Origin of the sequence: Streptomyces sp. HUAS TT11, assembly GCF_051553595.1 — a bacterium.
Taxonomy (GTDB): Bacteria; Actinomycetota; Actinomycetes; order Streptomycetales; family Streptomycetaceae; genus Streptomyces.
Map to the genome: position 1 here is coordinate 4,847,563 of NZ_CP196184.1, position 115,343 is coordinate 4,962,905.

Consider the following 115,343-nt stretch of genomic DNA (forward strand, 5'->3'; position numbering starts at 1 on the left):
TGCCGGCAGCTGGGCACCCCGGTGACCGGTGGCAACGTCTCCCTCTACAACCAGACGGGCGAGGCGGCCATCCACCCCACCCCGGTGGTGGCGGTGCTGGGTGTCATCGACGACGTCGCCCGCCGTACGCCGGTCGCCTTCCAGGAGGAGGGTCAGCTGCTCTACCTCCTCGGCGACACCCGTGAGGAGTTCGGCGGCTCGGCCTGGTCGCAGGTCGTCCACGACCACCTCGGCGGTCTGCCGCCGCAGGTCGACCTCGAACGTGAGCGGCTGCTCGGCGAGATCCTCATCTCGGCCTCCCGCGACGGCATGGTCGACTCCGCGCACGACCTGTCCGACGGCGGCCTGATCCAGGCGGTCGTGGAGTCCTCCCTGCTGGGCGGCAAGGGTGCGCGGCTGGTCGTACCGGACGGGCTCGACGCGTTCACCTTCCTCTTCTCGGAGTCGGCGGGGCGCGCGCTCGTCGCCGTGCCGCGCTCGGAGGAGGTCCGCTTCAACGACATGTGCGGGGCGCGTGGTCTGCCCGTCGCCCGCATCGGCGTTGTGGACGGTGACGCGATCGAGCTCCAGGGCGAGTTCGCGCTGTCCCTGGAGGAGCTGCGGAAGGCCCACGAGGAGACCATTCCGGCGCTGCTCGGGTAAGCGGTCCGCAGGACGTCGAAGGCCCCGCCCGGTTCGCCGGGCGGGGCCTTCGTGTGCCGGTGTCAGACCGAGGCGGGCTCGCTCGCCGGTTCCGCGGCGTTGTGCACGGGACGGGACCTGGGCAGCCGCGTCGCCGCCAGCAGGCAGACCGCCATCAGCGCGGCCCCGCAGACGAACACGCCGTCCAGCGCGTCGACGTAGGCGTGCATCTCCGTGGTGTGCGCCGTGCCCGACAAGGAGCCAAGGTGGCCGGGCCCGTCGTACAGCCGGGAGACGAGGGTGCCGAAGAGGGCGGCACCTAGGGCCGTGCCCAGGGTCTGGAAGAAGCGGATGCCGGTCGTGGCCACCCCGAGTTGATGGCGCGGGGCCGCGTCCTGGACCAGTTGGATCAGCTGGCCGATGAGCTGGCCGAACCCGACGCCGACGAGGAGGAGTTCGGCGCGGAGCCACCACAGGGACGTGTCGCTGCCGGTGGTGGCCAGCAGCAGGAAGGCCACCGCGGTGATCGCGGAACCGCTGATGGCGAACGTCCGCTCGAGTCGGCCGCGTTCCGCGAGTTTTCCGGTGACGACCCCGGCGACGGTCATGCCGGCGGCCATGAAGACGAGGTACAGCCCCGCCGACGAACTGGCCACGCCACGGGCGACCTGCAGGTAGACCATGACGTAGTACAAGGCGCCCACCAGGGCCGCGCCCACCAGACCCTGGATGGCGAAGCCCCATCGCAGTTCCCGGACACGGAACATGGACAACGGCAGGATCGGTTCGGCAGCCGTGAGCTGGCGCCACAGGAAGAGGCCTAGGGCGGCCACCGAGGCCAGAGCCAGAAAGGCGATCTGCGGTGAGGACCAGGCGTACTCCTTGCCGCCCCACTCGGTGACCAGCAGCAGTGCGGTGGCGAAGGCGGCGGCGAGACCCGCGCCGAGGAAGTCGATGGAGCGGTCGGCGGTGTGGCGGGGAAGCTTCAGGACCCGGGCGGCGAGGACCAGGACCGCGAGGCCGAGCGGCAGATTGACGTAGAAGATCCAGCGCCAGCTCGCGTGGTCGGACAGGAGACCGCCGATCCAGGGGCCGAGCGCCATGCCGCCGCCGGAGACGATCCCGCCCATGCCCGCGCCCTTGGAGTCCCGTTCGCCGGGGCCCCGCAACTGGGCGATCACGACCATCGTGACGCTCATCAGCCCGCCGGCCCCGACGCCCTGAACGGCCCGCGCGGCGACGAGCTGCCCGATCGACCGGGCCGCTCCGCACAGTGCCGAGCCGAGGAGGAAGGTGCCCACGGCCCCCAGGAACACCTGCTTGGCGCCCAGGACGTCGCACAGCTTTCCGTACAGCGGGAGCACCGCGGCCGACGCCAGCGAAAAGGCGCTGACCAGCCAGGGGATCCTGTCGATGCCGTGATCCGGGTCGAGGTCGCGCACGATCGGCACGGTGGCCGCGGACACGATCTGCATGTCCAGGACGGCCAGGACGATCGTGACGAGGCAGACGAGGAAGGCGATCTTGCGCTGGGTCTCGGTCATGGGCATCACCATGCCCGGCATTTATGTACTGGGTCAATGTTTTATCTCTGCACAAGTTTCAGCCGGGACAAAATTTAATCTTGGTACAGTGACGTCATGGCTGCTGAGGCGATGGGGCTGCGTGAGCGCAAGAAGCGGCAGACGGCGCTGCGGATCTACCGCACCGCGATCGCCCTGTTCGCCGAGAAGGGCTTCGACGCCGTCTCGGTACAGGAGATCGCCGACGTCGCCGAGGTGTCCAAGATGACCGTCTTCAACTACTTCGGTTCCAAGGAGGACTTGGTCTTCAAGCCCATGGTCGAGCACTTCTCGGACGCGGCGCGTGCCGTGCGCGACCGCGCGTCCGGCGAGTCGGCGGTGGACGCCGTTCGCCGGCAGTTCCTGGAGATGGTCGAAGGGCGCGACCCGTCGGTCGGCCTGCACGGCGAGCCGTTCGCCCGCCGGATCCGGGAGGTCATCATGAAGACGCCGGAGCTGATGGAACGCGCCTACGTCGAGTCGGAGAAGGGCGCGCGCCAACTGGCCGACCAGCTCGCGGAGGAGACCGGCGACGCCACGCTCGCCCTGATCGCCGCCGCCACCCTGACCGCCGCCCGTAACGCCCTGGTCGAGGAGCACCACCGCCGCCTCGACGGCGGCGAGGCCGTCGACGAGGTGGCGGCCGACGCGGCCGAGCGCGCCCATCGCGCCTTCGACCTGATCGCAGCCGGTCTGAACGGGTACGCGGTGAAGGCATAGGCTCACCGCCATGCCCCCGGCCAGGAAACGCGCACGGACGTACGACCCCGCCAGGATCCGTGCGGCGGTGCACGCGCAGTTCGGGAACGTGCGGGAGGCCGTGCGCACCCTCACCCCCGAGCAACTGGCGCTGCCGACCCGGCTCGGCGGCTGGACCGTGCGGGAACTGGTGGCGCACACCGGGACCGCGCTCGGCGCTGTCAGCCGGTTCGTCGACCTGCCGGAACCCGCCGGGAAGGACGTCACGCTCCTCGACTGGCCGTTCGCGACCGCCGCCGACGCGGACACGATCGCGGACGTGGGCCGGCGGCTCGCCGAGCAGAATCCGGATCTCGACGCCCATCTCGGTGACATCGAGCGCCGCTTCAGCGAAGACCTGGCGCGCCACCGGGGTACACGACTGCTCGCCACCGGCATCGGCCCGCTGCCGCTCGCCGACTACCTCGTCACCCGCACGGTGGAACTCGTCGTCCACAGCGACGACCTGAACGCCGCCGTTCCCGGGCTCGGCATCCCGTACGACCGCCAGGCTCTTGCCGCCGCGACCCGGCTGCTCGCCGACGCGCTCGCGATGAAGGCGCCCGGCGCCTCGACCGAGGTGCGCATCCCGCCGTTCGCCGTCGTGCAGTGCGTCGAGGGCCCCCGCCACACCCGGGGCACCCCGCCGAACGTCGTCGAGACCGATCCGCTGACCTGGATCCGGCTGGCGACGGGCCGTGTGCAGTGGGCCACCGCTCTCGCCGACGCCAAGGTGAGCGCGAGCGGCGAACGAGCCGACCTCGGCGGCCTGCTGCCCCTCATGGCCTGAGGGCGAGAGGGTTTCGGATTCGGTCCGGGGACCGCACGGCCGAAGGACGCCGGCCGTGGAACCGGCCCCCCGCCCCACCCGTCCCACCGCCATGGACAAGCACCGACTGGCCCTCACCGTCCTGACCCTGCTCCCGCTCGCGGTGGCGTGCGGTACCGACACCGGGTCGGGCAGCGGCAGCAGTTCCGTCGGCTCCGACGGCGGCTCGCAGGTCACCGGCGTGCACTGGCGCGTGGACAGCCTCACCGCGAACGGCACCACGAGGAGTGCTCCGGCCGGTGCCTACCTCCGGATCGACGACGGCCGGGCCCAGGGCAACTACGGCTGCAACGGCTTCGGTGCGTCCGCCGCCGTCCGGGGCGACCGTGTCGACCTCGGGCCCGCCCGGTCCACGGACATGGCCTGCGAGAAGGACCCGATGGAGTTCGAGGCCTCCTTCTCCCGCACGCTCGCGCACGGGTCGCTCACCGCGGCCGTCGACCGGAACCGGCTGACCCTCACCGGCGAGGACGGCGTCCGCATCCACCTCACCAAGGAGGACGACGCGTCCCTGTACGGAACGACGTGGCAGGTCACGTCCATGGTGAACGGCGACACCGCCTCCTCGCTGCCCGAGGCGGCCACCGGCAAAGCCTGGTTCACGCTCGACCGGACGGCCGGCACGGTGTCCGGGAGCCTCGGCTGCAACCGTTTCACCGCCGAGGCGACCGTGCGCGACGGCCGGCTCACCCTGAGCACCCCCAGGACCACCCGCATGATGTGCGACGGCTCACTCATGACGACCGAACGGACGCTGAGCGCCCTCTTCGACGGGACGCTGGGATACCGCATCGATCATCGCAACATCACGCTGACCAGCGAAAACGACATGGGACTCACCGCGACCGCCAAGCCGTGACCCCCCATGCCCCAGGAGGGGGTGCATCCGGTGGGGCAGATGACCGGATTCGGACCAGTGCACGATCTCGCCTACACTCGGACCCGTGCCACGTGGTGACGGTCGACTCAATCACGACCTGCTTCCCGGTGAGAAGGGCCCTCAGGACGCGTGTGGCGTCTTCGGTGTCTGGGCTCCCGGGGAAGAGGTCGCAAAGCTCACGTACTTCGGGCTGTACGCCCTCCAACATCGGGGCCAGGAATCCGCGGGTATCGCGGTCAGCAACGGTTCCCAGATCCTCGTCTTCAAGGACATGGGCCTGGTGTCCCAGGTCTTCGACGAGACCTCGCTCGGTTCGCTCCAAGGTCATATCGCGGTGGGACACGCGCGCTATTCGACCACCGGTGCCTCCGTCTGGGAGAACGCCCAGCCGACGTTCCGGGCCACGGCCAACGGCTCCATCGCCCTCGGCCACAACGGCAACCTGGTCAATACGGCGCAGCTCGCCGAGATGGTCGCCGCGCTCCCCAAGGAGAACGGCCGCGCCACCCAGGTGGCCGCGACCAACGACACCGATCTGGTCACGGCCCTGCTGGCCGGACAGGTCGACGACGACGGCAAGCCGCTGACCCTCGAGGACGCGGCCGCCAAGGTCCTGCCCCAGGTCAAGGGTGCCTTCTCGCTGGTCTTCATGGACGAGCAGACCCTGTACGCGGCCCGTGACCCGCAGGGCATCCGCCCGCTGGTCCTCGGCCGTCTGGAGCGCGGCTGGGTGGTCGCCTCCGAGACCGCCGCGCTCGACATCACCGGCGCCACCTTCATCCGCGAGATCGAGCCGGGCGAGTTCGTCGCGATAGACGAGAACGGCCTGCGTACCTCTCGATTCGCGGAAGCGAAGCCTCGCGGCTGTGTCTTCGAGTATGTGTACCTGGCCCGTCCGGACACCGACATCGCCGGCCGGAACGTGTACCTCTCCCGGGTCGAGATGGGTCGCCGCCTGGCCAAGGAGGCGCCCGTCGACGCCGATCTGGTGATAGCGACGCCCGAGTCCGGCACGCCCGCCGCGATCGGCTACGCGGAGGCCTCCGGCATCCCGTTCGGTGCGGGTCTGGTGAAGAACGCCTATGTGGGCCGCACCTTCATCCAGCCGTCGCAGACGATCCGCCAGATCGGCATCCGGCTGAAGCTGAACCCCCTCAAGGAAGTCATCAAGGGCAAGCGCCTGGTCGTCGTCGACGACTCGATCGTGCGCGGCAACACCCAGCGCGCCCTGGTGCGGATGCTCCGTGAGGCGGGCGCCGCCGAGGTGCACATCCGCATCTCGTCCCCGCCGGTGAAGTGGCCCTGTTTCTTCGGCATCGACTTCGCCACCCGCGCGGAGCTGATCGCCAACGGCATGTCGGTGGACGAGATCGGCCGCTCCCTCGGCGCGGACTCCCTGTCGTACATCTCCATCGACGCCATGATCGAGGCGACCACGATCGCCAAGCCCAATCTGTGTCGCGCCTGCTTCGACGGTGAGTACCCGATGGAGCTGCCCGACCCGGAGCTGCTGGGCAAGCAGCTGCTGGAGACCGAGCTGGCGGCCGGTCCCGCCGCCACGGCCGCGGCCGACGCCATCCGTCGTCCCTGAGCCGCACCACCAACCCCGAAAGATCCCAGGCAATGTCTGCTGTGTTCGATCAGTCGACTTCGTCGACGGGCAGTCCCGAGGGCGCTTCCTACGCGGCCGCGGGCGTCGACATCGAGGCGGGTGACCGCGCCGTCGAGCTCATGAAGAAGTGGGTGAAGAAGACGCAGCGCCCCGAGGTTCTCGGCGGCCTCGGCGGGTTCGCCGGCCTCTTCGACGCCTCCGCCCTCAAGAACTACGAGCGTCCGCTGCTCGCCTCCGCCACCGACGGCGTCGGCACCAAGGTCGACATCGCGCGCCGGATGGGCGTCTACGACACCATCGGCCACGACCTCGTGGCGATGGTCATGGACGACATCGTGGTGTGCGGTGCCGAGCCGCTGTTCATGACCGACTACATCTGCGTCGGCAAGGTCCACCCGGAGCGCGTCGCCGCGATGGTGAAGGGCATCGCCGAGGGCTGCGTGCTGGCCGGTTGCGCCCTGGTGGGCGGTGAGACGGCCGAACACCCGGGCCTGCTCGGTCCGGACGACTTCGACGTCGCGGGCGCCGGTACGGGCGTTGTGGAGGCCGACCGGCTGCTCGGTGCCGAACGCATCCAGGAGGGCGACACGGTGATCGCCCTGGCCGCCTCCGGACTTCACTCCAACGGGTACTCCCTCGTTCGGCATGTTCTCCTCGACCGGGCGAAGCTCGGCCTCGACCGGCACATCGACGAACTCGGGCGCACCCTCGGAGAGGAGCTGCTCGAGCCCACCAGGATCTACTCGCTGGACTGCCTGGCGCTGACCCGCACCGCCGAGGTGCACGCGTTCAGCCACATCACCGGCGGGGGACTCGCGGCCAACCTGGCCCGTGTGATCCCGGACGGTCTGCACGCCGTGGTCGACCGCTCCACCTGGACCCCTGCACCGGTGTTCGACCTCGTCGGGAGGACCGGCGACGTCGAACGCCTGGAGTTGGAGAAGACCCTGAACATGGGCGTCGGCATGATCGCGATCGTCCCCGAGCACTCGGTGGACGTCGCGCTCGCCGCCCTGGCCGACCGCGATGTGGAGGCATGGGTCGCCGGCGAGATCACTGACCGGGGCGCACACGAGACGGGCGCGGCCCTGGTGGGTGACTACGCGGGCTGAAACCCGACGGACAGCACAGCACCCGGTCCGTGGCTGGTGCCACGGACCGGGTGGGAGCTCAGTGCAAGGTCAAGCGCCGCGACGATGCTGCGAGGAATCGCCGTCCTCGTCGTCGTCGTCCTCCGAGTAAAGGTCGGCGTACCGTGCGTACACGTCGTCGTCCTGCTCATCGTCCTCGAACCGGTCGCCGTTAGGCGACGTATTCGATGTCGATGCGCCCAGCTCCTCGGCCAGGCGTGAGAGATCCGTCCCACCGCTGTTGTACTTCAGCTGGCGGGCGACCTTCGTCTGCTTGGCCTTGGCCCGGCCGCGCCCCATGGCTCGACCCCCTCAACGACGGGGCTCGACGGCCCCAGAGTCTTGACACGCGTTCATGATCCGGAACGGGCTCTCCGTGGAGAGACCGGTCCGTAGGGCTTCCACGGTACCTGAGCCCACGCCCATACGGTACGTCGCCCGCAGGACGGGCGTGTGCCCAGGACCTGCGAGGCGCCCCGTCCTCGCTGGTCACGGCCGATTTTAACCACTTATTGGCGGACGACCCGCCGATAAGAGTGAGAGTTCTCTCCAACCTCCCGTCGGCGGGTACCGCTCACAGCTGCGAGGCCTCCCCCGGGAGGACCGGCGGACGGGCCTCCGCCATGCGCTGCTCGGCGATCCGGTCGGCGGCCGCGGCGGGCGGAATGCCGTCGTCCTTCGCACGTGCGAATATCGCCAGCGTGGTGTCGAAGATCTTCGACGCCTTCGCCTTGCAGCGGTCGAAGTCGAAGCCGTGGAGTTCGTCGGCGACTTGGATGACACCGCCGGCGTTGACGACATAGTCCGGCGCGTACAGGATCCCGCGGTCGGCGAGGTCCTTCTCCACGCCCGGGTGCGCGAGCTGGTTGTTGGCCGCGCCGCACACCACCTTCGCCGTCAGTACCGGAACGGACTCGTCGCTCAGCGCCCCGCCCAGGGCGCAGGGTGCGTAGATGTCGAGACCCTCGGTGCGGATGAGGGTGGCGGTGTCGGCGGCCACGGTGACCTCGGGGTGCTCGTCCGTGACCCGGCGCACGGCGTCCGGCCGTACATCGGTGATCACGACCTCGGCACCGTCCTCGAGCAGGTGCCCGACCAGGTAGTGCCCGACCTTCCCGACCCCCGCGACGCCGACCTTGCGGCCGCGCAGGGTGGGGTCGCCCCACAGATGCTGGGCGGAGGCCCGCATGCCCTGGAACACGCCGTAGGCGGTCAGGACCGAGGAGTCGCCGGCGCCGCCGTTCTCCGGTGAGCGCCCGGTGGTCCAGGGGCACGCCCGGGCGACGACGTCCATGTCGGCGACATAGGTGCCGACGTCGCAGGCGGTGACGTAGCGCCCGCCGAGCGAGGCCACGAAGCGGCCGTACGCAAGCAGCAGCTCCTCGGTCTTGATCCGCTCGGGGTCACCGATGATCACGGCCTTGCCGCCGCCGTGGTCGAGGCCGGCCATGGCGTTCTTGTACGACATGCCGCGTGCGAGGTTCAGCGCGTCGGCGACGGCCGCCTCCTCGCTCGCGTACGGGTAGAAGCGGGTGCCGCCGAGGGCGGGGCCCAGGGCGGTGGAGTGGATCGCGATGACGGCCTTGAGGCCCGTGGCCCGGTCCTGACAGAGCACGACCTGCTCGTGCCCCCCTTGATCCGACCGGAACAGGGTGTGCAGGACGCCGTCGGTTACGTCGGTCACGGTGGTGACTCCCGATTGAGTAGCGCCGGTTGAGGGAGGGTCCCGTGCGGGTGGCGGGGCCCGTGGGCATGAGCGTAGAGCGTCCGGGCGGCCCTGAACCGCCCAGTGCCCGGGATCACCCTCCCCCGGAGTACGCCTGGACGGGTTCGTGGGACGATTTGCAATGGTTTTCCACCCCGGCCGGGTATTGACCGGCCGGGTTTCGGGTCATGACCGATGGGGAGGGAGCAGGCGTGCCCAAGGTGTCCTCGGTGATCGTCCCGTACGCGTGCTACTTGCGTGTGTACGAGCCGCTGGCCGCCTTCCCGGAGCCGGAGCGCAGCCACTGGGAGCGCTACGCCCGGCGCCCCGACCGCCCCTCGTACCAGGACGAACTGCGCCGCTCCCTGGCCGACTTGCTGCCCACCCCACCCGTCCCGGTTCCGGTGCACGAGAGCGGCGACGCCTTCGTGACCCTGGTCGACGAGGCGCTGTGCGTCTGTCCGTGGCGCACCCGGCTGCGCGGGTGGCAGGCGCTCGAGGACCTGGCCGAGGAGCTGCCCGCCCCGGTCCTGGACGCGGTGCTGCCGCCGGTCGTGCGCGATCAGGCCGCCCGGGACTACGAGCGGTGGCGCGAGCGCAACCCCGACGCCCGGCCGTGGATCCGTACCGCGACCTGGCAGGTGCCGCTGAACTGGTTCGTGCTGGTCTCGGACGAGGAGCGCAGGTACGAGAAGGGGTCCGGCGAGGTGCCGCCGATGCTGCGCTACCGCACCCCCATGGTGCAGGCCAGGCGCCGCACCGCGCGGGCGCTGCGGACCCTCAAGGAGACGATCGACGAGGGGCCGCTCATCGACGGTCTGGTGGATGTGGGGCGGTGGTTGGAGGAGTTCCACCCGCGGTCCCTGGTCGAGCTGGACTACGGCGGGCTCGTCCACGTCCTGCCGGCCGCGGAGCTGGACGGGGATCACTCGGCCGCGGACGTCGCCGAGGGCATCGAGGCCCTGCGGGTGGGCGACGGGGCCGCCGCCGGAGAGGCGTACGGGCGGCTGGTGGAGCGGTGGCGTGGCGTGCGGGAGCGCCGGTCGGCGAACTGAGGGTCCGTCCGACCTCCGCGGGGCTCCAGCGAACCGATGCTCGAATTGTGACCCGCGAGACATGGTGAAGTGGCAACCGTTGGCCCATGGTTGACCTACCGCAGTTCGACACACGGGACGTAGATGCCGATCCGGGCTTATCGCGTCAAGCGTGACGGAGCGCACTTACGCGGACCTTGCATCTTACGGCCCTCCTCATGCCAAAATAGGACAAGGAGCCCGGGGGAGGCTCCTTCTGCCCGATTTTGGGCGGAAGCTCTGCATTGCACGCTTTGGGGGGGCTGGTGCCTCCTGATCGCCCTGTGACTGATCGTCACAGTGGCGTGACTGTCCGCTATGGCATGGTCCATCGGCTTCCGTCGCTGATGAACACCTGGGAGGGCAATTCCATCGGTTTGGCCGACGCGGCTGGACAGATGGTGTAGTTGTAGTGCCGAGGACAAGCCGTTCGTCCTATAACCGACTCGACTCGCGTCCGCCATTTCGGGCAACGCGGGTCAAGGTGCAGAATTTAGAGGAAAGAACCGAGAAGGTTCGGTTCTCCCGAGGAGGCCGCTCATGACCGCTCGCACCCCTGATGCCGAGCCGCTGCTGACCCCGGCTGAGGTCGCCACCATGTTCCGTGTCGACCCCAAGACGGTCACGCGGTGGGCCAAGGCCGGCAAGCTCACATCCATCCGCACGCTCGGCGGGCACCGCCGCTACCGCGAGGCCGAGGTCCGCGCCCTGCTCGCGGGCATCCCGCAGCAGCGCAGCGAGGCCTGACGCCGCATATAGCCGGACATACGGGCAGGTTCCCCCATCTGCCGCCGTGTCCGACCGACAGCTCCAAGCGACGCGGGTTCTGCCCCAACAGGACCCTGTCCCAAGGTCATAGAGGCACGACAAGGGTGCGTCGTCGATCGCGCTGGACTCCGCCGAGTCCAGCGCGATCTTTTTTGTGCCCGGACCGTGGGCTGCGGGCCCGCCTGTGAGTGACCTTGTCGGACTCTGGGGAGGGGTGTCGGATCTGCCGTGCAGGACCCCTGGGAGTGGTGCAATTGCACATATTAAATTGACCCTGTGTAGGAGAGGGGTAAATTCCTCATCTCCCAAAACTCATACGGTGACTCCCGTCACATGCCAGAGTCCTTGTCGCGGACATGGTGTCTTTGCTAGAGGAACACGGCTGCGTGGGACGGGTGTTGGGCGGACCGCACGTCCAGAAGTGCCCATGCGGAGGGGGTCCCAACCGCCGGATCGGGGTTGCGGTGCGGGCCGCGCATCCGTCGCGCCCGCCCGTTCGCTCACGCCCTGGAGGGGCTGTCGTCCTCCGCTGCCGTCTCCGGGCCCTCCTCGACCTGCTGGGTCGGCTCCATGGCCAGGCGCAGCAGGTGGTGGCAGACCGGGCAGTGGTGCGTCAGATGGCGATACCCGGAGGCGGCCGACAGATGGGCGCGGAGCAGCGCACGGGTCTCGTGCCGAGCGGACGCCGCCATACGCCACCTCCCCCGAGGGCCCGAATCGTCGGGGTCCCTGCTGTCTGGGGTACCGGTGGAAAGTGACGCCGTCAAGAGGCACCGGAACGCAGGGGGGGGGGTGGGCCCGCCCCTTCCGACGCGGGCCGCGGACGCGTGCGGAGAAGACCGGAGGGCTGCCGGACGCCGGCGCTCCTGACGGGGGCTCACACGGTCGCGACGGGGGTCTTGGGGCCGCTCGGCGAGGCCCTGCGCGGTGGGTGCGGCGGTACCCGGTCCTCGGCCCGGCGAGGGCGTCGCCACCGGGCCGAGGGGCTTCGGTCGGGCAGGGTGGTGCGGCGGGGGCTCGGGGCCCTCGGCGGCTGCCGCGGACCGGGCCGGGCGACGGTGGCGCGGCACTGCGCCGCGGAGGGGGGCCGTACGGCACGGGGACACGAAGAAGCCCCGCATCCGAGGGATACGGGGCTCTTGCCGATGCGGTCCTGACGGGATTTGAACCCGCGGCCTCCACCTTGACAGGGTGGCGAGCACTCCAAACTGCTCCACAGGACCAGGTTTCGCAGCATTCGCTCAGCTGGACCGGATCTCCGGCGCCGTGTGCGGTGCGCTGCGAGAAGAGACTGTACAGGAGGGTGAGCCCTTGGTCGAACTCACCCAGCGTGAAAGGGCCGTCACGGTGCCGCGGCGTCGATCGCCTTCACGATCCGCTTGTCCGAGACCGGATACGCCGTGCCCAACGCGTGCGCGAAGTAGCTCACGCGCAGCTCCTCGAGCATCCAGCGGATGTCGCGTACCGAGGACGGGATCGGGCGGCCCTGCGGCAGCTGCTCGAGCAGCCATGCGTACTCGTCCCGCATCTCGTGGACCTTGGCCATGCGTGTCGTGTCCCGCTGGACGTTGGTCGGCATCTGCTGCAACCGGCGGTCCGCGGCGACCAGGTAGCGCATCAGGTCCGGCAGCCGTCGTATGCCCACCTCCGTGACGAAGCCGGGCTTCACGAGGGCGTCCAGCTGGGTCCTGACGTCCGTCAGGTTCGGCAGCAGCGCGGGGCTGCGTACCGTCTTCAGCCGGCGCTCACAGGCCTGCCAGGCGGCGAGCACCTGCTGCACCTGCCCGACGGTACGGACCGTGGTGTCGACGATCTCCGCGCGCACCTTGTCGAACAGCTTCCGGTACGACTCCTCGTCCCACGCCGGCCCGCCGAAGTCCCCGATCAGCTTGTCCGCCGCCGCTGTCGCGCAGTCGTCGAACAGCGCCTGGACGGAGCCGTGCGGGTTCGCCGACAGGCCGAGCTTCTGCGCGTTCGTCAGCTGCTCGGACGCGAACTTCGCCGGGCTCACGGGGATGTTCCGCACGATCAGGCGGCGGGTGCCCTTCCACATGGCCTCGGCCTGTTCCTCCTCGGTGTCGAAGAGGCGTACCGAGACCGTGTCGCCGTCGTCGACCAGCGCCGGGTACGCCTTCACCGGCTGACCGGCACGGCGGGTCTCGAAGACCGGGGTGAGCGCGCCGATCGTCCAGTCCGTCAGGCCGGAACGCTCCAGGGACTCCCCGCCCTGCCGCTCGGCGGTGGCCGCCGCGGCCTGGGAGAGGGCCTTGCGCGCCTTCGGCTTCAGCCGGAGCTTCAGCGCCTCGAGATCCTTGTCCTCGGCCAGCTTGCGGCGCCGCTCGTCGACGATCCGGAAGGTGATCTTGAGATGGTCGGGAACCCTGGCCCAGTCGAAGTCGTCGGCCTCGAAGGGCACCCCGACCATGCGCTTCAGCTCGCGCGCCATCGTCACGGTCAGCGGTTCCTGCAACGGCACCGCCCGGTCGAGGAACGCCGTCGCGTAATTCGGTGCGGGCACGTAGTTGCGGCGGATCGGCTTGGGCAGGGACCGGATCAGCTCCGTGACCACGTCCCCCCGCAGCCCCGGGATCTGCCAGTCGAACCCCTCGTCGGTCACCTGGTTGAGGACCTGGAGCGGGATGTGCACCGTCACACCGTCGGCGTCCGCGCCCGGCTCGAACTGGTAGGTGACCTTGAACTTCAGCGGGCCCTGGCGCCAGGAGTCGGGGTAGTCGTCCTTGGTGACCGCGCCCGCCCTCTCGTTGATGAGCATCTCGCGCTCGAAGTCGAGGAAGTCGGGCTGCTCGTGGCGCTTGTGCTTCCACCAGGAGTCGAAGTGGGCTCCCGAGACCACGTGTTCGGGCACCCGCTGGTCGTAGAAGTCGAACAGCGTCTCGTCGTCGACCAGGATGTCCCTGCGGCGGGCGCGGTGCTCCAGCTCCTCGACCTCGGTGAGCAGCTTGCGGTTGTCCGCGAAGAACTTGTGGTGGGTGCGCCAGTCGCCCTCGACCAGGGCGTTGCGGATGAACAGCTCGCGGCTGGCCTCCGGGTCGATCCGGCCGTAGTTCACCTTCCGCTGGGCGACGATCGGGACGCCGTACAGCGTGACCGTCTCGTAGGCCATCACCGCGGCCTGGTCCTTCTCCCAGTGCGGTTCGCCGTACGTCCGCTTCAGAAGGTGCTCGGCGAGCGGCTCGACCCACTCCGGCTCGATCTTGGCGTTGACGCGCGCCCAGAGCCGGGAGGTCTCCACGAGCTCGGCGGACATCACGAAGCGCGGCGGCTTCTTGAACAGGGACGAGCCCGGGAAGATCGCGAACTTGGCGTTGCGGGCGCCGATGTACTCGTTGCGTCCGCCGTCCCTGCGGGCGCCGGGGCCGGCGTCCTTGGACTCCTTCACGTCCTTCAGCCCGATGTGCGAGAGGAGGCCGGCGAGCAGCGAGACGTGGATGCGGTCGGCCGGGGCGTCCTGCTCGTCGAGATGGATGTCCATCTGCTTGGCGACCGTGCGCAGCTGTGTGTAGATGTCCTGCCATTCGCGGATGCGCAGGAAGTTCAGGTACTCCTGTTTGCACATCCGGCGGAACGACGACGAGCCCCGCTCCTTCTGCTGCTCACGGATGTACCGCCAGAGGTTGAGGTAGGCGAGGAAGTCGCTCGTCTCGTCCCGGAAACGGGCGTGCTGCTGGTCGGCCTGGGTCTGCTTGTCGGCGGGCCGCTCCCGCGGGTCCTGGATGGACAGGGCGGCGGCGATCACCATGACCTCGCGCACACAGCCGTTCTTGTCCGCCTCCAGGACCATGCGCGCCAGGCGCGGGTCGACGGGCAGCTGGGCGAGCTTGCGGCCGGTGTCGGTCAGGCGCTTGCGCGGGTCCTTCTGGGCGGGGTCCAGTGCGCTCAGTTCCTGCAGCAGCTGGACGCCGTCGCGGATGTTGCGGTGGTCCGGCGGATCGATGAAGGGGAACTTCTCGATGTCACCGAGCCCGGCGGCGGTCATCTGGAGGATGACGGAGGCGAGGTTCGTACGCAGGATCTCGGCGTCGGTGAACTCGGGCCGGGTCTGGAAGTCCTCTTCGCTGTACAGACGGATGCAGATGCCGTCCGACGTACGGCCGCAGCGGCCCTTGCGCTGGTTGGCGCTCGCCTGCGAGATCGGCTCGATGGGCAGGCGCTGGACCTTGGTCCGGTGGCTGTAGCGCGAGATGCGCGCGAAGCCGGGATCGATGACGTACTTGATGCCGGGGACGGTCAGGGACGTCTCGGCGACGTTGGTGGCCAGGACGATCCTGCGGCCCGTGTGCGGCTGGAAGACGCGGTGCTGCTCGGCGTGCGAGAGCCGGGCGTACAGGGGCAGGACCTCGGTGAACCGGTACTGCTTCCTGGCCAGCGCGTCCGCGGTGTCACGGATCTCGCGTTCACCGGAGAGGAAGACCAGGATGTCGCCCTGTCCTTCGCCCATCAGCTCCTCGACGGCGTCCGTGATCGCCGTGATCTGGTCGCGGTCCGCGTCCTCGGAGTCCTCCTCCAGGAGCGGCCGGTAGCGCACCTCGACGGGATACGTGCGTCCGCTGACCTCGATGATCGGGGCGTCGCCGAAGTGCCGTGAGAACCGTTCGGGGTCGATCGTGGCGGAGGTGATGACGACCTTGAGGTCCGGTCGCCTCGGCAGGAGCTGGGCGAGGTAGCCGAGCAGGAAGTCGATGTTGAGGGACCGCTCGTGGGCCTCGTCGATGATGATCGTGTCGTAGCCGCGCAGCTCGCGGTCCGTCTGGATCTCGGCGAGCAGGATGCCGTCCGTCATCAGCTTGACGAAGGTGCCGTCCGGGTTCACCTGGTCGGTGAACCGCACCTTCCAGCCGACGCCCTCGCCGAGCGGGGTGCGGAGCTCGTCGGCGACACGCTCCGCGACGGTCCGGGCGGCGATACGGCGCGGCTGGGTGTGGCCGATCATGCCCCGTACCCCACGGCCGAGTTCGAGGCAGATCTTGGGGATCTGGGTGGTCTTGCCGGAGCCGGTCTCGCCGGCCACGATCACGACCTGGTGCTCGCGTATGGCGTCGGCGATCGCGTCCCTCCTCTGGCTGACCGGCAGCTCTTCGGGATACGTGACGGCGGGGACGCGGGCGCTGCGCTCGGCGATCCTGGTCTCGGCCTTGGCGACCTCCGCCTCGATCTCGGCGAGTACGGCGGCGCGGGCCTCGGGCTTGCGGATCTTGCGCGCGCCTTCGAGCCTGCGGCCGAGCCGGTGGGCGTCGCGCAGGGACAGCTCGGTCAGGCGGGGGGCGAGAGCGCCGAGGGCGGGGGCAGGATGCGTAGACATACGCGGTCCAGGATCTCACCTCGGAGAAATTCGTGGCTAACGATTTGTCTCCGGCGGGTTGGCGTGACGCCACGTGCGGACCACGCGGGCGCATACGAGGCGTGCCGCCGCTCGGCGATCGCTGCCCGGTGAACGCTGCTCAGTGATCGCTCGGCTGCGGGGGCACCGAAGCGGCGGGCTTGGCGGGGGCGACCCGCTCCCGGGCCATCGACTTCGCCGTGTTGGAGACGGCCTTGATGCCCAGGTACGCGGTGGTCATGCTGCTCACCGAGGTGAAGGCCGCGGTGAGCACGCCCACCATCACGGACCGGTCACCGTCCAGGCGCCACACTCCGAAGATCGCGACACCGGCGATCGCGAGATTGCTGATGATCACCGCGAGGAGTCCGTAGCGGGCCCGGTCCCGCTCCAGCTCGACGTCCCCCATGGCCTTCGCCCCGCCCATGCCCATGATCGCCCCACCCGCACGATTGACCTCGACCCGCCAGAACCTAGCGTTCGAGCGGGGACATGCCAAGCCGGGCCGGCCCCGCGGACGTCCTTGTGTGGCGGGCCTTCCGCAGGGCGGCCGGTCCGCCGCCCGTACTCCCGTGCGCACCGGGGGGTTCGGGCACGACGTGCGCGCCGCGCCCGGCGACCCTCCCGCCGGTTCTCCTGCAGGTGCTGTTCGAGGATCCGCTCCGGGTCGAGAGCCGTAGCGGCCGGTGAACTCCGCGACCATGTGCGCCGCCTCCGCGACGGCGTGCGCGTCAGCCCGACGCGGGGGCGTCAGCCGATGCGGGGCGTCAGCGCAGTACGGACTCGCCCGAGCGGACGGCGCTCAGGGCCCGTTCGACCGTCTCCCGGTTCTCACCGACCGGGGCCACATAGTCGAGGACGCCGCGCGCGGCGTCCTCCCCGAGCGTGCGGGTCATCACCCATGTGGCGAGGTACTGGGACGCCAGGCAGCCGCCCGCCGTGGCGATGTTCCCCTCGGAGTGGAACGGAGTGTCCAGCACGGTGACACCGCGGGCCTCGACGAAGGGCCGCGTCTTCACGTCCGTGCACGCGGGCATGTCCTCCAGCAGGCCCAGCCGGGCGAGCACCAGCGCGCCGGAGCACTGGGCACCGATCAGCTGGCGCGAGGGGTCGAGCGGGAGCCGGGCGATCAGCCGGTCGTCCGCGACCACCTCGCGGGCCTTCACACCGCTGCCGATCAGCACGACCTCGGCCTCGGTCACGAACTCCATCGGACGCTGGCCGGTCACCTCGACGCCGTTCATCGATGTGACCACCGGCGTCGGCGTCGTGATGAAGGCCTCCAGGCCGTCCTCGCGGCACCGGTTGATCAAGGCGGAAGCGATGAAGCTGTCGAGTTCGTTGAACCCGTCGAAGGTGACCACGGCGACCTGCATCACAACTCCTTCAAGTACGGCGTCGAAGGGGCATTGTCCCCTGGCACGCCGTTCCGCGACGAGAGCCGATCCGGGGCCGGTGGCATGCGCACACCCAGGTCGCGTGCGGGTTCGGCGTCCGAGTGCCGTGCCGGTCGGAGCCCCCGCGCCCTGCCCGGCCCATCGTCCGTACGCCGAGGAACCGAAGAACTCACCCGGGCTGCGGGGCAGTTGCGGCCGGCCGCCCGGAACGCCCGCGCCTCACGGCCCACCGGTGATGCTGACGGCTCCCATCGGGCGCGCGCCGTGAAACATGGGATGTTAGCCTGGCCAAAACATGGGATGTTAGGAGGTGTGGGATGCCCATCCAGCCTACGGAGCGGGCGAGCCTGGTGGCGCAGGTCATCGGGCAGTTGCAGAACCTGATCGAATCGGGCGAGTGGCCCGTGGGGACGAGGATCCCCGCCGAGCCGGTCCTGACCGAGACGCTGGGAGTGGGCCGCAACACCGTGCGGGAGGCGGTGCGCGCGCTCGTGCACACCGGCATGCTCCAGACGCGGCAGGGTGACGGGACCTACGTCCGGGCCTCCGACTCCCTCGGTGCGGCACTTCGACGACGGCTGCACCGGGCAGGCCTGATGGAGACTCAGGAGGTCAGGTCCGCCCTCGAGCGCGACGCGGCACGGCTCGCCGCCCGGCGGCGCACCGACGCGGATCTCCAGGTGCTGCGGTCGGCGCTGGCGGACCGGACGACGGCGTGGGAGGCGGCGGACGTCGAGGCGTTCGTGCAGGCGGACCTGGCCTTCCACCGCGCGGTGGTCGCCGCCGCGTACAACGGCATGCTCTCCGACATCTACAGCCATCTCACCGACGGCCTGTACGCCCTCATCTCCTCCATGACCGACTCCTCGCTCCCGGACCGCGACCGCACGCACTTCGCCTCGCACGCCGACCTCCTCGCCGCGATCGAGGCCTCCGACCCCCATGCGGCGGGCCGCGCGGTGGCCCGGTACATCGACGACGGCACGAGCGCGCTGCGCCTCCTGCAGGACGCGGACCCGCTCCCCTCGGCGGCACCCCCGTCGGCAGCGGCTCCGCCGCCCCGGACCGGCACCCTGACGGGAGACGAGTAGGTGAGTCCGGCCTTCCGCCCCGACCGCGCTCCTGCCTCCGACCATGTCGATGCCGGCACCCGGCCGGCGGAGACCCCGGCCGGGCGGGGGAGAGCGGGACTGCGGACGGGGGTCCTGCTGGGCGCGGGCGTCATCGTCCTCGCGCTGAACCTGCGCCCCGCGATCGTCGCCGCCTCGCCGATCCTGGACACCATCCGGCAGGACACCGGTATGACCGCCACCGCGGCCGGCCTCCTGACGACACTTCCGCTGCTGTGCTTCGGGCTCATTGCGCCGCTCGCGCCCAGGCTGGGCCGCCGATGGGGGATGGAGCCGGCGCTGCTGCTGACGATGGCGGCTGTCTGCTGCGGCAGCGCACTGCGCTTGGCACCGTCGACGGTGGCGCTGATGGCCGGCACGGTCGTGGTCGGTGCGGGGGTGGCCGTGGCCAATGTGCTGCTGCCCGGGGTCATCAAGCGGGACTTCCCCGACCGGACCGGCCTGATGACCGGCCTGTACTCGATGTCCCTCTACGCCGGGGCGGCCCTGGCCGCCGGCCTGACCGTGCCGATCGGCACGGCGCTGGGCCTGCACTGGCGACCCGAGCTGGCCATGTGGGGACTGCCGGCACTGGTGGCGCTGGTGCTGTGGGCCCCGCAGTCCCGTCGGCGCTCGCGCCCTTCCGCCGCACAGACCGCGGCCGCGCAGCATCCCGTGCGCGGGATGTGGAGCCACCCGATCGCATGGCTGGTCACCGGCTACATGGGCATGCAGTCGCTGTCGTACTACGCGGCGGCCGCCTATCTGCCCAGCATGCTCACCAAGGCCGGCATGAGCGAGGGAACCGCCGGCTGGATGCTGTCCTTCAGCAGCCTCGTCGGTGTCGCCGGCGCCTTCGCCTCCCCTGTTCTCGCCCGGCACGTCCGCCCCGGACTGCCGGTCGTCACCGGCGCGGTGGTCACGGCCGCCGGATTCGCCGGCCTGGCCGCGGCCCCCACGAGCCTCCCCTATCTGTGGATGCTCCTTCTCGGCCTCGGCCAGGGCGCCGCGATCTCGCTGGCCATGCTCTTCGTCGTGCTGCGCTCCCCCGACGCGCGGCACACCGCACAGCTGTCGAGCATGGCGCAGTTCGTGGGCTATCTGCTGGCAGCGGCGGGCCCCCTGGCGCTGGGCGCGGTCCACCAGTCGACCGGCGGCTGGACCGTCCCCCTGATCATCCTGATGGTGCTGCTCGTCCCCCAGGCGGCACTCGGCCTGGGCGCATCCGTCAACCGGCACGCCGCACCACGCCGGTCGACGGACGAGGGGCGCGGGGCCTGAACGGCTGATCACGGTGACCGCACTGCGTCGGGAGCGGGGCGCGCGAGGCGGGCCGACGTCACCGTACGGACGACGGTCCGGCCCCCACCCGAACGGCCCGACGCGCGCAGCCCACTGAGCCCGTGGCTGGGCAGGCGCGGGCATCGTCGGCCCCACGGCACGCCGCAACGAGAGACCCGCCCGGCGCCGGGCCGGCGGTCGGCCGCCCTGTCGCACGGCGGCGCTCCCGGAACCACACTGGTCAAAGGGGCGCCTCACCCGGGGCGCGTGCTCACGGCGGAAGGACCGAGCCATGCCCACGGACACATCTCCCGGCCCGCTACGGGTCCTGGTCTTCGGCGGGGCACTGCGTGCCGATTCGGCCAACGCCCGCCTCGCCGCCCTCGTCGCCCGGCTCATCTCCGACACCGGTGCCGCGGTCGACCTCGCCTCCATGCGCGACTTCGACATGCCCTTGTACGACGGCGACATGGAGGCCGCGGAGGGCCTGCCGCCGGGCGCCCACGTCCTGCGGGACCGACTCGAGCAGAGCGACGCCTTCGTCATCGCCTCGCCGGAGTACAACGCCTCCGTTCCGGGGGTGCTGAAGAACGCGATCGACTGGGTCTCCCGTGTCCGGCCGCAGCCGTTCAAGACCAAGCACGCGATGCTCGTCTCCGCCTCGCCGTCCCTGGTCGGCGGCAACCGCGGACTGTGGGCCCTGAGGGTGCCCCTGGAACACCTGGGCACCCGGGTCTACCCGGACATGTTCAGCGTGGCCGACAGCTACCGGGCATTCGCCGAGGACGGAAGGCTGGCCGACCCGGGGTTGCAGCAGCGTCTCACCGAGACCGTGGCGGGTTTCCTCAGCCTCGTCGAGGCGGACGTGCGCTACGTCTGCCTGGAACGCCGGTGGTACGAGTTCCTGGGGGACCGTACCGATGCGGCCATCACCCAACGGGCCGAGGTGTGATGCCCGGGTGACACATACGGGTCTCGGGCCGACGGGCGGTCCGGGTCCTGCCGCGCCCGTTCTCCGGCGGTGCGGCGATTCGGGGAATGCCGGCCGCGGGTTTCTTCTTCGCCGTCCTGATATGCCCGGTCATGACACCTTCGAGAACTGCTTCAGCCGCTCGAGGACCGCTGCCGCATTGCCAACGGACAGGAGAAGACGAGAAGACCGCCACTTCCTGTGAAGTGGCGGTCTTCCTCGCGTCATTCCCGCATCAGGCGGGGTCCGTCAGAAGACGGGGCTCAGCTCGCGGCCATCTCACGGCAGAGGCAGTCCGCGATGCTGTCGTTGATGCTGCTGGCGTCGTCCTCCGGGGCGACGGCGGCCGCGGAGTCGTCTTCGATGGCGGCCGGGGTGGTGGCCGCGGTGTCGGTCGGCGTGATGTCGGCACCGTTGGCACAGGTGTTGCCGGCCGCCGGGTTCAGCAGCCCGATCACGTTCACGGTGTTGCCGCACACGTTCACCGGGATGTCGATGGGCACCTGGATGACGTTGCCGCTCAGGATGCCAGGGGAGCCGGTGGCGGTGCCCTGGGCACCGGAGTCAGCCATGGCCGGAGCAGCCGCCCCGAGAGCAACGACCATACCTGCGGCCACAGCCGCCATTTTCCTGAGCTTCATGCGTTCCTCTTCCTGCAATCATGTCGACGTGCCGCAAGACTGAGCGCTTCTGAGCACTCTTGATCCCGAGCAACAGCATGGAAACGACAACAGCACCAATAAGGCCACTACACACGGGGCAGTTTTCGATATATGCACTCGGATGGCTCATTCGGAGAGGATTCGCCGGGGCACCGGCGGGGCATCACGGGCGGCGGAGTCCCGGCGACCGGGTCGACCATTCGGAGCGCCGGTCTCTTCAATTCGACCCCGGGTCGGCTCGGCCGAAAGGAACGGGACACATGCGAGAACCGCTGTTCCGGTGAGCCGCGGTCCGCCGTCGACCCGGGCGGAGCCGAGCAGACGCGACCCCGGCGTCGAGGTCGTCCCCGAGAGCCCGTGCGCAGGGCACTGATGAACCCACCCCACGCCGCCGGCCGGGGCGAAGCGTCTTCGGCGGCGGACCCGCACACGCCCGCTGTGCGTCCGGACGCCCTGCCCCACCACCCGATCGTCCTGCGCCTTTGCGGAGTCATGGCCCGGTCTTGATCGGATGCCGAAGTCCCGTCCGTACGCTCTCCTGCATCCCCCCACGCGCACCGGCACGGCGCGCACGCGTGCCTTCGGAACATCGCAAGGACAACCATGAACAACCGGCGCAGACAGCAACTGCTTCAGTCCGTCGCCCCCCTGCTCACCGAGGGAGAGCAGGTGGAAATCACTTCCCTCGCCAAGGTCGGCTCCGTCTCCGCCAAGCGTCGGGTGCTGACCACCGCGCTGGTCGGCGCCCTCACCGCGGGGACGGTGATCGCCACCGTCCAGCCGCGTCCGATGTACTGGGCGCTGACGGACCGGCGGCTGATGTTCTTCGACGCCTCCACCATGTCGGGCCGCCCCGGCAAGCTGCTGATGTCCCTGCCGCGCCGGCTGATGTCCGCGGCACCCGCGAAAAAGGCGTTGCTGGGTCTGGGGCTGCAGACCGTGCTCAGTGTTCAAGGCCAGGAACAGAGCCTGAAACTCACCTTCCCTCCCGCCTACAAGGCCGCGGGCAGGGACCTCGCCTCCCGTATCGCCGTCGACGCCTGAGAAGCGGCGCGCGCGTAGTCGCCGGCCGGCGCATTCCGTCGAGGTGGCCGTTGACGGCCGGGTGTTGGGCGTTCCGCATGCCGCGGACGCCCGCGGCCGACGGCGGTTGGGCATGAAACCCCGGCTGTCAGGAGAAGGCGCCACCGGTTGACCGTGCGGTCACGATCAGGATCCGGTCCCGTCGACGCGGCCTACCCGGGCGCCGGTTCCGTGTCACGGAGGGGAACCGGCGAAACGCCGCGGCACGTTCATCGAGGCCGGCGAAGTCGAAGCGCGGGCGCGGAAGGGCGACGGTGCGTCGTACGCGCCGCCGCCCTTCCCTTGTCCGGCCCGGGTCAGTTGGTGAAGTAGAAGTACGACCAGGCGCCGTACGTCGTGGTGTTCACGTTGTCACCCGACGAGGGGTCGATGTACGCGGCGCGCACCCGGGCGCGTACACCCGACGTCCCCGGGTTGCCCAGGTTGACGATGCACTTGCCGCTCGTGCCGAGCGAGAAGTACTCCGAGTCCGTCGTGTACCACTTGCCCTTGGAATAGACCTGGAGGTCCAGGCGCTCCTTGCGGCCCTTGTAGTACGTCATCGTGGTGGTCAGGACGGCGTCGGTCTTCTTGTGGAAGTAGGCGTAGCGGGTCGAGCCGATCTTGCCCGTCCGGTAGTACTTGGACAGCGAACTCGCGATCTTCACATGCGCGTACGCGCTGGACTTGACGGTCCGCGCGCCGTACCGGGAGTCGCCCTTGAAGACGGCGGTCACGGCGGTGTCGCGCGACATGGTCACGGTCGCCGACAGATTGCCGTGCGAGTCGACCTTGCCGGTCTTCAGCATCTTCTTGGGTTTGTCCGCGCCGTACGGGTCGGCCCAGATCTCCACCGTGCGGTTGCTGTAGGTGGTGCCGAGGTGGGCGGTGAAGACCACCTTCTTGCCGTAGCCGTACACCTTGCCGTTGTTGGTCAGCGTCAGAGCGGGCGTGGCGCGGGAGACGGCGACGGTGTCCGAGGCCGATGCCGGGGTGTGCGCGGCGTCCCCGGCATAGGTCACCGTGTACCGCACCGTACCGCCGGCCGGGGGCGCGTCGGTGAAGGAGAACGCGCCGTTCGCGCCCAGCGCCCTGGTGCCGAGGGACTTGCCCGACGGGGACAGCATGTCGGTGCGCACGACGTTCAGCAGCGTCCCGGCGGGCGGCGTCAGACCGGCGGCGAGCGTGCCCTTGACGGTGAGCGTCTTGGCGCGCGTGGCCGTGGCCGGGGCGTTCGCGGTCAGCTTCGTCACGTACTTGCGCGGTTCGGCGACGGTGTGGAACTGCATGTAGCCGGACGACCCGGTCAGCACGAACAGCTTCGTGCCGTCCGCCGACCAGGCCGTCGAGTGCCCGCTCCACGGCATCCACGCGTCCGACAGGTTGCGGATGCTGGCCGGGTCGGTGGCGCCGCCGGGGAAGACGTAGGTGTCGCCGGTGTTCTCGGTGTCGAGCGCGGTCGCCGCGACCGTGCCGTCCGGGGCGACACTGACGGTCTCCGGCTCGTCCTTGACCGGGTACTCGCGCACCTCCTGGAGGTCGGAGAGCCGGTATTCGGTGACCGCCCGGTTCCCCGGCCCGGCGACGACGATCGACTGCCCGTCCGGGGTGAGCGCGCCGTCCCGGTAGAAGCCGCCCTCGTTCGCGGTGACGCGGATCACCGGGGTGCCGGACGACACGTCGTAGACGACGATCGGCCCGGAGCTGATGCCGCCGTCCAGGGCGACCAGGGTGTCCGGGTTCGCCGGGTCGGCGTACAGCATCGGCGTGCTCGCGAAGTCGTGGTCACCCGCGAGATCGAGGGTCACGGTCGCCGGGTCGGCGGTCAGGTCGACCTCGCCGAGCCCGGACTCCCACTGGTCGCCGTAGCCGAACCAGATCCGGCCCTCGGTGAGGGCGATCCGGCGCGGCGCCGTCCCGTTGCCGGTCGGGTACTCGGCGGTCTGCGTGAGCGTCGCGGTGTCGAAGGCGACGATCTTGTCCGCGCGGGTGACCGCGGCATACAACGTGCTGCCGTCCGGGCTCAGTTGGAGGTCGGACACTCCGGACAGGCCGGTGAGGGTCGTGACCACCTTGCCGGTGTGGTCGGCGACGGAGATCACACTGTCGCCGCTGATGTAGAGGTGCTGGTGGGCGCCGTCGACGATGGTGTCGATCACGTCGTCGACGGCGATCGGCACGCTGGTGTCGGCGGCCGCCGGGACGGTCGCGAGCACCACGGAGCCGAAGAGGGCCGCCGTCGCGACGGCAGCTGAAACTGTGCGGATGCGCACGGTGATGTGAACCCCCCAAAGCGTGTGGCCGCTGTGTGCAGCCTGTACCGGCCGTGTGGCCGGTGAGCGAAGGGTAGGGCAGGGCTCAGACACTCCGCGCGGCGCCCTGCGTTCTGCCCGGGCGGGTTCGCCAGGAAGCGGGTGAACACGCCGGCGCCGTCGAGGAATTGGGCCGTGAGGGAATCCGACGGCGTGGACGTCGTGGGGCGGCCCGCACGGGCCGTGGCGACGCGGGGCACGATCGGCCGCAGGGCCGGCGGGGGCGCGGCGGTCGGGGTACGGGTCGGTGTACGCCGACAGCTCACGAGGCGGTGAGGCAGCCACCCTTGCAGCACCCCGGTGCGCGGCCTTTACCGCGCGGACGACCACACCGTCGGATCAGGTGACGTCCCTCTGGTCGGTAGCCCCGGCCGGATCTCGTCGAGGGGAGTCGCCCTACCGGTGATCGTGGCGGTCGCAGTGCTTGTCGTGCCGGTGACGCTCGACCCTGGTGGGTTCGGTGGCGGTGTGGGTGGTGGTGTCGCCGCCTCCTCTGACGGTGGCGGTGTTGGTGACCCGTGCACGGGCGTTGCAGGAGACGTCGACCTTCAGGGTGACGGGCGGGTAGCGGTGCCCGGCAGGCAGGACGTCGCTGCGGGTGCAGGTGAGGGTGGCCAGGATGCAGTGCCATCCCCTGCCGGTGATCCTGTCGGCCCGAAGACCTTCGGGGAGGATGTCGTGGACGGTGACCGGGGTGCCGTTGGTCGGGCCGGCCGCGGTGGCGTTGCCCACAGTGATGGTGTACACGCCGTCCTCGCCCCGCGTGAAGGTGTTCGCGTGGTCCGTGGCGATGGTCAGGGAGGGCAGGTCGGGCGGGGTGACCGTAAAGGTGAGGCCGGTACTGCCGGTGCTGTCCCTGACGCCGGGGGCAGTGGTGCCGGTGACACCGGGTTCGGTGCGGCCGGGGGTGGTGAAGACGCTGTTCACCGGCACCGTCCCGTCGTCGCCCTGGGCGACGTGGGCGCGCTGAATCGTGGCGGTCCAGGCCGTGGCCAGGACGATCGCCAGGACGGCCGGCCTGGCCACCATGACCGTCCCCGTCCTGCGGGCCCGCACCCTCGGCCACGATCGGGACATGCCGCCCGAACCTCCCGTGCCGCGGCTTGCTCCAGCCCGGCCTCTCCCACGCCTGAACACCGACATCTCCGCTTCCCAAACCGTCGATAACAAGCCGTAGATACTCATCGTGACATGAAGATCACGTTACGCTTCCGCGAGTGGGCTCCCGAATACGACACGACGGTGGTCACGGCGAGCACTCGGGACGCGACAGACACAGCCGGTGGGCGAGTGGTGCGCCGAGGCCGGAGCGCCGGCGAGGACGGTGCCGGCGCGGAAGCAGCGGCGACGCGCTCGGTGACGACCGTCATGCGTAGCCCAGAACAGGTCAGCCGGCTGCGGGGGCGGGGCTCGGGCGGAGTGGTCACCGGCGGCGCCGGAGGAACGTGGAGGGCAGCAGGCACAGAGCGGTGAGGACGAGGGCGGAGAGTCCGGCGACCACAGGGGTGGAGAAGTGCCTTTGCCGGGCAGCCGACGCGGCGACCGCTCCGGCGCCACCGGGGGTCGCCGGGAAGGTGACGGTGGCGCCCGTGGTGTGCTCGACCAGGCCGCTTTTGAGCGTGAGCTTCACGGCCCACGGGCCGTCCGGCAGCCGTGCGTCCAGCGGGACGACCGTCTCCGCACGGTCACCCGGAGCCAGTGTGGTGCCCGTCTTGGCGGGGAACGGCCCGGCGCGCAGTCCGACCGGCCCGTCGGAGAGGGAGAGTGCCCCGCTGATGTCCAGGGCACGGCCTCCCGTGTTGTGGATCCGGGCGCGCACCTCCCCCCGCCCGTCGCGGGCTCGGGCCGGATAGAGCCGCTCGATCTTGAAGTCCGAGGGTGGCTCACCACCGGGACCGACGTCGATGTACATGCGGACGCCCACCCGGCCCAGCATCGTCATAGTGTGCGAGCGGTCCGAGGGGGTGCCCGTCTGCGCCCAGATGACGCCGTATCGCTCCCCGGCGGCGGCGTCCCTGGGCACCCGGATGGTGGTGCGTACCCGCGCCGTTTCGGAGGCCGCCAGTTCAAGGTCCGTCGTATCGAGTGACGTCCAGCCGGTCAGCTCGTTGGGGGTACGCTCCCGCGCGAAGGTGAACTCACCGTTCGCGATGGTGGCCGCCGCGGCGTAGACGTTGACGTGCATCGGTGCGGACGACTCGTTGGTGACCTCCACCCGCCGCTCGATGGTCGAGCCGGGCGCGACATGGTCGACGATGTAGGCATGCGCCCGGGGATCCGCACGGCGGCTCTTCGGAGCGTCGAGCAGCTTGATACCGATGACCCTGGCCGCGGTCGGGCCCTGGGGGGAGGGCGCCCCGGGCGTTCCGTGCCCCGCCGCCGGCCTCACCCCGGCCGCCTGTACGAAGGCCAGCATCAGCAGCAGAACCCAGTACCGGCGCGCACCCTTCATTCCGTCAGGCAACGGACTGGGTCAGCGTTCCGGTGTAGGTCCCGCCGACGGCGCTGGGGGGCACGGCAACGGTGACGGTCGGGTTCCAGGTCGCGGTGTTGTCTCCGACACCGGCGCTCCCGGTGACTACCGTCTGCGCGGTGTTGCTCAGCGTCACGGGCGTTCCGGTGGCGGTGATGGTACCGGTCGTCGTAATCGACCCGGGATCGTAGCCGGCGTCGGTGGCGGGGATCGTCGGCGCACCGTCGTTCACGAAGTCCGTCTCCGCCGCGGTAACCGTCCAGGAGGCCGAGATGAGGGCGCGATCGTCGGTGACAGTCGCGGGACCGATCGGCGCGCTGATCGTGGTGCCGGGCGCTCCTGCACCGAGATTGGCGCTGACCGGTACCGACAGTGTCAATGCGCCGGACGTGACGGTGTACGTGACTGTGGTGCTGGGGTCGGCCGCCGCGGCGGCGAGGCCCGGCTGGACAATGACGAGAGCAGCGGCCGCGGCCGCGACAGACAGGCTTCGTGCGCGCACGATAACTCCCGAAGTAGCCGCCCGCCAGCGGACATCCTGGCTGACAGCGGACATGCTGGATGACGTGACGCAGACAATCGGGCGCGGCCTGTTCACACAAGCCGCCGCGCGCCGCACTCCACCACACGAATGACCACATTTCATCCGGAGCGAACAGCGGCTCCGGATGGAGCCGCACCCACTGCAGTCAGGGCCGACGGCCAGGGACGGCGTGGGGCAGGTGTAGGTAGGCACGGGGCACGGCTGTTCCGTGCATGCACATGGTCAGGCGGAGGGATCGCATACTGGCGTCATGCTCTCGCCACGGCGGTTCCGGGATGCCCAGCACACGAAGCCCCATGGGATGCGCAGGTAAAGAAGATGACGCTCGTCGCGCAGCTGCCTGAAGAGGGAAACTCTTAGGTGACGCCATATCAACTCGGCCAAGAAATGGGTCAGTTGGACCTGTACGTCATTTTGGCACTCGTAGCCATCTGGCTTGCGACGGGCCGATGGCGGTACCACCCGAGCCCTGAAGGGAGGAGCGCCGAGGAGGTCGAAGCCGAGTCGCGGCGACGTTCGCGATTGGTCAACCGTTCGATTCTTGCTGCCGCCGCGTTGTGGATCCTCACGGACGTCACCATCACCATATGGGCCTCGTGAAAGCCGGCCGCTCCGCACCCGTCAGGTCAAAAAACGGCCGAAGTGTCCTCGAGCCGGAATGAGGCGTTCCCGCGTGCTTTAGGCGGACGGGGCCACAGCATCTGATCCATAGGCGGGTGCAGCACTATCACGAACCGCACGATTGCTGGGATCTGTTGGCCCATCCGCCGTTTGCGGGCATGCCACCATGCGCAGTTGTACACCTCTGTTGATGTCAGCTACTCACGCAGCGGGCCCTTCGTCCGCCACCCCAGTGCGAGAGCAGCAGTCACACGCCGCAGCAAGGGCAACTGCGGCAGCTCTCACTAGGGCATGGTCAGCACAATGCGGCCCCGGGCCGTGCCCGAGATCAGCAAACGAGTGGCTTCCTCGGCCTGCTCGAACGGGAGGACCGGACCGAGGAAGGGAGTGAGCGCCCCTTCCTCGGCCAGCCGGCCGATGCGGCGCAGCTTGGCGTTGTCCCGGCCGGGGAGCGCGGCTCGTAGTCGAAGGGATTGCGCGCCGAGCCGGTGTCCGGGTCGCCGTTCCAGTAGCGGAGCGTCGCCATACTTCCACCGTCCCGGACGGCAGGGACAGCAGCGGCGTTGAGCCCCGCAATGTCGGCAAGGCCGTCCGCTCCGCCCGGCAACAAGGCCCGCAGGCGTCCACGGGCGTCTGGCGCGCAGCCTCCACGCCTGGTCAGCACGCATGCACAACTGATCTTCACGTCCCGCATCGGTACTCCGCTGGAGCCGGACAATCTCCGCCGGAGCTGGGACCCGCTCCGCAAGCGACTCGGCCTGGAGATCCGATTCCATGATCTTCAGCACTCGGCAGTCTCGCTGCTACTGGATCTCGGGGTACCGCCGCAGATTGTCCGGCAGATCGTCGGCCACAGCGACATCGGCGTGACTATGAAGGTCTACGCCCACGCGTCGCTGGATGAGCAGCGGAAGGCGCTCCGCAAGCTCGGAGATCAGTTGGGCTGAGGTCTATGGACGCCTGTTGCGAGACGCCACCACTGCGTGCCGTCTCGGTCAGGGTCAGACGCCATCTTCAGGGTCAGTCTCGGTACCCTGCGCCCGACGTATCCGGCCCTGTTCGTCTGCCTCGTCGGCTGCGTTGCAGTGACGAATCGGGTTCCACCAAAGGGCGTGGTTGTAGCCGTCGCAGTGATTGAAGTCCATGGCCGTTCCTCGAAGTCTGCGCCACTCGCCCACGATCATGGAGCGTTGCCAAGCATCGGGGTTCTCCAGCCCCAGCAGCGCGGTCAGCGTCCCTGCTGAGTCGGAGATCAGGATGAGGAGGGCCCGGAGCGCAAACGAGATTTCGCCGCTCGAGCCCACCTCGTCGTGCACCCGGCCGAGGTGGACCATGAGGAAGGCTTCCAGCTCATGAACGTCATCTGGCGTGAGATTTTCGGCGAAAGTGAGTCTGCACTCGTGCGGCAGGTTCGACACACGGGTGATTCCCTCCCCGGCAGTGGCTCCTGAGATCCGTTGGCGTACCGGTTGGCGTAGGCGAAACGAAAACACCCCCATCGATGACTACCGATGGGGGTGTTTGCCCTGACAGGGCGGCGGTGGCTGGGGCCGGGGTCGAACCGGCGACCTTCCGCTTTTCAGGCGGACGCTCGTACCAACTGAGCTACCCAGCCGTAAGGTTTCACGTGAAACGAAACCTCAGCGGTCCTGACGGGATTTGAACCCGCGGCCTCCACCTTGACAGGGTGGCGAGCACTCCAAACTGCTCCACAGGACCAAGCGTGCGTACGACAGTGTCGCACACAGTAGTGCGTGCCCCCAACGGGATTCGAACCCGTGCTACCGCCTTGAAAGGGCGGCGTCCTAGGCCGCTAGACGATGAGGGCTATCGGCCCGCCTGCGCGCTTCTCAGCGCGTCGGGGACGTGAGAAGCATATGGGATGCGGGGAGCGTTCGCCAAAACAGTTCAGGGGGCGCTCGGCGCAGGGGGCGCGCCGGGGCGGGACGGGCTCGAGCCGGGCCTGCCGGGTGGCGTGGAGGTCGGAGGTGACGTGCCGGGGGTTGGGCCGGTGTGCGGCTGGTTCTCGTCGGCCAGATGGCGGGACACCTCGGCCGTGGTCTGGCCCAGGCCGCCGAGTTTGATCTCGTCCCAGGCCTGCAGACGGCGGGTGTCCCGGTCCAGATAGAGAACCGAGGCCTCGATGGGTGCCGGGTACTTGTGCTCGACCGCACGCAGCCCGCTGCCGCCCGTCGAGCCCTCGATGCGCAGCCGGGTGCCGTACTTCATGATCTCCGTTCCCTCGTGGTGCAGATGCCCGGCGAGCACCAGGGGCACCGCGCCGTCCGTCCCGCGCGCGGCTGTGGGCTCGTGGGCGATGGCGATGTCGACGGGGGTGCCGGCGGCCTTCTGGTCGGTCAGGGCCGCGGCCAGGCGGGCGCCCGCGAGCTCCTCGGCCCGTTCGCCGCCCGGCTCGACCGAGCGGTCGGGGGTGAACTGGGGGTCGCCGATCCCGGCGAAGCGCAGGCCCGCGACGGACACCGCCTTGCCGTCGTCCAGCACGTGGACGTTCTTCATGCCCTCCAGATAGCGCTGGGTGACGCGGGAGTCGTGGTTGCCGCGGACCCATACGTACGGCGCGCCCAGGTCGGCGATCGGATCGAGGAAGCCGTTCTCCGCGGCCGTGCCGTGGTCCATGGTGTCGCCCGAGTCGACGATCACGTTGATCTTGTACTGCTCCACCAGGGAGGCGATGATCTTCCAGCTCGCCGGGTTGAGGTGGATGTCGGAGACGTGCAGGACCCGGATGGTCGTCGGATCGGGGTCGTAGGCCGGGAGTGTGGACGTGACGTCGTAGAGCTTGGTCACATTCGTCACCAGACGCGCCAACTCCTCCTGGTAGACATTGAATTCCGTGACGATGCTGCGCGCGTTGCCGACCACGGACGGGGCGGAGGACAGCAGTCCGGAGAACCTCGGCTCCAGGACCGACTTGGGGTTCCACGTGGCCCAGGCCGTCGCCCCGGAGGCGGCGAGGAGGGTCAGCGCCAGACCGCCGGCGGCGAGGGCGCGGCGCGGACGGCGGTAGACGGCCAGCCCGAGCGCGGTGGCGCCGGCGACCACGGCCACGCCGGAGCGCACGGCGAGGTCGAGCGTGCCGTGTTCGACGTCGTGGGCGATCTCCTCCTGGAGCCCGGAGATCCGCTCCGGGTGGTCGACCAGGGCCTGGGCACGGTCGGGGTCGAGCTGGTCGACGTTCACGTCGAGGCGGACGGGTGCCTTGTGGCTGTCCAGCTCCAGGGCACCGAGCGGCGAGACGTTGATCTTCGTACCGCCGGCGAGCGAGGGGCGCAGCGTCATGGTGGTGTTCATGGGCCCCACCGGGACGCGTACGTTGCCCACGATCAGCAGGCCGAGCCAGGCGCCCAGAAGGACGACGGCGACCATGCCGAGCGCGCGGAGCCAGGGATGGGGCTGTGGGACCAGTTCGGCGGACGGATGGGGTCGGAGCGAGCGGTAGTACCGGGCGAGCGTGCCTGACGCCCTTCGTATTCCAAGCTGAGCTGCGGCGGGGACGCGGGCCATTGGTCCCGTATGCCCAGGTTCCCCGGCCGATATGCGAAACGGTTCACGGCTCTCCCCCGACAGCGTTCGTACCGGACAATGGCCCTGTGCTGGAAATGACGCGCGAGGAGTTCGAGGAACTGGTCGCCGAGGCGCTCGACCGGATCCCGCCGGAGCTGACGCGGCTGATGGACAACGTGGCGGTGTTCGTCGAGGACGAGCCGTCCGCCGACGACCCCGAGCTGCTCGGGCTGTACGAGGGGACTCCGCTGACGGACCGCGGGGAGTGGTACGCGGGGGTGCTCCCGGACCGGATCACCATCTACCGGGGGCCCACCCTGCGGATCTGTGAGACGCGTGCGGACGTGGTGGCGGAGACCGAGGTCACGGTGGTCCACGAGATCGCCCATCACTTCGGGATCGACGACGCCCGGCTGCACGCGCTCGGGTACGGGTGACGGCGGCGGACGCCGCGTGTGTGCGGGCGCCGGCCCCGTCCGACCGGGGACGCGTCTCGCCGGACGCGTGACGTTCTCCCCCGGGTGCGTGTCCTCCTGCGGGTGCGGGGAGTTGGGCAGGGGGACTCCTCGCACCTTCCCCGCGCTCTCGGCCGCTCCCCAGGTTCTCGGTTCCACCGGATCTGGGGATCCTCACGGGCAGGGGAGACCCCTATCGGAGGTGGCTGCCCGTGCGCGCCTGTTACGTACCCGTCCGTCTGGCCGCAGCTGTCATGGCCGTGACCGCGCTCGCCGGCTGCATGAGTGTGGGGGACGACGCGGGCAGTCCGTCGCCGTCGCACTCGGCGGGACGCCACGGCGGGGGCGCGCCCGGTGGTGGGTCGGCGGTCGGTCAGGGGGCGGGCGGCGGCCGCGGCGGGGCCGCGGTCAAGGGCGGTTCGACCGACCCGGACAAGTCGTCCGGCACCTCCGCGTCGCCTTCCTCCTCCGAGTCAAAGCACGGCGGCAAGGGCAAGGACGGCAAGCCGACCGCCGGGCACACCGAGGGCCAGGGGGGTGACGGCGGGGTGCCTCCCGCTCCGACGGACGGGAATCCGACCCCGACGCAGACCACGGCGGATCCGACACCGCCGAGCGAGCCGGACCCCACATCGTCCACGCCGACGACCGCCGAGCCCTCGTCCTCGGCACATGAGCAGACCACCCAGCTGATGCAGCGGGAGCCGGCGCCCCGCGCGGGCGTTCCGGCGATGTAGCCGTCCGGCCCCGCCCGACGAGGCCCACGGCAGGGCGAAGCGATCGTGTGGTGAGGGTCACCCGGGGCACGCGGGGCTCGGTTTGCACTCGACGGGGCTGGGTGCGTATGGTGGTAGATCGTTTGATCCCATTTGCCCGGCGCCACAAAGACGCGCCGCGTGTGGCGCGTACTCTCCCTTGCCGTGGCCGGACCGCATTGAGGCGGTCGAATGCGACTTCACGGATGTTTGGGCGCGTGCCGAGAACTCCGGAAGGTTCGCATTTCGCATGTCTGCTGTCAGTACTGAGCACGTCGTCCTGTCCGAGGACACCGAGGGCGGGGAAGCCGCTCCCGAGGTGACTTTCGCCGATCTCGGGCTCCCCGAGGGCATCGTCCGCAAGCTCGCCCAGAACGGCGTCACCGTCCCCTTCCCGATCCAGGCCGCGACCATCCCGGACGCCCTGGTCGGCAAGGACATCCTCGGCCGCGGCCGTACGGGTTCCGGCAAGACGCTCTCCTTCGGTCTGCCGACCGTCGCCACCCTGGCCGGCGGCCGCACCGAGAGGAAGAAGCCGCGGGCCGTGATCCTCACGCCGACCCGTGAGCTGGCCATGCAGGTCGCGGATGCTTTGCAGCCGTACGGCGACGTGCTCGGCCTGAAGATGAAGGTCGTCTGCGGCGGCACGTCCATGGCGAACCAGATCTACGCGCTCGAGCGCGGTGTGGACATCCTGGTCGCCACGCCCGGCCGTCTGCGCGACATCATCAACCGCGGCGCCTGCTCCCTCGAGGACGTGCAGATCGCGGTCCTCGACGAGGCCGACCAGATGTCCGACCTGGGCTTCCTGCCCGAGGTCACCGAGCTGCTCGACCAGGTGCCGGCCGGCGGCCAGCGCATGCTCTTCTCCGCGACCATGGAGAACGAGATCCAGACCCTCGTCGACCGGTACCTGAACGAGCCGGTGAGCCACGAGGTCGACGCCGCCCAGGGCGCCGTGACGACCATGTCGCACCACATCCTCATCGTGAAGCCCAAGGACAAGGCCCCGGTCACCGCGGCCATCGCCTCCCGCAAGGGGCGGACCATCGTCTTCGTCCGCACCCAGCTCGGCGCCGACCGGGTCGCCGAGCAGATGCGCGACGCCGGTGCGAAGGCGGACGCGCTGCACGGCGGCATGACGCAGGGCGCACGCACCCGGACGCTGGCCGACTTCAAGGACGGCTACGTGAACGTGCTCGTCGCCACGGACGTCGCGGCCCGCGGCATCCACGTCGACGGGATCGACCTCGTCCTGAACGTGGACCCGGCCGGCGACCACAAGGACTACCTGCACCGCGCGGGGCGCACGGCCCGCGCCGGTCGTACCGGCACGGTGGTCTCCCTCGCCCTGCCGCACCAGCGGCGCCAGATCTTCCGGCTGATGGAGGACGCAGGCGTCGACGCCTCGCGCCACATCATCCAGGGCGGGGCCGCGTTCGACCCCGAGGTCGCCGAGATCACCGGCGCCCGTTCCATGACCGAGGTCCAGGCCGAGTCCGCCGGCAACGCCGCACAGCAGGCCGAGCGTGAGGTCGCCCACCTCACCAAGCAGCTGGAGCACGCCACCCGGCGCGCGACCGAACTGCGCGAGGAGGCGGACCGGTTGGTCGCCCGTGCCGCGCGCGAGCGGGGCGAGGACCCGGAGTCGGCGGTCCAGGCGGCCACCGGCGCGTCCACGGCGGCCGACGCGGCGCCGGAGGCGGAGATCTCCGTGCCCGAGCAGCCGACCGCCCAGGATGTCGAGCGCGAGGAGCGCCCGGCCGGTTCGTCCTACGAGCGCCGTGAACAGCGCGACGAGCGGGGCGGGTTCCAGCGCGACCGCGAGTTCGACCGGGGCCGTGACCGCCGGGACGACCGCGGAGGGTTCAACCGCGACCGGGACCGTGGTTTCGACCGCCGGGACGGCGAACGTGGCGGGCGTTCGTTCGAGCGTCGTGACGACCGTGGCGGTTTCCGCCGGGACAACGACCGTGACCGTGACCGTCGCCCCTTCGACCGCGACCGCCGGGACAACGACCGCCGGGACGGCGAGCGTGGCGGGCGTTCGTTCGAGCGTCGTGACGACCGCGGTGGCTTCCGCCGGGACAACGACCGTGACCGTCGCCCCTTCGACCGCGACCGCCGGGACGACCGCGGAGGCTTCAACCGCGACCGGGACCGTGGTTTCGACCGCCGGGACAACGACCGCCGGGACGGCGAGCGCGGTGAGCGTGGCGGGCGTTCGTTCGAGCGTCGTGACGACCGTGGCGGTTTCCGCCGCGACAACGACCGGCGTCCGTTCGAGCGCCGTGAGGACCGCGGTGGGCACCGTGGCAGCGACCGGCCCTTCAACCGCGACCGCCAGGGTGACCGCCCCGGCTTCCGCGCCGGCGGTCACGAGCGCCCGTTCGGCCGCCGTGACGACCACCGCGGCTCGGGCGGGTTCGGCCGCCGCGAGGACAAGCCCCGCTGGAAGCGCAACGGCTGACGCCGGGCGCGCCCCCCGCGCGCAGTGAACGCCGTGGCCTCCACCGATTCCGGTGGGGGCCACGGCGTTTGCGGTGCGGAAGTCGCCGCACGAGACGCCGTCATCGCGTTCCCGCTTGCTGTGAACTTCCTATACGATCGGCGGGCTTTGAGGGGGATGCGGCGGCTGGGGGCCGGGGGAATCCGATGCGTGCACCGCACGCACACGCGTCCCCTCTCATGTTTTCGGGGAGGGAATTCCTTGTCGCGTCATGCCTTCATACGCCTGCGGCTGATCGCCGCGTCCGCCGTCCTCGCCGCCGGGCTCGGACCTCTGCTGCCATCGCCCGCGATCGCGGACGGGCCGCACGAGACGGTGGTCCCGGCGACGTTGCGCAGCACCTACACATCCGCCCGGCTCTTCCAGGGGTCGACCTACACGGGTCACGACGGCGCCGGGACCCAGGGCGTCTTCCACTCGCTGGAGGGATACACCGGGCAGGTCTGGACGCGATATGCGGACGGGAGGACCGTGCCCGTGGTCAAGCCCGCCGGAGCCACCTCAGCCCTGGCGACCGGCGGCGACGTGATCGCGTACGAGTACGGCGGGGGACGGGTCGACCTGTGGAACGCGGTGGACGGGACCACCCGCAGCGTGCAGACGCCCGCCGGGCTCCAACTGCTCACCGGGTACAGCGACCTGGCGGTCGGCTGGCGCAGTGTGCAGGCCCCCGACGGGACCACCGTGCGGGAGATGCACCTCCTGATCCCGGACGCCGAAGGGACCACACGTGACGTGCCCGTCGGTGGACTGCCCGAGGGGGTGAACCTCGGGGCGCCCGTGGGCGGGGACGCCACGGGTCTGCTGTTCAACGCCTCCCAGGACGGGCGTTACCTGTCGATCATGGTCGACCGGCGGACGGGGCAGGTGCAGAGCCTGACCCCGCTGCGCTCCAAGGTCTATCTCAAGGCGCAGGTCACCGCCGATCACGTGGTGCTGTTCAACCCCAACGAGGCCACCGTCCAGGTGCTTTCCCGTTCCGACCTGTCGGCCGCCCCGGTCGGGGTCACGCTGGACGGCACAGGGAGCGTGAACCCCGCCGACGGGCTCGCCGTGGTCGGTGACTGGCTGGTCCACCGGCCGAGCGCCGGCACGGCCGTGACCGCGGTGCCCATCGCCGGCGGTGCCGCGGTGACCGTGCTGACCTCGTCGGACTCCCCCGTCTCGGCCGTCTCCGACGGCACGGCCGTGGCCGTCGGGCGTACCACCGCCGACGACTGGGGCATCCAGCGCATCCGTGCGGGCGCGGCCGGCCGGCCCGTCGTCAGCCAGGTCAAGGCGCTGCCGAAACCGCCGTACAGGATCGAGGGCCTTGCCCTGGAGCAGGGGCGGCTGATCGTCGCGGAAGAGCGCGATCAGGGATACCGCCAGGCCTACGGCCGGACCGTCGCGGCCACCGGAACGCCCGAGTTCGGTGAGCGTTCCCTGTACAGCGACGATCTGTTCGGCTGCCCGTCGGCGGAAGGCGCCTGCCGGCTGTTCGCCACGCCGGACAACCGCGCGGTATGGCTGACGAGGGACACGGGGAGCATCGACCGCCTCCGGGCCGACGGGCCCGGCCAGGGCGGCTGGCGGGAGTTGAGCCTGCCTGCGGGCGGGCAGATCACCGACGCCTCGGGCCGGTACGTGATCCACACGACCGCGAGCCAGCAGCGGGTCGTCCAGCTCGACGACGAGGTCGCGAGCGTCGTCCGCGCACCCGGCGCCGCCGCTCTCTCGGGCGACGTGCTGTGGACGGCGGGGACCACTCCCGGCACGGTCACGGCCTACGACCTGACGACGAAGAAGACCATCGAGACCCTCACGACCGACGCCGGGTGCACACCCACCGAGCTCCAGGCGTTCGGCCGCTGGATCTACTGGACCTGCGACGGCAAGGCCGGGGTCTACGACCGCGACACGCACAGGTCCGTGCCCGTTCCGGCGGACGAGGCGAAACTCGGCGACGGTTTTGTCGTCACGCACGACCGGCGGGCCGGGAAGCTGACGCTCACGACGGTCACCGACGGAACGCCCGTGAGCCGGGTCATCGGCGATCTGCCGGACACCGGGGTCTCGCAGCGGGACGTGCGCTGGACGGTCGACGAGTCCGGCCCGAACGCCGCCTACGTCGACGCACAGGAGCGTGTGCATCTCGTACCGTCCGGAGTGCCGCAGCAGCCGCTGAGTCCGATGGACCCGGCGACGTCCGGCGACAGTGTCTTCGCGGACCAGAGCGACACCGGTCCCGACCTGACCAGGATCGTGCTGTCGAAGCCTGCGGCGAACTGGCGTCTGACGGTGCGCAGCAAGGCGACCGGCAAGGTCGTCGACACCCGCGACGGCGGGGAGGCGCGCGGTGAGCTGGCGGTGAAGTGGCACGGGGCGACCGGCACGGGCCGTCTCCCCAACGGGCTCTACGACTGGACGCTCTCGGTCGCGCCGGCGGACGGCGTGGGCCGGCCGCTGGAGACGAAGGGCACGGTCCGGCTGCTGCACGGCGGCGCGGTGCGCCATGACTTCACGGGCAGCGCTTCGCAGGACCCGGACGGTGTCGGCGATCTGATCACCCTCGGCTCCTCGGGCGGTCTGACGATCCACCACGGGACCGGGACCGGGAAGTTCTCCGCGCAGACGACGGCCTCGGGCTGGGCCACGTCGATCAAGGCGGTGCCGTTCGGCGACCTGAGCGGGGACCGGTGCAACGACGTGCTCGTGAAGCTGAGCAGCGGTGCCGTGCGTCTGTACAAGCCGGGTTGTGGCGCGGCGCTCAAGCCGACGACGCCGTACACGACGCTTGTGACCAGTGGCTGGAACGTGTACGACGTGTTGACGTCGCCGGGGGACGTCAGTGGTGACGGGCGGCCTGATCTGCTGGCTCGTCATGCGTCGACGGGTGCGGTGTATCTGTACAAGGGGACGAGTGCGGGGAAGTTGTCGGCGCGGGTGAAGCTGTACGACAACTGGAAGACGTACAAGAAGGTGGTGGGTGTGGGTGACCTGAACGGTGACGGGGTCGGGGATCTGGTCGCCCAGGACAGGTCGAATGTCTTCTACCGTTACTACGGGACGGGGAAGGGCACCTTTGCGACGCGGGTGCGGTTGTCCACGAACTGGGGTAGTTCGTACAACGTGGTGATCGGTGCGGGTGACATCACGGGGGACGGCAAGGTGGACATCGTTGCGCGGGACACCGCGGGCAGTCTGTTCCGGCAGACCGGTTACGGCAACGGGTCCTTCGCGCCGCGGGTGAAGATCGGCACCGGCTGGCAGAAGTACAAGGGGATCTTCTAGCGGTTCCCGAGGTGGCCACCCGTACGACAATTTTTGGCCATGACAACCACCGTGTGGCGCATGTCACGTCCCCGGCGAGGGAATCGCTGGGGGCATGACATCTCCCTCACCCTTCGGCGCCCGCGGTCCCTCGGGACCCGCGGGCGCCGCCGTGTCCGACGAGGAACGGCTCGCCCAACTCGGCTACACCCAGGTCCTCGCCCGCCGGATGTCGGCGTTCTCCAACTACGCGGTGTCCTTCACGATCATCTCGGTTCTCTCGGGCTGCCTGACGCTCTATCTGTTCGGTATGAACACGGGCGGCCCGGCCGTGATGACCTGGGGCTGGGTCGTCGTCGGCCTGATGACCCTGTTCGTCGGCCTGTCCATGGCCGAGATCTGCTCGGCGTATCCGACCTCGGCAGGCCTGTACTTCTGGGCCCACCGCCTCGCGCCCCCGCGGACCGCCGCGGCCTGGGCCTGGTTCACGGGCTGGTTCAACGTGCTGGGCCAGGTGGCGGTGACGGCGGGGATCGACTTCGGTGCCGCGTCCTTCCTGGGCGCATACCTCAACCTCCAGTTCGACTTCGAGGTGACACCGGGCCGCACGGTGCTGCTGTTCGCGGCGATCCTGGTACTGCACGGGCTGCTCAACACCTTCGGCGTCCGGATCGTCGCCTTCCTCAACGGCGTCAGTGTCTGGTGGCACGTGGTGGGGGTCGGGGTGATCGTCGGAGCGCTGGCCTTCGTGCCGGACCACCACCAGTCGGCGACCTTCGTCTTCTCGAAGTTCGTGAACAACACGGGTTGGGGCAGCGGGGTCTACGTGGTGCTGCTGGGGCTGCTGATGGCCCAGTACACCTTCACCGGCTACGACGCGTCCGCCCATATGACGGAGGAGACGCACGACGCGTCGACGGCCGGTCCGAAGGGGATCGTCCGGTCGATATGGACGTCGTGGGTGGCCGGGTTCGTGCTGCTGCTCGGCTTCACCTTCGCCATCCAGTCGTACGACAAGGAGCTCGCGTCCCCGACGGGCGCACCGCCCGCCCAGATCCTGCTGGACGCCCTCGGCGCGACCGCGGGCAAGCTGCTGCTCCTCGTGGTGATCGGCGCCCAGCTGTTCTGCGGGATGGCGTCGGTGACGGCCAACAGCCGGATGATCTACGCCTTTTCACGCGACGGCGCCCTGCCCTTCTCGCATGTCTGGCACACGGTCAATCCGCGTACGCGCACACCCGTGGCGGCCGTCTGGCTCGCCGCGCTCGGCGCTCTGGCCCTCGGTCTGCCGTACTTGATCAACTACACGGCCTACGCGGCCGTCACCTCGATCGCCGTCATCGGGCTGTACGTCGCCTATGTGATCCCGACCCTGCTGCGGGTGCGCAAGGGCGAGGCGTTCGAACGCGGGCCCTGGCACCTGGGCCGCTGGTCGCACATCGTCGGGGTGGTGTCGGTCGTGTGGGTCGGGGTCATCACGATCCTCTTCATGCTGCCGCAGGTCTCCCCGGTCACCTGGGAGACCTTCAACTACGCACCGGTGGCGGTCCTCGCGGTGCTCGGCTTCGCGGCGACCTGGTGGCTGGCGTCGGCGCGGCACTGGTTCCTGAACCCCGAACACGAGCGCACGCGCGCGCGGGAGGCGGCGCGGGCCGGGGCACCGACGGTGGTGGATCCGTAGGACCGGGCGGGGCGGTGGGGCCATCCGCAGGATCTCGGCCGCCGGTGTGGCCGGGTCACCGATACCCGATCGGAGTCCCGGCCTCCTCCGGCTATGCTCGGGGAGGCAACATCGCCTGGGCCCTTAGCTCAATTGGCAGAGCAGTGGACTTTTAATCCATTGGTTGTGGGTTCGAGTCCCACAGGGCCTACCGGCACCCCTCGGGGTCGGAACCCTCGTCGACCTGCGTCGACGGGGGTTCCCCCGTCTTCGGGGCGAGCCCGGCAGGGAGACCCGTGGGCGAAGCGGCCGCCGGGTCCTCACGCCGGTCCGCTGCCGGCCGCCGGGCGCGGTACGCGGGCCGAAGCGCGGGCATGGTCGCTCACCGGTCACGACGGGCAACAGAACGTGCTGAGCCTCGAGTCGGCCCACCGCGGCCCGTGCGCTTCGCTGTCGGCAGATCGGCCGCCGTGCGGAGCGCGGTCCGCGAGGATGGCCGCATGGGAAGAGACATCGCGGTGCGTCGGCTCGACCTCGGGTACTTCGTCCGGCCCGCCTCGGAGACGGGCAGCGGGCAGCCACGGGTGGAGCCGGTACTCGCCTATCTGGTGCGACACGAGCGGGGTCTGCTCCTCTTCGACACCGGTATCGGCGCCGCGGACTCGGAGACCGAGGCGCACTACCGGCCCCGGCGCCGTGCGCTGCAGGAGGCTCTGTCCGCGGCGGGGACGGTCCTCGACGACATCTCCGTCGTGGTGAACTGCCATCTGCACTTCGACCACTGCGGCGGCAATCCCCTGCTGGGCGGCAGGCCCGTCCTCGTCCAGGACGTGGAGCTGGCCACCGCACGTCGGGGCAACCACACCTTCGACGAGCTGGTCGACTTCCCCGGCGTCGTCTACGAGGAGCTCGCCGGGGAGACCGAGATCTGGCCGGGGGTCCGGGTCGTCCCCACGCCCGGGCACACCCAGGGACACCAGTCCCTGGTCCTGCGGAAGGACGACGGCACCGTGGTCCTCGCCGGCCAGGCCCATGACTTCGCATCCGGGTTCGCGTCGGACCAGCTGGCCCGCCACGCCGCGCTCCAGGGCGTGGAGCAGCCGCTTCCGCCCTACCCGTCCTGGCTGGACCGGCTCGCCGATCTCGACCCCCGGCGTGTGCTCTTCGCACACGACTGCTCGGTCTGGGAACCGTCGGACGGCAGCCTCTGACACGGCTCGGAGGCGGCACCACGAGGGGTGTCCGGCACGGATGTCCGACACGGGCGCGGGCCGGGGCGGCCCGCGGCGCCTGACACACGGTCAGGCCGCCCCGGCCGTCGTGGGACCGGCGTCGGTGCGCCGCGTCAGCCGGCCGTCAGCTCCGTGAGGGGCAGGGTGTGCTGGGTGTGCACCACCTTCGCGCGGAGGTAGCGGACGTTGTGCGCCGTGGTGAAGACGCCCGTGGGGACGTGGTGGGTGACCGCGAGACCCAGGGCGCGGAGCTGCGCGGCCTTGTCGGGGTTGTTGGACAGCAGGTCCAGGCCGCTGATGCCGAGGGCGCGGAGCATCTGCGCGGCCGCCGTGTAGTCGCGGGCGTCCTCCGGCAGACCGAGCGCGGCGTTCGCTTCGTAGGTGTCCAGACCCTGGTCCTGCAGGGCGTAGGCGTCCAGCTTGTTGTAGAGGCCGATGCCGCGGCCCTCCTGGCGGAGATAGAGCAGAACGCCACCCTGGTCGGCGATGCGTTCCACCGCCTCGCGCAGTTGCGGACCGCAGTCGCAACGGGCCGAGCCGAAGACGTCGCCGGTCAGGCATTCGGAGTGCAGGCGCACCAGCGGGGGCCGGTCGGCGGACATCTCGCCGAGGAGCACGGCGAGGTGCTCCTGGCCGTCGGCGAGGCCGTGGAAGGTGACGACGTCGGCGGTGACCGTGTAGCCGTCGCCGAAGCGCAGCGGGACCGTCACGCGGGTGCGGACCGTGGCGGTGGGCAGGCGGGTCGGGTCGCCGCCGTCGCCGGATGTGGTGGCGTCGCGTGGGTCGGTCATGTCTGTCGTCCTCCTCCAGGCCGGCTGCGGGTGCGGAGTGCCCCGCTGCTTCAGATTTGAAGCACAACCTCGGTCGCCGACTCTAGCCCGTGTTTTAAAGTTCAAGCAACCTTTTTCGGGCTCCGAGGACTCCGGGGACTTACGCCGAGGACGAACGCCGCCGCCAGGGCAGGCCGCCGCACGCGGACTGCTCCTCGCCCGCCTGGAGCGCCGCCGTGATCCGGTCGCAGATCGCCTCCAGCTGGCTCACCTGCTCGGGCGTGAGATGGTCGAAGACGGCTGCGCGGACCGTTTCGACATGGCCCGGCGCGGCGCGCTCCAGCAGCGCCGCCCCCGCGTCCGTCAGGACCGCCATGCTGCCGCGCCGGTCCGTCGGGCACCCCTCCCTGCGGACGGCGCCATCCTTCTCCAGGCGGGTGACGACATACGTCAGCCGACTGCGGGTGATCTTCGTGGCCTCGGCCAGATCCGTCATCCGCATCCGGCGGTCGGGTGCGTCGGAGAGGTGGGCAAGTACGGAGTAGTACAGGTGCGGCATGCCGGCCTCCTGCTGGAGCTGCCGGTCGATCGTGTCCTCCAGGAGCCAGGACGCGGCGATGTAGGAGCGCCAGGCGCGCTCTTGCTCCGGGGTGAGCCAGCGGGTCGTCATACTGGCAGTGTAGTTATTGTTTAAAACTTGAACCAAGCGTCGGCAGCGCGACCTTCCTGCCTGGTTGCCGACCGAAGTCCCACTGGAGCGCACCCCATGGCCCACCCTTACGTCCTCCTGTCCGCCGCCGTCTCCCTCGACGGCTTCCTGGACGACACCGGGCCCTCGCGGCTGCTGCTGTCCGGGCCGGAGGACTTCGACCGGGTCGACGAGGTACGGGCGGGCAGCGACGCGATACTCGTCGGCGCCGGCACGCTGCGCATCGACAACCCGCGGCTGCTGGTCAACTCGCCCGAGCGGCGCGCGGCCCGGGTCGCCGCCGGGCTGCCGGAATACCCGCTCAAGGTGACGGTCAGCGCGTCCGGCGACCTCGACCCGGACGCCCAGTTCTGGCACACGGGCGGGGAGAAGGCCGTCTACACGACGGACAAGGGCGCCGAGCGGCTGCGCGGGCTGCTGCCGGAGAGCGTGGACGTGGTCGCGCTGGGTCCCGACGTGGAGTGGCGGGCGGTGCTCGACCACCTCGGGGACGTCAAGGGCGTACGGCGGCTGATGGTCGAGGGCGGCGGGCGTGTGCACACCCAGCTGCTGCGGCAGGGGCTCGCGGACGAGCTTCAGCTCGCGGTCGCGCCGTTGTTCGTGGGGCAGGCGGACGCGCCGCGGATGTTCGGGCCCGGCGACTACCCGCCGGGGCGGATGCGGCTGCTGGAGGCGCGGACGGTCGGGGACGTGGTGCTGCTGCGGTACGTGCCCACCGCGCCCGGGACCGGGACGCTCGCCTCGGCCGCGGACCGGCGGTGGCTGGAGACGGCCTGCGAGCTCGCGGCGCAGTGCCCGCCGTCCCGCACGGCCTTCAGCGTGGGAGCGGTGGTCGTCGCGGCCGACGGCACGGAGCTGGCGCGCGGGCACTCCCGCGAGGACGGCGATCCCGTGGTCCACGCGGAGGAGGCGGCCCTGGCCAAGCTGGACCCGGAGGATCCGCGACTGCCCGGCGCCACGGTGTACAGCAGTCTGGAACCCTGCGCGCGCCGCTCGTCCCGGCCCGCACCGTGTGCCCGGCTGATCCTGGACGCCGGGATACGGCGGGTGGTGACGGCATGGCGTGAACCGGACACGTTCGTGCGGTCCGCCGACGGGAACGCGCTGCTGACGGCCGCAGGCGCGGAGGTGGTGCTCCTGCCGGAGTACGAGGAGCGGGCGAAGGCTCCGAACGCCCACCTGCTGTCCCCGCCGGCCCGCCCCTGAGGCGTCGCGCAACCCCCCCGACGGCTGCAAAGAGCCGGCAGGGGTCGTGGCTGCAGAACCTGTGTCTTTCGTGTCCCGCGCATGGCGTACACTTGAATCACCGACGCGGGGTGGAGCAGCTCGGTAGCTCGCTGGGCTCATAACCCAGAGGTCGCAGGTTCAAATCCTGTCCCCGCTACTGATGGCCGAAGGCCGGAGTCCATGAGGACTCCGGCCCTCGGTGTTTCCCCGGTTCCCTTTCCTCCGCCCCCGCTCCGTGTCCGCCCGCCCGGGCGTATCCCGCCGTTCCGTACTCCGGCCGGCCCACAGCGGTCGCCTCGCACCGTCCTTCCGGGAAGCCTGGACGGGTGGTTCAGCAAGCAGGTGCGCGGTGGCTGCAGGAGTCGTACGACGACGAGGACCGCCTCGACGCCTTACTGACCGGAGAACCCGTCTACGCCCCCGGTGCCGGGGACGTCCGGCGGCCGCGCCGGGCCGAGCGTGAGACCCGCCGCCTTGTACGCGCGCGGGCGATCCTGTCTGCCCTGCCCGTGCTGCTCGTCGTGGTCGGCACCTGTTACGACTGCCTCACCCCGTCCGACGTCACGGCCGGCCCCCTCTTCACCGCGGCGCCCCTCGTCGCCGCGCCCCTGTACTCGCTGCGCGGCACGGTGCTCACCGGCCTGGCGGCGATCGTCGCCGTCCTCGCCGTCCACCTCGGGCTCGGCCTGCTCGGCGGGGCCGGTGCGATCACCGAGTCGGTCACCATCGTCACCGTCGCGGTGCTCGCCGTCCTCATCAACGTGCTCGTCCGCCGCAAGAACGAGCGGCTCGCCTCCGCACGCGGGATCGCCGAGGCCGCCCAGCGCGCCGTGCTGCCCGAGCCCGCCGCGCGCATCGGCGGGCTCGACATCGCCGCCCGGTACGAGGCGGCCCAGGCCGGCGCCTTCATCGGCGGCGACCTGTACGCCGTGCAGGACACCCCGCACGGCGTACGGCTGGTCGTGGGCGACGTGCGGGGTAAGGGGATGGGCGCGGTGGCCGTGGTCGCGGTGGTGATCGGCGCCTTCCGGGAGGCCGCGGAACAGGAGTCGACGCCGGAGGCCGTCGCCCAACGGCTGGAGCGGGCGCTGTCGCGTGAGGGGACCCGGCGCGACGGCCCCGACGTGGTCGAGGGGTTCACCACCGCGGTCCTCGCGGAGCTCCCGCACGGCGGCGACCTGGTCCGCATCCTCAACCGCGGTCACCCCGCGCCCCTGATGCTGCTCCCGGACGGCAGCCTGCGCGTGCTGGAGGCCCGCGAGAGCGCGATGCCCCTCGGCCTGGGCGCCCTCGAGGCCCGGCCCGACCGCGCGGAGGAGTGGGACTTCCCGCCCGGGGCCATGCTGCTGCTGTACACGGACGGGGTCTCCGAGGCGCGTGATCGGCACGGGGAGTTCTACGACCTCGCCGCCGGACTCACCGGCCGGGTCTTCCCCGGCCCCGGCGCACTGCTGGCCGCGCTCACCGAGGCGGTCGCCCGCCACACCGGCGGCCGGGCGACGGACGACATGGCCCTGCTGGCGGTGCGCAGACCCGAGCGTCCATGACCGCGGTCACCAAGGGTGAGTGACCGACCCCCCTCCGCATAACAACTGACTTACGGTCAATACATCTGAGGTTTATGAGGCGCGGTCAACTCGCCCCTTTTTCCCCGATCATGCCGGGAAAGTCCAGGCCAGAAGCGTTAATGATCTGTCCGAACGGCTTGGAATCAAGGCCCCGGGTCTATTAACGTTCGATAACGCAGCGCGGTCGTCCCAGCCGTCACAAGAGGCGGCTCCGTGCGCGTGTGCCGAATCCCGCAAGGGAGCCGGGGAACCACCACCTTGGGGTGAATCGGGCGGAGACCACCGTGGAAGCACGGTCGGTATACGCGCGTAGGAGACCTTCCTCTCCGAACCCGTCAGCTAACCCGGTAGGCGAGACGGAAGGAAAGGAGTGCGCCCACGTGGCGTCCAACCGGCCTGCCCAGAGCACCTCGTTCGCTCCGAACGACACTCAGACGTTCGGCTTCGCGCCTGGCAACGACGAGGGCCCCTGGGAGGAGTGGAACCCCACCGAGGAGTCCCTCCGTCCCGTCCGCGGCCGGCACCGCGTCGCCAAGCAGCGCGGGGGCGGACTCGCGCGCAGCTCCACGGTGTTGGGCGTCGGCGTGATGGCCGCCGTCGGTGCGGGCGGCATGGCCACCGCGCAGAGCGGCAAGCCTCCGGTGTCCATATCCATGCCCGACCTCTCCTCGGTCACCCACTCGGCCAAGGAGTTCATCGGCGCGGAGACGAGCAGTGCCCCCAAGGGCTCGGCCACCGCGCTCAGCAGCGCCGGCCTGACCACCGAGGAAGCCGCCGCCGGCTCCTCGGACGCGGGAGAGGCGCTGCGCGCCCGGATCATGCAGCAGGCCGAGTCCCAGCAGGACCGGATCGCCGCCGCGGCCGCGCAGGCCGCGGAGGACGCCGCCGCGAAGAAGGCCGCCGCAGCCGCCGCCAAGGCGCAGGACGACGCCAAGGCCAAGGCCGCCGCCGCGAAGAAGAAGGCCGAGGAGGAGGCCAAGAAGAAGGCCGAGGCCGAGCGGCTCGCCGAACTCGCCAAGCAGTACGCGCTGCCGACCTCCTCCTACACCCTCACCTCCCGCTTCGGTGACGCCGGTGCCATGTGGTCCTCCGGCTACCACACCGGACTCGACTTCGCCGCGCCCACGGGCACGCTCATCAAGGCGATCCACAGCGCCACCGTCACGGAGGCCGGCTGGGCCGGCTCGTACGGCTACCGCACGATCCTCACCCTCGACGACGGCACGGAACTCTGGTTCTGCCACCAGTCGTCCATCAGCGTGACCGTGGGGCAGAAGGTGGCCACCGGCGACGTCATCGGCCGTGTGGGTGCCACCGGCAACGTGACCGGGCCGCACCTGCACCTGGAGGTGCACCCGGGCGGCGGCGACGCGATCGACCCGATGGCGTGGCTGCAGAGCAAGGGCCTCACCCCCTGACCGCAGACCTCTCCCGGCCCCGGTAGCCCTGACGGCATCCCCCCGACGTCAGGGCTGCCGGCCGTGGCGCACAGAGGGCGGAATGGGTGGATCCGATTGTTTGCAAGATCTTTGCGGCGATTACGGAAGGCGCCGGTCCGGTCGGCGCGTTCTCATGGACCATGACTTCCCTTCGCACACTCGGCTCCTCCGATCTCGAGGTCTTCCCGCTCTCCCTCGGCGGCAACGTCTTCGGCTGGACCGCCGACGAGGCGCAGTCCTTCGCCGTACTCGACGCCTACGCGGCCGCGGGCGGCAACTTCGTCGACACAGCGGACTCCTACACGGCCTTCGCCCCGGGCAACAAGGGCGGTGAGTCCGAGACCATCATCGGCAAGTGGGTCAAGGCGCGCAGCAACCGCGCGGATGTCGTCATCGCGACCAAGGTCAGCCAGCACCCGGAGTACCAGGGCCTGAGCGCCGCGAACATCAAGGCCGCCGCGGACGCGTCCCTGCGCCGTCTCGACACCGACTACATCGACCTCTACTACACGCACTTCGACCGGCCGGAGGTGCCGGTCGAGGAGATCATCGGTGCGCTCGACGAACTGGTGAAGGCGGGCAAGGTCCGGTCCATCGGGGCGTCCAACATCTCCGCCGAGCGTCTCCAGGAGTCCCTCGACGTCTCCGACCGCGAGAACCTGGCGCGGTACGTGGCGCTGCAGCCGCACTACAACCTGGTCTCGCGCGACACGTACGAGGGCGCGTTGCAGGACGTCGCCTCCCGCGCGGGTCTCGCGGCCGTTCCCTACTTCTCGCTGGCGGCCGGTTTCCTCACGGGCAAGTACCGTCCGGGGACCACGGTGGACTCGGCGCGGGCCGGGCGGGCCGGCGAGTACGTGAAGTCGGAGCGGGGGGTACGCGTCCTGGCGGCCCTGGACGAGATCGCTCAGGCGCGGGGAGCGGAGATCGCCACGGTGGCCCTCGCATGGCTGGCGGACCGGCCGACGGTGGCGGCCCCGATCGCCTCCGCACGCACCCTGGAGCAGCTGCCGGCCCTGCTGGGGGTGGCGGATCTGTCGCTGACGGACGAGGAGTCGGCGAAGCTGACGGCCGCGTCGGCGTAAGGGCACGGACCGCCGCGCCCCGCTGCCCCGCCGAGCGGTCACCCCTGCTCGGTCCGGCGGCACCGGCACCTCGCGGCGACCGCTAGGAGCGGTACGGGTTGTACGTGGGAGGCGGCGCCGCCGGGACGTAGGGCGGTGACCAGTACGCCGGCGCGGCCCCGTACATCGGCAGGACCGGTGGCGCCGTCACCGGTGTCATGGACCGCGCGGCGTCCGCCAGGGCCGGCCGCGCCACCGCGCGGCGGGCCCACAGCGCGCAGAGCAGTTCCCGCTCCCGCGGGACGAACTCGGCGCCTGCCCGGCCGAGGCGCCCCCGGCGGCGCAGGAACGCCAGCGATGTCGCATAGGCCTCGTACTCCGCGACGGAGCGCGCCCCCGCCCGGCCGAAGTGGTGCCCCGCGTACTCCCGGGCCAGTCGCCGCGCCCTCATCGAGCCGAGCACGAGCGGCTCCACGGGCCCCAGCCAGCCGGCGATCGCGTAGGCCGGCAGTTCCTCGCGCACGGTGCGCAGCTCCCGCTGCCGGGTCCAGACGACCAGCCAGGTCAGCAGGGCGAACGCGGGTGCCATGAACGACGCGTAGACCGCGAAGAACCCGTAGTCGCCGAATGTCGACGACCCGTTCCACATGGCGTGCATGCCCATCGCGAGCAGCAGCCCGCCCAGGGGGACCAGCACACGGCGTACGCGCCGGCGTTCCGCCGAGAGCGCCGCGACACCGAAGCCGATGCCGGTGAGCACGGTGAACAGCGGGTGCGCGAAGGGGGACATGACCACGCGCACGAAGAAGGTCGCGGCCGTCACGGAGGTGAGCCCGTGCCCGCCGCTCAACCGGTCCGTGCCGAAGGCCGTGCCGAGATAGAGGATGTTCTCGGTGAAGGCGAAGCCGGTCCCGGTGATCCCCGCAATGACCACGCCGTCGACGATTCCCGTGAAGTCGCGTCTGCGGAAGAGGAAGACCAGCAGTACGGCCGCGGCCTTCGCGGACTCCTCCACGACGGGTGCTATGACGGTCGCGCCGAGCGTGTCGGCGCTGTGCGGATCGGCGATCGCGGTCGCTATCCATCGGGTCGCGAAACTGTTCGCGACGATCGCGATCAGTGCGGCCGCGCACGCGCCCCAGGCGAACGCGAAGATCAGATTTCGCCAGGGTCCCGGCTCGACCCGGTCCAGCCAGCGGAAGGCGGCGACGAGCAGCGGCACTGGCAGCACGGCGAGGCCGAGGCCGACCAGGAAGCCCTCGGTGCCGGTCTGTTGGCGTACGAGGGCGAGGATGACGAGCCCCGAGAGCGTGAGCAGGGTGGTCAGCCCGCAGTAGCGCACCCACCGCTTCTGCCACCAGTGCGCGTGCCCGGCACGGCCCCGACCGGCGTCGCCGCCGGGTGGCATCGGATGCGGGGGGAAGGTGGCCACGGCATCGACCCTAACGAGGAGGGGAACCGCTCGCGACGGCGCGCGACAGGCGCTCAGTCGTCGGCGGAGGGCTGGTCTCGGTGCTCTGCGCGGCGGAACAGCAGATCGTTCACGACATGACCTTTGTCCAGTCCCTGGCCTTCGAAACGGGTCAGCGGCCTGAAGTCGGGACGTGGCGCGTAACCGCCGTCGGGCTGCGTGTTCTCGAAGTCCGGGTGCGCGGTCAGTTCCTCGAGCATCTGCCGGGCGTACGGCTCCCAGTCCGTCGCGCAGTGCACCAGCGCGCCCGGCCTCAGGCGGGCGGCGGCGAGCGTGAGGAACTCGGGCTGGATGAGCCGGCGCTTGTGGTGGCGCTTCTTGGGCCAGGGGTCGGGGAAATAGACCCGCAGTCCGTTCAGGGAGTCCGGCCGGAGCATCTCGCGGAGCAGGATGATCGCGTCGCCGTTCCCGACCCGGACGTTGGTCAGTCCGCTCCGGTCGGCGAGATTGAGCAGGTTGCCCTGCCCGGGCGTGTGCACGTCGACCGCGAGGACGTTGGTGCCGGGGTCTTCGGCCGCCATCCGCGCGGTGGCCTCGCCCATGCCGAACCCGATCTCGAGGACGACCGGACGGGTGTTCCCGAACAGCTCGGCCAGGTCGACGATCCGCTGTCCGTCGATGTCCAGCCCCCAATCGGGCCACAGCCGCTGCAGGGCGTCGGCCTGCCCGGCCGTCACCCGGCTGCGACGCGGCTGGAAGCTCCGGATCCGGCGCTCGAAGTGCGAGCCGGCGGGATCGGCCATCGGCCCGTCGGGGAACCGGGGCTCCCCCTTGGCGCGGGTGTGGCGCACGGACACCCCGGGGGCATGGCTGCCGCCCGGGCCGCCGACGGCGACCGGGTGGTCTTCGGGAGCGAAGTCGAGGGAGTCAGACACAGTGGGACCAATTTTAGGGCCTGCACGGCCGCGGTCGGCCGCCGTGCCGAGGTGACGCGGGCCCTTCAGCCCCGTCCCAGTACCGCCAGCGCCCTGCGCGCCACCTCCCTGCCGATCGGCAGGGAAGCCGTGGCGGCGGGTGACGGCGCGTTCAGCACATGGACCGCGCGTGGGCCCTCGCGGATCAGGAAGTCGTCCACCAGCGTCCCGTCCCGCAGCACGGCCTGCGCCCGCACCCCGGGCAGGATCCGCACCAGGTCGTCCTCGTCGATCTCCGGCAGCAGCCGGCGCACCGCGCGGGTGAACGCGCGCTTCGACACCGACCGCAGCAGCTCGCCGGTTCCGTACCGCCAGTGCTGCCGCGCCATCCGCCACGCACCCGGCCACGCCACCGTCGCACCCAGCTCACGCGGCCGGACGATCCCCCAGCCGTACCCCTCGCGTGCCAGCGCGGGCACCGCGTTCGGCCCGACGTGGACCTCCGCGTCGACCCCCCGCGTCAGATGGACCCCGAGGAACGGGAACGCCGGGTCCGGCACCGGATACACCAGCCCTCGCACCAGCTCGGGCCGAGCCAGCGCGTAGTACTCGCCACGGAAGGGCACGATCCGCATCCCCGGGTCGTCGCCGGTCAGCCGGGCCACCTCGTCACAGTGCAGTCCGGCGCAGTTCACCAGCACGCGGGCGCGCAGGATCGTGCCGTCGCCGGTGCGCACGGCGGCGCCCAGGGACGGCCGCCGATCGATCCGGACCACTTCCGCGCCGTAGCGGATCTGCGCACCGGAGGCCTCACCCAGCCGCCGGGCGACCGACACGAAGTCGCAGATCCCGGTCGTGCCCACATGGATGGCCGCCAGTCCCTGCACCTGCGGCTCGTACTCCGCGATCTGGGCCGGGCCGAGCTCGCGCACGGGAATGCCGTTCTCCCTGCCGCGCTGGACGAGCGCGTGCAGGCGCGGGAGCTCCTCCCGCTCCGTCGCGACGATCAGCTTGCCCGTGACGGCGTGGGCGATGCCGTACTCCGAGCAGAACTCGACCATCTCCGCGGCACCCCGCACCGCGTACCGGGCCTTGAGGGAGCCGGGGCGGTAGTAGATCCCGCTGTGGATGACCCCGCTGTTGCGCCCCGTCTGGTGGCGGGCCGGGCCCGGCTCCTTCTCGAGGACCGTCACCCGGGTGCCGGGGGAGGCACGTGTGATCGCGTACGCCGTCGACAGGCCGACGATCCCGCCCCCGATCACCAGCACGTCGCAGTCGTAGGCGCTCTCCCGCACCTGCTTCACCTCCCGGCTTCGATAGTGCACTGCGCCACCGACAATGCCTTCAAACCGGGCCGCGCCCCGTGACGGCGCGGTGCTGTGCCGAAATGCGGTTTTCTGTGCGGGCTGGAGCGCCACGGACCGTCCGCGGCTCCGCTGCGCGACGGCCGGGCGGGTGCTCGGCGGACCCGCCCGGCGGAGCGCCTACGCGGGAGCCATCAGCAGCGGCCGTGCCCGCTCCCGCAGCTCCACCACACGCGGCTCGTCGCCGTACGGCTCCAGGCGGTGCAGCAGATCCCGCACGTATTCGGTGGTGCGCGCCGACGATATGCGTCCGGCGACCTCGACGGCCCGCACGCCCTGCTCGCACGCCGCGTCCAGGTTGCCGGACTCCAGCTCGGCGACCGCCGACACGACCAGGCGCAGCCCGTGGGAACGGACGAACTCCTCCGTCGGCCGCGACAGCGCCTGCTCGGTGAAGCGGCGGACCTGGCGGGGTGCCTTGAGGTCGCGGTAGCACTCGGCGGCATCGGCCGCGAAGCGGTCGTAGGAGTAGAAGCCGAGCCAGGACGGGTCGTTGTCGCCGTCGCGGGCCCGCTCCAGCCAGCCCTCGGCGGCCTTCAGGGCCGCGCCGGCCGCCTGGGCGTCACCCGCGCGTGCGTGTGCGCGTGCCTCGACGAGGCGGAAGAAGCTCATGGTGCGGGCCGTGGCCAGGCCGCGGTTGCGCTCCAGGGCGGCCTGGGCGAGGTCGACACCCTCGTCCCCGAAGCCGCGGTACGTCGCCTGGAGCGACATGGAGGCGAGGACATAGCCACCGAGAGGCACGTCGGCGGCCGCACGCGCCAGGCGCAGGGCCTGGATGTAGTAGCGCTGGGCGGCCTCCTGCTGTCCCGTGTCGAAGGCCATCCAGCCGGCCAGGCGCGTCAGTTCGGCACTGGCTCCGAACAACGCCCTGCCCACTTCGTCCGAGTACGAACCGAGCAGCAGCGGCGCCGCCTCCACGCGCAGGCATTCGGGCACCATCGACGAACGCCAGTCGCCACCGCCGTACTTGGAGTCCCAGCGCCGGGCGTCCTCCGCGGCCTCACGGAGCTTCTGGACATCGCTGTGGCCGACCTTCAGCGGCGCTCCCGCCCCGTCGCCGGGGCTCGGATCACGTGCCACCGAGCTGTCGGCCGGTGTGATCAGCCAGCGGGAAGCAGGGGTCGCATAGGCGCTCACCGCGAACGACCCCGCCAGCGACTGCCAGATGCCGCCGCCGGTCCGGCGCCCGGCGAGGTCGAGGCGGTAGAGCTCGGTCGCCGACCTCACCGCCTGTCCTACGTCCCGGGGGAAGGCGAGGCCCACTTCCGGTGCGGGATCCGCGTCCGCCAGACCGATCTCGTGGAGCGGTACGGGGCGGCCGAGCTTCTGGCCGATGGCCGCTGCGATGAGGTGGGGAGCGGCGCCCTGCGGCACCATCCCCTTCGACACCCAGCGCGCCACCGACGTCTTGTCGTAGCGAAGAGTCAACCCGCGTTGGGCGCCAAGGTCGTTGACGCGCCGGGCGAGTCCTGCGTTGCTGATTCCCGCGAGGGCGAGAACGGCGCCGAGTTTTTCGTTCGGCCCGCGTTGCTCCCTGGACATGCGTCACCCCTCGACACAGACGGCTGCCGCAGCGGTGGCATAACCGCGCGGCATTCGTAAACCCAGCGTAGTTCGCCGCATCCCAAGCGTTAAGGGGCTTAAATCCGGATGGCGGGATTGTGGTCCGTACCTCGGCACGGACGGTTGCGGCGTGCTACCGGCGTGTGGCCGTGCGCCCGTCCGTGCGCTCTTCTCCGGCCACCGGGGGAGCGGTTCCATGGGCCTTGCGTGGGTCGGCCCGCTGTACTGGATCCAGTGGGCTGGGGGACACCGCCGCCTTCATCCCCGCGGGTGGCGGACCGGTCCGGGAGGTGAACTCCACCTCCCGGACTGTGCGTTGCGCGAGAGCCTGTACGGAGCGTGCCCAACCGTGCCCGCCCACCCTCGATTTGGCCGAAATCCGACGGTGGTTCTCAGCGGTGATCAAGGCTCCTACCACCACTCTTCAGGGCGCGAAGGGCGTTTTCGGGGAGCATTTCGGGGGCGCATTCACGTCGCTGTTCGTTGAGGACTTCCGCCCGGCGGCCGTTTGCCGAACGGGAGTCCACCGGCTCGTGCCGGTTCGTGCACGGGCGCATTCCACGGCGCGCAAGCAGTGGCACACACCCTCCCACGGGCACTCTTCGTGGCAGCATGGGAGCCGTTCGTACGGTGCACTGGTTGTCCCCAGCCTGTGGAGGCGTCGATGCGGTGGTTGGTGGGGTGGAGCAGCACCGCCGCTGGAGCCGCAGCGCCCGGATCGGCCGGGGCCACCGGATACGACGGCGAGACCGTGCACCCGGTGGGCTCCCAACTCCTGTGGGGCGACCCGGATCCCCTGTGGGCCGTCGGCGACTGGCGCCCCGACGAGGTGCGCGTGGTGAAGGCCGACGCCCAGAACCGGATCGCGGTCCTGGGCATGTGCGGAGCGTCCGACGAGGAACTGCGCGTCGGTCTGTTCGCCGCCCGGGGAGGGGCACTTCGCCATCTGACCGCCTGGCCCGGCAGCTATACCGCCGTCGTCCAGGTCGGACGCAGGATCACGGTGTGCGGCGATCTCGCGGGCGCGCGGCCGGTGTTCCACACCCCCTGGGCGGGCGGCACGGCCTACGCGACCGCCGCTCTCCCCCTCGCCGACCTCATCGAGGCCAATCTGGACTTCGGGCACCTGGCGGCCCTCCTCGCCGCACCCGACGTACCGGCCGCGGTGCACGACTCGACCCCGTACGACGGCGTTCGGCGCATCCCACCGGGCCACGCGCTCATCCTGCGGGCGGGATCACGCGAGATCGCCGGATACGAGCCGGTCGCCTCGCTCGCGGTCGCGGCACCCCCGGCGGACCCGGGAGCGGCGGTGGACGCGGTGCGCGACGCCCTCGTCGACGCCGTGCGGGCGCGTCTGGCGGCCCCCCGGCACATCCCGGGCACCGACATCGACCCCGGGCCCGTTCCCGGGATGGGGCCGGCCGAACGCCGCGCCGCGCGCGGGATGCCCGTGCCCGGCATCGGCTCCGACCTCTCCGGCGGGCCGGCCTCCGGCACGCTGGCGCTGCTCGCCGCGGGTCTGCCCGGGATGCCCGGGACGGTGCTCGGGCACGGCACCGGAGCAGGTGAGCGTCTGCTGGCCGTCACGTTCAACGACCTGGCGGTCAGGGGGCGCGAGGCGGAGCTGGAGCGGGCGGGCACGCTGGCGGCGAACCCCCGTCTGCACCATGTGGTGGTGGCCGGCGGCGAAGAGGTGCTGCCGTATGCCGACCTGGAGGGCCCGCTGACCGACGAACCGGGCCCGTCCCTGGTGACGGCGGCCCGGCATCGCGCACGACTGGCCGCGGGCAGCGCCGACCACTTCACGGGCTACGGCGCGCGCCAGGTCCTCGACGCGCACCCGGCCCGTCTCGCGGACCTGCTGATGGACCGCAAGCGGCGCCATCTGGTGCGCCCGGTGGCCGCGCTCGCGAAGGCGGACGGCTCGGTGATGGTCCCCGCGCGGGTGTACAGCGCGGCGCGCAGGCTGGCCCGTACGCCCTACCGCGCCGGGGTCGACGCGCTCTCCGACCGGCTGATGCAGCGGCGGTTCGAGGAGCCCGGAGGCGCCGTGGGCGCGTCGCTCGCCGCGCTCACCTGGGCCAGACCGGGGCCCGCGGCGCGCTGGCTCACCGGTGAGGCACTCGCTGAAGTATCGGTTCGCCTCCAAGGAGCCGCCGGACGGACGGGAGGGGGTCCGGGACAGCGGCCGGGCGACTTCCGCGCCCGGGCGGCGCTGGCGAGACACGCGGCGGATCTGCGGGTGCTCGAACAGGCCGCCGAGATCCGCTCCCAGCGGCTGCACGCGCCGTTCCTGGACAACCAGGTCGTCCGCGCGTGCCGGGTCCTTCCCGAGGCGCTCCGTGTGCAGCCGGGGGCACGGGCGGCGATCCTGCGCACGGTGCTGGAGGGCGCGGGGGTGGGCGGCCTGCCCCCCGGCTGGGGCGCACCCACGCACGCGTCCTCCGCCGTGGCCGCCCGCACCGGTCTGCGGGTGGCGGCGGACTCCCTGACGGGCCTGTTCGACACACCGCTCCTCGCCGAGGCGGGCCTGGTCGAGGCCCGGGTGGTCCGCGAGGCGGTGCGGGACGCGGCGGACGGCGCCGCGATCCCGCTGGACGGGATCGCGGACCTGGTCGCCCTGGAACTGTGGCTGCGGCGTCTGCTGTCCCGACGGGGCACCTGCTGGACGGGCACCCCGGCCCGGGCGCGCGCCGTGCCGGCGGGCATCGCGCCCCAGGGCCGCGCCCTCGGTGCGGGCGCGTAGGCCCCGCCCGGCGCACCGGGGCTCCGCCACGCCGAACCACGTGGCCGTACCGCTCCTCCCCGGCCAGAATGGCCCGATGCGGTACAGGATCCTGGGCGTCGCCCAAGCAGAGGACGACCGGGGAACCTCACTCCCCCTCGGCGGCCCCCGCGTGCGCGCCCTGCTCACCGCGCTCGCCCTGCGCGCCGGCCGTACCGCCACACTCTCCGACCTGATCGACGAGGTGTGGGCCGACGATCCGCCGCTGGACGCCCCGGCCGCGCTCCAGGCGCTGGTCGGACGGCTCCGCCGGGTCGTCGGACGCGAGGCCGTCACCTCCGAGCCGGGCGGCTACCGCCTCGTGGCCGCCCGCGACACCGTCGACCTCTTCCTCTTCGAGGACCTTGTGCAGCGCGGCACCGCGGCCCTCGCCGAGGGCGACGCCCTGACGGCCGCCGGTGATCTGCGCGAGGCCCTGGCCCTGTGGCGCGGTCCCGCCCTCACCGACCTCCCGGACCGCGGTGCCGCCGCGCGCCCCGAGGCCCTGCGCCTCGCGGCGAACCGGACCCGCATCGAGGCCGATCTGCGCCTGGGCCGCGCCGGCGACGTCGTACCCGAGCTGACGGAACTGACCTCGGCCCGTCCCTATGACGAGCCGTTGCACGCCCTCCTCATCCGCGCCCTGCGTGCCACGGGGCGTGCAGCCGACGCGCTCGCCGCGTACGAGGACGTGCGTCGTGCGCTGGCGGACGGGCTGGGGGCCGACCCGGGTGCGGAACTGCGGTCGCTGCACGCCGAGCTGCTGTCCCCCGAGCCCTCAGCGCCCGTACCGTCGCCGCCCGTACGCCCCGCCCTCGCCCCGGCGGCCTCCCGCGCCGCCCGCACGGGCAACCTCCGCCCGCGCCTGAACTCCTTCGTGGGCCGGGAGCCCGAACTCGACGCCATCCGCTCCGACGTGCGCAGGTCGCGCCTGGTCACCCTCACCGGTCCGGGAGGCTCGGGCAAGACCCGGCTCGCCGAGGAGGCCGCCGCCGGGCTGCCGCAGGCATGGCTGGCCGAACTGGCCCCGCTGGACCGGCCCGAAGCGGTGCCGGCCGCGGTGGTGAGCGCGCTCGGCCTGCGCGAGACCGCGCTGATCACCAACGAGATGGCGGTTCCCCACGACGATCCGGTCGCCCTCCTGATCGAGTACTGCGCACCTCGCAGCGAACTCCTCGTCCTCGACAACTGCGAACATGTGATCGGTGCCGCGGCGGAGCTCGCCGAGACCCTTCTGACCCACTGCCCCGGGCTCACGATCCTCGCCACCAGCCGCGAGCCCCTCGGCGTGCCCGGCGAGTCGGTCCGCCCGGTCGAACCCCTGCCGCCCGACCCCGCGCACCGGCTCTTCATGGAACGCGCGGCCGCCGTGCGCCCCGATGTGCCCGCGGCCCGCGACCCGGAGGCCGTCGACGAGATCTGCCGCCGCCTGGACGGTCTGCCCCTCGCCATCGAACTGGCCGCGGCCCGGCTCCGGTTGCTGACCCCACGGCAGATCGCCGACCGCCTCGACGACCGATTCCGGCTTCTCACCTCCGGCAGCCGTACCGTGCTGCCCCGCCAGCAGACCCTGCGGGCGGTCGTCGACTGGTCCTGGGATCTGCTCGACGAGCGTGAGCGCACGGTGCTGCGCGAGGTCTCCGTCTTCGCCGGCGGCTGGGACCTGGCCGCCGCGGAGGCCGTGTGCACCGGGCCCGCCGCCGACCTCGTCGGGGCGCTCGTGGACAAGTCCCTGATCGTCGCGGTCCCGTACGACGCGGACGGCGGCGGTATGCGCTACCGCATGCTGGAGACGATCCACGAGTACGCCGCCGAGCGTGCCGCCGAGGTCCCCGAACTGCGTGCGGCGGCGGAGCGCCGGCACCGCCGATGGGTGCGGGCGCTCGTCGAGGAGGCCGAGCCGAAGCTGCGCTCCGCCGATCAACTCCCGTGGATCCAGAAGCTGGAGACCGAGCTCGACAACATCAGGACCGGGCTGTACCGGGCGATCGTCGCGGGTGCCGAGGAGGAGGCGGGGGCCGTCGCCCTCGCGACGGGCTGGTTCTGGTGGCTGCGCAACTTCCGTGGTGAGGGCGCCGAGTGGGTGGACCGCCTGCTGCGCCTCGGAGCGGTCCTTGACGCCCGCGCCGGGCACGACCCGGGCGCTCCGGCGCCGACGGCGGGCCCGCACCGGGCCGAGACCGGCGACGCGGAGTCCTGCACCGCCTCCGCGGGACGACCCGCCGTCGACGCCTTCGAGGAACTCGAGCGGGTCGACCCCGTCGACACGTTCCTCGCCCACCAGGACGCCGAGCGCGGGCACCCTCTCCATGCGCAGCGGATGAAGCTGCGGATCCTGCACATGTTCCTGCTCGCCGAGTCGCGGCCGGCGGATTCGATGCGCAACGAGCGATCGCAGCGATACGTCGCCCTGGTGCACGAGCACTACGCACGGGGAGGCCGGGACGCGGCCCGGCTGCCCGGCATCATCTGGCCGATGACCGCCTACTACCTGGGCGAACCGCACGACGTCCGGCTCGCCATGGACGCGGCCCTCGCCAACTGCCGCAGCCACGGCGACGACTGGGAGGTCGGCGTCACCCTCATGCTCCGCACGCACGTCCTCGTCGACTCGCAGGGCGGTCTGCACGACGTGGACGGCGACCTCGCCGAACTCCGCCTGATCAGCCGCCGTGTGGGCGACCGCTGGATGCGTGCGCAGGTGTGCAGCGCGGCGGGCGAGGCGGCGATGGGGCGGGGCGCCTTCCCCGAGGCGCAGGGCGAGTACGAGGAGGCGCTGCGGCTCGCCCACGAGGTGGGGGCATACGCGGAGACCCCGTTCCTCATCGCACGGCTCGGCGAGATCACGTACCGCGAGGGGAAACGGGAGGACGCGCGGGCGGCGCTGGACGAGGCGAGCGATGCCGCCGATCGGTACGGAGTGCAGGACGCCCGCGCGTACGTGTCGCTGCTGCGCGCCCACATGGCGCTGGACGACGGGGAGACCGCCGCGGCGCGGGCGTGGTGGGAACGGGCACAGGTGGAGACGTCGAGCGGCACCCCGCCCCCGCAGTTCGTCGCCGCGCTGAACGGCGTCGACGCGCTTGTCACCATCGCCGAGTCCGGACCGGAGTCCGGCCTGCCCAAGCTGTCCGAGGCACTGCGCCAGGCCGTGTCGAGCCAGTGCGCGGAGGCGGTGACGGCGGGACTCGTGGACACCGCGGCGAACGTGCTGGGTCGCCTGGGCGCGCATGCCGACGCGGTGCGGCTGCTCGCCGCCGCGGACAGCTGGCGCGGTCCGTCCGTGCGCCCCGCACCGGAGTCCACGGAGGTCGCGCGGACACGGGACGCGGCCCTGGGCGCCCTCGGCCCGGCACGCTTCGACGCCGAGCAGGCCAAGGGCTCCGCGTTCACGACGGAGGACGTACTGGCGGACCTGGCGGAGGCGGCCGCGCGTCATCCTGTCCGTTGAGCCCGGCCCCATCGTCCACGTGCGGGTGAACCGGGTCCTGGGAGCCCGGGACGACCCGTGCCGGTGACCCCGTTCGTGGAGCACCGTCCGGGCCGCTCGTAGGACAGCTCACCGGAACGGGTGATACGCGGTCGGTGTCCCGGGCGCGGACCGCACAGGATCCGCGCCCGGAGAGAGCCGACGAGCAGGGGCCCGGGCGGAGCGCCGACCGGCTCAGGCCGGGCGGGAGCGCAGCCCCTCCAGCAGGATGTCGAGCAACCGGCCCGAGGCCGCCGCCTGCTGGGCGGGGTCCGGCAGCGACGGCGCCGCCGTGGCGATCACCAGCAGCACGTCGGAGACCGTGACGTCGGGCCGCAGTTCACCCGCGCCACGAGCCCGCTCGACGAGCCGACCGACGACCTCGAGCAGCGTCGCCGCACCTGCGTCGTCCTGCTCCACGGCGGTCCGCTGGTCGACGAGCCGGAGCTCGGTGGCCGACGGGTAGCGCTGCTGCGGCACCCGCGCCTCGTCCACCGGCAGGGGGTCCGGTCCCTGGGGACCGTCCTCGGCCACTCCCACCCGCAGCACGTGCGGCGGCAGCAGCCGACCCGCGCCCGACGCCACCGACGTCCGCAGGAAGCGCGAGAGCGCCGACCACGGCTCGTCCTCCTGGCCGAGCGCCGCCCTGGCCTGATCGGTCAGCCGGGAGGTCTCCTCCTCGGCTATCCGCCGTACGAGGACGTCCTTGCTCGGGAAGCGCCGGTACACCGTGCCGACGCCGACCCTGGCACGGCGCGCCACGTCCTCCATCGGCGCGCCGTAGCCCAGCTCGCCGAAGACCTCGCGCGCCGCCCGCAGTACATGTTCCAGGTTGCGCTGTGCGTCCACGCGCAGCGGTGTCGACCGCGCACCGTCCCCGCGTCCGTTCCCCGTGGCCGCGCTCATCGCGCCCGCCGGTCCGACGGCGGACGTGGACGGCCAATGAGAGTCCTGAATGTGCATAAGCGATCCCCCGGTAATGACGTCTCCCCCCGGAGACTTCCCGCCATTGGAAGCCGGTGTGCACGGAACCAGCGCCGTGTGCGACCAGGTCCGCCCGTCGCGGGCCGGTCGAGCGCAACCCCTTACACCCCGTCGACACACGAACATAGTTGAGCAGGAGTCAATTCAGAAGGGGCAGGTTCCGCACAGAGCGCCCCCCGATCGGAGTACGGGGCGGTTACGTCCTGATTGATCCCTCGAACGTCACCCCGTACACACCGGCTGACCTGCGGTCCTTTCCCGCGGCCCGGGAATTCGGCCAACTCTGCATCGTGCCGTCGTCCGGTCACACAATTTGCCGGGGCTGTGGACAAACTCCGGAGTCCGATGCGTCATGGGATGGTGACGGCTGCAACCCATCGGGGGACGCCCCCCGACCCCCCGAAGTGTGTGCGCATCCTCATCGTCGGCGGTGGCTACGTCGGCCTGTACACGGCCCTGCGTCTGCAACGCAGACTCAAGGCGGAACTCGCGCGCCGCGAGGCCGAGATCGTGGTGGTCTCGCCCGATCCGTACATGACGTACCAGCCCTTCCTGCCGGAGGCGGCCGCCGGCGCCATCTCGCCGCGCCATGTGGTCGTCCCGCTGCGGCGCGTCCTGGACGGCTGCCGGGTGGTCGTCGGCGAGGTCACCTCCATCGACCACGCCAAGCGCACCGCCACCCTCGACACGCTCGCCACCGAGGAGACCGGGCAGACGGAGCAGCTGTCGTACGACGAACTCGTCCTCGCCCCGGGCTCCATCGCGCGCACGCTGCCGATTCCCGGCCTGGCCGAGCACGGCATCGGCTTCAAGACGGTCGAGGAGGCCATCGGGCTGCGCAACCACGTCATCGAGCAGATGGACATCGCCTCCTCCACCCGCGATCCCGAGATCCGCGACGCGGCCCTCACCTTCGTCTTCGTGGGGGGCGGATTCGCCGGCGTGGAAGCGCTCGGCGAACTCGAGGACATGGCCCGTTACGCCGCGCGCTACTACCACAACGTCAAGCCCGAGGACATGAAGTGGATCCTCGTGGAGGCCTCCGACCGCATCCTTCCGGAGGTCGGCGAGGAGATGGGCCGCTACACGGTCAGTGAACTGCGCCGGCGCAACATCGACGTACGCCTGAAGACCCGGCTCGAGTCGTGCGCCGACAGGGTCGCCGTCCTCTCCGACGGCGCGCGCTTCCCCGCGCGCACGGTCGTGTGGACCGCCGGAGTGAAACCGCACCCGGTGCTCGCCGCGACGGACCTTCCGCTGAACGGCCGCGGTCGCCTGAAGTGCACCCCGGAGCTGACCGTGGACGGCGTCCGGCACGCCTGGGCCGCGGGCGACGCGGCGGCCGTCCCGGACGTCACCGCCGCCGAACCGGGCCGGGAGACAGCGCCCAACGCCCAGCACGCGGTGCGTCAGGCACGGGTGCTCGGCGACAACATCGTGCGCTCGCTGCGCGACCAGGCGCTGGAGACGTACGCGCACAAATACGTGGGCTCGGTCGCCTCCCTGGGGCTGCACAAAGGCGTCGCACACGTCTACGGGCGCAAGCTGAAGGGGTACCCTGCGTGGTTCATGCATCGCGTGTACCACCTCAGCAGGGTGCCCACCTTCAACCGCAAGGCGCGTGTGCTGGCCGAATGGACCCTGGCCGGGCTCTTCAAGAGGGAGATCGTCTCTCTCGGTTCACTCGAACACCCCCGCGCGGAGTTCGAACTTGCGGCCGGTGGAAAGCCTCCTGGGTACCCGAAGGGGTCGTCCTGACCGGATCCAGGAACCCCGCCGAAAGGGCCGACGTCTGACGGATGTCGGCCCGGTCGGGGAGACTGGTCCACGACCGTGGGCGGGCCGACCCTCGCCCGGGCGCATCCACCAGGCTTCCCCCAACTGGGCCGTACCCCCGGGGCAGGCCTCCGGACCGGACCCCGACCGGAACCGGAGCCGGCCGGAGACGACAACGACGAGGCAAGGAATCGGTGAACTTCACGCGCTGGAGCGCCCGGCTCCCCGGAACGCAGCGCCGCGCCGCAGCGCGGACCGAGCACACGCTCTCCCCGGATCGGCTGGGTGACGGCTCCGTGCCCGTGGCCCGCGCCGAGCGGCTCACCGACGACCCATCGAGCGTGCCCGCCGTCGACGAGCTGCCGGCCCGCGAGGTCCTCGACCGCATCCCCGCCCTCGTCGCCCTCGTGCACGGCCCCGAGCACCGCATCGCCTATGTGAACGACGCCTATGTGGCGGCCTTCGGCGTGCGCCCCGTCGGTGAACCGGCGCGCGAGGCGCTGCCCGAGCTGGACGAACTCGGCCTGCTCCCGCTGCTGGACCAGGTGCTGCGCAGCTCCAAGCCGCGCACGGTCAAGTCCCGCAGGGCGCCGAGCGGCCGTTCGTACACGTTCACGTGCACTCCGGTGGACGTGCCCGGCGACAGGGCGAGGGGCGTGCTCGTCTTCGCCGCCGACGTCACCGACCATGCCGAGGCCGCCGAACGGCTGCGGGCCAGCGAGCGCGAGCAGCGCCGGACCGCGGTGACCCTCCAGCGCTCCCTGCTGCCGCAGGAACTGGAGGAGCCCGACGACCTGCGCATCGCCGCCACCTACCAGCCGGGCGGCACGGAGGCGGCGGTCGGAGGCGACTGGTACGACGTGATCACGCTCGGCGGCGGCCGCACCGCGCTGGTGATCGGCGATGTGATGGGCAGGGGCGTCCGTGCGGCCGCGGTGATGGGCCAACTGCGCACGGCCGTACGGGCGTACGCCCGTCTCGACCTGCCCCCGCACGAGGTGCTCCAGCTGCTCGACGGTCTGGCCCAGGAGATCGACCCCAACCAGATCGCGACGTGTGTGTACGCCATCCACGACCCGAACGAGGGACGTCTGGTCTATGCGTCGGCGGGTCACCTGCCGATCCTCGTCCGCGACGAGAGCGGAGTGGTGCTGCGCGCCGACGAACCCACCGGCCCGCCGCTCGGCACCGGCGGCTGGATGCACGCGTCCGGCTCGGTACCGCTGGGACCGGGCGCCACGGCCGTCCTGTACACGGACGGCCTGGTCGAGCGCCGGGACGCGGACCTCGACGAGGGCATCGCGGCGCTCGAGAGCGCACTCGCGGGGGCCACGGGCACGCCGCAGGTGATCTGTGACCGCCTGCTGCGCTCGGCCGGCGTCACCGCGGGTCACGACGACGACGTGGCGCTCCTGGTCCTTCAGCACCCGGCGAGACCGGGGCCGGACGGCGATCTGTTCCGCAACGCCGCACTGGACCTGCTCGGGGGCGTCGAGGCGGCCCCGCGCGCGCGTGCGTTCGCCTCGGGTGTGCTGACGAGCTGGCGGTTCCCGACGGATCTGCACGACCTCGGCGTACTGGCCGCGAGCGAACTCGTCGCGAACTCCCTTCAGCACGGGATCCCGCCGATGAGGTTGCGCCTCCGGCGCACGGACCGCCGGCTGATCATCGAAGTGACGGACGGCGACGACCATCTGCCCCGCCGCCGTCGTGCGGAGCCGGCGGACGAGGCGGGACGGGGCATCGCGATCGTGGCGACGATCGCCTCGAACTGGGGCTCGCGCCGGACACCGGGCGGCGGCAAGGCGGTGTGGTGCGAGTTCGCGCTGCCCCGGGGAGCCGGCTGACCGCCGAGCGGGGCCGTCCAGGGGTGCGGGCCACTGTGTGGTCGGGCCCTCGCACCCCGGCCGGCTTCAGCGGCCCGTCGTCAGGCGCAGGACGGGCTGACCTCCAGACCGTCCGTGCGATCCGGTGCCCCCTGGGCCACCACCCGGCTCCTCGACGGCTGGTTCTGCGCAGGGGTGAGGCTGCGCCCGAGCCGGATCGCCAGGAACGTGATGCCCAGCGAGAACAGCAGGAACGTCATGACGTACGGCGCCGGCAGCGACGCGGCCAGTGGACCTCCCACCGCCGGGCCCACCGCCAGCGCAAGCTGCTTGACCAGGGCGAACGCCGAGTTGTACTGGCCTGCCAGGCCCGACGGCGCGAGATCCGCGACCAGCGGGGCGAGCGTCGGCGACAGCATGGCCTCGCCCAGCCCGAAGAGCGCGTACGTCGAGACGAAGGCGCCGGTCGCCATGGCCTGGCTGCCGTGTCCGAGACCCGCGTAGCCCGCGATGGCCCAGGCGACGGCCCAGATGAGTCCGACGGCCGCGATCACCCGTGACCGCCGCCGCCGCTCGACGAACTTGAGCACGGCGAACTGCGCCACGACGATCATCATCGTGTTGGCCGCCAGCGCCGTACCCAGCGCGGACGTGGAGACTCCCGCCGCCTCGACGCCGTACGCACTCAGTCCGGACTCGAACTGGCCGTAGCAGGCGAAGAACAGCACGAAGCCGAGTACACACAGCTGCACCATGGCGCGGTTGCCCAGCAACTGCTTCCAGCTCGACCGGCCGCCCCGCGGTGCGCCGGTCTCCGCCTGCGGCAGATGCGGGATCCGGACCGTGGCCATGATCACCACGAGCAGCAGGAAGATCGCGGCCTCGACGGCGAACAGCAGGGTGAAGGAGGCGGCGCTCGAGGTGTCGACGAGGTGCCCCCCGATCAGACCACCGACACCGAGCCCCAGGTTCTGCAGGAAGAACTGCATGGCGAAGGCACGCGACCGCGTCTGCGCGGTCGAGGAGTCCACGATCATCGTGGCCAGCGCGGGCTGCATCACGGCCTGCCCCGCCCCGAGCAGCGCCGCCGAGACCAGTACGCGCACGGCGGTGCCGGCCAGGCCCAGGCTCAGGGCACCGACCGCGGCGACGACCAGGGCGGTGAGCAGCACCGGAAGGGGGCCGCGCCGGACGATGGCCCGCCCGGCGAAGGGCAGCACGACAAGGGCGGCCACGGCGAACACGGCGAGCACGAGACCCGCCGTCGCGGCACCGAGGTCCCGCACCTGGGCCACGTACACGTACAGATACGGGACGGTGAAGCCGAGGCCGAACGCGCTGAGTGCGTTGCCTACGTGGATCCGGCGCATCGCTGCGCCCATCGCCATGGTCACGTTCACCTGCCTTGAGAAGGAGGGTCCGCCCGAGTGCACGACCAGCAGGTCTCACCTCTGAAACAGTTAACCCTGAAGACTTAGAAGCTAAAGTTGACAGATTCAACATTACACTGTGAAGGACTTCAATGCCAAGCGAGTGCGTGCCATACTGCGGCCATGGGCGACACCCCCGGCGGCAGTGAGCCGACCCTCGACGAACAGATCGCCGCCTACCAGCGCGAATTCCAGGGTCTGGACCCGCAGGTGGAGAAGATCGTCTCCGCGCTGTCCCGGCTCAACCGCCGTATGAACGTCGCCTACGGCCGGCAGACGGCGGAACTCGGCATCAGCAACGCCGAGTGGGAGGTGCTGAAGGCGCTGGTCCTGTCCGGCGCCCCGTATCGCATGGGCCCGAGCGACCTCGCCAAGCGGCTCGGCCTGACGCCGGCCGCCATGACCCACCGCATCGACCGCATGGTGAGCGAGGGCCTCGTCACCCGTGAGCGCGACGAGGCCAACCGCGTCCGGGTGATCGTGGAGCTGACCTCCGAGGGGCGCGAGAAGTGGCTGGAGGCGATGCGCCTGGCCTCCCGCTTCGAGGAGGACCTCCTCCAGGACCTCTCCCCCGAGGAGCGCTCGGTCCTCGGTGAGGTGCTGACCCGGCTGTTGCGCCGCGTGGAGGACGCCCAGCCGGACGCCGGGGGACGTCTCAGCGACCTTGATTGACGCAAGCGGAGGTTTGGCGCTCCGTGGCCCTGGGCAGGCTTGACAGTCCAACCCCAGATCCGTAAAGTTCTCCGAGTTGCCACGAGGCCGTAACGGTTTTCTGGCAGCGACTCCCGCCGCGACAGCGGCAGCCAAACCACTCAGCACGATCTCCCGATGGGATTGATTTCGGCGTGCCCGAATTCGATTTCTTCGGCGTGTGCCGGCGCAGAACCGCTCGAGATCCACTCGATTGGGAATCGCCGGAGAGATCCGCTAAGGTTTGGGAAGTCCGAAGGGCCCAACAGCCGCAAGGACAAACCCGGTTGACTGGGAGTCAGGTCCGAAGGGAACTGAGGGATCTGATAGAGTCGACAACGCCGGAAGGCCGAAAGGCCGGAAAGCACCGAGGAAATCGGATCGCGAAATGGTCTGATAGAGTCGGAAACACGAAGGGAAGCGCCCGGAGGAAAGCCCGAGAGGGTGAGTACGAAGGAAGCGTCCGTTCCTTGAGAACTCAACAGCGTGCCAAAAGTCAACGCCAGATATGTTGATACCCCGTCTCCAGCATGTGCTGGGGCGAGGTTCCTTTGAAATAACACAGCGAGGACGCTGTGGACCGGGGGGATTATTCCTCCTCCTGGTCCCGCTCTCGTGGTGTTCGACCGGATATCCGGTAAACATTCACGGAGAGTTTGATCCTGGCTCAGGACGAACGCTGGCGGCGTGCTTAACACATGCAAGTCGAACGATGAAGCCCTTCGGGGTGGATTAGTGGCGAACGGGTGAGTAACACGTGGGCAATCTGCCCTGCACTCTGGGACAAGCCCTGGAAACGGGGTCTAATACCGGATACGAGCCTCCCGGGCATCTGGGAGGTTGGAAAGCTCCGGCGGTGCAGGATGAGCCCGCGGCCTATCAGCTTGTTGGTGAGGTAACGGCTCACCAAGGCGACGACGGGTAGCCGGCCTGAGAGGGCGACCGGCCACACTGGGACTGAGACACGGCCCAGACTCCTACGGGAGGCAGCAGTGGGGAATATTGCACAATGGGCGCAAGCCTGATGCAGCGACGCCGCGTGAGGGATGACGGCCTTCGGGTTGTAAACCTCTTTCAGCAGGGAAGAAGCGAGAGTGACGGTACCTGCAGAAGAAGCGCCGGCTAACTACGTGCCAGCAGCCGCGGTAATACGTAGGGCGCAAGCGTTGTCCGGAATTATTGGGCGTAAAGAGCTCGTAGGCGGCTTGTCGCGTCGATTGTGAAAGCCCGGGGCTTAACTCCGGGTCTGCAGTCGATACGGGCAGGCTAGAGTGTGGTAGGGGAGATCGGAATTCCTGGTGTAGCGGTGAAATGCGCAGATATCAGGAGGAACACCGGTGGCGAAGGCGGATCTCTGGGCCATTACTGACGCTGAGGAGCGAAAGCGTGGGGAGCGAACAGGATTAGATACCCTGGTAGTCCACGCCGTAAACGGTGGGCACTAGGTGTTGGCGACATTCCACGTCGTCGGTGCCGCAGCTAACGCATTAAGTGCCCCGCCTGGGGAGTACGGCCGCAAGGCTAAAACTCAAAGGAATTGACGGGGGCCCGCACAAGCGGCGGAGCATGTGGCTTAATTCGACGCAACGCGAAGAACCTTACCAAGGCTTGACATACACCGGAAACATCCAGAGATGGGTGCCCCCTTGTGGTCGGTGTACAGGTGGTGCATGGCTGTCGTCAGCTCGTGTCGTGAGATGTTGGGTTAAGTCCCGCAACGAGCGCAACCCTTGTCCCGTGTTGCCAGCAGGCCCTTGTGGTGCTGGGGACTCACGGGAGACCGCCGGGGTCAACTCGGAGGAAGGTGGGGACGACGTCAAGTCATCATGCCCCTTATGTCTTGGGCTGCACACGTGCTACAATGGCCGGTACAATGAGCTGCGATACCGTGAGGTGGAGCGAATCTCAAAAAGCCGGTCTCAGTTCGGATTGGGGTCTGCAACTCGACCCCATGAAGTCGGAGTCGCTAGTAATCGCAGATCAGCATTGCTGCGGTGAATACGTTCCCGGGCCTTGTACACACCGCCCGTCACGTCACGAAAGTCGGTAACACCCGAAGCCGGTGGCCCAACCCCTCGGGGAGGGAGCTGTCGAAGGTGGGACTGGCGATTGGGACGAAGTCGTAACAAGGTAGCCGTACCGGAAGGTGCGGCTGGATCACCTCCTTTCTAAGGAGCACTTCTCACCGACTTCGGTTGGTCAGAGGCCAGTACATCGGCGAACGTTCGATGCTGGTTGCTCATGGGTGGAACGTTGACTATTCGGCACACTTGGTCTGCTTCTCTTCCTAGTACTGCTTCGGCGTGGAACGGGTGATGAAGGGGCGGGTGTGTCGGGCACGCTGTTGGGTGTCTGAGGGTGCGAGCGTTGCTCGTCCTTCGGCGCCGACCCCAGTGAACTCGGATTTTGGTCCGGGGTGATGGGTGGTTGGTCGTTGTTTGAGAACTGCACAGTGGACGCGAGCATCTGTGGCCAAGTTTTTAAGGGCGCACGGTGGATGCCTTGGCACCAGGAACCGATGAAGGACGTGGGAGGCCGCGATAGTCCCCGGGGAGTCGTCAACCAGGCTTTGATCCGGGGGTTTCCGAATGGGGAAACCCGGCAGTCGTCATGGGCTGTCACCCGCTGCTGAACTCATAGGCAGTGTGGAGGGAACGAGGGGAAGTGAAACATCTCAGTACCCTCAGGAAGAGAAAACAACCGTGATTCCGGGAGTAGTGGCGAGCGAAACCGGATGAGGCCAAACCGTATACGTGTGAGACCCGGCAGGGGTTGCGTATGCGGGGTTGTGGGTTCTTTCTTCTGCGGTCTGCCGGCCGTGGGACGAGTCAGAAACCGTTGATGTAGACGAAGGACATGCGAAAGGTCCGGCGTAGAGGGTAAGACCCCCGTAGTCGAAACGTCAGCGGCTCGTTTGGAAGATACCCAAGTAGCACGGGGCCCGAGAAATCCCGTGTGAATCTGGCGGGACCACCCGCTAAGCCTAAATATTCCCTGGTGACCGATAGCGGATAGTACCGTGAGGGAATGGTGAAAAGTACCCCGGGAGGGGAGTGAAATAGTACCTGAAACCGTGTGCCTACAAGCCGTGGGAGCACTTTGGTGTGACTGCGTGCCTTTTGAAGAATGAGCCTGCGAGTTTGCGGTGTGTTGCGAGGTTAACCCGTGTGGGGTAGCCGTAGCGAAAGCGAGTCCGAATAGGGCGTTGGAGTAGCACGCTCAAGACCCGAAGCGGAGTGATCTAGCCATGGGCAGGTTGAAGCGGAGGTAAGACTTCGTGGAGGACCGAACCCACCAGGGTTGAAAACCTGGGGGATGACCTGTGGTTAGGGGTGAAAGGCCAATCAAACTCCGTGATAGCTGGTTCTCCCCGAAATGCATTTAGGTGCAGCGTCGTGTGTTTCTTGCCGGAGGTAGAGCACTGGATAGGCGATGGGCCCTACCGGGTTACTGACCTTAGCCAAACTCCGAATGCCGGTAAGTGAGAGCGCGGCAGTGAGACTGTGGGGGATAAGCTCCATGGTCGAGAGGGAAACAGCCCAGAGCATCGACTAAGGCCCCTAAGCGTACGCTAAGTGGGAAAGGATGTGGAGTCGCACAGACAACCAGGAGGTTGGCTTAGAAGCAGCCACCCTTGAAAGAGTGCGTAATAGCTCACTGGTCTAGTGATTCCGCGCCGACAATGTAGCGGGGCTCAAGCGTACCGCCGAAGTCGTGTCATTGCAGCATATAGCCCTAACGGGTGTTGTGATGGGTAGGGGAGCGTCGTCTGCCGGGTGAAGCAGCACCGGAAGGTAGTTGTGGACGGTTGACGAGTGAGAATGCAGGCATGAGTAGCGATTCACACGTGGGAAACGTGTGCGCCGATTGACTAAGGGTTCCTGGGTCAAGCTGATCTGCCCAGGGTAAGTCGGGACCTAAGGCGAGGCCGACAGGCGTAGTCGATGGATAACCGGTTGATATTCCGGTACCCGCTGTGAAGCGTCAAACATCGAGCCCATTAATGCTAAGGCCGTGAAGCCGCCCCGGAGCCTTCGGGCAAAGGGGAGTGGTGGAGCCGCCGGCCCAAGGTGGTAGTAGGTGAGTGATGGGGTGACGCAGGAAGGTAGTCCATCCCGGGCGGTGGTTGTCCCGGGGTAAGGGTGTAGGCCGTGCGATAGGTAAATCCGTCGTATGTGTGGCTGAGACCTGATGCCGAGCCGATTGTGGTGAAGTGGATGATCCTATGCTGTCGAGAAAAGCCTCTAGCGAGTTTCATGGCGGCCCGTACCCTAAACCGACTCAGGTGGTCTGGTAGAGAATACCGAGGCGTTCGGGTGAACTATGGTTAAGGAACTCGGCAAAATGCCCCCGTAACTTCGGGAGAAGGGGGGCCACGCTTGGTGAGAGCACTTGCTGCTCGAGCTGGGGGTGGCCGCAGAGACCAGCGAGAAGCGACTGTTTACTAAAAACACAGGTCCGTGCGAAGCCGTAAGGCGATGTATACGGACTGACGCCTGCCCGGTGCTGGAACGTTAAGGGGACCGGTTAGCTCACTTTCGGGTGGGCGAAGCTGAGAACTTAAGCGCCAGTAAACGGCGGTGGTAACTATAACCATCCTAAGGTAGCGAAATTCCTTGTCGGGTAAGTTCCGACCTGCACGAATGGCGTAACGACTTCTCGACTGTCTCAACCATAGGCCCGGTGAAATTGCACTACGAGTAAAGATGCTCGTTTCGCGCAGCAGGACGGAAAGACCCCGGGACCTTTACTACAGTTTGATATTGGTGTTCGGTTCGGCTTGTGTAGGATAGCTGGGAGACTTTGAAGCTTGGACGCCAGTTCAGGTGGAGTCGTCGTTGAAATACCAGTCTGGTCGTGCTGGATGTCTAACCCGGGTCCGTGATCCGGATCGGGGACAGTGTCTGATGGGTAGTTTAACTGGGGCGGTTGCCTCCTAAAGGGTAACGGAGGCGCCCAAAGGTTCCCTCAGCCTGGTTGGCAATCAGGTGTTGAGTGTAAGTGCACAAGGGAGCTTGACTGTGAGACCGACGGGTCGAGCAGGGACGAAAGTCGGGACTAGTGATCCGGCGGTGGCTTGTGGAAGCGCCGTCGCTCAACGGATAAAAGGTACCCCGGGGATAACAGGCTGATCTTCCCCAAGAGTCCATATCGACGGGATGGTTTGGCACCTCGATGTCGGCTCGTCGCATCCTGGGGCTGGAGTCGGTCCCAAGGGTTGGGCTGTTCGCCCATTAAAGCGGTACGCGAGCTGGGTTTAGAACGTCGTGAGACAGTTCGGTCCCTATCCGCTGTGCGCGTAGGAGTCTTGAGAAGGGCTGTCCCTAGTACGAGAGGACCGGGACGGACGAACCTCTGGTGTGCCAGTTGTTCTGCCAAGGGCATGGCTGGTTGGCTACGTTCGGGAGGGATAACCGCTGAAAGCATCTAAGCGGGAAGCCTGCTTCGAGATGAGGACTCCCACCCACTTGATGGGGTAAGGCTCCCAGTAGACGACTGGGTTGATAGGCCGGATCTGGAAGCACGGTAACGTGTGGAGGTGACCGGTACTAATAGGCCGAGGGCTTGTCCATAGAGGCTCGCGTCCACTGTGTTGGTTCTGAAACCACGAACAGCCCCGCCCGGATTTTTTCGGGTGGTGTGGCGTTCTGTTTCATAGTGTTTCGGTGGTCATAGCGTGAGGGAAACGCCCGGTTACATTCCGAACCCGGAAGCTAAGCCTTTCAGCGCCGATGGTACTGCAGGGGGGACCCTGTGGGAGAGTAGGACACCGCCGAACAAATATTGAGAAAGAGCTCCAACTCCGGGTGGATACCCGTGAGTTGGGGCTCTTTCGCGTTTCCGGCTCCGCTCACCGGCGTGCACGGATCATGTTCGGCCGGGGCCCCGCGGAAAATTGGGGCGCACCTGCCGCGCGCGGCCGTTACCGTGGCCGCATGTCTCACGTCATCCGATCCATACACCCCGAGGACTGGCCCGCCGCGAAGAAGCTGCGGCTCGCCGCGCTCCAGGACCCGGTCGCCCATCTCGCGTTCCTGGAGACCTACGAGGACGCTATCGCCAAGCCCGACTCCTTCTGGCAGGAGCGGACGGCGGGAGCCTCGGAAGGGGAGACCGGGGCCCAGCAGATCATCGCCGAGGCGCCGGACGGGACATGGGCGGGCACCCTGACCGTTCTGCTCGAGGAAGCCGGTACGACGGACTGGGCCGGATTCGACGTGGAGCGGAGACAAGGGCACGTCGTCGCCGTGTTCGTCCGGCCCGAGCACCGCGGGACCGGGCTGACCAAGGCGCTGTTCGACGCCGGTCTGGAGTGGGCGTGGGGCCGCGGTGCCGAGCGCGTGCGGCTCATCGTCCACGAGGACAACGTGCGCGCGCAGGCCTTCTACCGCAAGGCGGGGTTCGTGCCGAGCGGGGTCACCGTGCCGCTGTCCGGGGACGATGAGGACTCGGAGCTGGAGATGGTGATCGAGCGGTACTAGCGGCTCTGCACCGGCAGGTCGTACTGGGGCCAGCGTGCGCGGGCCTGCTCGCGCGAGCGGAGCAGGGCCAGAGTCGGCAGGCCACGGACCTCTCCGGTGGAGAGCAGCTCGGGAAGCTGCGGGAGCGGGGCCACGGCCGCCACGTCGTCCAGGACGAGGGCGAGTGGTGGGTCGAGGCGACCGGAGGATGACCGTTCGGCCATGCGCCGGCCGCGCTCGACCACGCTGGAGGAGAGGGCCGTCAGCAGAGGCATGGCGCCGGGGTGCTGCCTGGGGTCCTCGATGGATTCACCCACCACATAAAGCGTGCCCCCTTCGTTGACGAAGGAATCCAAGGCAAGGGTGTCACTTCGGTTGGATGTGCATGCCTCGCGGATATTGACCGTGAAGAGGCAGGACAGTGCACGTGCCGTCAGCTCCTGTGCCACGTCCTTGCGTTCGGGATGCGAGGTGAGCGCTGCCTCCAGCTCCCCGGCGGCGCCGGACGCAGCCTTGGGGTTCGTCCGCAGTACTCGTACCGCCTCCTGGACCTGGGTGCCCTGGGCCCAGCGGTGGATGTGCCGGATGGTGCGGCCCTCGACGGCCGCCGCGTGGAGGTAGCTCCGCAGGAGCGTTTCCGCGACATCCGCGACCGCCTGGTCGATACGGGCCGTGGGCCGGACCGGGGCGAGCAGCGCGACGGCTCGGGCCGCCGCGGTCGCCTTGTCCTCGCAGCCGGCGGACGGTGACCAGTGGAGCCGGGCCGGGGTGTCGCACAGGTGCGAGGGGTCGTAGAGGAGGACCGGGCCGAGTTTCGCCCGGGCATCCTTCGTGTCGGACCACAGTGCGGGACTCGAGGTGACGACCAGGACGGCTCCCTCGGCGTCGCGTACGACCTGGGCGGCGACGGGATGACGGATGTCGGGTGCGCCCAGAACGACGGACGGGGGCGTCAACGAGGTGGACGGGGAAGCCCCGGGGCCGCTCTGTTCGTTCACCGCGCCGACGGGCTCCGCAGTGGCGACGGCCACCTGTTCGACGACGGTCCGGGCGGGGACCTGGGCCGGAGCCGTGGACTCGGGGTCATGGTGCTCCCCCGCACCGGGACGGGGGGCGGGAACCGGTGCCGGATCGGAGACCAGGGACGTGCCGGTGTCCCGGGCCGGGACGTCCACGGCAGGGTTCGGTGGGCCCGCAAGCGGGGCCGGTGACAGGGCTTCCGTGGGCGCGGCCCCACGGCGCGCCCGTACCGCCTTCCAGCGTGCCACCGTGCCGATCACGAAGACGGTGAGCACGAACAGCACCATCAGTTCGCCTATGAACAGGCCCCAGAACAGTCCGTAGCCGGAGAGCTGGTCCGCGGGGGTGTCGGGCCAGGCGGCCGCGATGTCGTGCGGCTCGGCGATCAGATGGCGCATCGCCACCGGAGTGCTGCTGAGCCCGACGCCATGAGGCCATGCGCCCTGCGCGAACCAGCCCGAGAGGCCGGTGGCCGTCCACACCATCAGCGTCACACCGAGCAGAAAGGCCAGTACACCCACCAACAGAGCGTCGGAGATGTCGCCCTGGCCGCCCCGCTGCTCCTTGCCTGGTCTCATCGGGACCCCATGTCTATGCCACCGTGGACTCGGACGAGCCGTCCATGTCGCTCAGCCGCTGCTCCATGAATGTTGCCGCGCGCTCTTCCGCCTCCAACTCAGCCGCGCGCAGGGCGTCGTCCTTCTGCCGGTCGCTGGACGACTCCGTCATGGCGCGGTCGGTGAACACCAGCGGCCGCTCCGACTCCGTGACCAGGTGCTTGACGACCTGGACGTTGCCGTTGACGTCCCAGACCGCGATGCCCGGTGTCAGCGTCGGGATGATCTCCACAGCCCATCGAGGCAGGCCGAGGACGCGGCCCGTCGCCCGTGCCTCGTCCGCCTTCTGGGCATAAATCGTCCTGGTGGACGCCATCTTCAGGATCGCGGCGGCCTCCTTCGCGGCCGCCCCGTCCACCACGTCACTGAGGTGGTGGACGACCGCCACGAAGGACAGACCGAGCCGTCGGCCGAATTTCAGCAGCCGCTGGAACAGCTGGGCCACGAACGGGCTGTTGATGATGTGCCAGGCCTCCTCGACCAGGAAGATGCGCTTCTTCCGGTCGGGGCGGATCCAGGTGTGCTCCAGCCATACGCCCACGATCGCCATCAGGATCGGCATGGCGATCGAGTTGCGGTCGATGTGGGAGAGGTCGAACACGATCAGCGGCGCGTCCAGGTCGATGCCGACCGTCGTGGGCCCGTCGAACATGCCCCGCAGGTCACCGTCGACGAGGCGGTCGAGGACCAGTGCCACGTCCAGGCCCCAGGCCCGGACGTCGTCGAGGGCGACGTTCATCGCCTCGGCCGACTCGGGTTCGGGGTGGCGCAGCTGCTCGACGATGTCCATCAGCACCGGCTGGCGCTCGACGATGGTCTCGTTGACGTAGGCGTGGGCGACCTTCAGGGCGAAGCCGGAGCGCTCGTCCAGGCCGTGTCCCATCGCGACCTCGATGATCGTACGGAGCAGGGCGAGCTGTCCCGTCGTCGTGATCGAGGGGTCCAGCGGATTGAGCCGGATGCCGTGGTCGAGCGCCGCCGTCGGGTCGAGCCGGATCGGCGTTATACCCAGTTCCTCCGCGATCAGGTTCCACTCGCCGACGCCGTCCTCGCCCTGCGCGTCGAGGACCACGACCTGCCGGTCCCGGAATCGCAGCTGGCGCAGGACATATGTCTTCTCCAGAGCCGACTTGCCGTTGCCGGACTCGCCGAGGACGAGCCAGTGCGGCGCCGGGAGCTGCTGACCGTAGAGCTGGAAGGGGTCGTAGATGTATCCCTTCCCGGAGTACACCTCGCGGCCGATGATCACGCCGGAGTCGCCGAGGCCGGGCGCGGCCGTCGGGAGGTAGACGGCCTGGGCCTGGCCCGTGGAGGTGCGGACGGGCAGCCGGGTGGTCTCGACCTTGCCGAAGAGGAAGGACGTGAAGGCGTCGGTCAGGACGGACAGCGGATCCCGCATCAGGTCCTTACCTCCGAATGCCGGTGGCGAAGGGGAGCGTGTTGACGAAGGCGCGGTGGTGCTCGCGGTCGCACCATTCCAGCTTCAGATAGGACTTGCCGGCCGAGGCCCGGATGGTCCGCTTGTCCCGGGCCAGGGACTCCGGGGAACGGGCGGAGACGGTGATGTAGCCGACCAGGTTGACGCCGGCGGCGCCGCTCGCGAGGTCCTCGCCCCGCTGGTCGAGACGGGAGTGGGAGGCGATGTCGCGGGGGTCGACGGTGCGGTTCATCTTGGCGGCGCGGCTGGCCTCCGCCTCGTCGTTCGTCTTCTCGGTCAGCATGCGCTCGATGGCGACCTCGGTGGGTTCGAGGTCCATGGTGACGGCGACCGTGCGGATGACGTCCGGGGTGTGGACCAGGAGGGGCGCCAGGAAGTTCACGCCGACCGGCGTCATCGGCCACTCCTTGACCCATGCGGTGGCGTGGCACCAGGGCGCACGTGTCGACGACTCGCGGGTCTTGGCCTGGAGGTAGGTGGGCTCCATGGCGTCGAGTTCGGCGGGCCAGGCGTTGCGCCTCGTCATCGCCTGGATGTGGTCGATGGGGTGGTCGGGGTCGTACATGGAGTGGATGAGGGAGGCGAGCCGTCCCTGCCCCAGGGGCTGCCGTACGCGGATGTCGGCTTCCTGGAGCCGCGAGCAGATGTCGGTGAGCTCACGCGCCATGACGACCGCGAGGCCCGCGTCCCGGTCGACCTTCCTGCCGCCCTGAGGGCGTGCGGCCCGCGCCATGGTGTGGGCCTCGGCGGCCAGTTCACGGGTGTAGTGCATGCAGGCCACGAGGTAGGCGCGGTGCTGCTCGCTGCTGGTCGACACCATGGACTGGAGCTGGTCGTACGACTGCCGCAGCCAGGCCGGGGCGCGTTCGTCGCCGCGCTGGGCGACGTCCTTCGCGTGTGCGTCCGGGTCCGCGGGCAGGGTGCGGGCGAGCATCTGGAGGCGGGTGACGAATCCGTCGCCGTTCGCCACGTGCTTGAGGAGCGTGCCGAAGCGGTCGACGAGGGCTTCCTGGTCCTCGCTGTCGCGCAGGCCCACGCCGGGACCCTCGATCTCGATGGCGGCGGTCACCATCCGCCGGTCGGCGTGCAGCAGTACGGCGATCTCGTCGGGCCCGAACGGGGCGGCGAGCCAGCTGATACGCCCGATGCCCGGGGGCGGTCCGATCTCGATCTCGCGTCCGTCGAGGCCGGTGCCGGCCTCCATCACGCTGCTTCGGTACGTCGTTCCCTGCCGCAGCGTCCTCTTGTACGTGCGGTTGATCTCGAACCACTTGTAGAACGTGCGGTGCTTGTAGGGGACGTACACGGCGGCCAGGGCGAGCAGCGGAAAACCCATCAGGAGCACGATACGCAGCGCGAGGAGGGGGACGAGCAGGCCGCACATCATGCCGAGGAACGCGCCCGCGATGATCAGCACGATCTCGCCGGACTCGCGGTTGCGGCCGATGATCGCGTTCGGCCGGGCGCGGCCGATCAGATATGTCCGGCGGGGCGTGACCGGATGCGACAGGTGGGACTCGGTCGTCAACGCCCTTCACCTCCCGTGCGGTTGGTACTGCTGTTGCGGGTCCTGCCGGCGTGCGGAGTGTCGGCCGGGCTGGTACGCGGTGGGGGCGTGGCGGGGACGGATCCGCCGCCGGGGGCGCGGGTGCTGTGCGCGGCAACACCGCCGGACACCGGGTTGGCGGGGCGCGGCGGTTGGTTGCCGCCCCCGCCGCCGTTGCTGTCGGCGCGGGTGCTGTGGGTCTTGATGCCCTGGGCGACGAGGGTCGCCGGGGAGCTGATGACGGCGGCGGCCTTGCGTTCGGCGCCCTGCATGATGCGGTTGCTGCGGGAGGCGGCGATCTCGTCGCCGAAGCCGGGCACGAACCGGTAGATCATGGCGCTCGCGAAGATGGCGAGCAGGATGATGGCGAGCCCGGAGACCACGGCGGCGAGGGAGTCGGGTCCGTTGTCCGTGGCCAGCGCGCCGGCGAGCCCGAGCACTATGACGATGACCGGCTTGACCAGGATCACCGCGATCATGATGCCGGCCCAGCGGCGGACGTGGCCCCAGAGGTTCTTGTCGACGAGACCGGAGTAGACGACGACGCCGAGGAGGGCGCCGACGTAGAGCAGGACGGCCCGCAGGAACAGCTCCAGATAGAGAACGCCGGCCGCGAGGATCGACACCAGCGACACCAGGATCAGCATGATGGGGCCGCCGCCGATGTTCGAACCCTTGCTGAGCGCGCCGGAGAACGCGCCGAAGAACGTGGTGGTCTGGTCGCCGGTGGCCTTGGCGAGGACGTCACTGACGCTGTCGGTCGCGGAGACCACCGTGTAGAGGACAAGCGGGGTGAAGGCCGAGGCCAGCACGGTGAGCCAGAGGAAGCCGACCGCTTCGGAGAGGGCGGTGGTGAGCGGGACGCCCCGCACGGCCCTCTTGGCGACGGCCAGCAGCCACAGCAGGAGGGTGAGGATGGTCGACGCGGCGAAGACGATCTCGTACTGGTGCAGGAACTGCTGGTTGGTGAAGTCGACGCTGGCGGTCTCCTTCACCGCCTCGCTGAGCTTGTCCACGGTCCAGGAGGCGGCGTTGGCGCAGCCCTTGGCGAGGGAGGAGAGGGGGTCGAGGGGATCGGTCAGAGTGTCGGGACCGGGTCCTCCGGAGGTGTCGCCGTTTTCGCAGTACTGCTTGGCGGGGCCGACGATGAGATCACAGTTGCTGTCCGTCGGGGAAGGGGATGGTGCTGCGGCAGCCCGGGTGGCCACCCATACGGCGACGGCCTGCACAGTCGTCAGCACAGCAGCGACCTTGAGAGTGCGGCTACCGGGCATAGGTGAAGCCTCCGAACTCCTCGACAGCCTGCGAGATCTCCTCAGACGTTGAGACCTTGTTGTCGCCGTTGACGGGCGCCGGGCCTTCCTTCTGGGAAAAGCTGGCGACCTTCCAATCACCGCTGGACCAGCGCATTGCGAACGTCATGGTGAAGTAGTCGCTGGAGACCGGGTTCGTCGACTCCTCGCCCGTCGTGCCGAACACACCGGTGCACCAGACCTCGACAGTCGCGGTGGTGTCCGAATACTTGGTGGTCTTGGTACCGATGGGCATCGTCCGCGAGACGTACGTGTGGCCCGCAGTCGGGTTGCCGCTCTCGTCCAAGCCGATGTTGTTCAGGAAGTCCTTGTTGTACGTCTTGTTGAACTTGTCCGCGAGCGTCGGTACCTGGTTCGGAACGAACACCTGCTGCAGGATCTCGCCGCGCTGCGCGGGCTTCAAGATGTCGGCCGAAACCAACACCACCGCATAGTTCGCCGCAGCCGACGCCGCCCCCTGTTGGTCGTGGGCGAAGCCCGAGGGGATGCCGGCCGACTTCGACTTGACCGGGTGTGTGCCGGAGGCCGCCGTCGCGGACGTGTTCGGCTTGTTGTCGCCGCTGTCCGAAGAGGAGTCCCCTCCCCCGCGGTTCGCGAAGGCGATCGCCGCGATCAGGAGGACCACCACGCCGACGACCGTCACCAGGCTGCGGGACGACGACCGGCCCCGCCGGGCACCCCCGTAGACGTCACCGCCCCGCTCGGGCAGTCGTGTGCGGGTCTGTCCCACCCCGCCGTACTGTTCGTCGCCCCCGCCGGAGGCACCGTCATCGAGATTCACGCCGCGCACGCCCCCTCGACCTCGTAGCCGATTCGCATTTCGTGTCGGAACTCGTAGAAGTACGACGGTAGCCGTGCTGGCTTCCGCGCGGGCGCGGTGTGGTGACTCGACATCTGGGGAACGCAACCTCAGCCGGTGGGCGCGACGGACGGGTGGGTCGGAGGGCGGGAACCCGGCGCACCCGGGCGGGGACTGATGGCGCGTCAGGGTCGTGGTGGTCCGGGGCGGGGTCTAGACGGCCATGCCGTACACGATCGTGAAAAGCGTGCCGAGCGAGCCGATGATGAAAACCCCGGTCAGGCCCGCGATGATGAGGCCCTTTCCCTGCTCGGCGCTGAACGTGTCGCGCAGGGCCGTCGCGCCGATGCGCTGTTTCGCCGCGCCCCAGATCGCGATCGCCAGGCAGAGGAGGATGGCGATGGCCATCACGACCTCGACCATCACGCGAGCCTCGTTGCCCAGACTGCCGAAAGGACCCCAGTCTGGGGCGATACCGCCGATGATCGTGTTGATGTCGCCTTTTGCGGCCGCGAGATACATGTAAGTCACCGCCCCTAGTGGGTAGTTCCGTACCCCCTGCCACCGTCGCAGAGGTCAGGGTCATTGTCGCTGACGATGGCGCTCTCGTATGTCGACTTGGCGTCATCGATTGGCGGGTTTCGTACGTGCCCCTTGCCATCGGCCCGCGCGGGACCCTCTCGGGGGCGTGGGACGGTTCACCGAGGGGCATCTGGTCACTCTGTGTATCATGCCTGGTCACGCCGGGCAATGAGGGTCGGGCGGAACCTCCGGTGCGGCCCCCTCGGTGACCTCCTCCGTGCAGCGCGGACCCGGATCGGCCCTCGACGGGGCCCGGACGTGCGGACCGTTCCGTTGGGGTGTCACCCGTACGAGCGGAAGGTTATCGCTGGACGGCGGAACGGGCCGCGGCCGGGTGCCGCGGCCCGTTTCCCCCGGTGCGCCGGCGGACAGGGTCCCCACGACCCCCGCCGTCGGCCTCCCCGGCGGCCGGAGGTCAGCCCGTGGGGGCCGTGACGGCCGCCGGGTGCTCGGTCTCAACCGCCTTACGGAAAAGGCGGGAGGGTGCGATGTCCGTCGGGAGGCCCTTCGTGGGTCGGTCGTTGGCGGCTGCGCGGGCCGAGGCGCCGTCGCGGAAGCGGTACTTGGCGAGGGAGGCCGGTGCGCTCGCGCAGTCGTGTGCGCCGGCTCGGGTGCCGCGTTCGTTCGTCCGGGCGGAGCGGGGCGGGCGCAACGTACGGCCTCCTGAGCATGCGGTGACAGGGGCGGTGACGGGGTGTGCCGAACGACGGTGCGGTGGTCCCGGCGACGGCTCGGCGGCCCGTGGACGACGATGACTTGTTGCGTCCGCGGCAACAAGGGGCTTCGGGAATTCTGACGTCCCCCTTACCGAACGAGGGCGGCGCCCTTACGTGTCGATGGCCGCTCGATGGCGGTCCGCTGGGCACGGCTTGACCGGACTCCGGGGAGATGTGACGGGTTTCCCCGGAGGGCCCGCGCGTGTCCGTCCGGCGAGCGCCGGGCCGGCCCGCTTCAGTTGTTCAGTTCTCGCTTATATAAGCAGCGGCTGATACCTTGCCCTCATGCACGCATTCGATGTGCTCGGAGACCCTGTGCGCCGCAGGATCCTCGAACTGCTGGCCGACGGGGAGATGACGTCCGGGTCGGTCTGCGAGGTCATCACGGCGGAGTTCGGGATATCGCAGCCCGGTGTCTCGCAGCATCTGAAGGTGCTGCGAGAGAACGGGTTCGCGACGGTGCGCCCCGAGGGGACGCGGCGCCTGTACGCGGTGAACTCCGAGCCGCTGCGGGACGTCGACGAGTGGATCGGGCGTTTCCGGCGCTTCTGGGCCCCTCGGCTGGACGCGCTGGAGACGGAGTTGGCACGGGGGAAGCGGGAGCGCCGCCTCGGGCGCCGGACGGGAGAGAGTGAGGGCTGACGGCATGGACGTCACGCACGAGATCAATGCGGTACGGCGGCAGGTGGGCCGGCGGGAGTTCAAGGCGGGCGAGGCGCGGGTGGTGACGGTCTCGCGGACGTACGACTCCTCGCTCGACGACCTCTGGGACGCCTGTACGAACCCCGAGCGCATTCCGCGCTGGTTCCTGCCGGTCTCGGGAGACCTCCGCGTCGGCGGGCGCTTTCAGCTCGAGGGCAACGCGGGCGGCACCATCGAGCGCTGCGATCCGCCGAAGAGTTTCTTCGCGACGTGGGAGTACGGCGGTGAGGTGAGCTGGATCGAGCTGCGCCTGACGCCGGTCGAGGACGGCGGGACCCGGTTCGAACTCGAGCACATCGCGCATGTGGACGACGAGCGCTGGGCCGAGTTCGGCCCGGGGGCCGTGGGCGTGGGCTGGGACACGGGTCTGCTGGGCCTTTCGCGGCACCTGGCGACCGGGGCCTCGATGGACCCCGCGGAGGGTATGGCCTGGCTGATGTCCGACGAGGGCCGCCGCTTCGTGACACTGAGCAGCGAGGCCTGGCGGGAGGCGAACGTGGCGGCCGGTGAACCGGATGAGTCGGCACGCGCCGCGGCGGAACGGACGACGGCGGCCTACACGGGGGGCTAGACGCCGCGTCCGAGGGGCTCGCCGGGCCGGTGGACGCCAGGTCGGCCGTGCGTGCGGGGGCGCTTAGGGGAGGAGTCGTGAGACGCAGCGTGCGTCCGAAAGGGGGATGCCGCACCGGCGGCGTGCCCGTGCCGACCTGCGGCGACGAAGCCTCACAGAGGAAATTCAGATTGCCCGGGGAGTGTTTCTCACCTTCCTGCGCCACAGTGGGGGGTGATGAACCGCATCCCACGCCCCTCAGGCAACCGGCGGCACGCGTTCTTCGGTGCCCTCGTGATGCTGGCCGTCACGACCTCCTCCGTGTCCGCCGCCGACGGCGGCCCCGGACCGCTGGGCGTCACCACCGTGGCGAAGGCCACCGCGGCGGGCGCGCGGATCGGTGCGCTCTTCGGGGCGGGCGACGCGCAGGCGGGCGGCCACTTCTGCACGGCCTCCGTGGTCCACAGCCCGCAGCGCGACCTGATCGTGACCGCCGCGCACTGTCTGGGCGGCGGCGAGGTGTGGTTCGCACCCGGGTACCGGGAGGGCAAGGCGCCCTACGGGGTGTGGAAGGTGACCAGGACGTTCGTCGACGACGCCTGGAGCGGTGACGAGGACGAGGACAGCGACGTCGGTTTCGCCAGGCTGGAGTCCATCGGCGGTGTCGACGTCGAGGACGTCGTCGGAGCCGACAAGTTCGTCACCGGACACGGGACCGGGGCGACCGCGGTGACCGTCACGGGGTACCCCGACTCCGCGGAGACACCGATCACCTGCACCAACAAGCCGACCGCGGTCGGCAGTACACAACAGCGCATCGCCTGCCCGGGATTCACCGCCGGCACCAGCGGCAGCCCCTGGGTGAACACCCACGGCGAGGTCGTGGGTGTCCTCGGCGGCCATGAACAGGGCGGCTCCACGCCGGACGTCTCCTACAGCGTCGTGCTGGGGGACGAGGCGCAGGACCTGTACCGGACGGCGTCGGCTCCCCGATAGCGACGGGTCCCGGACGCGGACCGGGCATGCGCGGACGGACCGCCGAACGCATGCGGCCGTCGTGCTTGCCCAGGTGGCCGATCTCGTACCCCCGTGTGGCCGGACCAGGACTTTTCGGGGTCCGGCTCCCCCGGGCGCCCCTACACTGACCCTCGGCGGACTCCCGTGCGACGAGGGGCGGTTGACGGTGCGTAAGGCGTGGATCTGGACGACGGTCGCCGTCGGTGCCGCGCTGAGCTTCGTGATGGTCCTCGTCGTCGGCGTCTACATGGTCGCCGGCAACCTCGCGAACGGCATCGGGGGAGGGTCCGTCGGGCTCGCCAAGAACGCCGTGCCGGCCGCGTACGCGACGCTCGTACAGAAGTGGGGCAATCTGTGCCGCGCGATCAACCCCGCGCTGCTCGCCGCCCAGCTCTACCAGGAGAGCGGCTTCAACCCGAACGCCAGGAGCCCCGCGAAGGCGGAGGGGATAGCGCAGTTCATCCCCGGCACCTGGGCCACGCACGGCATCGACGGCAACGGCGACGGAGTGGCGAACGTGTGGGACCCGCGCGACGCGATCCCCTCGGCCGCCTCGTACGACTGCAAGCTCGCCTCCTATGTGAAGGACGCGCCCGGGAACCCGACGGAGAACATGCTGGCGGCGTACAACGCGGGAGCGTACGCGGTCATCAGGTACGGGGGTGTGCCGCCGTACCGGGAGACCCGGAACTACGTGAAGACCATCACCACCCTGGCGAAGAGCTTCGCCGCGCCCGTCCAGCGGCTCCAGCCGTCCAGGCAGGCGGCCGGCGCCATCTACTACGCGCAGAAGAAGCTCGGCACGCCCTACCTGTGGGGCGGCAACGGCACCCCCGAACAGGGCGGGCGCTTCGACTGCTCGGGACTGACCAAGGCCGCGTACGCGAGCGTGAACATCACGCTGCCGCGCGTCGCCAACGACCAGTACAACGCCGGGCCGCACCCGAAGCGGGACGAACTGCTCCCGGGCGACCTGGTGTTCTTCTCGCACGACCCCACCGATTCCCGTGCCATCCATCATGTCGGGATCTACGTCGGCGGCGGCTACATGATCGACGCGCCGAGGACCGGTGCCGTGATCCGCTTCGACCCGATCGACACCTCGGAGTACTTCGGGGCGACGCGTGTCACCGAAGATGGCGCGAAAGCACTGCCCACGACGGTGTGAATCGGGGTGCGAACGACACGTCGAAAGATGCGCACTGGCTGGAACTATGTCCTGCGGGTGCCCGCTGAGCTGCGAAGACGAGTCTCTCTTCGATAACGTCTACGTGATCATTCGGTGGAATGCGGAACGTCGGGAAGACGACTGTGCGTTCCTTCTGACGTAGAGCGCCGACGTAGACGGACGGCTTGACGTGGAGCGGATCTACGACCACGGGGGTGGTGGAGCGGCGCGCACGTGCGCGTCCGCGGAACGCGACAGAGGACGAAGGGGCCGCGCACCATGGCTGGACTCGCCGAATCCGGGTCGAACCCCGACGTCGATCTGCTCTACGACATCAACGGCCTGGCGAAGGACGTGCCGCACTGGCTCGGCCGGGGCCTCGGGTTCGTCGGCGAGTACGGCGTTCTTCTCGCCATGGTCCTGCTGGTCGTGGGGTGCTGGTGGACCGTGCGCCGCCGCGGTGGCGAGGGTGTCGCGTCCTCGCTCGCCGCGCTCGTCTGGGCGCCGCTGGCCGCGGGCATCGCCGTACTGGTGAACGTGCCGATCCGGGGCTTCGTGCAGCGCCCGCGCCCGTTCGTCGACCATCAGGGGATCGACGTCCTCGTCTCCGGCAGGAGCGGCTTCTCCTTCGTCAGCGACCACGCCACGCTCACGATGGCGGTGGCCGCCGGGCTGTTCGTCGCCCACCGGAAGTTCGGCCTCGCCGGCCTCGGACTCGCTCTGCTCGAAGGGTTCAGCCAGGTCTACATGGGCGCGCACTACCCGACGGACGTCGTCGGCGGCTTCGCCCTCGGCACCGCGGTCGCCCTGCTGCTCTCCCCTCTCGCCACGGCCCTGCTCACCCCGGTCATGAAGGCGATCGAGCACTCGCCGCGTGCCGGCCGGCTGATCCGCGGCCGTGACGCGCGGTCCGCGGACCCCCTGATCGCCGACACCAGGACGGACTGCGCGACAGAGGAGCGGGGCCTGGCGGCCTGACGGAGGGGCGGCCCCCCGGCCGCCCCGGCCCCCGCCCGTCCTCGTCCGGCGAGCGCCCGTCACGGCGTCCGGTGCGGGCGCCCGCCTTCGTCAGAGCGCCTGCGGGAAGGTGAAGAACCCGTTCGGGTCGTACTGGTGCTTGAGCTGCGCCAGCCGAGGGGCCGCGTCGCCGTAGTACGCCTTCCGCCAGTCGGTCAGGGTGGCGTCCGTGTAGTTCTGGTAGGCAGCGCCGGAGGCGTAGCCGCGCATCGACGTGTGCGCGGACGTCAGCCACGACTGGGCCGTCGTGCCCGAGGTGCCCGGGCGCCAGCTCGCGATGTACTGCGCCAGCATGCGCGAACGGCGGTGCACGAACGCCGTCGCCGTCGGTGAGACCCGGTTGACCGCGCCGCCGAGGGCGGTGAACGCGACACTGCCCGCGCCGCCCCGCGCCTGCGCGACCTGGGCGAGGATCGTCTGGATGCCGGCGGTCGGGATGGAACGGTCGAAGAAGTCGGAGCGGGCCGCGTACGTCTCGCGGCCGAGGGCACCCTGCCCCGAGCGCCCCGGCGTCGAGCCCGGCAGATGGCACTGGGCGTCGGTGGGGAAGGACGAGCAGCCCGCGTAGGACTCCATCGCACTTTCGTAGGAATGCCGGTTGAGCGAGACACTGCGGGCCGGAGCGCCCACCCGTTCGGCCAGCCGGTCGACCGCGTTCTGGAGTTCGCCGTACGTGCCGAGCGAGAACGCGGCGACGGAGACGGTCGGCGTGCCGCCGTTCTCGAGGTGGCAGGAGGACCAGATCTCGTCCGGCTGGTCGGGGCCCCACTCCTGCCAGGCCCCGAGCACCGCGGCGGCCCGCGACCACGGCCAGGTCATGTAGGCCGACACCGCCTGGGGCGCCGGGTGGGTCCTGAAGCGCAGCTCGGTGACGACGCCGAAGTTGCCGTTGCCCGCGCCGCGCAGGGCCCAGAAGAGGTCCGTGTTCTCGGTGGCGCTCGCGACGACCTGCTTGCCGTCCGCCGTGATCAGGGTCGCCCGGGTGAGGCTGTCGCAGGTCAGTCCGTACGCCCGGGAGACCACGCCGTGGCCGCCGCCGAGCGTGAGGCCCGAGACGCCGACGGTGGGGCAGGAGCCCGCGGGAATCGTCACGCCCTTCGCGGTCAGCGCGCGGTAGACGTCGATCAGCTTGGAGCCGGCACCGACGACCGCCTCGCCGGCGCTCGCCCGTATCGTGTTCAGCTTGCCCACGTCGATGATCAGACGGTCGTCCCCGGAGGACCAACCGGCGTAGGAGTGGCCCCCATTGCGTATGGCGACCTTGACGCCCTGGGCGCGTGCGTACGCCAGCACGGTGCGGATGTCGTCGGCGTGCGCGACGTACGCCACCGCCGCGGGCTTCAGGGAGTCGAAACGCGTGTTGTAGAGCTGCTGGGCCGTGGCCCAGGCGCGGTCACCGGGGCGGACCAGGGCGCCGTCCAGGTCCTTGGAAAGGGCGTTCAGGTCGGCCGCGGCACGCGGGCTGCTCGTGGCCGTGGCCGTGGTCGTCGCCGCGGCCGGTGTCGCGGTCGTCGTGGTCGCACGCACGGACGTGCCGGTGGCGGACGGTGTGCCGCTGCTGCCGCCACCGCTGCAGGCGGTGGTGACCGCCGCCGCGACCGTGGCGGTGGCACCGCCGATGAACGTACGCCGTTGCATGTGCGCCTCCCATGGGTTCCGAGCAATGAGATGGGCCCATGTGGCGGAAAAGTTCGCGCGGAAATGCCACAGAATCGTCACGACGTCCCTGGCAGGCGCGGCCGAAATGCCCGGAACGGTCCCAGCTTGTCCGTCCCCTGGGTGAGTTGTGCGGCCGGGGGCCACCGAAGCGGCCCCGGATCTAGGCGCTCGCGTGCTTCTCGGCGTCCGTTCTGGCCAGGCTGCGGGCTCTGCGTGCGGGACCTCGCCAGCCACAACTGCACCGGGCCACACAGAAACGGCCCTGTTCGACGGTCGAGGTGCGGTGCTCCAGCGGAATGGTGGGGGTGTCCTGTCGCTCCACGTCCACAAGGTTACCCGGGGCAAGTGTCCGGCCATGCGGTGCGCGTGACGGGTCCCCCGACCCGTCGTTAAGCGGAACGACAGGAGGGCACCGGGACGGACCGGCTGGGGGTAGGCAGGTGATGGTGGTGCGGCGGCACGGTCGGGTCGGTGCGGCGATCGTCGTGGCAGTGGGACTGCTGGTCTGCGGCGCCCCGCTCACCGGATGTTCCGGCGGCGGGTTCGCCGTCGATGACGCGCGCTCCGGCTCGAGCGCCGTCGAGACGCTCCGGCAGGCGGCCTCGACCCTGGTGCGCGCGGGCAGCTCCAGGGCCCGTACCTCGATGGAGATGGCCACCGGCGGGACCCGGGTCACCATCCGCGGCGAGGGCGTCTACGACTACCGCGAGCGGCTCGGCCGCCTCAGGGTGACCCTGCCGCAGGACCCGGCGGGCGCCGAGGAGCACCGCCCCATCACGGAACTGCTGGCTCCGGGCGCCCTGTTCATGAAGAACCGCGGTGCGGGCGTGCCCGCCGACAAGTGGGTGCGGGTCGACACGACCGCGCTCAGCGACGGCAACCTCGTCACGGGCGGCGCCACCGACCCCTACGCGGCGGCGGAGTTGCTGCGGGGGGTGCGACAGGCGACCTACGTGGGGCGCACCGAGGTCGCGGGGACGCCGGTGCGGCACTATCGCGGGGTCGCCGACATCGGGCTCGCGGCGCGGAGCGCGACCGGCGACAACAAGGCGTCGTTGCAGGCCGCAGCGAAAGGGTTCGCCACTGCCGAGGTGCCGTTCGACGCCTATCTCGACGATCAGGGCCGCATCCGGAAGATCCGCCACCGGTTCAGTTTCGTCAACGGCCGGCAGAAGACCGCCGTCGCCGTGGCCTCCACGACCCTGCTGTTCGCGTTCGGGGCCCCCGCCGACGTACGGCTGCCGGACACCAAGGACATCTACGCCGGGAAGATCGCCGCGCAGTGACCGGGTGCCTGCCGATGACGCGCGTGCCGACGACGGCTCGCACTCCGGGGGCGGCCGGTCCCGTTCGCCCCGAACCGGGCGGGTAGCGACCGGCGCCGGTCCGGAAACTGGCGCGGCTGAGGGGCCGGAAATGGTCCGTCCGTGCCATGCGCGGTGCGTAGCCGCTCCCTACCCTAGGAAGCTGGTGACGGCAGAAAGAGGTGATGCGCGTGGCTCCGGTCGGCGGTACGGCAGTTCAGGACCACGTGGCCCTCGCCGAGATCGAACTGTGCGGTGACCTGATCATCGCGGCCTCGGCCGCACACGAGGACCGGCTCAGTCTGGAGAGCATCGACGAGGTGCTGAAGGTCGCCGAGGAGAGGGACATCCGCGACGAGTGAGCGCGCCGCGCGGGGCAGCGGCCGATCCGCCGGCCCCGGTCTCGCGGAATGTCGGGAACATCACGTCCGCAGGAGACGGCCGATCGCCTTCGTCGCCTCCTCCACCTTCGCGTCGATCTCCGTCCCGCCCTTGAGTGCGGCGTCCGCCACACAGTGACGCAGGTGCTCCTCCAGGAGCTGGAGGGCGAAGGACTGGAGCGCCTTCGTGGAAGCGGAGACCTGCGTGAGTATGTCGATGCAGTACACGTCCTCGTCGACCATCCGCTGCAGGCCCCGGATCTGGCCCTCGATGCGGCGCAGCCGCTTGAGGTGCTCGTCCTTCTGCTTGTGATAGCCGTGGATGCCCCGGTCGTGGTCGGTCACCACGGTCCCGGTGCCCTCGGAGGGCGCTGCCGCGCCGGTCTCGGTCGTCATCGCGTCCTCCTGTCGACTGCCGTTCCGGGGAGCGGGATCCGGACAGACGACCGTCGGTCCGGACTCCGCGCATCCCGGTACGGACATATACCCCTGGTGGGTATATGGTAACGAACTTTGCTGGGTATAGGGCCCTTGGCCGGCCACCTGGTCGCACCCGCACCGCCCCCGTGCGGACCACTGTGTTCGATGGGCGACACTGGAGGACGGCCCCTTAGCCGTGGCCGGATGATGCGCTTAGCATCAGCCTGACCGAAACCGAAGGATCCTGAGGACCCCACGTGCGCTTTCGTCTGACCCCCAGGGAGACGAGCTTCTACGACATGTTCGCCGCATCCGCGGACAACATCGTCACGGGCTCGAAACTCCTGATGGAACTGCTCGGGGCGGACGCTTCCGCCCGGGCCGAGATCGCAGAGCGTATGCGGGCCGCGGAACACGCTGGTGACGACGCCACGCACGCGATCTTCCACCAGTTGAACTCCTCGTTCATCACACCGTTCGACCGCGAGGACATCTACTCCCTCGCTTCTTCCCTCGACGACATCATGGACTTCATGGAGGAGGCCGTCGACCTGGTCGTCCTCTACAACGTCGAGGAACTGCCGAAGGGCGTCGAGCAGCAGATCGAGGTGCTGGCCAGGGCGGCGGAGCTCACGGCGGAGGCCATGCCGAACCTGCGGACGCTGGAGAACCTCACCGAGTACTGGATCGAGGTGAACCGCCTGGAGAACCAAGCGGACCAGATCCACCGCAAGCTGCTCGCCCATCTCTTCAACGGCAAGTACGACGCGATCGAGGTCCTCAAGCTCAAGCAGATCGTGGACGTGCTGGAGGAGGCGGCGGACGCCTTCGAGCACGTGGCCAATACCGTGGAGACCATCGCGGTCAAGGAGTCCTGAGGCGTCCATGGACACCTTTGCTCTGATCCTGACCGTCCTGGTCGCGCTCTTCTTCGCGTATACCAACGGCTTCCACGACTCGGCGAACGCCATCGCGACATCGGTGTCGACCCGGGCGCTGACACCGCGGGCGGCACTGGCCATGGCCGCGGTGATGAACCTCGCCGGTGCGTTCCTCGGCAGCGGGGTGGCGAAGACGGTCAGCGAGGGCCTGATCCAGACGCCGCAGGGCGGCAAGGGGATGGGGATCCTCTTCGCGGCGCTGACCGGTGCCATCGTCTGGAACCTGATCACCTGGTACTTCGGTCTGCCGTCGTCCTCGTCGCACGCGTTGTTCGGCGGGCTGGTGGGCGCGGCACTCGCCGGCGGTACGACCGTCTACTGGTCCGGGGTCCTGGACAAGGTCATCACCCCTATGTTCCTGTCGCCGGTGGTGGGCCTGATCGCCGGCTATCTGGTGATGTCCCTGATCATGTGGATCTTCCGCCGGAGCAACCCGCACAAGGCGAAGCGGGGATTCCGCATAGCGCAGACGGTGTCGGCGGCCGGCATGGCCCTCGGCCACGGTCTGCAGGACGCGCAGAAGACGATGGGTGTCGTGGTGATGGCGCTGGTCATCGCCGATGTCGAGGACTACGGGGACCCGATCCCGGTGTGGGTCAAGCTCGTCTCCGCCGCGATGCTGTCCCTCGGCACGTACGCGGGTGGCTGGCGCATCATGCGCACGCTCGGCCGCAAGATCATCGAGCTCGACCCGCCGCAGGGCTTCGCGGCGGAGACCACCGGCGCCTCGATCATGTTCGCGACGGCGTACCTCTTCAAGGCCCCGATCTCCACGACGCACGTCATCACGTCGGCGATCATGGGTGTGGGCGCGACGAAGCGGGTGAACGCGGTGCGATGGGGCGTCGCGAAGAACATCGTCCTGGGCTGGTTCATCACGATGCCCGCGGCCGCGCTCGTGGCGGCGGCAGGCTTCTGGCTGATCAACCTGGCTTTCCTGTAATCGTCACGACGTCCCGACACCCGCGGGGCCGTTCTGCCGACCGCACTTCCGCCGCGGTTGCCACCCAGTGTCGTGTGGCCCGCATCCTCCTTGGCGCCGTCCGCTTCAAGGGACGCCTCCTGCCCCGGCCCCTCGGTGCCGCCTTCTGCGCACCCGTGCCGGTGGGCTCCTCGTCTCCGCTCCGGTGCCGTCCTTGTCGGCCTGCGCCGCAAGGCCGTCCGTCTCGTCCGTTCCGACTCCGGAGCGCAGCGAGCGGTCTCCTGCTCCCGCCGTCTCCGGGTCTGATCGCGTCCTCGTGACCCCGGTGTGACGTGCGGCCGCAGTCTTCGGCGGCCTGAGCCGGTGCTGCGGCTTTCCCGTGCCGGGGCCCTTGTCGGCCTGCGCCGCAAGGCCGTCCGTCTCGTCCGTTCCGACTCCGGAGCGCGCCGGCGGTCTCTCGTTTCCTGCTTCGCTGCGACTGGTCCCGTCCCCGTGGCCCACGGCATGACGTGCGGCGGGTCGCCCTTCGGAGGTGTCGGCCCGACGACTTCGTTCCCGTACCGGGGCCGCCGCGCCGGCCGGTGCCGCAAGGCCGTGCCCCCGAGTCCCACGGCCGTCGTCCGAGTCCACGCGCCCTGTGGCCGGGGTCCGGTTCGAGATGCGGGTGCCGATCGGGGGGCAAGACTGGAGCTATGACTAGCAAGGCACTCCTCGAAGGCGGGCCGGAGGATCTGGCAGGCCAGATCGTGCCGGTCGTGCCTCCGGGACAAGAGCTGAAGATTCCGCACCGCGGCGGATACGAGCACTACAAGGTCACGTCGCGCCACGAGGACACCAAGGAGGGGCAGGTGAACGTCTACCGCTGGTGGGAACGGACCGAGCTCGCCGAGTGAACAACGCGAACGGGCCCGCCCCCGGGAGCCGGGGGCGGGCCCTCTTCGGCCTCGCGGTGGCACCGCCATGCAGCACCGCGAGGGGTTTCCACGGACCGCCGGATCAGCCGAAGCGGCCCGAGATGTAGTCCTCCGTCGCCTGGACGGACGGGTTGGAGAAGATCCGCTCGGTGTCGTCGATCTCGATCAGCCGGCCGGGCTGGCCGACGGCCGACAGGTTGAAGAACGCCGTGCGGTCCGAGACACGCGCCGCCTGCTGCATGTTGTGCGTCACGATGACGATCGTGAAGCGCTCCTTCAGCTCACCGATCAGGTCCTCGATGGCGAGGGTGGAGATCGGGTCGAGGGCGGAGCAGGGCTCGTCCATCAGCAGGACGTTCGGCTCGACCGCGATCGCGCGGGCGATGCACAGACGCTGCTGCTGACCACCGGACAGGCCGGAGCCCGGCTTGTTCAGGCGGTCCTTCACCTCGTTCCAGAGGTTCGCGCCCTTGAGGGACTTCTCGACGATGTCGTTCAGTTCCGACTTCCGGTAGTTGCCGTTCAGGCGCAGACCGGCGGCCACGTTGTCGAAGATCGACATCGTGGGGAAGGGGTTCGGGCGCTGGAAGACCATGCCGACCTCACGGCGGACGGAGACCGGGTCGATGCCGGTGCCGTAGAGGTTCTCGTCGTCCAGGAGGACCTTGCCCTCGACACGCCCGCCGGGCGTGACCTCGTGCATGCGGTTGAGCGTCCGCAGGAACGTCGACTTGCCGCAGCCGGAGGGACCGATGAACGCCGTCACCGATCGCGGCTCGACCGTCATCGAGATGTCCTCGATCGCCTTGTGGGAGCCGTAGTAGGCGGTGAGTCCGCTTACGTCGATTCGCTTGGCCATGACTACTTCACTTCCAGTATCAGTCGCTGATGGCCGCGTCAGCGACCGGTCTTCGGGGCCTTCCAGCGGGCGATGCCGCGGGCAACCAGGTTGAGGATCATCACGAAGGCGATCAGGGTGAGCGACGCCGCCCAGGCACGGTCGTACGCCGCGTTGGCGCCCGCGCTGTTCGCGTACTGCTGGTAGATGTACAGCGGCAGCGACTGCTGTGCACCCTCGAACGGGTTCGCGTTGATGAAGCGGTTACCGAACACCAGGAGCAGCACCGGCGCGGTCTCACCGGCGATACGGGCGATCGCCAGCATGACGCCGGTGGTGATGCCGCCGATGGAGGTCGGCAGGACCACCTTCAGGATCGTGCGCCACTTCGGCACGCCCAGCGCCAGGGAGGCCTCGCGCAGCTCGTTCGGGACGAGCTTGAGCATCTCCTCCGTGGAGCGGACCACGACCGGCATCATCAGGATGGCCAGGGCCAGCGAACCGGCGAAGCCGAAGGGCTGCATCTTGAAGATGAGCATCAGGCTGAGGATGAACAGACCCGCGACGATCGACGGGATACCGGTCATCACGTCGACGAAGAAGGTGATGGCCTGCGCGAGACGGCCGCGCCCGTACTCCACGAGGTAGATCGCGGTGAGCACACCGATCGGCGCACCGATCACAGTGGCGAGGCCGACCTGCTCGAGGCTGCCGAGGATGGCGTGGTAGATGCCACCGCCCGGCTGGGAGTCCGCGACGATGCCCATCGAGTGGGTCAGGAAGTAGATGTCGAGGACCTTCACACCGCGCGCGACGGTCGTCCAGACGAGGGAGACCAGCGGGATGACGGCGAGCAGGAAGGCGACCCACACGAGCGAGGTCGCGATGCGGTCCTTGGCCTGGCGACGGCCCTCGACCCGGGCGGCGACGACGTACGTGCCGATGAGGAAGAGGATCGCGGCGATGACGCCCCACTGGATGTGGCTGCTCAGGCCGGCGGCGGCACCGATGCCGCATGCGACGGCGATCGAGCCGAGGGCGACGGCCCACGGTGTCCACTTGGGGAGGGTGGCGCCGCGCAGCGTGCTGGGGCGCTTGTCGGCGACGGCTGCGTGGCTCATGCGTTGGCCCCCGAGTACTCCTTGCGGCGAGCGATGATCATGCGAGCCGCGCCGTTGACCAGCAGGGTGATGACGAACAGGACGAGACCGGAGGCGATCAGCGCGTCACGGCCGTCCTCGGTCGCCTCGCTGAACTTGCTGGCGATGTTCTGGGCGAAGGTGCCGCCGCCCGGGTTGAGCAGGCTGGCGTGGATCAGGAAGTCCGGGGAGAGCACGGTGGCCACGGCCATCGTCTCGCCGAGCGCGCGGCCGAGGCCGAGCATCGAGGCGGAGATGACACCGGAGCGTCCGAAGGGCAGGACGGCCATCCGGATGACCTCCCAGCGCGTGGCGCCGAGGGCCAGGGCCGCTTCCTCGTGCATCCGCGGGACCTGGCGGAAGACCTCGCGGCTCACGTTGGTGATGATCGGAAGGATCATGATCGCGAGCAGGATGCCGACGGTGAGCATCGAGCGGGGGGCGCCGCCCTCCCACGAGAAGATGCCCGTCCAGCCGAAGTAGTCGTTCAGCCAGCTGAAGACGCCGCCCAGGTTCGGTACGAGGACCAGGGCGCCCCACAGGCCGTAGACGATGGACGGCACGGCGGCGAGCAGGTCGATCACGTACGCGATGGGCCCGGACATCCGGCGCGGGGCGTAGTGCGTGAGGAAGAGCGCGATGGCCACCGCGATCGGAACCGCGATGATCATGGCGATGACCGAGGAGACCACCGTGCCGAAGGCCAGCACGGCGATACCGAAGACCGGCGGGTTGAGGCTGGTGTTCCACTCGAAGGTGGTCAGGAAGTTCCCGTGGTCCTTGCCGATGGCGAGGGACGCACGGTAGGTGAGGAAGACCGCGATCGCGGCCATGATCACCAGCAGCAGGATGCCCGACCCACGGGAGAGACCGAGGAAGATCCGGTCTCCGGGCCGGGTGGCGCCACGGGCCGCGCGCTTCAGCTCGCCCGTGGTCGGCTGGGGGGCAGGGGGAGGCGCTTCAGTGTTCTGTGTGGATATGTCCATCGGGATCTCCGGTCTGCGGAGCCTCACGTGCTGTGCGACTCCTGGCGGCGGTGCACCGGACGGTGCGGTCCGGTCCCGTGGTGGGACCGGACCGCACACTCAGGTCAGCTCAGGCCCTCGATGGTGGTGCGGACCTTGGCGATGATCGCGTCGGGGATCGGCGCGTAGCTGGCGTCGGCGAGGATCTTCTGGCCGTCCTCGCTGGCGACGTAGCGCAGGAACGCCTTCGTGGCGGGCAGGGTGTCGGCCTTGTTGCCCTTGTCGCAGGCGATCTCGTAGGTGACCAGGACCATCGGGTACGCACCGTCGGCCTTGGTGTTGTAGTTCAGCTGCAGGGCCAGGTCCTGGCCGGTGCCGACGACCTTGGCGTCGGCGATCGCCTTGGTGGCGTTCTCGACGTTGGCCGCGACCGGGGCGGAGGCGCCCGTGTCGATCTGGACCGAGCTCATGTCCTTGGCGTAGGACAGCTCGAAGTAGCCGATGGCGCCGGCGGTCTGCTTGACCTGCTGGGCGACACCCGCGGACTGCGGAGCGGACTGGCCACCGGGAGCCTCCCAGGCCTTGCCACCCTCGTACTTGCCCCAGACCGACGGAGCCGCGGCCTTGAGGTACTTGGTGAAGTTGTCCGTGGTACCGGACTCGTCCGAGCGGTGGAACGCCTGGATCTTGGTGGAGGGAAGCTTGGCGTCCGGGTTCAGCTTCTTGATCTCCGGAGCGTTCCAGGTCTTGATCTGGTTGTTGAAGATCTCGGCGATGGTCTTCGCGTCCAGGACCAGGTTGTCGACGCCCGGCAGGTTGTAACCGAGGGCGATCGGGCCGCCGACCATCGGGAGGTCGATGCCCTGACCGCCGGAGCAGACCTTCTTGGAGGCCGTGACCTCTTCGGGCTTGAGGGCCGAGTCGGAGCCGGCGAAGGCGAGCTGGCCCTGGTTGAACGACGTCACACCGGCGCCGGAACCGCTGGCCTTGTAGTTGATCTGCACGCCACAGGCCTGGCTGAACTGAGCGACCCACGCGTCGATCGCGTTCTTCTGCGCGGACGAGCCGTCGGCGAGGAGCTGACCCTTGGCGTCGTCACACTTGATCGAGCTGGCGTTGGCCGTGGACGACGACGAGGCGCTGTTGCCGCCACTCTTGTCGCTCGTGTCGTCGGAGCCGCACGCCGTGAGGGCCAGGGCGCCGGAGACGGCGAGAGCACCGAGGGTGAGGGCCCGCCGGTTCATGCGCTGAAGCTTCACTTTCGGGAGTTCCTTCCTGAAGCCGCCGTCCTGTCCGGCGGCGTGCGAAGTGTTGGTGATACGAGCGCGTATTCGAGGCCGCGCTCGCCATCAGGTAAGGCCGAAATTAGGCAGAACAGGTGAAGCCGCTTATGGCCGTAAGTGAACGGAGGGTGAACCCCTGCAGTCGGTGCGGTTAGGTCACGGAACGCTTACATCGAGGACACGGCGCGGTCCCGGGGGGTGACCCCGGTCTTCGTCACTCTACGCAACCGACGCGGAGCGTTCATGTCCGAGAAGTCCCGTCGTTCCGGCATCCTCGCCGGTTACGGAGCGTATCTCCGCTCCCTCCGCGAGAGGCCTCCGTGGAGCCCGCGGGGGAACGGCGCCCGAGCTTTCTCCAAGACCCAAGTTAGCGGCCGCGGGTGCGGTGGGCGCGGTGTCCGCCGAGGGTACCGGCGATGAATTCCATGTGCGCGACCGAACGTATGTATGGGGAACGTGTGTACGGGAGCGAAGGGTGCTGCCAGGACCCGAGGCGGCGCTTCGACGGCGGCGAACCCGCCTACGTGGGATTCAGCGCGTTCAGCAACGCGTCCACCAGATCGCGGTCACGCGGCTGGGTCAGCCGGTGTCTGGCGGCCGTCGGCGGAAGCCAGAGGATGCGGTCGACCTCGTTGTTCGGGATGAAGCGGCCGCGCGCCCCCTCCGCCGCCCAGTACCGGACCTCCTTGGGGCGGCCGTTCGCCTCGTAGCAGGCCGTGGGCAGGGGTGATCCGGGCACGGCGAGATAGCCGGTCTCCTCCTCGACCTCCCGCAGCGCACCCGCGAGGGGGTCCTCACCACGCTTGAGCTTGCCCTTCGGGTGCGACCAGTCGTCGTACTTCGGCCGGTGGACCAGACAGATCTCCAGCTCGCCGTCGACGGGCGAGCGGCGCCACAGGACGCAGCCCGCCGCGCGGATGGTGTCGTCGGTCATCGGGTGCTTCGGCTCCTCTCCGTGCCTGCGGCGTACCCGTCGGCGCGCCGTGCCGTCGTACGGGTGCCTCGTCGTCAAGGCGCCTTGCGCACCGGCGCCTAAGAAGTCACCACCGTCTGCTTCTGCCATGCCTGCTGGAAGGCGAAGCGCGCCGCCTCCACCTCGTGCCGCTGGTCGGCATGGAGCACGCCGAGCGCGTACGCCGTCGCCGGGGCGATGCGGGGAGTGCGCGCTGCGGCGGCCGCGGCGGCCGCGGCTTCCGCGGCGTCACGGTGACGGTTGAGCGCATCGCCGGCCGCGAGCAGACGGACGTCCACGGCCGATTCCGCCCCGTGCAGCACCTCGCAGGCGTAGCGGTGCAGGCGCAGCAGCAGCCGGACCTGGTGCCAGGGGCCGTCCTGCGGGTGCGGGGACGGGTCCGGCGACAAGCCGTGGACCAGCGCCTCCGCGTTGTACGGGTGGCCGGCGGTGACCAGCGGCAGAGCCGCCACCGCGTCGCACAGCCGTTCCTCGGCCGCCGCCGCGAGCGGGCGCAGGTCGGCGTCGGCCGCGGCGGGCGTGAGCGGGACCTCGCTGGCGAGGACGGCGACGCTGTCCGCCACCGCGTGGAACCGGCTCGAACCGAGGGCCTGGAGGGCCGCGGAGTGCGCACGCGTGCGGGCCAGGGTCAGCTGGCGCTCCAGCAGGGCGCCCGCCTTCGCCGCGCCGACGGTCAGATTGCCCCGCTCCGGGATCGCGGTCTGGGGGCGCGGGCCGGCACCGGCGGCCTCCCCGGCGCTCGAGGACTGGGCGGGGAACACCGACGAGCCCGACAGCCGGTGCAGGGCGAGGAGCAGCCGCTCGAGCCGGGCCGCATACGCGTGTTCGCGGGCCAGCGTGCCGGAGAGCCAGGCGAGCTCGGGTCGCATCGCCTCGGACCAGTCGGCGTCGAGGAGCGGCCGGAACGTGTGCAGGGTGCCGCTGATGCGGCGGGCCGAGCGGCGCAGGGCCAGCGCCGCGTCGGCGGCGTCCTCCGTGCCGCCGTCGCCGGCTCTGGGATCCTCTCCCGCTCTCGACTTCGCCCGCACGGGAGAACCGCCCTGAGCGGAGGGACCGCCGGCAGCGCCGTTCTCCCGGTGCTGCCGCAACGAGCGCAGGAACTCCGTGGCCTGGGCCCGCAGGTAGCCCGCGAGGGCGTCCCCGGACGTCGGCCCGGCCGTGGGGTCGGTCGGGGGATCAAGGTGTTGCTGTGCCACGCCGGCGCCTCCGGGCGTCTATGAGCATCTCCTGGATGTTCCGCAGGGGCTGGCCGTCCGCGTCGGTGGCGTGACGGATCCACTCGCCGTCCGGGCCCAGATGCCAGGAGGACGTGGTGTCGGACATACCGGTCTCCATGAGCCGGTTGAGCGCCGCCCGGTGGGCCGGGTCGGTCACCCTGACGAGTGCCTCGATGCGGCGGTCGAGGTTGCGGTGCATCATGTCTGCGCTGCCGATCCACACCTCGGGCTCGCCTCCGTTGCCGAAGACGAAGATCCGGGAGTGCTCGAGGAAGCGGCCGAGGATGGACCGGACACGTATGTTCTCGGACAGGCCGGTGACGCCCGGGCGCAGCGCGCAGATGCCGCGCACCCATACGTCGACCGGGACTCCGGCCTGCGACGCGCGGTAGAGCGCGTCGACGATCGCTTCGTCCACCATCGAGTTGACCTTGATGCGGACGCACGCGGGCCGGCCGGCCCGATGGTGCTGGATCTCCTTGTTGATCCGTGAGATCAGGCCGTCGCGCAGGGACTTGGGGGCGACCAGCAGCCGGCGGTAGGTCTCCCGGCGCGAGTAGCCCGACAGCCTGTTGAAGAGGTCGGACAGGTCGGCGCCGACCTGCGGGTCCGCGGTCAGCAGCCCCAGGTCCTCGTACAGCCGTGCGGTCTTCGGGTGGTAGTTGCCCGTGCCGACGTGGCTGTAGCGGCGGAGCGTTTCGCCTTCCTGCCGCACGACGAGCGACAGCTTGCAGTGCGTCTTCAGGCCGACGAGTCCGTACACCACATGGCAGCCCGCCTCCTCCAGCTTGCGGGCCCACTTGATGTTGGCCTGCTCGTCGAAGCGGGCCTTGATCTCGACCAGCACCAGGACCTGCTTGCCGGACTCGGCCGCGTCTATCAGCGCGTCGACGATCGGCGACGTCTCCGAGGTCCGGTAGAGCGTCTGCTTGATCGCGAGGACGTCCGGGTCGGAGGCCGCCTGCTCCAGGAAGGCCTGGACCGAGGTGGAGAAGCTGTCGTACGGATGGTGCAGCAGGACGTCGCGCTCCCGCAGCGCCGCGAAGATGTCGGGGGCCGACGCCGACTCGACCTCGGCGAGGTCGCGGTGGGTGCCCGCGACGTACTTCGGGTACTTCAGCTCGGGCCGGTCGAGGTTGGCGATGCCGAAGAGGCCGGTCAGGTCCAGCGGGCCGGGCAGCGGGTACACCTCGGCCTCGGAGATCTTCAGCTCGCGGACGAGCAGGTCGAGTACGTACCGGTCGATGGACTCCTCGACCTCGAGGCGCACCGGCGGCCCGAAGCGGCGCCGCATGAGCTCCTTCTCCAGGGCCTGGAGCAGGTTCTCGGCGTCGTCCTCCTCGACCTCGAGGTCCTCGTTGCGGGTGATCCGGAAGGTGTGGTGCTCCAGCACCTCCATACCGGGGAACAGCTCCTCCAGATGCGCCGCGATGACGTCCTCGATGGGGACGTACCGCTGCGGGGAGGCCTCCAGGAAGCGGGAGAGCAGCGGCGGGACCTTGACCCGCGCGAAGTGGCGGTGGCCCGAGACCGGGTTGCGTACGACGACCGCGAGGTTGAGGGAGAGGCCCGAGATGTACGGGAAGGGGTGCGCGGGGTCGACGGCCAGCGGGGTGAGGACCGGGAAGATCTGGTGCCGGAAGAGCGTGAAGAGACGCGCCTGCTCCTTCTCGGCCAGCTCGTTCCAGCGCACCAGGTGGATGCCCTCGTCCGCCAGCGCCGGGGCGACGTCCTCGTGGAAACACGCAGCGTGCCGGGCCATGAGCTCACGGGAGCGGGCCCAGATCATCTCCAGCACCTCGCGGGGCTGGAGTCCGGACGCCGACCGGCTGGCGACGCCCGTGGCGATGCGGCGCTTCAGACCGGCCACCCGGACCATGAAGAACTCGTCCAGGTTGCTGGCGAAGATGGCCAGGAACTTCGCCCGCTCCAGAAGAGGGGTGTTCGGGTCCTCGGCCAATTCGAGCACACGTTCGTTGAACTGAAGCCAGCTGCGCTCCCGGTCGAGGAAGCGGCCCTGGGGCAGAGCCCCCTCGGCCACGTCGTACGACGAGAGGTCGGCGTCGATGTCCGGCTCCAGCTCGGAGACCGTCGCGGCCACGGTGTGCGGGCGGTGCGCGGCGATGGACCCCACGGAGGGTTGCTGGTGCTGCTGGCTCGCGCGGTCCGAAGACTCTCCGTCACTCGGGGCGGTGGGGGACGTGTGGGCCGCTGCCTGGGCGTTCTGCTGGCTCATGGACCCATTCTTCCGCGCGGACCGGGCGGCGGGCGCGTCGGAAAGCCGGGTCGGCGGCGCGGTGAAGGCATGGCCGTGCCCCGCACCGGCCCCGTTCTCCGAGGGGGGTGTGTGTTCTGGCCCGGCGGCGTTCATTGGCCGAGCGTCGCAAGCCCGTCTGAATCAATGGTTACGGCGACATGACGTGCGGGATAGCGGGGAGGGGCTCGCGGACGTCTACAGACGGCCCTGTGGCGTACGGGGGCGCCGGAAGCCCGGCGTGCGCCGTCCCTGTCCGGGGGCGTGCGGGGCGGCCGGCCGCGGGCCGCAGAAAGTCGGCCGCCCTTCCCCGAGGCCGTTGCCGGGCTGCGCCGGCCCGCGTCTCACGTCTCGGTGCGGTACATCAGATCCGTCTCGTAGGTCGTGAAGCCCAGCCGCTCGTAGACGGTCAGCGCGGCCTTGTTGTCCGCGTCGACGTAGAGCATGGCGGTGGGCAGGCCCTGCGCGGCGAGGTGCCGCAGGCCGATGGTGGTGAGCGCACGGCCGAGGCCGCCGCCCTGGGCGCCGGGGCGGACGCCGAGGACGTAGACCTCGCCGAGTCCCTCCTCGGCGTGGACCTTCGTCCAGTGGAAGCCGATGAGCTCGGGCCCCTGCTCGCCCGTGCGCTCCGCGAGGAAGAAGCCCTGCGGGTCGAACCACGGTTCGGCCTTGCGGTCGTCGAGGTCGCGTTGGGTGAGGGAGCCCTGCTCGGGGTGGTGGGCGAAGGCCTCCGCGTTGACGGCGAGCCAGGCGGCGTCGTCCTGCCCCGGCACGAAGGCGCGCACGGTGACGCCGTCGGGCAGCTTCGGCTCGGGCAGGTCGAGGTCGCTCAACGGGCGGCGCAGCTGGCGCAGTTCGCGGAAGAGGGAGAGGCCGAGGACCTGGGCGAGGTGCCGGGCGGCGGAGTGACCGCCGTGCGCCCACACCCGCAGCCGCTTGCCGGACGTGGCGAGGAGCGCGGAGCCCAGCGCCCGGCCGTGCCCGTGACCGCGGTACGAGGGGTGCACGACCAGCTCGGCGGCCGGCGCCTCCACCGGGTCCGTGTCCTCCAGTTGCGCATAGCCGATGAGCGTGTCGCCCACCGACAGCAGCAGATGCGACACCCCTTCCCGTTCACCGCCGCGCAGTTGCAGACGCCCCTGCTCGGACACGGCCTGCTGGCCGTCGACCCGGGCGGCTTCGGCGAGCAGCGCGAGCACGGCCTCGCTCTGTTCGGGCGAGAGTTCCGTGATGGTCTCGAGGGAGCGGGGCAGTGCCGGGTGGCCGGTGTCGTCGCTGGTCATGGGTACGAGGGTAAGGGGCGGACCGAGGAAAAGGGAGGCAAAGGCAATGCGCTTGTAACCCCGAACCCCCTGTTGCGCTACGCGCGTTGATCCTAGGCTGCCCGATGGCCGCCTTGGCACGCTCTTTACACAACGCGCGCACAGGCAGCCGGCCGCCCGTACGGGGCCGGCTGTGCGCACGCGGCCGCTGCGCGCACTACACAGAGGGGGGCACATGCCGCCGATCCACCGGCACAGACGTCTTCACGGCATCCTGGGGGCGGCCGCGAGCCTGGCCACCGTCGCGGCTCTGGTGGCGGCGCTGCCGGCCGGCGCCCGCGGCACCTCGTCCGGTCACGGGCACCCCGGCCGCTACCAGGACGTCCAGCTGCTGTCCTTCAACGACCTGCACGGCAATCTGGAGCCGCCGGCCGGATCCTCGGGACGGGTGACCGAGCAGGAGGAGGACGGCACCACCAAGAGCATCGACGCGGGCGGTGTCGAGTACCTCGCCACGCATCTGCGCCAGGCCCGCGGGGGCAACCGCTACTCGATCACGGCCGCCGCCGGTGACATGGTGGGCGCCTCGCCGCTGATCTCCGGACTGTTCCACGACGAGCCGACCATCGACGCGCTCAACAAGCTGGACCTGGATGTCACCAGCGTGGGCAATCACGAGTTCGACGAGGGCGCCGAGGAACTGGCCCGGCTCCAGAACGGCGGCTGCCACCCGACGGACGGCTGCTACGACGCGCGCAAGAAGTTCCGCGGGGCGGACTTCCCCTACCTCGCCGCGAACGTGACGGACGAGAAGACCGGCAAGCCGATCCTCGCGCCGTACTGGGTGTGGAAGAAGAACGGCATCAAGATCGGCTTCATCGGCGTGACGCTCGAGGGCACTCCGGACATCGTCTCCGCGGAGGGTGTCAAGGGCCTGAAGTTCGGCGACGAGGTGGAGACGATCAACAAGTACGCCAAGGTGCTCCAGCGCCAGGGCGTCCAGTCGATCGTCGCCCTGGTCCACGAGGGCGGGGCGCCCGCGTCCGGCGCCTACAACTACGACTGCGACAGCCCGGGTGCCGGCGACGGCATCTCCGGTCCGATCGTCGACATCGCCAAGCACGTCACCCCGGCCGTGGACGCCCTGGTCACCGGGCACACCCACCAGGCGTACGTGTGCACGATCGACGACCCGGCGGGCCGCCCGCGCATGGTCACGTCGGCCTCCTCGTTCGGCCGGCTGTACACGGACACCACGCTGACGTACGACCGACGGACCGGGGACATCGCCCGGACGGCCGTGACCTCCGCCAACCACGTGGTGACCCGGGACGTCGCCAAGGCCCCCGACATGACGGACCTCATCACGAAGTGGAAGACGCTCGCCGCGCCCATCTCCTCCCGTCCCATCGGCTACATCGCGGGTGAGATCGGCAACGGCGGTACGGAGTCCCCGATGGGCGACCTGATCGCGGACGCGCAGCTGGCGTACGCCAAGTCCCTGGACCCCGAGGCCGACCTCGCCCTGATGAACCCCGGCGGCATCCGCGCGTCGCTCACCTACGCCTCGAGCGGCGGCGAGGGCGACGGTGTCGTGACGTACGGCGAGGCCTACACGGTCCAGCCGTTCTCCAACACCGTGAACCTGGTCGACCTGACCGGCGCTCAGGTGATCACCGCGCTGCAGCAGCAGGTCAGCGGCGCCAACGAGACCGCGCCGAAGATCCTTCAGGTGTCGAACGGCCTGACCTACACCCTCGACCTGACGAAGTCGGGCGCCGCGCGTGTGGTCGTGGACTCCGTCAGGCTGGGCGGCACGGCGATCGACCCGGCGGCCACGTACCGCGTCGCGATGAACTCCTTCCTCGCGGGCGGCGGTGACGGCTTCGCGGAGCTCGGCAAGGGCGCGAACGTGCTCGTCGGCGGGGACGACCTGGCCGCCTTCGAGGGTTACCTGACGGCCAACTCCTCGGCCTCGGCGCCGTATCCGGTGCCGGCGGCCCACCGGATCACGATCGTGCAGTGACCGGGACGCAGTGATCGAAGGCCCGCCACCGTCGCTCGACGGGGGCGGGCCTTCACGGTCCGGGCGGCCGCCTGCGCATCATGCGAGTTCGTGCCTGCCGGTCTCCGGCTGCGGAATCGCCGTGCCCGGCAGCCGTACCGTCGCCACCGTGCCACCGCCCTCCGCCGGCGTCAGGGACACCTCACCGCCCACCTGCTGGACCGTACGGGCCACGATCGACAGCCCGAGGCCCGAGCCGGGCAGGGCGCGGGCGCTCGGGGAACGCCAGAAGCGGTCGAACACGTGCGGGAGTTCCTCCGCCGCGATGCCGGGTCCGTGGTCGCGGACCGTCAGCACACCGTCCGCCAGCACGACCTCGATCGTGCCGCCCTCGGGGCTGAACTTCACCGCGTTGTCGAGGACGTTCACCATGGCCCGCTCCAGCGTGGACGGTTCCGCCCGTACGTACCACGGCTGGAGGCTCGCCACGATGGTCAGCTCCGGGCCGCGCAGCCGCGCCCGTTCCAGCGCGGTTTCGACGATGTCCTGCCACTCCACGGTCTGCGTCCTGCCCGTGTGCTGGCCCTGCTCCGGCCGCGACAGTTCCTGCAGATCGCCGATGAGCGAGGCCAGCTCGGTCATCTGCGCCTTCACCGAGGCGAGCAGCGCCTTGCGGTCCTCCGGCGGGATCGGGCGGCCCGTCTCCTCGCTGCGGGTGAGGAGTTCGATGTTGGTGCGCAGCGACGTGAGCGGCGTCCGCAGTTCATGGCCGGCGTCCGCGATCAGCTGCTGCTGCAGTTCGCGGGAGTTGGCCAGGGCCGAGGTCATCGAGTTGAAGGAGCGGGACAGCCGGGCGATCTCGTCCTCACTGTGCGTGTCCACCGGGATGCGGATGGTCAGGTCCTCGGTGCGGGCGACGTGCTCGACGGCCTCGGTCAGCTTGTCGACGGGGCGCAGGCCCGCGCGCGCCACGGCCAGACCGACCGCGCCGGCGCCCACCACTCCCACGCCGGAGACGAGGAGCAGCAGCAGGGCCAGGTCGTTGAGGGTGTTCTGGGTGCTCTTGAGCGGCACGGCAATGAGGAGAGCGGTGTCCGGGAACAGCCGGGGCTGGCTGCCGATGCCACCCGCGCTGACCACCAGGGGCAGGGTCAGCACCCGTACGTCGGTCCCTTCGGTGTCCGTGCCGTTGCGCAGGATGCCCTTGTTGCTGCTGGCGTTCTCGATCACGTCCTTGTCGGCGTCGGTGACCTTGACCATGCCGGCGGAGTGGGAGGAGAGGCAGGGTGTCCCGTCGGCCTTGACCAGCTGGACGTAGAGGTTGTCGCGGACCCGGAAGTCGTCGCCGTCCGTGTCCGGGCTCTGCGGGCAGGAGGCCAGTGTGCCCAGCACATCGGCGTACCCCTGCGGTTTGGCCGCCGACTTCTGCAGGTCGTTGTCCACCTGCTCGTACAGCTTGCCCTGCACGACGAACCAGCAGCTCACCGATACCGCCGCCACCCCGAACGCCACGGCCGCCGCCACCAGCAGGGCCAGTCGGGAACGGAGCGGAAGGGACCGGAACCGCTTGATCACTCGGCGCCGCCCTGCCGCAGGACGTAGCCCACACCGCGGACGGTGTGCACGAGTCGCGGTTCACCGCCCGCCTCCGTCTTGCGGCGCAGGTACATCACGTAGACGTCGAGGGAGTTCGACGACGGCTCGAAGTCGAAGCCCCACACCGCTTTCAGGATCTGCTCCCGGGTCAGCACCTGGCGCGGATGGGCCATGAACATCTCCAGGAGCGTGAACTCGGTCCGGGTCAGTTCCACCGGCCGCCCGCCCCGTGTGACCTCACGTGTCGCGAGGTCCATCCGGAGGTCTGCGAACGTCAGCGCCTCGTCCTCCTGAGCGCCGACCGCCACGGCGGCGTAGGAGCTGCGCCGCAGCAGGGCGCGGATGCGGGCGAACAGCTCGTCCAGCTCGAACGGCTTGACCAGGTAGTCGTCGGCCCCTGCGTCGAGGCCGGTGACGCGGTCGCCGACCGTGTCGCGGGCCGTGAGCATCAGGATGGGTGTGGTGGTGCCCGCGCCGCGCATCCTGCGAGCGGCGGTGAGGCCGTCCATGCGCGGCATCTGGATGTCCAGGACGACCAGGTCGGGCTGGTACGCGGTCGCCTTGTCCAGCGCGTCCGCGCCGTCCACGGCGACCTCGGTCTCGTAGCCCTCGAAGGCGAGGCTGCGCTGGAGTGCTTCGCGCACCGCCGGCTCGTCGTCGACGATCAGGATGCGCTGGGGTTCACGGTCGCCTTCGGCGGGACTCATGGGGGTGGAGTGTCCTCAAGGTGCGGTGGGCGGGGCTGGACGCATTCAGCCTCGCACGTTTCCCGGCTGGGACGGAAAGGGCGGCTCGGGCTTTTTCGCCGGGTATCGCCGAGCCGTACGGCACACGGCTCAGCCGAGCACCGCGGTCAGCCGGTTCAGCGGCACCTTGCGGCGGTGCGGGCGTGCGGCGCTGGTGCGCAGGCCCATGAGCTGCGGGACCGCCACTTCCGGAAGGCGGAACTCGCGTGCCGGCGCCTCGTGGGGCTTCGGCACCCGCTTGATCGACGGTGCGTGGAGTTCGTGCGCCACGGCGAGGGCGAGGGAGATGCCGGCGGGGGCGATGGGGGCGGTGGCCTCGTGCAGAACCTTCTTGATCATGTCGTGCTCCTTACCGATCGCGGCGGCGGGAGGTCCGCTCAGCTCTGAGAGCCCGAGCGCAGCTTCGCCAGGTCGGACTTGACGGTGTTGATCGGGATGGCGAAGCCCAGGCCGACACTGCCGGCGCTCGACGAGGTCGAGTCCGAAGCGTCCGAGTACATCGCCGAGTTGATGCCGATGATGTTGCCGTTCATGTCGATCAGGGCGCCGCCGGAGTTGCCCGGGTTCAGGGACGCGTCCGTCTGGATCGCCTTGTACGTGGTGGTGGACGAGCCCGTGTCGCCGTTGAAGTGCCGGCCGCCGAACTCGAAGGGCCACTGGTCGTTGCCCTGGCCCTGTTCTTGCCCTTGGTTGTCGTCGGTCGAGACGGTCACGTCGCGGTCGAGGGCGGAGACGATGCCGCTGGTGACCGTGCCGGTCAGGCCCTCGGGGGAGCCGATCGCCACGACCTGGTCGCCGACCCGGATGCCGTCGGAGTTGCCCAGTGCGGCGGTCTTCAGACCGGAGGCGCCCTCCAGCGCGATCAGTGCCAGGTCCTTCTTGCTGTCGGTGCCGACGACCCGCGCCGTGTACGACGTGCCGGTGCTCGTCGTCACCTTGATCGAGGAGGCGCCCGAGATCACGTGGTTGTTGGTGATGATCTCGCCGTTGCCGGTGATGACCACGCCGGAACCGGTCGATTCGCCGGCGTTCGAGGCGGCGTTGATCTCCACGATGCTCGGGCTGACCGCGGTGGCCACACCGGACACCGTGCCCCGCTTGCTGGAGGGCACCACGGCGGTGCTGGTGGAGCTGGAGGAGGCCGTGTTCTTGCCGGTCAGCTCCTGGATCCCGTAGGCCGTGCCGCCGCCTATGGCCGCGGCGACGATCGCCACGGCGGCGAGGAGGGCGAGCGGCCCCTTGGAGTGCTTCTTCGGCGTCCCGGGCTCGGCGGGGACCGCCGCCGGGGGAGTCGTGCCACCGCCGTCGCCCGTGCCGCCGTGCCCCGCCGCGGCCGTGCCGGCCGGGTACGCGGGCTGCTGTCCCGGCCAGACCGTGGTCCCCGGCTCGACGGCCGTCGGCTGGGCCGGACGGTACGCCGGCGGGGGCGGCCACTCGGGGTTCACGGGGGAAGAGGCGTGCTGCCCGGGGTGTGCGAACTGGTGCCCGTCACCCTCGGGGTGCTCGTACTCGCCGCTGCGGCGGAAGCTCTCGGTCATGTAATAGAGGTTGTCCCGGGATCATGAGAGCCAGCTGAGTCGTCCCTGAGAAGCCCGACAGAACCTCGTATGCCCGATATAAAGGCGCCTCGGAGCGCCTTCCGGGGCGGAAAGCGCGAGCCAATGGCCCGGCTCCGGCCCCGTCGATCAAGGAAACACGGGATGTCCGGCGGATGAGCGTGCATGGAGCATCAGACGAACATCTGTCTGAGATCTGTGCGGGACGTGTGCGCAGGGGCCGCCGGGGCCTACGATCACGGCGACCGGAGGGGGGCTCCGCGGTTTCGCCCGACTGTGCTGCGCTGTTTTGTGCGCGCCGCGTCGGGCCGGTGTGTCGTACGCCCTTCTCGGGCCCTTCCTACGACGTCACCCCAGGAGTCCTGAGTGATACGTGCCCCGCGCGGCCGTTGGAGACGCACTGCGACGACGCTCTCGGCGGCCGCCCTCGCGCTGGCCCTGAGCGGCGCAGGCGCCCTGGCGGCCCAGCCGGCCGCCGCCGCGGGCGGACTGCCGAAACCCGGAGTCCTCCAGCAGCGGACCGCCGCCCCGAAGCCCACCGCTTCCACCGAGGAACTGCGTAACCGACTGCTCAACGCCGCCAGGAAGCAGGCGGCCGAGAACAAGGAACAGAAGCGAGAGGCGGCCACCGAGGCGCCCGCCGCCACCGGGTCGGGCAAGGTGTCCCCGTTCATCATCGGCGGCACCCAGACGACGATCGCCTCCGCGCCCTGGATGGTGCAGCTCGGCTACTACGACCCCACCACCGACAAGGGCTACTTCTGCGGCGGCACCCTGGTCGCCCCGAACAAGGTCCTCACCGCAGCGCACTGTGTCGCGGGTCTGAACTGGGCGAAGAACGGCACGGTGCTGGCCGGTGTCACCACGCTCGACGACTACAGCCACGGAACCGTCGCCGGTGTCCTGCGGCAGTGGAGCCACCCGCAGTACAACCCTGACACCATCCAGAACGACATCGCGGTCCTCACCCTCGACCGCCCGCTGGAGCAGCCCTGGCTGCGGCTCGCGGCCTCGAACGACAGCACCCTGTACCGCGCGGGCACCAATGCCACCGTGTACGGCTGGGGTCTGACCTCCGGCGGCGGTTCGGAGCTGTCCGCCCCCCTGCGCAAGGCCACTCTTCCGCTGGTCGCCGACTCCACCTGCAACACCGCCATGCGGTCGGTCCTCGGCGCGGACTACTTCCGCGAGGGCTCGATGATCTGCGCGGGCACTCCGGCGACGGGCTCCGACGAGGGCACCAAGAGCACCTGCAACGGCGACTCCGGTGGCCCGCTGGTGGTCAGCGGCAAGATCGTCGGCATTGTGTCGTGGGGTGTGGAGGGCTGCACGGCCAAGGGCGCCTACCCGGTCTTCACCAAGGTCTCCACCTACACCGTGGCGGCCCAGCCGCGCATCGACGACGCCGACCTGACGTACGACGGCCGCGCCGACCTGCTGCTGCGTACCCCCTCGGGGGGCCTGTTCCAGCAGAACAGCAAGGGCACCACGCTGGGGCGGTCCAGCTACCAGAGCGCCGGCTGGCAGGACATCAGCTGGGCGCTGCAGGCCGATCTGGACCGGGACTACTTCCAGGACCTGATCATCCGGGACAAGTACGACGGCAAGCTGTACCGCAGCTACTTCAACCACTCCAAGCAGCACTTCGACTCGATGCAGATCAGCTCGGTGTGGGGCGGCTACAAGTCCTACGCCATACCGGGCGACATGACGGGTGACGCCCGACCCGACCTGGTGGCGGTCGACGCGGACGGCTCCGTGTACCTGTACCCGGGCAAGGGCAACGGGCAGTTCTACGGCAAGGTCAAGGTCGTCAACAAGGCCTGGAAGGGCGTGAAGATCTTCGGCCACGGCGACCTGTCCGGTGACGGCAAGGCGGACCTGCTCGTCCGCTCCGGCGACGGCACCCTGTGGCTCTACCGGGGCACCCAGCAGGAGCACACCCCGTGGTCCACGCGGATCAAGGCGCGTACGGGCTGGAAATTCACCTCGTACGTGGCCAACGGCGATGTGACGGGCGACGGCATCGCCGATGTCATGGCCCGGGACTCCGGCGGCACGCTCTGGCTCTACCGCGGCACGAACAAGGCCACCACCGGCCTCTTCAGCGCCCGGGTCAAGCTGGGCACCGGTTACAACAAGTACAACCTGCTGTTCTGATCAACTGAGCGCACAGCTCGTGCGACGGCCCGCCGGTTCCCCGGCGGGCCGTTTGCGTGCGAGGCGTTCGGTGGCAGGGGCGCGGCACGGCCGCGCGGTCCGCGCAGGACGCGCCACGCGGCGCTTGCGGGTCGACGGCCGGGGCCGGACTCCGGCCCGGTCAGTCCGTGCAGCCGCAGGAGCGCCGTACGACCAGCCTGGACGGAAACAGCTTCAGCCGCTCCCGGCGTGATCCCGCGACCCGCAGGCCGTCGTCCAGCACCAGGTCGACGGCCGCCCGGGCCATCCCCGAGCGGTCCGAGGCCACGGTCGTCAGCGGCGGATCGGTCAGCGCCGCTTCCTTGACGTCGTCGAAGCCCGCCACCGCGAGCTCCCCCGGCACGTCGATGCGCAGCTCCCGTGCCGCGCGCAGCACGCCGATCGCCTGGTCGTCGGTGGAGCAGAAGATGGCCGGCGGACGGTCGGGGCCGGCCAGCAGTTCCAGTCCCACCTTGTAGGCGTCGTAGCGGTTGTACGGCGCCTCGAAGAGCCGGCCCTCCGTGGGGATCCCGGCCTCCTGCATCGCCCGACGCCAGCCCTCGACGTGGTCGGAGACCGGGTCGCCGACGGCCGGGGTCTCCGCTGTGCCGCCCACGCAGGCGACGTACTCGTAGCCGTGCTCCAGGAGATGACGGACGGCGAGCTGGGCCCCGCCGAGGTCGTCCGTGACGACCGCGACGTCGTCGATCGCCTCGGGCCGCTCGTGCAGCAGCACCACCCGGGCGTCCCACGCGTCGATCTCGGCGGCGGCGTGGTCGTTGAGCGCATGGCTGACCAGGATCAGACCCGAGACGCGCATACCGAGGAAGGCCCGCAGATAGTGGACCTCGCGCTCGGCCACATAGTCGGTGTTGCCGACCAGGACCATCTTTCCGCGTTCGGCGGCGGCCTGCTCGACCGCGTGCGTCATCTCCCCGAAGAAGGGCTGACGCGCGTCGGGGACGATCATGCCTATGAGGTCCGTGCGCCGGGAGGCCATGGCCTGGGCGACCCGGTCGGGCCGGTACCCCAGTTCCTTGATGGCGGCGAGCACGCGCTCGCGCGTGGCCGGGGCGACCGGCCGGGGTCCGTTGTTGATGACATAGCTGACGACGGCGGTGGAAGTACCCGCCAGCCGTGCCACATCGTCCCGAGTCACCTTGGCCACGCGCGGAGTCTACGCGGATGGACCCGCCCTGGGCAGGGCATACGCCTTTCTATGCCTCAGCCGTGACCTCGGTCGAGGACAGGGAGGCCATCTCGCCCGCATCCTCCGGCTTTGACCGGGCGGCCTTCGCACTCGTCCCCGCATCGGGCTCGGTCTCGCCCTGGCGGGAGACGCCGCCGGAGGCGCGGTCCGCCTTCTCCGGGGTGACGAAGCGGTAGCCGACGTTGCGGACGGTGCCGATCAGCGATTCGTGCTCGGGTCCGAGCTTGGCGCGCAGCCGTCGTACGTGCACGTCGACCGTGCGCGTACCGCCGAAGTAGTCGTAGCCCCAGACCTCCTGGAGCAGCTGGGCGCGGGTGAAGACGCGGCCCGGGTGCTGGGCGAGGTACTTCAGGAGCTCGAACTCCTTGAAGGTGAGGTCGAGGACGCGGCCCTTGAGCTTGGCGCTGTAGGTCGCCTCGTCCACGGACAGGTCGCCGTTGCGGATCTCCATCGGGGAGTCGTCGTTGACGATCTGCTGGCGGCCCATGGCCAGGCGGAGGCGCGCCTCCACCTCGGCGGGTCCCGCGGAGTCCAGCAGGACGTCGTCGATGCCCCAGTCGGCGGTCACCGCCGCGAGGCCGCCCTCGGTGACGACGAGGACGAGGGGGCAGCCGGGCCCGGTGGACCGCAGCAGCTGGCACAGGCTGCGCACCTGCGGAAGGTCGCGCCGGCCGTCGATCAGGATGACGTCGGCACCCGGGGTGTCGACGAGAGCGGGGCCTTCCGCCGGAGCCACTCGCACGTTGTGCAGGAGCAGGCCGAGAGCGGGAAGCACCTCCGTCGACGGCTGAAGGGCATTGGTCAGGAGCAGCAGAGAACTCATCGCACCCCACCCGCCCCGGTCGTCATACGTTCGTGCACGGTTCGCTCGCCCATAGCGTCTGGTTCCTCCTCGGTCCCTGCGAGTGGGGGTACCTCCCACGCCCTGCGGGCGGTGGGGGAGCCTTCGGCACAGCTTCGTACGGTGCGGATCCCGGGCCCGGGACCCGCCTTCGCCTTCGGCGGCCCGTACACCTGCGGTTTCCCGCTTCGTATACAACGCTTCCGAAAGCACAAAAGGACCCGGGGGCTACGCTGCCCGAGTCCTCTCCCCAGCAGAATAGCCCACATGAGCATTGGTCCGGCAGGTCATACGGCACGATCCACGCTTCGTCCGAACTCTGAGACGGCACGACGGGGCCCGCTGCGGACACTGCTGCACACGGTCGACGGGGTGCGGATCGACGCCGCATACGATCCCGGCGCGCCCGCGACCGACATCGGGCGTGCACCCTCCGGCCATCTCGAGGATCTTGCGATCGTCGTCGCCCACGGTTTCACCGGTGACCTGGAACGGCCGCACGTACGCCGGGTGGCGGGCGTCCTCGCCCGTCACGGCGCGGTGGTCACGTTCTCCTTCCGCGGCCACGGTGCGTCGGGGGGACGCTCGACGGTCGGCGACCGCGAGGTGTACGACCTGGCGGCCGCGGTGGAGTGGGCGCGCACCCTCGGGCACACACGGGTGGTGACCGTCGGCTTCTCCATGGGCGGGTCCGTGGTGCTGCGGCACGCGGCGCAGCACCACGGCGACGCCGGTCCGGACGCCGTGGTGGCGGTCAGCGCCCCCGCCCGCTGGTACTACCGGGGCACGGCCCCCATGCGCCGGCTGCACTGGCTGGTGACCCGGCCGGAGGGGCGTCTGCTGGGCCGCTACGGTCTGCGCACCCGTATCCACCACCGCGACTGGGACCCGGTCCCCACCTCGCCGGTGGAATCCGTCCCCCTGATCGCGCCGACCCCGCTGCTGATCGTGCACGGCGACCAGGACGGCTATTTCCCCGTCGACCACCCCCGGATGCTGGCCGACGCGTCACCGGGCCACGCCGAACTGTGGCTGGAGCCCGGCATGGGCCACGCCGAGCACGCCAGCGACGACGAACTCGTGGCGCGGATCGGGGCGTGGGCGGTCTCCCACGCGGGCTAGCCTGACGGTGTTCACCACGACCGAGTTGAGGAAGCAGATGGCACAGGGCACAGTGCGCTACTGGGCCGCCGCCAAGGCCGCGGCCGGTACCGCCGAGGAGCCGTACGACGCCACCACGCTCGCGGAGGCGCTCGACGCGGCCCGCGGCCGGCACCCGGGCGAACTCGTCCGCGTCCTGCGGCGATGCTCCTTCCTTGTCGACGGTGACCCCGTCGGGACCCGTGAGCACGAGACGGTACGGCTGGCCGAGGGCGGCACGGTCGAGGTGCTCCCACCGTTCGCAGGAGGATGAGCACACCGATGAGCAACCAGCCGTACGAGGGCTACGACCCGGGCTTCGACCCCCACCGGCAGCACGCCTCTCCGCAGCAGCCGCGGCAGCAGGAGTGGTACGACCCGAGCGCCGGGTATCCGCAGCAGCCCTCGGCCTACCCGCAGCACTGGGACGGACAGGCGTACGGCCCCGCGCAGCCGCTACCGCCGGAGTCCCAGGCGTACCCCCACGGTTACGCCGCGCACGGCGTGGGCGGCCGCGCCCGTCCCTCCGGTCCTGGCGGGACGGCGGCCCGCGGCGGTGGCGGCACCCAGACCACGACACCGCCCGCGGCACCCCCCGTCGACATCTCCCGACTCCCCGCCAACCAGCGGGCCCGGCTCGAAGGGCGTTCGCCGATCATCGAGCCGGGGCTCCAGCCGGCCGCGCTCACCGCGCTGCTCGGGGCGCTGCTCGCCGGTGGCGCGGCCCTCGGCCCGTACGCCCTGGTGGTGCCGTTGGTGATCCTCCAGGGCGTGACGGCCGCGGGATGGTTCCGGCTCAACGGCATGTGGCCCGCCCGGCAGGGCATCGCGCTGGCGTTCCTGGGGGCCGTCGCCGCGGACGTCGCGGTGCTCGTGGCCGGCCGTGAGCACGCGCCCGCCGCGATCCTCGGCGCCCTCGGTGTGTGGGTCCTGCTCTCCCTCGTCCTGCAGCTGCGGTCGCACGCCGACCCGGACACCCGGATGCACGGTCTGATGGCGACCGTCGCCTCGGCCTCGCTGTCGATCATCGCGGCGGGGCATCTCGCGGCCGAGGCGGACGCCGTCACCGTCGGTGCCGTCGCCGTCGCCGTGGCGGTCCTGGCGCGGGCACTGCCGCTGCCGACCGCGGCCTCGGTCGTCGTGGCCCTGCTGGCGGCGACCGGTGCGGGCATCGCGACGGGGAACGCCACCGGCGTCGGCACGTCCGGCGCCTTCCTCGGCCTGGGCGCGGGCGTCTGCGCGCTGATCGGCCACCGGGTCGCCTCCTACGACTACCCCTCCCGCTTCGTCCACTTCACGGCGGGCGTCGCCCTGCCGCTGACCGCGGCGGCGCCGGTGATCTATCTGCTGGGGCGTGCCATCGGCTAGCCAGTGTCACAGGTGATCGACAATTCGGAGGACCTCCGTCCGCACGGGGTTACAGTCGCGCTCGACGGTCACCCGGGCCGTCATCGATCGCCTAGGCGGGGGAAACACCGAGCATGCGCGCACTGCGGAGACTGCTGATCGTCGTCCTGGTCCTGGGCGTCCTCTTCGTCGTCGTGGACCGTGTCGCGGTCCACTTCGCGGAGAGCGAGGCGGCCGACAAGCTGAGGACCTCCGAGGGGC

At 70.1% G+C, this 115,343-nt stretch carries 90 protein-coding genes, 6 tRNA genes, 3 rRNA genes, 1 pseudogene and 1 riboswitch (2 of these 101 only partly in view); of the genes and pseudogenes, 50 read left to right on the top strand and 50 right to left on the bottom strand.

The features are described from left to right. On the top strand, positions 1-642 hold the end of the coding sequence (purL, locus tag ACSHXN_RS21710; RefSeq protein ID WP_355135237.1) for a phosphoribosylformylglycinamidine synthase subunit PurL. 1,617 nt of this gene lie to the left of the window's left edge; 642 of the gene's 2,259 nt are visible here — the last part of the coding sequence; the start codon falls outside the window, past its left edge; it ends in the stop codon at positions 640-642. A gap of 62 nt (positions 643-704) precedes the next feature. On the opposite strand, the gene ACSHXN_RS21715 is transcribed toward purL, so the two are convergent. Next, positions 705-2,165 carry an MFS transporter gene (locus ACSHXN_RS21715; protein WP_438303556.1) on the bottom strand — a complete coding sequence of 487 codons (1,461 nt, stop codon included), beginning with the start codon at positions 2,163-2,165 and terminating at the stop codon, positions 705-707. A gap of 96 nt (positions 2,166-2,261) precedes the next feature. Here ACSHXN_RS21715 and ACSHXN_RS21720 point away from each other — a divergent pair, with 96 nt between their 5' ends. The 5 genes from ACSHXN_RS21720 to purM all read left to right on the top strand — a co-directional run bounded on the left by ACSHXN_RS21720 (position 2,262) and on the right by purM (position 7,354). After that, a complete protein-coding gene (locus ACSHXN_RS21720; protein WP_355135241.1) occupies positions 2,262-2,903 on the top strand; it encodes a TetR/AcrR family transcriptional regulator in 642 nt (213 codons plus the stop codon). Between the two features lie 10 nt (positions 2,904-2,913). Further along, positions 2,914-3,711: a sterol carrier family protein gene (locus ACSHXN_RS21725; protein ID WP_438303557.1), complete on the top strand. Its 798-nt coding sequence runs from the start codon at positions 2,914-2,916 to the stop codon at positions 3,709-3,711. A gap of 55 nt (positions 3,712-3,766) precedes the next feature. Further along, entirely contained in the window at positions 3,767-4,609 is an 843-nt protein-coding gene (locus ACSHXN_RS21730; protein WP_438303558.1) for an META domain-containing protein, read from the top strand. A gap of 85 nt (positions 4,610-4,694) precedes the next feature. Continuing rightward, complete coding sequence (gene purF / locus ACSHXN_RS21735) at positions 4,695-6,221, top strand: amidophosphoribosyltransferase (protein WP_356112415.1); 1,527 nt, start codon at positions 4,695-4,697, stop codon at positions 6,219-6,221. Between the two features lie 32 nt (positions 6,222-6,253). After that, the gene (gene purM / locus ACSHXN_RS21740) at positions 6,254-7,354 is read left to right on the top strand and encodes a phosphoribosylformylglycinamidine cyclo-ligase (RefSeq protein ID WP_355135249.1); all 1,101 of its coding nucleotides are present in this window, start codon (positions 6,254-6,256) and stop codon (positions 7,352-7,354) included. Between the two features lie 69 nt (positions 7,355-7,423). On the opposite strand, the gene ACSHXN_RS21745 is transcribed toward purM, so the two are convergent. Then, positions 7,424-7,672, bottom strand: coding sequence for a DUF3073 domain-containing protein (locus ACSHXN_RS21745; RefSeq protein ID WP_059130121.1), 249 nt, complete (start codon positions 7,670-7,672; stop codon positions 7,424-7,426). Between the two features lie 274 nt (positions 7,673-7,946). Next, positions 7,947-9,056, bottom strand: coding sequence for a Leu/Phe/Val dehydrogenase (locus tag ACSHXN_RS21750; RefSeq protein ID WP_359456699.1), 1,110 nt, complete (start codon positions 9,054-9,056; stop codon positions 7,947-7,949). A gap of 233 nt (positions 9,057-9,289) precedes the next feature. Here ACSHXN_RS21750 and ACSHXN_RS21755 point away from each other — a divergent pair, with 233 nt between their 5' ends. Both ACSHXN_RS21755 and bldC read left to right on the top strand, forming a co-directional pair. Further along, positions 9,290-10,132, top strand: coding sequence for a hypothetical protein (locus ACSHXN_RS21755; protein ID WP_355135253.1), 843 nt, complete (start codon positions 9,290-9,292; stop codon positions 10,130-10,132). A 558-nt stretch (positions 10,133-10,690) separates the two neighbouring features. Continuing rightward, positions 10,691-10,897 (top strand): developmental transcriptional regulator BldC, encoded by a 207-nt coding sequence (gene bldC / locus ACSHXN_RS21760; protein ID WP_003949541.1) that lies wholly within the window; start codon positions 10,691-10,693, stop codon positions 10,895-10,897. A 521-nt stretch (positions 10,898-11,418) separates the two neighbouring features. On the opposite strand, the gene ACSHXN_RS21765 is transcribed toward bldC, so the two are convergent. From ACSHXN_RS21765 to ACSHXN_RS21785, 5 genes are all read right to left on the bottom strand, one after another. Continuing rightward, on the bottom strand, positions 11,419-11,610 hold the full coding sequence (locus ACSHXN_RS21765; RefSeq protein WP_355135255.1) for a DUF6274 family protein: 192 nt from the start codon (positions 11,608-11,610) through the stop codon (positions 11,419-11,421). Positions 11,611-12,066: 456 nt separating this feature from the next. Then, positions 12,067-12,141: transfer RNA gene (locus tag ACSHXN_RS21770), tRNA-Asp, on the bottom strand. A gap of 119 nt (positions 12,142-12,260) precedes the next feature. Continuing rightward, positions 12,261-16,238: an ATP-dependent RNA helicase HrpA gene (gene hrpA / locus ACSHXN_RS21775; RefSeq protein WP_438303560.1), complete on the bottom strand. Its 3,978-nt coding sequence runs from the start codon at positions 16,236-16,238 to the stop codon at positions 12,261-12,263. 139 nt (positions 16,239-16,377) lie between these two features. After that, entirely contained in the window at positions 16,378-16,689 is a 312-nt protein-coding gene (locus ACSHXN_RS21780; RefSeq protein WP_356112420.1) for a hypothetical protein, read from the bottom strand. 334 nt (positions 16,690-17,023) lie between these two features. Beyond that, positions 17,024-17,632 (bottom strand): DJ-1/PfpI family protein, encoded by a 609-nt coding sequence (locus ACSHXN_RS21785; protein ID WP_355135259.1) that lies wholly within the window; start codon positions 17,630-17,632, stop codon positions 17,024-17,026. 338 nt (positions 17,633-17,970) lie between these two features. On the opposite strand from ACSHXN_RS21785, the gene ACSHXN_RS21790 reads away from it, so the two are divergent. The 3 genes from ACSHXN_RS21790 (at position 17,971) to ACSHXN_RS21800 (ending at position 20,995) form a co-directional block, all read left to right on the top strand. Further along, the gene (locus tag ACSHXN_RS21790; RefSeq protein ID WP_355135261.1) at positions 17,971-18,744 is read left to right on the top strand and encodes a FadR/GntR family transcriptional regulator; all 774 of its coding nucleotides are present in this window, start codon (positions 17,971-17,973) and stop codon (positions 18,742-18,744) included. Next, positions 18,745-20,043: a CynX/NimT family MFS transporter gene (locus tag ACSHXN_RS21795; RefSeq protein ID WP_356112422.1), complete on the top strand. Its 1,299-nt coding sequence runs from the start codon at positions 18,745-18,747 to the stop codon at positions 20,041-20,043. It abuts the gene before it with no gap. A 292-nt stretch (positions 20,044-20,335) separates the two neighbouring features. Continuing rightward, positions 20,336-20,995: an NADPH-dependent FMN reductase gene (locus ACSHXN_RS21800; protein WP_355135265.1), complete on the top strand. Its 660-nt coding sequence runs from the start codon at positions 20,336-20,338 to the stop codon at positions 20,993-20,995. Positions 20,996-21,426: 431 nt separating this feature from the next. Here ACSHXN_RS21800 and ACSHXN_RS21805 read toward each other — a convergent pair. Beyond that, positions 21,427-21,654: pseudogene (locus tag ACSHXN_RS21805) on the bottom strand (chaplin); the annotation flags it as partial. Positions 21,655-22,278: 624 nt separating this feature from the next. Here ACSHXN_RS21805 and ACSHXN_RS21810 point away from each other — a divergent pair. Then, on the top strand, positions 22,279-22,719 hold the full coding sequence (locus ACSHXN_RS21810) for a hypothetical protein (RefSeq protein WP_356294668.1): 441 nt from the start codon (positions 22,279-22,281) through the stop codon (positions 22,717-22,719). A gap of 335 nt (positions 22,720-23,054) precedes the next feature. Here ACSHXN_RS21810 and ACSHXN_RS21815 read toward each other — a convergent pair whose 3' ends face one another. The 5 genes from ACSHXN_RS21815 to ACSHXN_RS21835 all read right to left on the bottom strand — a co-directional run bounded on the left by ACSHXN_RS21815 (position 23,055) and on the right by ACSHXN_RS21835 (position 29,355). Beyond that, complete coding sequence (locus ACSHXN_RS21815; RefSeq protein WP_438303561.1) at positions 23,055-25,010, bottom strand: YncE family protein; 1,956 nt, start codon at positions 25,008-25,010, stop codon at positions 23,055-23,057. A gap of 435 nt (positions 25,011-25,445) precedes the next feature. Next, positions 25,446-26,126: a hypothetical protein gene (locus ACSHXN_RS21820; protein WP_438303562.1), complete on the bottom strand. Its 681-nt coding sequence runs from the start codon at positions 26,124-26,126 to the stop codon at positions 25,446-25,448. 346 nt (positions 26,127-26,472) lie between these two features. Further along, positions 26,473-27,501 carry a peptidase gene (locus ACSHXN_RS21825; protein WP_356294674.1) on the bottom strand — a complete coding sequence of 343 codons (1,029 nt, stop codon included), beginning with the start codon at positions 27,499-27,501 and terminating at the stop codon, positions 26,473-26,475. Between the two features lie 4 nt (positions 27,502-27,505). After that, entirely contained in the window at positions 27,506-28,024 is a 519-nt protein-coding gene (locus ACSHXN_RS21830; protein WP_356294677.1) for a hypothetical protein, read from the bottom strand. A 947-nt stretch (positions 28,025-28,971) separates the two neighbouring features. Continuing rightward, a complete protein-coding gene (locus ACSHXN_RS21835) occupies positions 28,972-29,355 on the bottom strand; it encodes a zinc-binding dehydrogenase (RefSeq protein WP_355135277.1) in 384 nt (127 codons plus the stop codon). On the opposite strand from ACSHXN_RS21835, the gene ACSHXN_RS21840 reads away from it, so the two are divergent. Then, on the top strand, positions 29,263-29,634 hold the full coding sequence (locus tag ACSHXN_RS21840; RefSeq protein ID WP_356112433.1) for a tyrosine-type recombinase/integrase: 372 nt from the start codon (positions 29,263-29,265) through the stop codon (positions 29,632-29,634). The two genes, ACSHXN_RS21835 and ACSHXN_RS21840, sit on opposite strands and share 93 nt — an antisense overlap. 54 nt (positions 29,635-29,688) lie before the next feature. Here ACSHXN_RS21840 and ACSHXN_RS21845 read toward each other — a convergent pair whose 3' ends face one another. The 5 genes from ACSHXN_RS21845 to ACSHXN_RS21865 form a co-directional block, all read right to left on the bottom strand. Continuing rightward, positions 29,689-30,105 (bottom strand): hypothetical protein, encoded by a 417-nt coding sequence (locus ACSHXN_RS21845; protein WP_438303563.1) that lies wholly within the window; start codon positions 30,103-30,105, stop codon positions 29,689-29,691. A gap of 123 nt (positions 30,106-30,228) precedes the next feature. Then, positions 30,229-30,302, bottom strand: a tRNA-Phe gene (locus ACSHXN_RS21850). Between the two features lie 29 nt (positions 30,303-30,331). Continuing rightward, positions 30,332-30,406 (bottom strand) — tRNA-Asp (locus ACSHXN_RS21855). A gap of 36 nt (positions 30,407-30,442) precedes the next feature. Further along, a tRNA-Glu gene (locus tag ACSHXN_RS21860) sits at positions 30,443-30,515 on the bottom strand. Between the two features lie 80 nt (positions 30,516-30,595). Continuing rightward, the gene (locus ACSHXN_RS21865; protein ID WP_438303564.1) at positions 30,596-32,212 is read right to left on the bottom strand and encodes a metallophosphoesterase family protein; all 1,617 of its coding nucleotides are present in this window, start codon (positions 32,210-32,212) and stop codon (positions 30,596-30,598) included. An 86-nt stretch (positions 32,213-32,298) separates the two neighbouring features. Here ACSHXN_RS21865 and ACSHXN_RS21870 point away from each other — a divergent pair, with 86 nt between their 5' ends. The 7 genes from ACSHXN_RS21870 to ACSHXN_RS21900 all read left to right on the top strand — a co-directional run bounded on the left by ACSHXN_RS21870 (position 32,299) and on the right by ACSHXN_RS21900 (position 42,054). Further along, positions 32,299-32,649, top strand: a complete 351-nt coding sequence (locus tag ACSHXN_RS21870; RefSeq protein ID WP_331266303.1) for a metallopeptidase family protein — start codon at positions 32,299-32,301, stop codon at positions 32,647-32,649. Between the two features lie 230 nt (positions 32,650-32,879). Continuing rightward, positions 32,880-33,404: a hypothetical protein gene (locus tag ACSHXN_RS21875; protein WP_355135285.1), complete on the top strand. Its 525-nt coding sequence runs from the start codon at positions 32,880-32,882 to the stop codon at positions 33,402-33,404. Positions 33,405-33,672: 268 nt separating this feature from the next. Next, positions 33,673-35,892 carry a DEAD/DEAH box helicase gene (locus tag ACSHXN_RS21880; protein ID WP_355135287.1) on the top strand — a complete coding sequence of 740 codons (2,220 nt, stop codon included), beginning with the start codon at positions 33,673-33,675 and terminating at the stop codon, positions 35,890-35,892. Between the two features lie 240 nt (positions 35,893-36,132). Beyond that, on the top strand, positions 36,133-39,204 hold the full coding sequence (locus ACSHXN_RS21885) for an FG-GAP repeat domain-containing protein (RefSeq protein ID WP_356112439.1): 3,072 nt from the start codon (positions 36,133-36,135) through the stop codon (positions 39,202-39,204). A 94-nt stretch (positions 39,205-39,298) separates the two neighbouring features. Further along, complete coding sequence (locus ACSHXN_RS21890; protein ID WP_355135291.1) at positions 39,299-40,864, top strand: amino acid permease; 1,566 nt, start codon at positions 39,299-39,301, stop codon at positions 40,862-40,864. Between the two features lie 117 nt (positions 40,865-40,981). Continuing rightward, positions 40,982-41,054: transfer RNA gene (locus tag ACSHXN_RS21895), tRNA-Lys, on the top strand. A gap of 289 nt (positions 41,055-41,343) precedes the next feature. After that, positions 41,344-42,054 carry an N-acyl homoserine lactonase family protein gene (locus ACSHXN_RS21900; protein WP_355135293.1) on the top strand — a complete coding sequence of 237 codons (711 nt, stop codon included), beginning with the start codon at positions 41,344-41,346 and terminating at the stop codon, positions 42,052-42,054. A 134-nt stretch (positions 42,055-42,188) separates the two neighbouring features. Here ACSHXN_RS21900 and ACSHXN_RS21905 read toward each other — a convergent pair whose 3' ends face one another. After that, positions 42,189-42,866: a GTP cyclohydrolase II gene (locus tag ACSHXN_RS21905; RefSeq protein ID WP_355135295.1), complete on the bottom strand. Its 678-nt coding sequence runs from the start codon at positions 42,864-42,866 to the stop codon at positions 42,189-42,191. A gap of 139 nt (positions 42,867-43,005) precedes the next feature. Continuing rightward, positions 43,006-43,515 carry a MarR family winged helix-turn-helix transcriptional regulator gene (locus ACSHXN_RS21910; protein ID WP_355135297.1) on the bottom strand — a complete coding sequence of 170 codons (510 nt, stop codon included), beginning with the start codon at positions 43,513-43,515 and terminating at the stop codon, positions 43,006-43,008. A 96-nt stretch (positions 43,516-43,611) separates the two neighbouring features. Between ACSHXN_RS21910 and ACSHXN_RS21915 the strand changes: the two genes are divergently transcribed. The 5 genes from ACSHXN_RS21915 to ACSHXN_RS21935 all read left to right on the top strand — a co-directional run bounded on the left by ACSHXN_RS21915 (position 43,612) and on the right by ACSHXN_RS21935 (position 48,873). Beyond that, a complete protein-coding gene (locus ACSHXN_RS21915) occupies positions 43,612-44,760 on the top strand; it encodes a dihydrofolate reductase family protein (protein WP_355135299.1) in 1,149 nt (382 codons plus the stop codon). Positions 44,761-44,864: 104 nt separating this feature from the next. Beyond that, positions 44,865-44,938, top strand: a tRNA-Met gene (locus ACSHXN_RS21920). Between the two features lie 169 nt (positions 44,939-45,107). Next, on the top strand, positions 45,108-46,328 hold the full coding sequence (locus tag ACSHXN_RS21925; protein ID WP_355135301.1) for a PP2C family protein-serine/threonine phosphatase: 1,221 nt from the start codon (positions 45,108-45,110) through the stop codon (positions 46,326-46,328). A 233-nt stretch (positions 46,329-46,561) separates the two neighbouring features. Further along, positions 46,562-46,718: riboswitch (cyclic di-AMP (ydaO/yuaA leader) on the top strand. An 11-nt stretch (positions 46,719-46,729) separates the two neighbouring features. Then, positions 46,730-47,767, top strand: a complete 1,038-nt coding sequence (locus ACSHXN_RS21930) for a M23 family metallopeptidase (RefSeq protein WP_355135303.1) — start codon at positions 46,730-46,732, stop codon at positions 47,765-47,767. 161 nt (positions 47,768-47,928) lie between these two features. After that, positions 47,929-48,873, top strand: coding sequence for an aldo/keto reductase (locus ACSHXN_RS21935; RefSeq protein ID WP_438303566.1), 945 nt, complete (start codon positions 47,929-47,931; stop codon positions 48,871-48,873). 82 nt (positions 48,874-48,955) lie between these two features. On the opposite strand, the gene ACSHXN_RS21940 is transcribed toward ACSHXN_RS21935, so the two are convergent. The 4 genes from ACSHXN_RS21940 to ACSHXN_RS21955 all read right to left on the bottom strand — a co-directional run bounded on the left by ACSHXN_RS21940 (position 48,956) and on the right by ACSHXN_RS21955 (position 54,083). Next, entirely contained in the window at positions 48,956-50,284 is a 1,329-nt protein-coding gene (locus ACSHXN_RS21940; RefSeq protein ID WP_383352369.1) for a PrsW family intramembrane metalloprotease, read from the bottom strand. A 53-nt stretch (positions 50,285-50,337) separates the two neighbouring features. Continuing rightward, positions 50,338-51,198, bottom strand: coding sequence for a tRNA (guanosine(46)-N7)-methyltransferase TrmB (gene trmB, locus ACSHXN_RS21945; RefSeq protein WP_438303567.1), 861 nt, complete (start codon positions 51,196-51,198; stop codon positions 50,338-50,340). A gap of 65 nt (positions 51,199-51,263) precedes the next feature. Next, positions 51,264-52,502 (bottom strand): L-2-hydroxyglutarate oxidase, encoded by a 1,239-nt coding sequence (lhgO, locus tag ACSHXN_RS21950; protein WP_438303568.1) that lies wholly within the window; start codon positions 52,500-52,502, stop codon positions 51,264-51,266. 159 nt (positions 52,503-52,661) lie between these two features. Then, a complete protein-coding gene (locus tag ACSHXN_RS21955; protein ID WP_355135311.1) occupies positions 52,662-54,083 on the bottom strand; it encodes an MFS transporter in 1,422 nt (473 codons plus the stop codon). Between the two features lie 685 nt (positions 54,084-54,768). Here ACSHXN_RS21955 and ACSHXN_RS21960 point away from each other — a divergent pair. Beyond that, on the top strand, positions 54,769-56,853 hold the full coding sequence (locus ACSHXN_RS21960; RefSeq protein WP_383352360.1) for an asparagine synthase-related protein: 2,085 nt from the start codon (positions 54,769-54,771) through the stop codon (positions 56,851-56,853). Positions 56,854-56,929: 76 nt separating this feature from the next. After that, positions 56,930-60,322, top strand: coding sequence for an ATP-binding protein (locus ACSHXN_RS21965; RefSeq protein ID WP_438303569.1), 3,393 nt, complete (start codon positions 56,930-56,932; stop codon positions 60,320-60,322). A 213-nt stretch (positions 60,323-60,535) separates the two neighbouring features. Here ACSHXN_RS21965 and ACSHXN_RS21970 read toward each other — a convergent pair whose 3' ends face one another. Then, a complete protein-coding gene (locus tag ACSHXN_RS21970; RefSeq protein ID WP_355135317.1) occupies positions 60,536-61,303 on the bottom strand; it encodes a TetR/AcrR family transcriptional regulator in 768 nt (255 codons plus the stop codon). Positions 61,304-61,681: 378 nt separating this feature from the next. Between ACSHXN_RS21970 and ACSHXN_RS21975 the strand changes: the two genes are divergently transcribed. Further along, positions 61,682-63,082 (top strand): NAD(P)/FAD-dependent oxidoreductase, encoded by a 1,401-nt coding sequence (locus ACSHXN_RS21975; protein WP_355135319.1) that lies wholly within the window; start codon positions 61,682-61,684, stop codon positions 63,080-63,082. A gap of 212 nt (positions 63,083-63,294) precedes the next feature. Beyond that, entirely contained in the window at positions 63,295-64,947 is a 1,653-nt protein-coding gene (locus ACSHXN_RS21980) for an ATP-binding SpoIIE family protein phosphatase (RefSeq protein WP_355135321.1), read from the top strand. A gap of 80 nt (positions 64,948-65,027) precedes the next feature. On the opposite strand, the gene ACSHXN_RS21985 is transcribed toward ACSHXN_RS21980, so the two are convergent. Next, positions 65,028-66,308 (bottom strand): MFS transporter, encoded by a 1,281-nt coding sequence (locus ACSHXN_RS21985; protein WP_356112458.1) that lies wholly within the window; start codon positions 66,306-66,308, stop codon positions 65,028-65,030. Positions 66,309-66,479: 171 nt separating this feature from the next. On the opposite strand from ACSHXN_RS21985, the gene ACSHXN_RS21990 reads away from it, so the two are divergent. The 5 genes from ACSHXN_RS21990 (at position 66,480) to ACSHXN_RS22010 (ending at position 73,528) form a co-directional block, all read left to right on the top strand. Next, complete coding sequence (locus ACSHXN_RS21990) at positions 66,480-67,028, top strand: MarR family winged helix-turn-helix transcriptional regulator (RefSeq protein WP_355135323.1); 549 nt, start codon at positions 66,480-66,482, stop codon at positions 67,026-67,028. Between the two features lie 662 nt (positions 67,029-67,690). Beyond that, positions 67,691-69,214 (top strand): 16S ribosomal RNA (locus tag ACSHXN_RS21995). 302 nt (positions 69,215-69,516) lie between these two features. Continuing rightward, positions 69,517-72,619 (top strand): 23S ribosomal RNA (locus tag ACSHXN_RS22000). 89 nt (positions 72,620-72,708) lie between these two features. Then, a 5S ribosomal RNA gene (gene rrf, locus ACSHXN_RS22005) occupies positions 72,709-72,825 on the top strand. Together the 16S, 23S and 5S rRNA genes form the textbook arrangement of a ribosomal RNA operon. Positions 72,826-72,982: 157 nt before the next feature. Beyond that, positions 72,983-73,528, top strand: coding sequence for a GNAT family N-acetyltransferase (locus ACSHXN_RS22010; RefSeq protein WP_355139339.1), 546 nt, complete (start codon positions 72,983-72,985; stop codon positions 73,526-73,528). Here ACSHXN_RS22010 and ACSHXN_RS22015 read toward each other — a convergent pair. The 6 genes from ACSHXN_RS22015 to ACSHXN_RS22040 form a co-directional block, all read right to left on the bottom strand. Further along, on the bottom strand, positions 73,525-75,105 hold the full coding sequence (locus ACSHXN_RS22015; RefSeq protein ID WP_438303571.1) for a type VI secretion protein: 1,581 nt from the start codon (positions 75,103-75,105) through the stop codon (positions 73,525-73,527). The genes ACSHXN_RS22010 and ACSHXN_RS22015 overlap by 4 nt on opposite strands. Before the next feature lie 13 nt (positions 75,106-75,118). Beyond that, positions 75,119-76,543 (bottom strand): ATP-binding protein, encoded by a 1,425-nt coding sequence (locus ACSHXN_RS22020; RefSeq protein ID WP_355139335.1) that lies wholly within the window; start codon positions 76,541-76,543, stop codon positions 75,119-75,121. Between the two features lie 7 nt (positions 76,544-76,550). Further along, positions 76,551-78,110 carry an SCO6880 family protein gene (locus ACSHXN_RS22025; protein WP_355139333.1) on the bottom strand — a complete coding sequence of 520 codons (1,560 nt, stop codon included), beginning with the start codon at positions 78,108-78,110 and terminating at the stop codon, positions 76,551-76,553. Continuing rightward, positions 78,107-79,402, bottom strand: a complete 1,296-nt coding sequence (locus ACSHXN_RS22030) for a hypothetical protein (RefSeq protein ID WP_383358732.1) — start codon at positions 79,400-79,402, stop codon at positions 78,107-78,109. The genes ACSHXN_RS22025 and ACSHXN_RS22030 overlap by 4 nt, the downstream gene beginning before the upstream one ends. Next, positions 79,392-80,222: a hypothetical protein gene (locus tag ACSHXN_RS22035; RefSeq protein WP_438303572.1), complete on the bottom strand. Its 831-nt coding sequence runs from the start codon at positions 80,220-80,222 to the stop codon at positions 79,392-79,394. The genes ACSHXN_RS22030 and ACSHXN_RS22035 overlap by 11 nt, the downstream gene beginning before the upstream one ends. 231 nt (positions 80,223-80,453) lie before the next feature. Further along, positions 80,454-80,762 (bottom strand): hypothetical protein, encoded by a 309-nt coding sequence (locus ACSHXN_RS22040; protein WP_059126903.1) that lies wholly within the window; start codon positions 80,760-80,762, stop codon positions 80,454-80,456. Positions 80,763-81,823: 1,061 nt separating this feature from the next. Here ACSHXN_RS22040 and ACSHXN_RS22045 point away from each other — a divergent pair. The 5 genes from ACSHXN_RS22045 (at position 81,824) to ACSHXN_RS22065 (ending at position 85,953) form a co-directional block, all read left to right on the top strand. Continuing rightward, positions 81,824-82,180, top strand: a complete 357-nt coding sequence (locus ACSHXN_RS22045; RefSeq protein ID WP_220293552.1) for an ArsR/SmtB family transcription factor — start codon at positions 81,824-81,826, stop codon at positions 82,178-82,180. A 4-nt stretch (positions 82,181-82,184) separates the two neighbouring features. Then, positions 82,185-82,811, top strand: coding sequence for an SRPBCC family protein (locus ACSHXN_RS22050; RefSeq protein WP_438303573.1), 627 nt, complete (start codon positions 82,185-82,187; stop codon positions 82,809-82,811). 216 nt (positions 82,812-83,027) lie between these two features. Continuing rightward, on the top strand, positions 83,028-83,786 hold the full coding sequence (locus ACSHXN_RS22055; protein ID WP_355139325.1) for a trypsin-like serine peptidase: 759 nt from the start codon (positions 83,028-83,030) through the stop codon (positions 83,784-83,786). 181 nt (positions 83,787-83,967) lie between these two features. Further along, positions 83,968-84,975 (top strand): C40 family peptidase, encoded by a 1,008-nt coding sequence (locus ACSHXN_RS22060; protein WP_355803846.1) that lies wholly within the window; start codon positions 83,968-83,970, stop codon positions 84,973-84,975. Positions 84,976-85,254: 279 nt separating this feature from the next. Next, entirely contained in the window at positions 85,255-85,953 is a 699-nt protein-coding gene (locus tag ACSHXN_RS22065; protein ID WP_355139321.1) for a phosphatase PAP2 family protein, read from the top strand. A 90-nt stretch (positions 85,954-86,043) separates the two neighbouring features. Here the strand turns inward: ACSHXN_RS22065 and ACSHXN_RS22070 are convergent, their stop codons facing one another. Beyond that, entirely contained in the window at positions 86,044-87,630 is a 1,587-nt protein-coding gene (locus ACSHXN_RS22070; protein ID WP_438303574.1) for an FAD-binding oxidoreductase, read from the bottom strand. 181 nt (positions 87,631-87,811) lie between these two features. Next, positions 87,812-87,973 carry a hypothetical protein gene (locus tag ACSHXN_RS22075; RefSeq protein ID WP_181923093.1) on the bottom strand — a complete coding sequence of 54 codons (162 nt, stop codon included), beginning with the start codon at positions 87,971-87,973 and terminating at the stop codon, positions 87,812-87,814. A gap of 121 nt (positions 87,974-88,094) precedes the next feature. Here ACSHXN_RS22075 and ACSHXN_RS22080 point away from each other — a divergent pair, with 121 nt between their 5' ends. Together ACSHXN_RS22080 and ACSHXN_RS22085 are read left to right on the top strand one after the other, a co-directional pair. Continuing rightward, positions 88,095-88,937, top strand: a complete 843-nt coding sequence (locus tag ACSHXN_RS22080) for a hypothetical protein (protein WP_355139317.1) — start codon at positions 88,095-88,097, stop codon at positions 88,935-88,937. 203 nt (positions 88,938-89,140) lie between these two features. Further along, entirely contained in the window at positions 89,141-89,317 is a 177-nt protein-coding gene (locus ACSHXN_RS22085; RefSeq protein WP_355139315.1) for a hypothetical protein, read from the top strand. Positions 89,318-89,377: 60 nt separating this feature from the next. Here ACSHXN_RS22085 and ACSHXN_RS22090 read toward each other — a convergent pair whose 3' ends face one another. Continuing rightward, positions 89,378-89,731: a metal-sensitive transcriptional regulator gene (locus ACSHXN_RS22090; RefSeq protein ID WP_355139313.1), complete on the bottom strand. Its 354-nt coding sequence runs from the start codon at positions 89,729-89,731 to the stop codon at positions 89,378-89,380. A 281-nt stretch (positions 89,732-90,012) separates the two neighbouring features. On the opposite strand from ACSHXN_RS22090, the gene ACSHXN_RS22095 reads away from it, so the two are divergent. The 3 genes from ACSHXN_RS22095 to ACSHXN_RS22105 all read left to right on the top strand — a co-directional run bounded on the left by ACSHXN_RS22095 (position 90,013) and on the right by ACSHXN_RS22105 (position 92,511). Further along, a complete protein-coding gene (locus tag ACSHXN_RS22095; RefSeq protein WP_331266332.1) occupies positions 90,013-90,633 on the top strand; it encodes a DUF47 domain-containing protein in 621 nt (206 codons plus the stop codon). 7 nt (positions 90,634-90,640) lie between these two features. Then, a complete protein-coding gene (locus ACSHXN_RS22100) occupies positions 90,641-91,639 on the top strand; it encodes an inorganic phosphate transporter (protein ID WP_355139311.1) in 999 nt (332 codons plus the stop codon). 671 nt (positions 91,640-92,310) lie between these two features. Next, positions 92,311-92,511 (top strand): DUF5988 family protein, encoded by a 201-nt coding sequence (locus ACSHXN_RS22105; protein ID WP_220293557.1) that lies wholly within the window; start codon positions 92,311-92,313, stop codon positions 92,509-92,511. A gap of 103 nt (positions 92,512-92,614) precedes the next feature. On the opposite strand, the gene pstB is transcribed toward ACSHXN_RS22105, so the two are convergent. The 8 genes from pstB to mshD form a co-directional block, all read right to left on the bottom strand. Beyond that, complete coding sequence (gene pstB, locus ACSHXN_RS22110; RefSeq protein ID WP_059126914.1) at positions 92,615-93,391, bottom strand: phosphate ABC transporter ATP-binding protein PstB; 777 nt, start codon at positions 93,389-93,391, stop codon at positions 92,615-92,617. 38 nt (positions 93,392-93,429) lie between these two features. Continuing rightward, positions 93,430-94,491 carry a phosphate ABC transporter permease PstA gene (gene pstA, locus ACSHXN_RS22115; RefSeq protein WP_355139309.1) on the bottom strand — a complete coding sequence of 354 codons (1,062 nt, stop codon included), beginning with the start codon at positions 94,489-94,491 and terminating at the stop codon, positions 93,430-93,432. Further along, positions 94,488-95,495, bottom strand: coding sequence for a phosphate ABC transporter permease subunit PstC (gene pstC / locus ACSHXN_RS22120; RefSeq protein WP_355139307.1), 1,008 nt, complete (start codon positions 95,493-95,495; stop codon positions 94,488-94,490). Before pstC ends, pstA begins: the two co-directional genes overlap by 4 nt. 104 nt (positions 95,496-95,599) lie before the next feature. Further along, positions 95,600-96,733: a phosphate ABC transporter substrate-binding protein PstS gene (pstS, locus tag ACSHXN_RS22125; RefSeq protein ID WP_438303575.1), complete on the bottom strand. Its 1,134-nt coding sequence runs from the start codon at positions 96,731-96,733 to the stop codon at positions 95,600-95,602. A gap of 544 nt (positions 96,734-97,277) precedes the next feature. Next, on the bottom strand, positions 97,278-97,691 hold the full coding sequence (locus ACSHXN_RS22130) for an NUDIX hydrolase (RefSeq protein WP_355139303.1): 414 nt from the start codon (positions 97,689-97,691) through the stop codon (positions 97,278-97,280). Between the two features lie 98 nt (positions 97,692-97,789). After that, positions 97,790-98,926 carry a CHAD domain-containing protein gene (locus ACSHXN_RS22135; protein ID WP_355139301.1) on the bottom strand — a complete coding sequence of 379 codons (1,137 nt, stop codon included), beginning with the start codon at positions 98,924-98,926 and terminating at the stop codon, positions 97,790-97,792. Further along, positions 98,907-101,183, bottom strand: coding sequence for an RNA degradosome polyphosphate kinase (locus ACSHXN_RS22140; RefSeq protein ID WP_355139299.1), 2,277 nt, complete (start codon positions 101,181-101,183; stop codon positions 98,907-98,909). Before ACSHXN_RS22140 ends, ACSHXN_RS22135 begins: the two co-directional genes overlap by 20 nt. Before the next feature lie 362 nt (positions 101,184-101,545). Further along, entirely contained in the window at positions 101,546-102,484 is a 939-nt protein-coding gene (gene mshD / locus ACSHXN_RS22145; protein WP_438303576.1) for a mycothiol synthase, read from the bottom strand. Between the two features lie 214 nt (positions 102,485-102,698). On the opposite strand from mshD, the gene ACSHXN_RS22150 reads away from it, so the two are divergent. Next, entirely contained in the window at positions 102,699-104,489 is a 1,791-nt protein-coding gene (locus ACSHXN_RS22150; RefSeq protein WP_438303577.1) for a bifunctional metallophosphatase/5'-nucleotidase, read from the top strand. Positions 104,490-104,567: 78 nt separating this feature from the next. On the opposite strand, the gene ACSHXN_RS22155 is transcribed toward ACSHXN_RS22150, so the two are convergent. From ACSHXN_RS22155 to ACSHXN_RS22170, 4 genes are all read right to left on the bottom strand, one after another. Continuing rightward, complete coding sequence (locus ACSHXN_RS22155) at positions 104,568-106,043, bottom strand: sensor histidine kinase (RefSeq protein ID WP_355803830.1); 1,476 nt, start codon at positions 106,041-106,043, stop codon at positions 104,568-104,570. After that, on the bottom strand, positions 106,040-106,771 hold the full coding sequence (locus ACSHXN_RS22160) for a response regulator transcription factor (protein WP_059126927.1): 732 nt from the start codon (positions 106,769-106,771) through the stop codon (positions 106,040-106,042). The genes ACSHXN_RS22155 and ACSHXN_RS22160 overlap by 4 nt, the downstream gene beginning before the upstream one ends. Positions 106,772-106,900: 129 nt before the next feature. Beyond that, positions 106,901-107,149 carry a hypothetical protein gene (locus ACSHXN_RS22165; RefSeq protein WP_355139291.1) on the bottom strand — a complete coding sequence of 83 codons (249 nt, stop codon included), beginning with the start codon at positions 107,147-107,149 and terminating at the stop codon, positions 106,901-106,903. A gap of 38 nt (positions 107,150-107,187) precedes the next feature. After that, on the bottom strand, positions 107,188-108,348 hold the full coding sequence (locus ACSHXN_RS22170) for a S1C family serine protease (protein WP_438303579.1): 1,161 nt from the start codon (positions 108,346-108,348) through the stop codon (positions 107,188-107,190). A 384-nt stretch (positions 108,349-108,732) separates the two neighbouring features. Here ACSHXN_RS22170 and ACSHXN_RS22175 point away from each other — a divergent pair, with 384 nt between their 5' ends. Next, positions 108,733-110,526, top strand: a complete 1,794-nt coding sequence (locus ACSHXN_RS22175; protein WP_438303581.1) for a trypsin-like serine protease — start codon at positions 108,733-108,735, stop codon at positions 110,524-110,526. A gap of 160 nt (positions 110,527-110,686) precedes the next feature. Here ACSHXN_RS22175 and ACSHXN_RS22180 read toward each other — a convergent pair whose 3' ends face one another. Next, entirely contained in the window at positions 110,687-111,712 is a 1,026-nt protein-coding gene (locus tag ACSHXN_RS22180) for a LacI family DNA-binding transcriptional regulator (RefSeq protein WP_355139285.1), read from the bottom strand. A gap of 49 nt (positions 111,713-111,761) precedes the next feature. Beyond that, complete coding sequence (locus tag ACSHXN_RS22185) at positions 111,762-112,577, bottom strand: response regulator transcription factor (protein ID WP_355139283.1); 816 nt, start codon at positions 112,575-112,577, stop codon at positions 111,762-111,764. A 285-nt stretch (positions 112,578-112,862) separates the two neighbouring features. Between ACSHXN_RS22185 and ACSHXN_RS22190 the strand changes: the two genes are divergently transcribed. From ACSHXN_RS22190 to ACSHXN_RS22205, 4 genes are all read left to right on the top strand, one after another. Then, a complete protein-coding gene (locus ACSHXN_RS22190) occupies positions 112,863-113,717 on the top strand; it encodes an alpha/beta hydrolase (protein WP_355139281.1) in 855 nt (284 codons plus the stop codon). Between the two features lie 37 nt (positions 113,718-113,754). Continuing rightward, the gene (locus tag ACSHXN_RS22195; RefSeq protein ID WP_059126934.1) at positions 113,755-114,009 is read left to right on the top strand and encodes a MoaD/ThiS family protein; all 255 of its coding nucleotides are present in this window, start codon (positions 113,755-113,757) and stop codon (positions 114,007-114,009) included. Positions 114,010-114,017: 8 nt separating this feature from the next. Continuing rightward, positions 114,018-115,103 (top strand): hypothetical protein, encoded by a 1,086-nt coding sequence (locus tag ACSHXN_RS22200; RefSeq protein ID WP_356114429.1) that lies wholly within the window; start codon positions 114,018-114,020, stop codon positions 115,101-115,103. A gap of 113 nt (positions 115,104-115,216) precedes the next feature. After that, positions 115,217-115,343, top strand: the beginning of a protein-coding gene (locus ACSHXN_RS22205; protein ID WP_355139277.1) for an LmeA family phospholipid-binding protein. Its footprint extends 611 nt past the window's final position; 127 of the gene's 738 nt are visible here — the first part of the coding sequence; it begins with the start codon at positions 115,217-115,219; the stop codon falls past the right edge of the window.

Coding starts and splice junctions, on each gene's coding strand:
- pstB (WP_059126914.1), bottom strand. CDS start 93,391: ATGGCCAAGCGAATCGACGTAAGCGGACTCACCGCCTACTACGGCTCC.
- hrpA (WP_438303560.1), bottom strand. CDS start 16,238: ATGTCTACGCATCCTGCCCCCGCCCTCGGCGCTCTCGCCCCCCGCCTG.
- pstA (WP_355139309.1), bottom strand. CDS start 94,491: ATGAGCCACGCAGCCGTCGCCGACAAGCGCCCCAGCACGCTGCGCGGC.
- ACSHXN_RS22065 (WP_355139321.1), top strand. CDS start 85,255: ATGGCTGGACTCGCCGAATCCGGGTCGAACCCCGACGTCGATCTGCTC.
- ACSHXN_RS22070 (WP_438303574.1), bottom strand. CDS start 87,630: ATGCAACGGCGTACGTTCATCGGCGGTGCCACCGCCACGGTCGCGGCG.
- ACSHXN_RS21960 (WP_383352360.1), top strand. CDS start 54,769: ATGCGGTGGTTGGTGGGGTGGAGCAGCACCGCCGCTGGAGCCGCAGCG.
- ACSHXN_RS22090 (WP_355139313.1), bottom strand. CDS start 89,731: ATGACGACCGAGACCGGCGCGGCAGCGCCCTCCGAGGGCACCGGGACC.
- ACSHXN_RS22010 (WP_355139339.1), top strand. CDS start 72,983: ATGTCTCACGTCATCCGATCCATACACCCCGAGGACTGGCCCGCCGCG.
- ACSHXN_RS22165 (WP_355139291.1), bottom strand. CDS start 107,149: ATGATCAAGAAGGTTCTGCACGAGGCCACCGCCCCCATCGCCCCCGCC.
- ACSHXN_RS22100 (WP_355139311.1), top strand. CDS start 90,641: ATGGACACCTTTGCTCTGATCCTGACCGTCCTGGTCGCGCTCTTCTTC.
- ACSHXN_RS22085 (WP_355139315.1), top strand. CDS start 89,141: ATGCGCGTGGCTCCGGTCGGCGGTACGGCAGTTCAGGACCACGTGGCC.
- ACSHXN_RS22105 (WP_220293557.1), top strand. CDS start 92,311: ATGACTAGCAAGGCACTCCTCGAAGGCGGGCCGGAGGATCTGGCAGGC.
- ACSHXN_RS22130 (WP_355139303.1), bottom strand. CDS start 97,691: ATGACCGACGACACCATCCGCGCGGCGGGCTGCGTCCTGTGGCGCCGC.
- ACSHXN_RS21835 (WP_355135277.1), bottom strand. CDS start 29,355: ATGCGTGCTGACCAGGCGTGGAGGCTGCGCGCCAGACGCCCGTGGACG.
- purM (WP_355135249.1), top strand. CDS start 6,254: ATGTCTGCTGTGTTCGATCAGTCGACTTCGTCGACGGGCAGTCCCGAG.
- ACSHXN_RS21810 (WP_356294668.1), top strand. CDS start 22,279: ATGAACAACCGGCGCAGACAGCAACTGCTTCAGTCCGTCGCCCCCCTG.
- mshD (WP_438303576.1), bottom strand. CDS start 102,484: ATGACCAGCGACGACACCGGCCACCCGGCACTGCCCCGCTCCCTCGAG.
- ACSHXN_RS21725 (WP_438303557.1), top strand. CDS start 2,914: ATGCCCCCGGCCAGGAAACGCGCACGGACGTACGACCCCGCCAGGATC.
- ACSHXN_RS21890 (WP_355135291.1), top strand. CDS start 39,299: ATGACATCTCCCTCACCCTTCGGCGCCCGCGGTCCCTCGGGACCCGCG.
- ACSHXN_RS21840 (WP_356112433.1), top strand. CDS start 29,263: ATGTCGGCAAGGCCGTCCGCTCCGCCCGGCAACAAGGCCCGCAGGCGT.
- ACSHXN_RS21915 (WP_355135299.1), top strand. CDS start 43,612: ATGGCCCACCCTTACGTCCTCCTGTCCGCCGCCGTCTCCCTCGACGGC.
- ACSHXN_RS21715 (WP_438303556.1), bottom strand. CDS start 2,165: ATGACCGAGACCCAGCGCAAGATCGCCTTCCTCGTCTGCCTCGTCACG.
- ACSHXN_RS21935 (WP_438303566.1), top strand. CDS start 47,929: ATGACTTCCCTTCGCACACTCGGCTCCTCCGATCTCGAGGTCTTCCCG.
- ACSHXN_RS22185 (WP_355139283.1), bottom strand. CDS start 112,577: ATGAGTTCTCTGCTGCTCCTGACCAATGCCCTTCAGCCGTCGACGGAG.
- ACSHXN_RS21975 (WP_355135319.1), top strand. CDS start 61,682: ATGGTGACGGCTGCAACCCATCGGGGGACGCCCCCCGACCCCCCGAAG.
- ACSHXN_RS21910 (WP_355135297.1), bottom strand. CDS start 43,515: ATGACGACCCGCTGGCTCACCCCGGAGCAAGAGCGCGCCTGGCGCTCC.
- ACSHXN_RS22015 (WP_438303571.1), bottom strand. CDS start 75,105: ATGAGACCAGGCAAGGAGCAGCGGGGCGGCCAGGGCGACATCTCCGAC.
- ACSHXN_RS22140 (WP_355139299.1), bottom strand. CDS start 101,183: ATGAGCCAGCAGAACGCCCAGGCAGCGGCCCACACGTCCCCCACCGCC.
- ACSHXN_RS21825 (WP_356294674.1), bottom strand. CDS start 27,501: ATGAAGGGTGCGCGCCGGTACTGGGTTCTGCTGCTGATGCTGGCCTTC.
- ACSHXN_RS21880 (WP_355135287.1), top strand. CDS start 33,673: ATGTCTGCTGTCAGTACTGAGCACGTCGTCCTGTCCGAGGACACCGAG.
- ACSHXN_RS22020 (WP_355139335.1), bottom strand. CDS start 76,543: ATGCGGGATCCGCTGTCCGTCCTGACCGACGCCTTCACGTCCTTCCTC.
- ACSHXN_RS21785 (WP_355135259.1), bottom strand. CDS start 17,632: ATGCAGGTCGCCGTGGTCACCTTCGACGGGTTCAACGAACTCGACAGC.
- ACSHXN_RS22160 (WP_059126927.1), bottom strand. CDS start 106,771: ATGAGTCCCGCCGAAGGCGACCGTGAACCCCAGCGCATCCTGATCGTC.
- ACSHXN_RS21765 (WP_355135255.1), bottom strand. CDS start 11,610: ATGGCGGCGTCCGCTCGGCACGAGACCCGTGCGCTGCTCCGCGCCCAT.
- ACSHXN_RS21800 (WP_355135265.1), top strand. CDS start 20,336: ATGCCCACGGACACATCTCCCGGCCCGCTACGGGTCCTGGTCTTCGGC.
- ACSHXN_RS22050 (WP_438303573.1), top strand. CDS start 82,185: ATGGACGTCACGCACGAGATCAATGCGGTACGGCGGCAGGTGGGCCGG.
- ACSHXN_RS22040 (WP_059126903.1), bottom strand. CDS start 80,762: ATGTATCTCGCGGCCGCAAAAGGCGACATCAACACGATCATCGGCGGT.
- ACSHXN_RS21745 (WP_059130121.1), bottom strand. CDS start 7,672: ATGGGGCGCGGCCGGGCCAAGGCCAAGCAGACGAAGGTCGCCCGCCAG.
- ACSHXN_RS21965 (WP_438303569.1), top strand. CDS start 56,930: ATGCGGTACAGGATCCTGGGCGTCGCCCAAGCAGAGGACGACCGGGGA.
- ACSHXN_RS21720 (WP_355135241.1), top strand. CDS start 2,262: ATGGCTGCTGAGGCGATGGGGCTGCGTGAGCGCAAGAAGCGGCAGACG.
- ACSHXN_RS21985 (WP_356112458.1), bottom strand. CDS start 66,308: ATGGGCGCAGCGATGCGCCGGATCCACGTAGGCAACGCACTCAGCGCG.
- ACSHXN_RS21820 (WP_438303562.1), bottom strand. CDS start 26,126: ATGTCCCGATCGTGGCCGAGGGTGCGGGCCCGCAGGACGGGGACGGTC.
- ACSHXN_RS22190 (WP_355139281.1), top strand. CDS start 112,863: ATGAGCATTGGTCCGGCAGGTCATACGGCACGATCCACGCTTCGTCCG.
- ACSHXN_RS21970 (WP_355135317.1), bottom strand. CDS start 61,303: ATGCACATTCAGGACTCTCATTGGCCGTCCACGTCCGCCGTCGGACCG.
- ACSHXN_RS22045 (WP_220293552.1), top strand. CDS start 81,824: ATGCACGCATTCGATGTGCTCGGAGACCCTGTGCGCCGCAGGATCCTC.
- ACSHXN_RS21905 (WP_355135295.1), bottom strand. CDS start 42,866: ATGACCGACCCACGCGACGCCACCACATCCGGCGACGGCGGCGACCCG.
- ACSHXN_RS21955 (WP_355135311.1), bottom strand. CDS start 54,083: ATGTCCAGGGAGCAACGCGGGCCGAACGAAAAACTCGGCGCCGTTCTC.
- bldC (WP_003949541.1), top strand. CDS start 10,691: ATGACCGCTCGCACCCCTGATGCCGAGCCGCTGCTGACCCCGGCTGAG.
- ACSHXN_RS22170 (WP_438303579.1), bottom strand. CDS start 108,348: ATGACCGAGAGCTTCCGCCGCAGCGGCGAGTACGAGCACCCCGAGGGT.
- ACSHXN_RS22200 (WP_356114429.1), top strand. CDS start 114,018: ATGAGCAACCAGCCGTACGAGGGCTACGACCCGGGCTTCGACCCCCAC.
- ACSHXN_RS21990 (WP_355135323.1), top strand. CDS start 66,480: ATGGGCGACACCCCCGGCGGCAGTGAGCCGACCCTCGACGAACAGATC.
- ACSHXN_RS22030 (WP_383358732.1), bottom strand. CDS start 79,402: ATGCCCGGTAGCCGCACTCTCAAGGTCGCTGCTGTGCTGACGACTGTG.
- ACSHXN_RS21900 (WP_355135293.1), top strand. CDS start 41,344: ATGGGAAGAGACATCGCGGTGCGTCGGCTCGACCTCGGGTACTTCGTC.
- pstC (WP_355139307.1), bottom strand. CDS start 95,495: ATGGACATATCCACACAGAACACTGAAGCGCCTCCCCCTGCCCCCCAG.
- ACSHXN_RS22080 (WP_355139317.1), top strand. CDS start 88,095: ATGGTGGTGCGGCGGCACGGTCGGGTCGGTGCGGCGATCGTCGTGGCA.
- ACSHXN_RS22195 (WP_059126934.1), top strand. CDS start 113,755: ATGGCACAGGGCACAGTGCGCTACTGGGCCGCCGCCAAGGCCGCGGCC.
- ACSHXN_RS21865 (WP_438303564.1), bottom strand. CDS start 32,212: ATGGCCCGCGTCCCCGCCGCAGCTCAGCTTGGAATACGAAGGGCGTCA.
- ACSHXN_RS21780 (WP_356112420.1), bottom strand. CDS start 16,689: ATGGGCATGGGCGGGGCGAAGGCCATGGGGGACGTCGAGCTGGAGCGG.
- ACSHXN_RS22055 (WP_355139325.1), top strand. CDS start 83,028: ATGAACCGCATCCCACGCCCCTCAGGCAACCGGCGGCACGCGTTCTTC.
- ACSHXN_RS22150 (WP_438303577.1), top strand. CDS start 102,699: ATGCCGCCGATCCACCGGCACAGACGTCTTCACGGCATCCTGGGGGCG.
- ACSHXN_RS21790 (WP_355135261.1), top strand. CDS start 17,971: ATGCCCATCCAGCCTACGGAGCGGGCGAGCCTGGTGGCGCAGGTCATC.